At 67.8% G+C, this 112,683-nt stretch carries 102 protein-coding genes, 5 tRNA genes, 2 pseudogenes and 1 riboswitch (1 of these 110 only partly in view); of the genes and pseudogenes, 60 read left to right on the forward strand and 49 right to left on the reverse strand.

What is annotated here, in order from left to right:
* Positions 1 to 171: 171 nt before the first annotated feature.
* Positions 172 to 918, reverse strand: a complete 747-nt coding sequence (locus ACFVTE_RS00005) for a phosphoglyceromutase (RefSeq protein WP_387095127.1) — start codon at positions 916 to 918, stop codon at positions 172 to 174.
* A 105-nt stretch (positions 919 to 1,023) separates the two neighbouring features.
* On the opposite strand from ACFVTE_RS00005, the gene ACFVTE_RS00010 reads away from it, so the two are divergent.
* Positions 1,024 to 1,845, forward strand: a complete 822-nt coding sequence (locus tag ACFVTE_RS00010; RefSeq protein ID WP_387095130.1) for a class I SAM-dependent methyltransferase — start codon at positions 1,024 to 1,026, stop codon at positions 1,843 to 1,845.
* A gap of 1 nt (position 1,846) precedes the next feature.
* Here the strand turns inward: ACFVTE_RS00010 and ACFVTE_RS00015 are convergent, their stop codons facing one another.
* Positions 1,847 to 2,203 carry a DUF2516 family protein gene (locus ACFVTE_RS00015; RefSeq protein WP_387095133.1) on the reverse strand — a complete coding sequence of 119 codons (357 nt, stop codon included), beginning with the start codon at positions 2,201 to 2,203 and terminating at the stop codon, positions 1,847 to 1,849.
* 9 nt (positions 2,204 to 2,212) lie between these two features.
* Positions 2,213 to 3,397 carry a trans-sulfuration enzyme family protein gene (locus tag ACFVTE_RS00020; RefSeq protein ID WP_387095136.1) on the reverse strand — a complete coding sequence of 395 codons (1,185 nt, stop codon included), beginning with the start codon at positions 3,395 to 3,397 and terminating at the stop codon, positions 2,213 to 2,215.
* Positions 3,398 to 3,512: 115 nt separating this feature from the next.
* On the opposite strand from ACFVTE_RS00020, the gene tmk reads away from it, so the two are divergent.
* The 3 genes from tmk (at position 3,513) to ACFVTE_RS00035 (ending at position 6,937) form a co-directional block, all read left to right on the forward strand.
* Positions 3,513 to 4,160: a dTMP kinase gene (tmk, locus tag ACFVTE_RS00025; protein WP_387097076.1), complete on the forward strand. Its 648-nt coding sequence runs from the start codon at positions 3,513 to 3,515 to the stop codon at positions 4,158 to 4,160.
* Positions 4,157 to 5,302 carry a DNA polymerase III subunit delta' gene (locus ACFVTE_RS00030; protein ID WP_387095139.1) on the forward strand — a complete coding sequence of 382 codons (1,146 nt, stop codon included), beginning with the start codon at positions 4,157 to 4,159 and terminating at the stop codon, positions 5,300 to 5,302. The genes tmk and ACFVTE_RS00030 overlap by 4 nt, the downstream gene beginning before the upstream one ends.
* 63 nt (positions 5,303 to 5,365) lie before the next feature.
* Entirely contained in the window at positions 5,366 to 6,937 is a 1,572-nt protein-coding gene (locus tag ACFVTE_RS00035) for an alpha/beta hydrolase (RefSeq protein WP_387097078.1), read from the forward strand.
* Positions 6,938 to 7,027: 90 nt separating this feature from the next.
* Here ACFVTE_RS00035 and ACFVTE_RS00040 read toward each other — a convergent pair whose 3' ends face one another.
* Positions 7,028 to 7,795: an HAD family hydrolase gene (locus tag ACFVTE_RS00040; RefSeq protein WP_387095142.1), complete on the reverse strand. Its 768-nt coding sequence runs from the start codon at positions 7,793 to 7,795 to the stop codon at positions 7,028 to 7,030.
* Positions 7,796 to 8,019: 224 nt separating this feature from the next.
* Here ACFVTE_RS00040 and ACFVTE_RS00045 point away from each other — a divergent pair.
* Both ACFVTE_RS00045 and ACFVTE_RS00050 read left to right on the forward strand, forming a co-directional pair.
* Positions 8,020 to 8,092, forward strand: a tRNA-Thr gene (locus tag ACFVTE_RS00045).
* A 341-nt stretch (positions 8,093 to 8,433) separates the two neighbouring features.
* Entirely contained in the window at positions 8,434 to 8,853 is a 420-nt protein-coding gene (locus ACFVTE_RS00050) for a hypothetical protein (protein ID WP_387095145.1), read from the forward strand.
* 622 nt (positions 8,854 to 9,475) lie between these two features.
* Here ACFVTE_RS00050 and ACFVTE_RS00055 read toward each other — a convergent pair.
* Positions 9,476 to 10,663 carry a glycoside hydrolase family 26 protein gene (locus ACFVTE_RS00055; protein WP_387095148.1) on the reverse strand — a complete coding sequence of 396 codons (1,188 nt, stop codon included), beginning with the start codon at positions 10,661 to 10,663 and terminating at the stop codon, positions 9,476 to 9,478.
* Positions 10,664 to 11,474: 811 nt separating this feature from the next.
* Between ACFVTE_RS00055 and ACFVTE_RS00060 the strand changes: the two genes are divergently transcribed.
* Complete coding sequence (locus tag ACFVTE_RS00060) at positions 11,475 to 12,110, forward strand: signal peptidase I (RefSeq protein WP_387095151.1); 636 nt, start codon at positions 11,475 to 11,477, stop codon at positions 12,108 to 12,110.
* A complete protein-coding gene (locus ACFVTE_RS00065) occupies positions 12,082 to 12,465 on the forward strand; it encodes a hypothetical protein (protein ID WP_387095154.1) in 384 nt (127 codons plus the stop codon). Before ACFVTE_RS00060 ends, ACFVTE_RS00065 begins: the two co-directional genes overlap by 29 nt.
* 17 nt (positions 12,466 to 12,482) lie before the next feature.
* Here the strand turns inward: ACFVTE_RS00065 and ACFVTE_RS00070 are convergent, their stop codons facing one another.
* The 7 genes from ACFVTE_RS00070 to ACFVTE_RS00100 form a co-directional block, all read right to left on the reverse strand.
* A complete protein-coding gene (locus ACFVTE_RS00070) occupies positions 12,483 to 13,376 on the reverse strand; it encodes a hypothetical protein (RefSeq protein ID WP_387095157.1) in 894 nt (297 codons plus the stop codon).
* Positions 13,377 to 13,485: 109 nt separating this feature from the next.
* On the reverse strand, positions 13,486 to 13,959 hold the full coding sequence (locus tag ACFVTE_RS00075) for an SRPBCC family protein (RefSeq protein WP_387095159.1): 474 nt from the start codon (positions 13,957 to 13,959) through the stop codon (positions 13,486 to 13,488).
* Between the two features lie 130 nt (positions 13,960 to 14,089).
* Entirely contained in the window at positions 14,090 to 14,329 is a 240-nt protein-coding gene (locus tag ACFVTE_RS00080) for a helix-turn-helix domain-containing protein (protein ID WP_387095162.1), read from the reverse strand.
* Positions 14,329 to 14,670 (reverse strand): hypothetical protein, encoded by a 342-nt coding sequence (locus ACFVTE_RS00085; protein ID WP_387095165.1) that lies wholly within the window; start codon positions 14,668 to 14,670, stop codon positions 14,329 to 14,331. The genes ACFVTE_RS00080 and ACFVTE_RS00085 overlap by 1 nt, the downstream gene beginning before the upstream one ends.
* 212 nt (positions 14,671 to 14,882) lie before the next feature.
* Positions 14,883 to 15,365, reverse strand: a complete 483-nt coding sequence (locus ACFVTE_RS00090) for a DUF805 domain-containing protein (RefSeq protein ID WP_387095168.1) — start codon at positions 15,363 to 15,365, stop codon at positions 14,883 to 14,885.
* A 327-nt stretch (positions 15,366 to 15,692) separates the two neighbouring features.
* Positions 15,693 to 15,887 (reverse strand): hypothetical protein, encoded by a 195-nt coding sequence (locus tag ACFVTE_RS00095; protein ID WP_387095170.1) that lies wholly within the window; start codon positions 15,885 to 15,887, stop codon positions 15,693 to 15,695.
* Positions 15,888 to 16,062: 175 nt separating this feature from the next.
* Entirely contained in the window at positions 16,063 to 16,326 is a 264-nt protein-coding gene (locus tag ACFVTE_RS00100; RefSeq protein ID WP_003801204.1) for a GlsB/YeaQ/YmgE family stress response membrane protein, read from the reverse strand.
* Between the two features lie 435 nt (positions 16,327 to 16,761).
* Here ACFVTE_RS00100 and ACFVTE_RS00105 point away from each other — a divergent pair, with 435 nt between their 5' ends.
* The 3 genes from ACFVTE_RS00105 (at position 16,762) to ACFVTE_RS00115 (ending at position 18,391) form a co-directional block, all read left to right on the forward strand.
* Positions 16,762 to 17,007, forward strand: a complete 246-nt coding sequence (locus tag ACFVTE_RS00105; protein WP_387095171.1) for a hypothetical protein — start codon at positions 16,762 to 16,764, stop codon at positions 17,005 to 17,007.
* A 91-nt stretch (positions 17,008 to 17,098) separates the two neighbouring features.
* Positions 17,099 to 18,172 (forward strand): hypothetical protein, encoded by a 1,074-nt coding sequence (locus ACFVTE_RS00110; protein ID WP_387095173.1) that lies wholly within the window; start codon positions 17,099 to 17,101, stop codon positions 18,170 to 18,172.
* 39 nt (positions 18,173 to 18,211) lie between these two features.
* Entirely contained in the window at positions 18,212 to 18,391 is a 180-nt protein-coding gene (locus ACFVTE_RS00115) for a hypothetical protein (RefSeq protein ID WP_387095176.1), read from the forward strand.
* 96 nt (positions 18,392 to 18,487) lie between these two features.
* On the opposite strand, the gene ACFVTE_RS00120 is transcribed toward ACFVTE_RS00115, so the two are convergent.
* The 10 genes from ACFVTE_RS00120 to ACFVTE_RS00165 all read right to left on the reverse strand — a co-directional run bounded on the left by ACFVTE_RS00120 (position 18,488) and on the right by ACFVTE_RS00165 (position 29,022).
* Complete coding sequence (locus tag ACFVTE_RS00120; protein WP_387095178.1) at positions 18,488 to 19,333, reverse strand: aldo/keto reductase; 846 nt, start codon at positions 19,331 to 19,333, stop codon at positions 18,488 to 18,490.
* 112 nt (positions 19,334 to 19,445) lie between these two features.
* On the reverse strand, positions 19,446 to 19,889 hold the full coding sequence (locus ACFVTE_RS00125) for a hypothetical protein (protein ID WP_387095181.1): 444 nt from the start codon (positions 19,887 to 19,889) through the stop codon (positions 19,446 to 19,448).
* Positions 19,890 to 19,895: 6 nt separating this feature from the next.
* Positions 19,896 to 20,537, reverse strand: coding sequence for a bacterial proteasome activator family protein (locus ACFVTE_RS00130; RefSeq protein WP_387095183.1), 642 nt, complete (start codon positions 20,535 to 20,537; stop codon positions 19,896 to 19,898).
* Between the two features lie 38 nt (positions 20,538 to 20,575).
* Positions 20,576 to 21,040, reverse strand: coding sequence for a GNAT family N-acetyltransferase (locus tag ACFVTE_RS00135; RefSeq protein ID WP_387095185.1), 465 nt, complete (start codon positions 21,038 to 21,040; stop codon positions 20,576 to 20,578).
* 2 nt (positions 21,041 to 21,042) lie between these two features.
* Positions 21,043 to 21,264 (reverse strand): YbdD/YjiX family protein, encoded by a 222-nt coding sequence (locus tag ACFVTE_RS00140; RefSeq protein ID WP_387095187.1) that lies wholly within the window; start codon positions 21,262 to 21,264, stop codon positions 21,043 to 21,045.
* Positions 21,264 to 23,564, reverse strand: coding sequence for a carbon starvation CstA family protein (locus tag ACFVTE_RS00145; protein WP_387095190.1), 2,301 nt, complete (start codon positions 23,562 to 23,564; stop codon positions 21,264 to 21,266). Before ACFVTE_RS00145 ends, ACFVTE_RS00140 begins: the two co-directional genes overlap by 1 nt.
* Before the next feature lie 141 nt (positions 23,565 to 23,705).
* A complete protein-coding gene (locus ACFVTE_RS00150; RefSeq protein ID WP_387095193.1) occupies positions 23,706 to 26,573 on the reverse strand; it encodes an FtsX-like permease family protein in 2,868 nt (955 codons plus the stop codon).
* A 1-nt stretch (position 26,574) separates the two neighbouring features.
* Positions 26,575 to 27,309, reverse strand: coding sequence for an ABC transporter ATP-binding protein (locus tag ACFVTE_RS00155; protein ID WP_387095195.1), 735 nt, complete (start codon positions 27,307 to 27,309; stop codon positions 26,575 to 26,577).
* On the reverse strand, positions 27,306 to 27,914 hold the full coding sequence (locus ACFVTE_RS00160; RefSeq protein WP_387095197.1) for a PadR family transcriptional regulator: 609 nt from the start codon (positions 27,912 to 27,914) through the stop codon (positions 27,306 to 27,308). The genes ACFVTE_RS00155 and ACFVTE_RS00160 overlap by 4 nt, the downstream gene beginning before the upstream one ends.
* Before the next feature lie 124 nt (positions 27,915 to 28,038).
* On the reverse strand, positions 28,039 to 29,022 hold the full coding sequence (locus tag ACFVTE_RS00165; protein WP_387095199.1) for an NAD(P)H-quinone oxidoreductase: 984 nt from the start codon (positions 29,020 to 29,022) through the stop codon (positions 28,039 to 28,041).
* Positions 29,023 to 29,135: 113 nt separating this feature from the next.
* Between ACFVTE_RS00165 and ACFVTE_RS00170 the strand changes: the two genes are divergently transcribed.
* From ACFVTE_RS00170 to ACFVTE_RS00180, 3 genes are all read left to right on the forward strand, one after another.
* Positions 29,136 to 29,223 (forward strand) — tRNA-Ser (locus ACFVTE_RS00170).
* 297 nt (positions 29,224 to 29,520) lie between these two features.
* Complete coding sequence (locus ACFVTE_RS00175) at positions 29,521 to 29,652, forward strand: hypothetical protein (protein WP_387095202.1); 132 nt, start codon at positions 29,521 to 29,523, stop codon at positions 29,650 to 29,652.
* Positions 29,653 to 29,760: 108 nt separating this feature from the next.
* Positions 29,761 to 30,582: a VOC family protein gene (locus ACFVTE_RS00180; protein WP_387095205.1), complete on the forward strand. Its 822-nt coding sequence runs from the start codon at positions 29,761 to 29,763 to the stop codon at positions 30,580 to 30,582.
* Positions 30,583 to 30,690: 108 nt separating this feature from the next.
* Here the strand turns inward: ACFVTE_RS00180 and ACFVTE_RS00185 are convergent, their stop codons facing one another.
* Positions 30,691 to 32,652: an FAD/NAD(P)-binding protein gene (locus tag ACFVTE_RS00185; protein WP_387095208.1), complete on the reverse strand. Its 1,962-nt coding sequence runs from the start codon at positions 32,650 to 32,652 to the stop codon at positions 30,691 to 30,693.
* Between the two features lie 61 nt (positions 32,653 to 32,713).
* On the opposite strand from ACFVTE_RS00185, the gene ACFVTE_RS00190 reads away from it, so the two are divergent.
* The 3 genes from ACFVTE_RS00190 (at position 32,714) to ACFVTE_RS00200 (ending at position 36,832) form a co-directional block, all read left to right on the forward strand.
* Positions 32,714 to 34,942 carry a prolyl oligopeptidase family protein gene (locus tag ACFVTE_RS00190; protein ID WP_387095211.1) on the forward strand — a complete coding sequence of 743 codons (2,229 nt, stop codon included), beginning with the start codon at positions 32,714 to 32,716 and terminating at the stop codon, positions 34,940 to 34,942.
* Positions 34,943 to 35,119: 177 nt separating this feature from the next.
* Positions 35,120 to 35,208: transfer RNA gene (locus ACFVTE_RS00195), tRNA-Ser, on the forward strand.
* A gap of 148 nt (positions 35,209 to 35,356) precedes the next feature.
* The gene (locus ACFVTE_RS00200; protein WP_387095214.1) at positions 35,357 to 36,832 is read left to right on the forward strand and encodes an MFS transporter; all 1,476 of its coding nucleotides are present in this window, start codon (positions 35,357 to 35,359) and stop codon (positions 36,830 to 36,832) included.
* Here the strand turns inward: ACFVTE_RS00200 and ACFVTE_RS00205 are convergent.
* The gene (locus tag ACFVTE_RS00205; RefSeq protein ID WP_387095216.1) at positions 36,777 to 38,990 is read right to left on the reverse strand and encodes a RecQ family ATP-dependent DNA helicase; all 2,214 of its coding nucleotides are present in this window, start codon (positions 38,988 to 38,990) and stop codon (positions 36,777 to 36,779) included. The two genes, ACFVTE_RS00200 and ACFVTE_RS00205, sit on opposite strands and share 56 nt — an antisense overlap.
* A gap of 129 nt (positions 38,991 to 39,119) precedes the next feature.
* Here ACFVTE_RS00205 and ACFVTE_RS00210 point away from each other — a divergent pair, with 129 nt between their 5' ends.
* From ACFVTE_RS00210 to ACFVTE_RS00225, 4 genes are all read left to right on the forward strand, one after another.
* Positions 39,120 to 40,538 carry a phosphomannomutase/phosphoglucomutase gene (locus ACFVTE_RS00210; RefSeq protein WP_387095219.1) on the forward strand — a complete coding sequence of 473 codons (1,419 nt, stop codon included), beginning with the start codon at positions 39,120 to 39,122 and terminating at the stop codon, positions 40,536 to 40,538.
* A 9-nt stretch (positions 40,539 to 40,547) separates the two neighbouring features.
* Complete coding sequence (locus ACFVTE_RS00215; RefSeq protein WP_387095222.1) at positions 40,548 to 41,030, forward strand: hypothetical protein; 483 nt, start codon at positions 40,548 to 40,550, stop codon at positions 41,028 to 41,030.
* A gap of 102 nt (positions 41,031 to 41,132) precedes the next feature.
* Positions 41,133 to 41,582 carry an RrF2 family transcriptional regulator gene (locus tag ACFVTE_RS00220; RefSeq protein WP_387095224.1) on the forward strand — a complete coding sequence of 150 codons (450 nt, stop codon included), beginning with the start codon at positions 41,133 to 41,135 and terminating at the stop codon, positions 41,580 to 41,582.
* Between the two features lie 167 nt (positions 41,583 to 41,749).
* Positions 41,750 to 42,910 carry a globin domain-containing protein gene (locus ACFVTE_RS00225; protein ID WP_387095226.1) on the forward strand — a complete coding sequence of 387 codons (1,161 nt, stop codon included), beginning with the start codon at positions 41,750 to 41,752 and terminating at the stop codon, positions 42,908 to 42,910.
* 146 nt (positions 42,911 to 43,056) lie between these two features.
* On the opposite strand, the gene ACFVTE_RS00230 is transcribed toward ACFVTE_RS00225, so the two are convergent.
* Positions 43,057 to 44,883, reverse strand: a complete 1,827-nt coding sequence (locus ACFVTE_RS00230) for a phosphoenolpyruvate carboxykinase (GTP) (protein ID WP_387095229.1) — start codon at positions 44,881 to 44,883, stop codon at positions 43,057 to 43,059.
* Between the two features lie 279 nt (positions 44,884 to 45,162).
* Here ACFVTE_RS00230 and ACFVTE_RS00235 point away from each other — a divergent pair.
* Positions 45,163 to 45,236: transfer RNA gene (locus tag ACFVTE_RS00235), tRNA-Arg, on the forward strand.
* 92 nt (positions 45,237 to 45,328) lie between these two features.
* Here ACFVTE_RS00235 and ACFVTE_RS00240 read toward each other — a convergent pair.
* Positions 45,329 to 46,057: a FadR/GntR family transcriptional regulator gene (locus ACFVTE_RS00240; protein ID WP_387095232.1), complete on the reverse strand. Its 729-nt coding sequence runs from the start codon at positions 46,055 to 46,057 to the stop codon at positions 45,329 to 45,331.
* A gap of 127 nt (positions 46,058 to 46,184) precedes the next feature.
* On the opposite strand from ACFVTE_RS00240, the gene ACFVTE_RS00245 reads away from it, so the two are divergent.
* The 5 genes from ACFVTE_RS00245 (at position 46,185) to ACFVTE_RS00265 (ending at position 51,870) form a co-directional block, all read left to right on the forward strand.
* Entirely contained in the window at positions 46,185 to 47,642 is a 1,458-nt protein-coding gene (locus ACFVTE_RS00245) for a dihydrolipoyl dehydrogenase family protein (protein ID WP_387095234.1), read from the forward strand.
* Between the two features lie 67 nt (positions 47,643 to 47,709).
* Entirely contained in the window at positions 47,710 to 48,456 is a 747-nt protein-coding gene (locus ACFVTE_RS00250) for an ABC transporter ATP-binding protein (protein WP_387095237.1), read from the forward strand.
* Positions 48,453 to 50,489, forward strand: a complete 2,037-nt coding sequence (locus tag ACFVTE_RS00255; RefSeq protein ID WP_387095239.1) for a YhgE/Pip family protein — start codon at positions 48,453 to 48,455, stop codon at positions 50,487 to 50,489. The genes ACFVTE_RS00250 and ACFVTE_RS00255 overlap by 4 nt, the downstream gene beginning before the upstream one ends.
* The gene (locus tag ACFVTE_RS00260; RefSeq protein ID WP_387095242.1) at positions 50,486 to 51,136 is read left to right on the forward strand and encodes a TetR/AcrR family transcriptional regulator; all 651 of its coding nucleotides are present in this window, start codon (positions 50,486 to 50,488) and stop codon (positions 51,134 to 51,136) included. Before ACFVTE_RS00255 ends, ACFVTE_RS00260 begins: the two co-directional genes overlap by 4 nt.
* Positions 51,137 to 51,153: 17 nt before the next feature.
* Positions 51,154 to 51,870 (forward strand): hypothetical protein, encoded by a 717-nt coding sequence (locus ACFVTE_RS00265; RefSeq protein WP_387095245.1) that lies wholly within the window; start codon positions 51,154 to 51,156, stop codon positions 51,868 to 51,870.
* Between the two features lie 28 nt (positions 51,871 to 51,898).
* On the opposite strand, the gene ACFVTE_RS00270 is transcribed toward ACFVTE_RS00265, so the two are convergent.
* The 4 genes from ACFVTE_RS00270 to ACFVTE_RS00285 all read right to left on the reverse strand — a co-directional run bounded on the left by ACFVTE_RS00270 (position 51,899) and on the right by ACFVTE_RS00285 (position 56,121).
* A complete protein-coding gene (locus tag ACFVTE_RS00270; protein WP_387095247.1) occupies positions 51,899 to 53,326 on the reverse strand; it encodes a D-alanyl-D-alanine carboxypeptidase family protein in 1,428 nt (475 codons plus the stop codon).
* Between the two features lie 63 nt (positions 53,327 to 53,389).
* Entirely contained in the window at positions 53,390 to 53,917 is a 528-nt protein-coding gene (locus ACFVTE_RS00275; protein ID WP_387095250.1) for a SixA phosphatase family protein, read from the reverse strand.
* 42 nt (positions 53,918 to 53,959) lie between these two features.
* Positions 53,960 to 54,835, reverse strand: a complete 876-nt coding sequence (locus ACFVTE_RS00280) for a winged helix-turn-helix domain-containing protein (RefSeq protein WP_387095253.1) — start codon at positions 54,833 to 54,835, stop codon at positions 53,960 to 53,962.
* Positions 54,836 to 55,467: 632 nt separating this feature from the next.
* Positions 55,468 to 56,121 carry a hypothetical protein gene (locus ACFVTE_RS00285; RefSeq protein WP_387095255.1) on the reverse strand — a complete coding sequence of 218 codons (654 nt, stop codon included), beginning with the start codon at positions 56,119 to 56,121 and terminating at the stop codon, positions 55,468 to 55,470.
* A gap of 485 nt (positions 56,122 to 56,606) precedes the next feature.
* Here ACFVTE_RS00285 and ACFVTE_RS00290 point away from each other — a divergent pair, with 485 nt between their 5' ends.
* The 6 genes from ACFVTE_RS00290 to ACFVTE_RS00315 all read left to right on the forward strand — a co-directional run bounded on the left by ACFVTE_RS00290 (position 56,607) and on the right by ACFVTE_RS00315 (position 66,077).
* Entirely contained in the window at positions 56,607 to 57,347 is a 741-nt protein-coding gene (locus tag ACFVTE_RS00290; protein ID WP_387095258.1) for a response regulator transcription factor, read from the forward strand.
* A gap of 3 nt (positions 57,348 to 57,350) precedes the next feature.
* Positions 57,351 to 58,973 carry an ATP-binding protein gene (locus ACFVTE_RS00295; RefSeq protein WP_387095261.1) on the forward strand — a complete coding sequence of 541 codons (1,623 nt, stop codon included), beginning with the start codon at positions 57,351 to 57,353 and terminating at the stop codon, positions 58,971 to 58,973.
* A 94-nt stretch (positions 58,974 to 59,067) separates the two neighbouring features.
* Positions 59,068 to 59,231, forward strand: a riboswitch (cyclic di-AMP (ydaO/yuaA leader).
* 5 nt (positions 59,232 to 59,236) lie between these two features.
* Positions 59,237 to 60,070: a hypothetical protein gene (locus tag ACFVTE_RS00300; RefSeq protein WP_387095264.1), complete on the forward strand. Its 834-nt coding sequence runs from the start codon at positions 59,237 to 59,239 to the stop codon at positions 60,068 to 60,070.
* Positions 60,071 to 60,306: 236 nt separating this feature from the next.
* Positions 60,307 to 61,800: a glycosyltransferase gene (locus tag ACFVTE_RS00305; protein WP_387095267.1), complete on the forward strand. Its 1,494-nt coding sequence runs from the start codon at positions 60,307 to 60,309 to the stop codon at positions 61,798 to 61,800.
* Complete coding sequence (locus tag ACFVTE_RS00310; protein ID WP_387095270.1) at positions 61,797 to 63,944, forward strand: glycosyltransferase family 39 protein; 2,148 nt, start codon at positions 61,797 to 61,799, stop codon at positions 63,942 to 63,944. The genes ACFVTE_RS00305 and ACFVTE_RS00310 overlap by 4 nt, the downstream gene beginning before the upstream one ends.
* Positions 63,945 to 63,950: 6 nt before the next feature.
* Positions 63,951 to 66,077 (forward strand): ArnT family glycosyltransferase, encoded by a 2,127-nt coding sequence (locus ACFVTE_RS00315; protein ID WP_387095272.1) that lies wholly within the window; start codon positions 63,951 to 63,953, stop codon positions 66,075 to 66,077.
* 20 nt (positions 66,078 to 66,097) lie between these two features.
* Here the strand turns inward: ACFVTE_RS00315 and ACFVTE_RS00320 are convergent, their stop codons facing one another.
* From ACFVTE_RS00320 to ACFVTE_RS00335, 4 genes are all read right to left on the reverse strand, one after another.
* A complete protein-coding gene (locus tag ACFVTE_RS00320) occupies positions 66,098 to 66,778 on the reverse strand; it encodes an HAD-IA family hydrolase (protein WP_387095275.1) in 681 nt (226 codons plus the stop codon).
* A 45-nt stretch (positions 66,779 to 66,823) separates the two neighbouring features.
* On the reverse strand, positions 66,824 to 67,201 hold the full coding sequence (locus tag ACFVTE_RS00325) for a VOC family protein (protein ID WP_387095278.1): 378 nt from the start codon (positions 67,199 to 67,201) through the stop codon (positions 66,824 to 66,826).
* A 66-nt stretch (positions 67,202 to 67,267) separates the two neighbouring features.
* Entirely contained in the window at positions 67,268 to 67,903 is a 636-nt protein-coding gene (gene upp / locus ACFVTE_RS00330) for a uracil phosphoribosyltransferase (protein ID WP_387095281.1), read from the reverse strand.
* 12 nt (positions 67,904 to 67,915) lie between these two features.
* Entirely contained in the window at positions 67,916 to 68,749 is an 834-nt protein-coding gene (locus ACFVTE_RS00335; protein WP_387095284.1) for a phosphatase PAP2 family protein, read from the reverse strand.
* A gap of 60 nt (positions 68,750 to 68,809) precedes the next feature.
* Here ACFVTE_RS00335 and ACFVTE_RS00340 point away from each other — a divergent pair, with 60 nt between their 5' ends.
* A complete protein-coding gene (locus ACFVTE_RS00340) occupies positions 68,810 to 69,325 on the forward strand; it encodes a nucleoside deaminase (RefSeq protein ID WP_387095286.1) in 516 nt (171 codons plus the stop codon).
* A 9-nt stretch (positions 69,326 to 69,334) separates the two neighbouring features.
* On the opposite strand, the gene ACFVTE_RS00345 is transcribed toward ACFVTE_RS00340, so the two are convergent.
* The 4 genes from ACFVTE_RS00345 to ACFVTE_RS00360 are packed head-to-tail and all read right to left on the reverse strand — an operon-like array spanning position 69,335 to position 73,153.
* Entirely contained in the window at positions 69,335 to 70,558 is a 1,224-nt protein-coding gene (locus ACFVTE_RS00345) for a DNA glycosylase AlkZ-like family protein (protein WP_387095289.1), read from the reverse strand.
* Positions 70,555 to 71,691: a glycosyltransferase family 4 protein gene (locus tag ACFVTE_RS00350; RefSeq protein ID WP_387095292.1), complete on the reverse strand. Its 1,137-nt coding sequence runs from the start codon at positions 71,689 to 71,691 to the stop codon at positions 70,555 to 70,557. The genes ACFVTE_RS00345 and ACFVTE_RS00350 overlap by 4 nt, the downstream gene beginning before the upstream one ends.
* A gap of 7 nt (positions 71,692 to 71,698) precedes the next feature.
* The gene (locus ACFVTE_RS00355; RefSeq protein ID WP_387095295.1) at positions 71,699 to 72,097 is read right to left on the reverse strand and encodes a 6-pyruvoyl tetrahydropterin synthase family protein; all 399 of its coding nucleotides are present in this window, start codon (positions 72,095 to 72,097) and stop codon (positions 71,699 to 71,701) included.
* A 3-nt stretch (positions 72,098 to 72,100) separates the two neighbouring features.
* Positions 72,101 to 73,153, reverse strand: coding sequence for a zinc-binding alcohol dehydrogenase (locus ACFVTE_RS00360; protein ID WP_387095298.1), 1,053 nt, complete (start codon positions 73,151 to 73,153; stop codon positions 72,101 to 72,103).
* Between the two features lie 137 nt (positions 73,154 to 73,290).
* Here ACFVTE_RS00360 and ACFVTE_RS00365 point away from each other — a divergent pair.
* Positions 73,291 to 73,380: transfer RNA gene (locus tag ACFVTE_RS00365), tRNA-Ser, on the forward strand.
* Between the two features lie 282 nt (positions 73,381 to 73,662).
* Positions 73,663 to 75,048 (forward strand): cation:dicarboxylate symporter family transporter, encoded by a 1,386-nt coding sequence (locus ACFVTE_RS00370; RefSeq protein WP_387097080.1) that lies wholly within the window; start codon positions 73,663 to 73,665, stop codon positions 75,046 to 75,048.
* Positions 75,049 to 75,232: 184 nt separating this feature from the next.
* Here the strand turns inward: ACFVTE_RS00370 and ACFVTE_RS00375 are convergent, their stop codons facing one another.
* Positions 75,233 to 75,598 carry a hypothetical protein gene (locus ACFVTE_RS00375; RefSeq protein ID WP_387095300.1) on the reverse strand — a complete coding sequence of 122 codons (366 nt, stop codon included), beginning with the start codon at positions 75,596 to 75,598 and terminating at the stop codon, positions 75,233 to 75,235.
* A 123-nt stretch (positions 75,599 to 75,721) separates the two neighbouring features.
* Between ACFVTE_RS00375 and ACFVTE_RS00380 the strand changes: the two genes are divergently transcribed.
* Positions 75,722 to 76,309, forward strand: coding sequence for an SRPBCC family protein (locus ACFVTE_RS00380; protein WP_387097082.1), 588 nt, complete (start codon positions 75,722 to 75,724; stop codon positions 76,307 to 76,309).
* Here the strand turns inward: ACFVTE_RS00380 and ACFVTE_RS00385 are convergent.
* The 3 genes from ACFVTE_RS00385 to ACFVTE_RS00395 are packed head-to-tail and all read right to left on the reverse strand — an operon-like array spanning position 76,299 to position 83,060.
* Complete coding sequence (locus ACFVTE_RS00385; RefSeq protein WP_387095302.1) at positions 76,299 to 79,436, reverse strand: efflux RND transporter permease subunit; 3,138 nt, start codon at positions 79,434 to 79,436, stop codon at positions 76,299 to 76,301. The genes ACFVTE_RS00380 and ACFVTE_RS00385 overlap by 11 nt on opposite strands.
* A gap of 1 nt (position 79,437) precedes the next feature.
* Positions 79,438 to 79,890 (reverse strand): hypothetical protein, encoded by a 453-nt coding sequence (locus ACFVTE_RS00390; protein ID WP_387095305.1) that lies wholly within the window; start codon positions 79,888 to 79,890, stop codon positions 79,438 to 79,440.
* Positions 79,887 to 83,060: an efflux RND transporter permease subunit gene (locus tag ACFVTE_RS00395; protein WP_387095309.1), complete on the reverse strand. Its 3,174-nt coding sequence runs from the start codon at positions 83,058 to 83,060 to the stop codon at positions 79,887 to 79,889. The genes ACFVTE_RS00390 and ACFVTE_RS00395 overlap by 4 nt, the downstream gene beginning before the upstream one ends.
* A 456-nt stretch (positions 83,061 to 83,516) precedes the next feature.
* Here ACFVTE_RS00395 and ACFVTE_RS00400 point away from each other — a divergent pair, with 456 nt between their 5' ends.
* From ACFVTE_RS00400 to ACFVTE_RS00415, 4 genes are all read left to right on the forward strand, one after another.
* Complete coding sequence (locus ACFVTE_RS00400; protein WP_387095312.1) at positions 83,517 to 84,191, forward strand: DUF4232 domain-containing protein; 675 nt, start codon at positions 83,517 to 83,519, stop codon at positions 84,189 to 84,191.
* 159 nt (positions 84,192 to 84,350) lie between these two features.
* Positions 84,351 to 85,841 carry an FAD-dependent oxidoreductase gene (locus tag ACFVTE_RS00405; protein ID WP_387095315.1) on the forward strand — a complete coding sequence of 497 codons (1,491 nt, stop codon included), beginning with the start codon at positions 84,351 to 84,353 and terminating at the stop codon, positions 85,839 to 85,841.
* Positions 85,842 to 85,892: 51 nt separating this feature from the next.
* On the forward strand, positions 85,893 to 90,941 hold the full coding sequence (locus tag ACFVTE_RS00410; protein WP_387095318.1) for an ATP-dependent helicase: 5,049 nt from the start codon (positions 85,893 to 85,895) through the stop codon (positions 90,939 to 90,941).
* Positions 90,934 to 91,860 carry an Fpg/Nei family DNA glycosylase gene (locus ACFVTE_RS00415; RefSeq protein WP_387095321.1) on the forward strand — a complete coding sequence of 309 codons (927 nt, stop codon included), beginning with the start codon at positions 90,934 to 90,936 and terminating at the stop codon, positions 91,858 to 91,860. The genes ACFVTE_RS00410 and ACFVTE_RS00415 overlap by 8 nt, the downstream gene beginning before the upstream one ends.
* Positions 91,861 to 91,952: 92 nt before the next feature.
* On the opposite strand, the gene ACFVTE_RS00420 is transcribed toward ACFVTE_RS00415, so the two are convergent.
* Positions 91,953 to 92,624: a YitT family protein gene (locus ACFVTE_RS00420; protein ID WP_387095324.1), complete on the reverse strand. Its 672-nt coding sequence runs from the start codon at positions 92,622 to 92,624 to the stop codon at positions 91,953 to 91,955.
* A gap of 60 nt (positions 92,625 to 92,684) precedes the next feature.
* Between ACFVTE_RS00420 and ACFVTE_RS00425 the strand changes: the two genes are divergently transcribed.
* On the forward strand, positions 92,685 to 94,166 hold the full coding sequence (locus ACFVTE_RS00425) for a PLP-dependent aminotransferase family protein (RefSeq protein WP_387095327.1): 1,482 nt from the start codon (positions 92,685 to 92,687) through the stop codon (positions 94,164 to 94,166).
* Between the two features lie 191 nt (positions 94,167 to 94,357).
* On the opposite strand, the gene ACFVTE_RS00430 is transcribed toward ACFVTE_RS00425, so the two are convergent.
* A complete protein-coding gene (locus ACFVTE_RS00430) occupies positions 94,358 to 94,876 on the reverse strand; it encodes a DUF4188 domain-containing protein (protein ID WP_387095330.1) in 519 nt (172 codons plus the stop codon).
* A 108-nt stretch (positions 94,877 to 94,984) separates the two neighbouring features.
* Between ACFVTE_RS00430 and ACFVTE_RS00435 the strand changes: the two genes are divergently transcribed.
* A complete protein-coding gene (locus ACFVTE_RS00435; protein ID WP_387095333.1) occupies positions 94,985 to 95,560 on the forward strand; it encodes a TetR-like C-terminal domain-containing protein in 576 nt (191 codons plus the stop codon).
* Positions 95,561 to 95,564: 4 nt separating this feature from the next.
* Here the strand turns inward: ACFVTE_RS00435 and ACFVTE_RS00440 are convergent.
* Positions 95,565 to 95,995 (reverse strand): annotated as a pseudogene (locus ACFVTE_RS00440) (SRPBCC domain-containing protein); the annotation flags it as partial.
* Positions 95,994 to 96,536 (reverse strand): annotated as a pseudogene (locus ACFVTE_RS00445) (hypothetical protein); the annotation flags it as partial. The pseudogenes ACFVTE_RS00445 and ACFVTE_RS00440, both read right to left, overlap by 2 nt.
* 17 nt (positions 96,537 to 96,553) lie before the next feature.
* Between ACFVTE_RS00445 and ACFVTE_RS00450 the strand changes: the two are divergent.
* The gene (locus tag ACFVTE_RS00450; protein ID WP_387097085.1) at positions 96,554 to 97,510 is read left to right on the forward strand and encodes an RluA family pseudouridine synthase; all 957 of its coding nucleotides are present in this window, start codon (positions 96,554 to 96,556) and stop codon (positions 97,508 to 97,510) included.
* Here the strand turns inward: ACFVTE_RS00450 and ACFVTE_RS00455 are convergent.
* Positions 97,507 to 98,037 carry an O-acetyl-ADP-ribose deacetylase gene (locus ACFVTE_RS00455; RefSeq protein WP_387095336.1) on the reverse strand — a complete coding sequence of 177 codons (531 nt, stop codon included), beginning with the start codon at positions 98,035 to 98,037 and terminating at the stop codon, positions 97,507 to 97,509. The genes ACFVTE_RS00450 and ACFVTE_RS00455 overlap by 4 nt on opposite strands.
* 91 nt (positions 98,038 to 98,128) lie before the next feature.
* Between ACFVTE_RS00455 and ACFVTE_RS00460 the strand changes: the two genes are divergently transcribed.
* Entirely contained in the window at positions 98,129 to 98,773 is a 645-nt protein-coding gene (locus ACFVTE_RS00460; RefSeq protein WP_387095339.1) for a DedA family protein, read from the forward strand.
* Positions 98,774 to 98,791: 18 nt separating this feature from the next.
* On the opposite strand, the gene ACFVTE_RS00465 is transcribed toward ACFVTE_RS00460, so the two are convergent.
* Entirely contained in the window at positions 98,792 to 99,097 is a 306-nt protein-coding gene (locus ACFVTE_RS00465) for a hypothetical protein (RefSeq protein ID WP_387095342.1), read from the reverse strand.
* Positions 99,098 to 99,299: 202 nt separating this feature from the next.
* On the opposite strand from ACFVTE_RS00465, the gene ACFVTE_RS00470 reads away from it, so the two are divergent.
* From ACFVTE_RS00470 to ACFVTE_RS00525, 12 genes are all read left to right on the forward strand, one after another.
* A complete protein-coding gene (locus ACFVTE_RS00470) occupies positions 99,300 to 99,629 on the forward strand; it encodes a hydrogenase maturation nickel metallochaperone HypA (RefSeq protein WP_387095345.1) in 330 nt (109 codons plus the stop codon).
* A gap of 90 nt (positions 99,630 to 99,719) precedes the next feature.
* Positions 99,720 to 100,544 carry a hydrogenase nickel incorporation protein HypB gene (gene hypB, locus ACFVTE_RS00475; RefSeq protein ID WP_387095348.1) on the forward strand — a complete coding sequence of 275 codons (825 nt, stop codon included), beginning with the start codon at positions 99,720 to 99,722 and terminating at the stop codon, positions 100,542 to 100,544.
* 30 nt (positions 100,545 to 100,574) lie between these two features.
* Entirely contained in the window at positions 100,575 to 101,633 is a 1,059-nt protein-coding gene (locus ACFVTE_RS00480; protein WP_307025352.1) for a hydrogenase expression protein HypE, read from the forward strand.
* A gap of 28 nt (positions 101,634 to 101,661) precedes the next feature.
* On the forward strand, positions 101,662 to 103,455 hold the full coding sequence (locus ACFVTE_RS00485; protein WP_387095351.1) for a nickel-dependent hydrogenase large subunit: 1,794 nt from the start codon (positions 101,662 to 101,664) through the stop codon (positions 103,453 to 103,455).
* A 3-nt stretch (positions 103,456 to 103,458) separates the two neighbouring features.
* Positions 103,459 to 104,694, forward strand: coding sequence for a NifU family protein (locus ACFVTE_RS00490; RefSeq protein WP_387095353.1), 1,236 nt, complete (start codon positions 103,459 to 103,461; stop codon positions 104,692 to 104,694).
* A gap of 133 nt (positions 104,695 to 104,827) precedes the next feature.
* On the forward strand, positions 104,828 to 105,454 hold the full coding sequence (locus ACFVTE_RS00495; RefSeq protein WP_387095356.1) for a DUF5947 family protein: 627 nt from the start codon (positions 104,828 to 104,830) through the stop codon (positions 105,452 to 105,454).
* Positions 105,451 to 106,104: a DUF6084 family protein gene (locus tag ACFVTE_RS00500; RefSeq protein ID WP_387095359.1), complete on the forward strand. Its 654-nt coding sequence runs from the start codon at positions 105,451 to 105,453 to the stop codon at positions 106,102 to 106,104. Before ACFVTE_RS00495 ends, ACFVTE_RS00500 begins: the two co-directional genes overlap by 4 nt.
* Positions 106,101 to 107,486, forward strand: a complete 1,386-nt coding sequence (locus ACFVTE_RS00505; RefSeq protein WP_387095362.1) for a hypothetical protein — start codon at positions 106,101 to 106,103, stop codon at positions 107,484 to 107,486. Before ACFVTE_RS00500 ends, ACFVTE_RS00505 begins: the two co-directional genes overlap by 4 nt.
* The gene (locus ACFVTE_RS00510) at positions 107,483 to 107,602 is read left to right on the forward strand and encodes a DUF6893 family small protein (RefSeq protein WP_387095365.1); all 120 of its coding nucleotides are present in this window, start codon (positions 107,483 to 107,485) and stop codon (positions 107,600 to 107,602) included. The genes ACFVTE_RS00505 and ACFVTE_RS00510 overlap by 4 nt, the downstream gene beginning before the upstream one ends.
* Entirely contained in the window at positions 107,599 to 108,174 is a 576-nt protein-coding gene (locus ACFVTE_RS00515) for a hydrogenase maturation protease (protein ID WP_387095368.1), read from the forward strand. The genes ACFVTE_RS00510 and ACFVTE_RS00515 overlap by 4 nt, the downstream gene beginning before the upstream one ends.
* 14 nt (positions 108,175 to 108,188) lie before the next feature.
* Entirely contained in the window at positions 108,189 to 108,494 is a 306-nt protein-coding gene (locus tag ACFVTE_RS00520; RefSeq protein WP_387095371.1) for a HypC/HybG/HupF family hydrogenase formation chaperone, read from the forward strand.
* The gene (locus ACFVTE_RS00525) at positions 108,472 to 108,822 is read left to right on the forward strand and encodes a hypothetical protein (protein ID WP_387095374.1); all 351 of its coding nucleotides are present in this window, start codon (positions 108,472 to 108,474) and stop codon (positions 108,820 to 108,822) included. The genes ACFVTE_RS00520 and ACFVTE_RS00525 overlap by 23 nt, the downstream gene beginning before the upstream one ends.
* A 70-nt stretch (positions 108,823 to 108,892) precedes the next feature.
* Here ACFVTE_RS00525 and ACFVTE_RS00530 read toward each other — a convergent pair whose 3' ends face one another.
* Positions 108,893 to 109,666 carry a DUF6390 family protein gene (locus ACFVTE_RS00530; RefSeq protein WP_387095377.1) on the reverse strand — a complete coding sequence of 258 codons (774 nt, stop codon included), beginning with the start codon at positions 109,664 to 109,666 and terminating at the stop codon, positions 108,893 to 108,895.
* 181 nt (positions 109,667 to 109,847) lie between these two features.
* Here ACFVTE_RS00530 and ACFVTE_RS00535 point away from each other — a divergent pair, with 181 nt between their 5' ends.
* From ACFVTE_RS00535 to ACFVTE_RS00545, 3 genes are all read left to right on the forward strand, one after another.
* The gene (locus tag ACFVTE_RS00535) at positions 109,848 to 110,981 is read left to right on the forward strand and encodes an ABC transporter substrate-binding protein (protein WP_387095379.1); all 1,134 of its coding nucleotides are present in this window, start codon (positions 109,848 to 109,850) and stop codon (positions 110,979 to 110,981) included.
* A 118-nt stretch (positions 110,982 to 111,099) separates the two neighbouring features.
* Positions 111,100 to 112,134, forward strand: coding sequence for a FecCD family ABC transporter permease (locus tag ACFVTE_RS00540; protein WP_387095382.1), 1,035 nt, complete (start codon positions 111,100 to 111,102; stop codon positions 112,132 to 112,134).
* Positions 112,127 to 112,683 carry the 5' portion of an ABC transporter ATP-binding protein gene (locus ACFVTE_RS00545; protein WP_387095385.1) on the forward strand. 202 nt of this gene lie beyond the right edge of the window, so only the first 557 of its 759 coding nucleotides appear in the window; it begins with the start codon at positions 112,127 to 112,129; its stop codon lies off the right edge, out of view. Before ACFVTE_RS00540 ends, ACFVTE_RS00545 begins: the two co-directional genes overlap by 8 nt.

Genomic DNA, 112,683 nt, shown 5'->3' on the forward strand with positions numbered 1-112,683 from the left:
CCGACCCGGCCATCCTGGCCGTCGCCAACCTGGGCAAGATGTACCCAGCGGCCCGGCGCGGGCTGAGCCTGTCTGCCCCAAAACCGGACGACGCCGGCCGGACACCTTAGGTGACCGGCCGGCGTCGTCCGTTTTTGGTGCAGACAGGCTCAGCCAGCGCCGGGCAGCTGGTTACTTCTTGCCCTGGTTGGCGACGGCCAGGATGGCCTGTTCGGCGGCTTCGGGATCGAGGTAGGTTCCGCCGCGGGTGATCGGCTGGAAGTTCTCGTCCAGGTCGTAGACCAGCGGGATGCCGGTGGGGATGTTGAGGCTGGCGATGTCGTCGTCGCTGATCCCGTCCAGGTGCTTGACCAGGGCGCGCAGCGAGTTGCCGTGGGCGGTGACCAGGACGGTCTTGCCGGCCTTCAGGTCTTCCTTAATGTCCGATTCCCAGTACGGGAGCAGGCGGATGAGGACGTCCTTGAGGCACTCGGTGCGGGGCAGGGCGTCGCCGAGGTCCGCGTAGCGCGGATCGCGGGACTGGGAGAACTCGCTGCTGTCGTCCAGGGGCGGCGGCGGGGTGTCGTAGGAACGGCGCCACAGCATGAACTGGTCCTCGCCGAATTCGGCGAGGGTCTGGGCCTTGTCCTTGCCCTGCAGCGCACCGTAGTGGCGCTCGTTCAGGCGCCAGTCGCGCTTGACGGGGATCCAGCCGCGGTCAGCCTTGTCCAGCGAGATGTTGGCCGTGTTGATGGCCCGCTTCAGGAGCGACGTGTAGAGGATGTCCGGGAGAACGTTGTTCTCAACCAGCAGTTCCCCACCGCGTGCTGCTTCCTCGCGGCCCTGGTCGTTCAGGTCAACGTCCACCCAGCCGGTGAACAGGTTCTTGGCGTTCCATTCGCTGTGGCCGTGGCGCAGCAGAATCAACTTGTAAGTCATGATTTTCATCCTAGCCGAGCACGGCCCGCGGGCGCCGAGAGTTACATCACGCGGCGGCGCCGCCCGACGGGGCCGCATCCCAGCGCCGCCCGATAGGCTGGGGCCGTGGTGCAGAAAGCAGAACGGGTGGTGACCAGCCGGAGCAGCCGTGGCAAGCCGGTGGGGAATGTGACCCGCGGCACCACCAACCCGAACCGCATGCGCCGGCTGGACCGGTGGCTGGCCGGTCCGCAGGCCTGGCGGTTGCGGAGGGCGGCTGACCCGCTCGTGGTGGACCTGGGCTACGGCGCCTCGCCGGCCACCGCCGTCGAACTCTTTGAGCGGCTCCGGGCCGTACGGTCGGATGTGCGCGTCTGCGGGATCGAAATCGAACCGGAACGGGTCCTCGCGGCGAAGGCCCTGGAGCGCCCTGGCCTGAGTTTCCACAACGGCGGATTCGAACTTCCGGTGCCCGGGAACCCGGTGTTTGTGCGCGCGTTCAACGTGCTGCGGCAGTACGAGGAAGCGGATGTCCGCGGCATCTGGGAACTGGTGCAGGGCCGGTTGGCTCCGGAAGGCCTGTTCATCGACGGGACGTGCGACGAGATCGGCCGCCGCTCCGCATGGGTTGCCCTGGATGCCGGGCGTCCCCTAAGCCTCAGCATGTCGGTCCGGTTCGGGAGTTTCGTGCTGCCGTCCGAGGTCGCCGAACGGCTGCCCAAGGCCCTCATCCACCGCAATGTCCAGGGCGAACGCATCAACACGCTGCTGCAGGCGATGGACCAAGCGTGGCTGGAGGCGGCTCCGCTGGCGCCGTTCGGGAACCGGCAACGGTGGACTGCCATGTGCCGGGCACTGCTCGACGGCGGGTGGCCGGTACATGATGGCCCCTCGCGCTGGCGGCTCGGGGAACTTACGGTCGGCTGGGAAGCCGTGGCACCCGGCTAGGTCACCAGGGGCCGTACGGCCCCATGTTCCGGCTGCCGCCGCGGCCTGCGTCCTTCACGGCCGGCCGGACGTCGGCGAGGTAAACGGAGGCCGCCACCACGGCTGCGAGGCCGAACAGACCCAGCGGTCCGAGGAGGCCGCCCGACCCGCCGCCGAGCACGGACAGCGCCCCGACGGCCAGGCTGCCGCCGGTCAATGCCAGCCAGAACGTCTTGGTGCGCTTGCCTACAGCTTCGAAGGCGTTGGGCCGGTGGCGGACGCAGTCAAAGAAGGCCCACACCTCAAGGGCCAAAGCAATCAGCCCCAGGATGTAGTAGACCGTGCTCTCAACGTAAAAAATCAGTAGTCGTCCGTCCACCAGCCCAGCCTATCGGTCCAGCGCGTCCAGCGCCTGCTTCAAATCGGCCCAGAGGTCCTCGACGTTTTCGATCCCGACGCTCAGCCGGACCAGGTTCTCGGGAACGCTGACGGGTTCGGCGGCGTGCCGGCGCCGCCGTTCGATGAGCGACTCCACCCCGCCAAGGGACGTGGCGGGCAGCCACAGGTTCAGGGCACGGACCAGCTCGTCCGCGGTTTCGGAGGCGCTGAGCCCGCCGGCCGCGGCGACCTGGACGCAGAGGATGGAACCGAAGCCCGTCATCTGCGACTTGGCCAAATCGTGGCCCGGGTCGGTCACCAGGCCCGGGAAGCGCACGCTCTCCAGGGCCGGATGGGCGCTCAGCCGCTCGGCGAGCACCGCTGCCGAGGCCTGGGAACGCTCGATCCGCAGGGCCAGGGTCCGCAGCCCCCGCAGCGCCAGCCACGCTTCGAAGGGCCCGGCGATGCCGCCGTGGATGATGCGGTGGTGAAGAAGGGTTTCTCGCAGCTTCGCATCCGAGGTCACCAGGGCGCCCAGCACCACGTCGCTGTGGCCGGCCAGGTACTTGGTCACCGAGTGAAGAACGACGTCGGATCCCAGGCTGAGCGGCTGCTGCACCAGAGGCGTGGAGAAGGTGTTGTCCGTGACGACGACGGCGCCGGCGTCGTGCGCGGCCTGCGTGAGAGCGCGGATGTCCGCGATGCCGAGCATCGGGTTGGTGGGGCTTTCCAGCCACAGCATGTCCGCCGCTTTGCCGCCCTGCGGGGCTATCTGCGCGCGGACGGCGTCAGTGTCCGCGATGTCCACGGTGCGGAGCTCCAGGAGTCCCTTCTCAGCCAGCTCGGCGGCCATGACGAGCGAACCCGAGTAGCTGTGGGACGGCATCACCAGGACGCCCCCGTTGGGGATCAGGGAGAGTGCGGAACTGACGGCGGCCAGGCCGGAGGAGTAAAGGAGTCCGGGCAGCGACGCGCCCTCGAGTTGGCCGAGGGCCTCTTCGAACGGGTCCCACGTGGGGTTGGAGTAGCGGCCGTAGCCACGGTCGCCGTCGTCCAGCGCGCCGGTGCCGAAGTACGTGGACGAGAGCACGATGGGCGGGTTGACGGGCGCATCGTGTTCGCGGGGCGGACGGCCGGCGGCCACGACCACCGTTTCGGCAGACAGGGAGGCGGCGTGCTGATCGGAAAGACTCATGGTCACAGGGTACGTTGGCTGCCTGCCTGCGCGGAAAGTAGCCGCTTCCGGCGACATACAGAACGGGGCACCGGGCATTTTCGTCTGTGGAAATCGGTAGGCTGGATAGGTGAATATGCAGAGCCCCGGACTTTTCATCGCCTTCGAGGGCGGTGACGGTGCCGGCAAGTCAACGCAGGCGGCCCGGCTGGCTGGCGCGCTGGAATCGCGCGGCCTCACCGTGCTGCGCACCCGGGAACCCGGCGGGACGCCCATCGGCGAGAAGCTCCGTTCCCTGGTGCTGGACCACGGCCACGGCCACATTGATGCCCATACCGAGGCCCTGATCTTCGCCGCCTCCCGGGCCGCGCACGCCAGCCAGGTCATCCGGCCGGCATTGGCCCGCGGCGACGTGGTGCTCACGGACCGTTACATCGATTCCTCGGTGGCGTACCAGGGTGCAGGCCGCGGCCTCGGCACGGACGCCGTCCGCAGTGTTAACGAATGGGCCACGTCCGGGCTGCAGCCGGACCTGACGGTACTCCTTGATGTCCACCCGGCGGAGGGGCGGAGCCGCCGCACCGCCGGGGACGCTGCCGAGGACCGGCTGGAATCGGAAGCAGACGAGTTCCACGCCCGGATCCGGCAGGCCTTCCTGGCCCTCGCGGAGGACCGGCCGGAGAGCTACCTCGTCCTCGAGGCGGGACGGCCCGTCGAGGAAATTGCGGGACTGATCCTGGAACGTGTCGAAAAGCTCCTTGCAACTACGGAAACGCAGCCATGACCGTCTGGGATGACCTGCAGGGGCAGCCAGCCGTCGTCGCCCAGCTGCGGCAGGCATCCATGGGTGAGGGGCTCACCCACGCGTGGCTGTTCACCGGGCCTCCGGGTTCGGGCCGTTCCAATGCGGCCAAGGCCTTCGCGGCAGCTTTGAACTGCGACCAGGACGACGTCGCCATGCGCGGCTGCGGCGCCTGCCCGGCGTGCCTGACCATCCTGGGTGAAACCCACGCCGACGTCTCCTTTGTCCGCACCGAAAAGGTGACCATCACCATTGAAGAGGCCCGCGAACTCGTGGCCACCGCCGGCAACCGGCCCTCCTCGGCGCGCTGGCGGATCATCGTGGTGGAGGACGCCGACCGCATGGCGGAGCGCACCACCAATGTGCTGCTTAAAGCCATCGAGGAGCCCACCCCGCGCACCATCTGGATGCTGTGTGCCCCCTCCCCCGCGGACGTCCTGGTGACCATCCGCTCGAGATGCCGGGCAGTGGCGCTGCGCCTGCCGCCGGCCGCCGATGTCGCCGCCCTGCTGGTAAAGCGCGACGGCGTGGATCCGGCCCTTGCCGAGCGCGCCGCACGGGCGGCGCAGAGCCATGTGGGCATCGCACGGCGCCTGGCCCGCGACGCCGAGGCCCGGGAGCGGCGCCTGGAGACAGTACGGTTCCCGCTGGGCCTGCGGGGAATCACGGCCGCCGTGATGATGGCCGACAAACTCGTCAAGATCGCCACTGAAGAGGCCACGAGCTCCAACGAGGAGCGTGACGCCGCCGAAAAGGCCGCGCTGCTGGCCACCCTCGGCGCCCCCGAGACCGGCACCCTTCCGCCGGCCATGCGGAGCCAGGTGAAGCAGTTGGAGGACGATCAGAAGCGGCGCGCCAAGCGCTCCGTCACCGATTCCTTGGACCGGACGCTGACGGACCTCCTCTCGTTCTACCGGGATGTCCTTATCATCCAGCTGGGGAACGCCGTGGAACTGGTGAACGTTGAGCTGAGGAGTGAGCTGGAAGAGTTTGCCCAAAGGTCCGGGCCGGATGTCACCCTCGCCCGGATGGACGCCATCAACAACGCCCGCAAGCGGATCACCACCACCAACGTCGCACCGCTGCTGGCCGTAGAGTCAATGGCCGCAAGCCTGATCCAGTAGCCACGCCACCGCCCGCCACTTGCCTGACCCAGCTGACACCGCCCCACAAGGAGAACCCGCATGATGTCTGCACCGCCTCTGTCCTCGCGACCCCGGACCCTCGCGGCCGGGATGCGGGCGGCCGGCGCCATGGCGCTGGCCGTACTGCTGGCATCGTGCAGTGCCCTGGGCCCGTCGAAGGACGAGTCCTCGCAGAACGGCTCCACGGCACAGGCCGACCCCTCCATAGCGGCGGCCGCCCCGGCGGGGCTCAAGTCCTATTACTCGCAGAAGATCATCTGGGAGCCCTGCGAGGACAAGCTGCAGTGCGCAAAGGTCAAGGTGCCCGTCGACTACGCAAAGCCGGACGGCGACACCATCGAACTGGCCGCGGTGAAGATCGCCAGCACCGGGGACAAGAAGGGCAGCCTGCTGGTCAACCCCGGCGGTCCGGGCGCGTCCGGCTACGACTTCGTCAGGGACGCCGGCAACAGCCATTTCTCCGAGACCGTGCGCGCCAACTATGACCTCGTCGGCTTCGATCCGCGCGGCGTCAAGCGTTCGGCGCCTGTCACCTGCCTCACCGACAAAGAACGGGACGAGGCCCGGACGAAGGTCTACACTCCGGAAACCGACGCCGGACTGGCGGTGCTGCGCGCCGACAACAAGGCCATCGCCGCAAAGTGCGCGGAGCAAACCGGGCCGGTGCTTGGGCACATCGACACCGTCAGTGCGGCCAAGGACCTCGACGTCCTGCGCGCCGTGCTCAACGATTCCAAGCTGAACTACATGGGCTTTTCGTACGGGACCTTCCTCGGCTCCACGTACGCGTCGCTGTTCCCGGACAACGTGGGTCGCATGGTCCTCGACGGCGCCATCGACCCCTCGCTCAGCGCCGAGGACCTGACGCTGGGCCAGGCCCGGGCCTTCGAGAAGGCCCTGCGCGCCTACGTTGAACACTGCCTCGGCGAGGAAGGGTGCCCACTCAGCGGCACCGTCGACGACGGCGTGCAGCAGATCCGCGACCTCATCACCTCCGTGGTCCAGACCCCGCGCACCGCCAAGGACGGCAGGCTGGTGGGCGGCAACCTCTTCGTCAGCGGCATCGTCGTTCCGCTGTACGCCAACGAAAGCTGGCCGGCCCTGACCCAGGCACTGGACCTGGCCATGCAGGGTGATGTCAGCGCCATGCTCCGCCTGGCCGACCTGGGCGCGGACCGCTCCCCCAACGGCAAGTACACGTCCAACACGGCACTGGCCTTCGGCGCCATCAACTGCCTGGACTATCCAACGAACAGCGATCCGGCGGCCATGCGTGCCGAAGAGCAGCGGCTCCGCGAGGCGTCCCCCACCCTGGGCTACTTCTTCGCCTATGGCGGTGCGAACTGCGCCGACTGGCCTTACAAGAACGTCCGCACACCGGCCCCCGTGAAGTACAGCGGCTCCGCACCTATCCTCGTCGTCGGCACCACCGGTGACCCGGCAACGCCGGTGGAATGGGCCAGCGAACTCCGGAAGCAGCTGGGTAATGCGTCCCTGCTGACCTTCAAGGGCGAAGGCCACACCGCCTACGGCCGGTCCAACACCTGCATCAGCAACGCCGTGGACAAGTACCTGGTGGACGGCAAGGAGCCGGCCGACAACACCGTCTGCTGACCCCAGGCCCGACGGCGGCCGGTGCAGCACTTGCCGCACCGGCCGCCGTCGGGCGTTTAAGTATGCGGGCGCTTCGGTGCGCCGGCGCCCTCAGAGCCGGGAAGCGCGGCGCTCCAGGAGCGCCGGAAAGTCCTTGATGGAGGGCAGGACGTCGGTGGCACCGGCGTTGCGGAGCGACGCCTCGGCGTTGGACCCGGTCAGTACCCCGGCAGCCACCGATGCCCCGGCGCGGAGGCCGGAATGGATGTCCGCGGCGGAGTCCCCCACCACGGCCACCTTCCGGACGTCGTCGATGTCGAGGGCCAGGACCGCCGTCAGCACCATGTCCGGGAACGGCCTGCCCCGGCCGGCGTCCGCGGGGCAGAGGCTGAGGTCCGCCAGGCCCATCCAGCCCAGTGATTCCAGCACCATGTTCTGCGTGTGGCGCCCGAAGCCTGTGGCCAGGCAGACCTTGACGCCGGCGTCCCGGAGCCAGCCGATGGTGTCCTCCGCCCCGGGGACAGCCCGGACTCCGCCGTCGGCGATGAGTTCATCGCAGTTCAGTTCGAACCTCTTGTTGGCGCTGGCCGCCGCCTGGGGGTCGTCGAACAGTTCGCCGAAAACCGTCATCCGGGAGATGCCGGAACGCTCCCGCGCGTAACGCAGCATCCCTTCAAAGCGCGCCGAGCCGGCCGCCACTCCCTGTTCCGCCAGCGTGCGGGACATCGCGCGGTCCATGAGGCCGCCGTCGTACACGGTTGTACCCACCATGGCGAGCACAGCGAGCCGCACGGGCAGTAGGTGCTCTGCCGCATCCGCACCCGGGGAGACGGCAGTGCGGACTGCGCCGCCGGTTGAGATTGCGCTGTCTGGTGTCATGGTTGAGCTCCTTTGCCGCTGGTGCGCAGGCATGCTGCGCCACGCTTTTCATCCCAGCATCGCGGCTGTTGCTGTTGCGGGCCTGAACCGGACCCGACGGCGGAATGAACGTCCTGCCAACGTCAATCGCAGCCTGCGGGGCGCTCATTTTGACCCGGACGCGGGGACTCTATTACAGTTGTCTCTTGCATGAACCGGCCGGTTTCCCGGCCGATCGGTGCGGTGCTTCCTTAGCTCAGTCGGTAGAGCGTTTCACTCGTAATGAAAAGGTCATCAGTTCGATTCTGATAGGAAGCTCGGGATAAACCCCGGACAGCCCCTGGATCCAGGGGTTTCCGGGGTTTTTCGCTGGTTAAGCCCGAAAGCCTCAACCGGGCCGGGAGGAAGCGGGAAGATCATCCCGTGGCGCCGCAACAAGCCACCAGGGCGCGCGGATCTCGGCCGACACGGGCCACCCGCAAGCGCGGTTCGCACTTTCTTGATCCCATGCTGCGCCCTTGCTGCGCCATCCTTGATGGCCACGTTCCATGCTGGCCTGCAAGGAAGCAGGCCATCGCACCGTCAGCAGCCGACACAGCACGGCCGCCCGGTGGTTCGGGCCGCGGTGCACCCAGTAAGGGTGCGGAGGGAGTCGGGCAATGCGCAGAGGGAAACGGCTGAATGAGAGAGCAAAGACGCTGGATGCACAGCGCCTCCAGAAACTCGCAGACGAGACATCCTTGGAGGCGGCAGAGTCCATTACCGCCGAATACGTCACTCTCGTCCCCCGCTTCGTTGAACGGATCATGCGCACCGTTGGCGCCCAGGACCCGGATCTGATGCTGGATGCGTCTCGGAGCCTGAAGGCGAAATCGTGGCTGGTCGGGGCGCTAAGAATGAACCAGCTGTGCGGTGAACTCGAGTTGGCCGTGGCACTGGCTGACTGGGACGCCACAGCAGCCGTCGCACGGGACATCGAGCTCCACCTTCCGCACCTGCAAAAGGCCCTCGGGGACGTCCCGGAACTTACGCGCCGCTCCCGGCAGCCAAGGCCGCTTCAGACCGCCATGGCGTCGTGATCCCCGCATCACGTCACGGTTCTGACCACCCCGGAGGCAGCCAGGGGACTCGGCGCCCGCAGACTGTCCAACTTCGGACCCCGTCAGTCTTCCCGCAATTGCGACTGTCCCTTCCGTTCCTAGCGATCCTGCCAATCATTTAGGTGCGCCAGCAGTGCACCTTCGGGGTTCCCGGGATGCTCCGCGAGATGCCGGAGCAGTCCGAGCCGGGCTTCCTCGTCAACGCCCGTGTCGCCCAGAACCTCGCTTATGAGGCACTGAACCTGCCGTCGGATAATCCATCCGCCAGACTGCGACGTCACCGCATCAGCTTTCGCCAAAAGCCGATGCCCCGCCTGATGCCCTGGTAGACCGGAACCGTTCCCGGCTGTCCATGATCCAGCATGTCCATCATTGCTCCCTTACGCTGCTGCAATGCTCCCAGACGGTGTTTGGAGTCAGCAGGGACAGACCCGGACCGGCGCCCGTGCGGGCACCCAATTTGAGGGGACGGGTCGAGCGGTGTTGGAAACCACATAGGCGGAAGGCCAGCCGAGAACGGACAAAGCGAAGGCTGCCCAGAGAGGCTCATCCGGCGCACCGCGACCTCGCGGTGGCAAGTGCGCCGGACCGCGCCCTCACATTAGCGTGCCGGTGTGCAGTCCCTGGTCTCCGGGGCAAACTGGAACCAATCGGGCAGCTCAGCAGTGTAGGCCCTGGCGATGGCCGGGGTACCGGCCGAGCGCCAGTCCACAACTGCCTTGACCTCCACCTCGTTCTTGTTCCATTCGAACCAGTTGATCATCTTCAGTTGCGGGTAGTCCTTCGGGATCCGCGCGTCGAACAGCTGCCGCCACCACGCCTGTTTGATGGCCAGCTCCGTCGCGCCCTTGCGGGCGGGGACGCTCAGCGCGGCGGTTTCCGGGATCGCCACCGGCTTGCCATGCCGTTGGCCGTACTCGCCGTAGAAGTCCGGGACGGTGAGGTCGTTACCGCCCGCGCCGTTGTAGGTTCCAGTCAGCTGCTGCAGGAACTTGCCCGGCTCGGGCACCACGTTGGCGCCCCACGGGTAGGTGTTGCCCCAGTGGTACAGCGACATCCCCACCCAGTCCACCGCGTCATCGCCCGGGTAATACGGGGCGTAGGGGTCGTCCGCGCCGGTCACCTCACCGTTCCGGTCTGTGTCCAGTGCCGTGTACGCAACTGTGCCTGGCTTCGCCTGGTGTGCGCCCCCGGTGAAAGGGTAGCCGCCGCCGTAGTTCGGCGCCCACATGGTGGCACTGCCGGGCGCGAGCCGGTGAACGGAGCCGGCCACCCGCCGGAACGCTGCCCTGTACTCGGCCGGCCTCTGGCCCCACTCGTACCAGGAGCCGTTCATCTCGTGGGCGAACCTGACGATCACCGGAACCCCGGCCTTGTTGAACCGGGCCAGGGTGCCGGCCAGTTTATCTGTCTCCGCTTGCGTCACGGCGGCGAGCCCCTTCCGCGGCTCCAGCGTCAACAGCAGGATCCCACCCCCGGTACGCACCTGCTCGTACGCGGCCTCAACGTTCGTCTCGTCAGTGGCTGTGAAGGGGAACTGCGTGAAGCTGACCACCACGGCCGGCCTGCGGTCCAGCCCGTCGGTGTACTGCTGCAGCGTCTCGTGCTCCCAGTCCAGGTTCACGCCGGACAGAATGCCCGACGGCGGCGCCAGCTCGGTCCCGCGGGCCACCGTGCACTGGGCTGCGGTCGGGGTTGACGGCTCTTGCGACGGTGGCGCCGGTGAGCACCCCGCCAGTACCAGACCCGCCACTGCCGTTACCGTCACCCGTCCCCAGTTGATGTTCACCGCACCAATCTACGACAATCAGCAATGGCGGCCGCCGCAGCCTGGACAGTACAGCTGGCCGGCTCCGCCCCGAGCGGGGTGTGACTGCGCAAATGCGTACCCGAACGCGCAGAAAGACAGGTACCCGCCACCGATGCTGTGACTCAGGGCCAGGTGTTAACTGTGAGCAGGGCGGATAACAATGTTGAAGCCCTCCGGGCCGGTTCTGGAAGCACCCGTCCTGGACAGTGCAGCCGGGCCTGACGCAACTCCCCCCAAGCGTCCGGCCCGGCTGGACCCCGTTCTGGGCTGCGTTCCGTCTCGCCGTCCGGACAGCCGCGCAAAGGCAACGCCGTCCGCAACACGGGCGCCAGCGGAACAGCCGCTGAATATTCCCCCGGCCCGGTCCGTGCCGGTCATCGCTCACTGCTACGGTCCCGTCGGCGTCGAACGGCATGTCGCTCAGTCTGCCTGTCGTGAACCGGATTCGACGGCGTCTGTGTCCCGGGCCAGCCCTGCACAGCCAGCCCGCTGGCAGGTTTTCTTGAGCCAGTATTGATCGGCCCCCGATGGGTCCTTGAGTCAGTGCGGGCAGAGTGTTCGTTACCGGCACGGAAGACCGGTTATCCGAAGTCCGCTCGCCGGACTCCTGGAAGAACGGACGTTCACCGTCATGGGTCGCAACCTGAAGTCCCGCACCGGCAGGGCTGCCGCCTCAGCGGTCTTCACCGGCACCCAGCCCTCCCGTGCCAAGAAATAACCCACACACGTCCCCTCCGTCGTCTGGCCCCAGAACCGCGGCGGAGGGGACCCATCCGTAAGGCAGCACGCCATGACAGCAGCAGCAGCGCCGGCGGCCGAAGTACCCGGCCCGGAGGTCCCCGCCGGCGGCCGGCTGCTGCTGAAGGCCGGCCGCATAGTGGCGCGCACGGCTGCATCTGTAATGCTGGCCGCCGCCGTCGCCACCTTCCTTTTCCTGGCCGTTGGCCCCAGTTTCCTCGGCTACCAGACCAGCATTGTGCTGACCGGTTCCATGGCTCCAACGATCAGCCCCGGGGACGTCGTTGTCACCGTACCGTCGCCGGTGAGCTCCCTGAAGACCGGTGACGTCATCACGTACCGGATCCCGGTACAGGACCGGCGCGTCGAGACGCACCGGATCGTCGAGCTCACCCGTGACGGCGACGGCAGTACCACCGTGCGGACCAAGGGCGACGCAAACAATGACGCCGACCCCTGGCTGGCGACCTTCGAAGGCAGCACCGTGGACGTCCACGCCGCGACGGTTCCCTACCTTGGCACCGCGGTCCAGGCTCTGCGCGAACCTGCCGTGCTGATGGCCCTGACTTACGGCGTTCCCGGGATGCTGGTCTTCGTGATGCTTGCCAGGATCTGGCGGAAGGGCCCAGACGCTGCCGACGAGTCGAGGAACGGGGCCGATGGTGCAAAAACACCGGCCGCAGGCTGACGCACCCCAGCCGACCCTGGACGGGCAGCGGCTCCGGGATCTGGCGGCAGATTGTTCGACGGCGGCGGCCGAGGCCTTCGCGGCCAACTACTCAGCCCTCCTCGCACAGCGTGTTGACCGCATCATCCGGAGTGTCGGCGTCGGGCACCGGGAGATGGCGATGGATGCCGCTCTCAGCCTGCGAACGGCGTCGTCAATGGCTGGTGCCCTGCGGATGAGCCACCTGTGTATCCGGCTGGAGAAGGCGCTTGTGGCCGCCGACCTGGCCGCTGCTGCAGGCGTTGCGCGGGACATCGACCTGCACATGCCGGAACTGCAGGAGGCCCTCGCGAGCCGGCACCGGCCGGACCAGTAGGCTTGTCGCCGGTTGATTCAGCCCCGGGCGCACGCCGCCGCCACAAAGTCGTAGATCTGCCCGCGCAGGGCCGTGCCGGCCGCGGCCTTCACCTGCCCCTCGCGTCCTCCCACGTTCACATGCAGGGGCAGCAGGGTGCCCACTTTGTCCTCGGCGATGGCGTGCGCATCGCAGCGGGCAGGGCGGATCCGCAAATGCAGTTCAGAGCGTGGCGCACCCTGCGTGACGCGAACGTTCCGCGGCCACGGATCATCGGCCGGTTCGGCAATCAGGGTGGTCCCGGCGATGCTCGCGATGGTCATCGATCTTACGTCCGGGCCAGCGCCGTCCGTTCCCTTCGGGGTGATGACCAGGCTGACGACGGCGGTGCGGGAGTCGGGTGCAACCTCAAGTCTGGGGTCGAGGGCGATGTCCGCCACGGCGGCCGCGTCCGCCGCAAGGCACAGCTCCAGGTTGTTCCGTTCGAGGACCCCGAAGGGGTCTGCGGCGACGGGCGCCACCTCCCGCAGTCCGGCCTGCCCTGCCGCCGAATATTTCACGGTGGCGACGGGCTGCTGCGTGGTTGATCCCGGTGGGGGTGACTGCTGCGTACTCGACTGGCCCGGGCCACAGACCGGGGCCGGAAGCCGGGCGGGAAGACTCTTGGGCTGACCGGGCGGCAGTTCGAGGCCGCCGCCGCTTGGCTCCCATTGGATGTCCCCCTGAAAAAGCGGCGACGCGAGCTGCGCCGCAGCAACGGTCAGGGAACTGCCGGACACATTGGTGAGCAGGAGCTGGATGGCCTGTTTTCCGTACTGGTCGCGCGGCTGGCCCACCTCCACCGTTACCGGCGGCGGTTCAGCAGAATCCTGCGGCCCCGGCTCCCGTGATTCCGGCGCCGTGCAGGCCGCAAGCACAGGAACCGCCGCCAAGGCAGTCGCCGCTACGACGGCGGGCCACCGGTTCGCAGGTGACCAATGCGCATGCGCGCGCGGGCCGTGGACCTGTTGTTGAGGCAACAGGTCCACGGCCAGGGCCACTCTAGAACTGCCCGGTGGGGCCGCTGTCCTCGACTTCACCGCGCCAGCCGCCGGTTTCGGTGCCGCGTGATTCGATGAAGTCCTTGAATTTGCGCATGTCGGACTTGACCTGCATCTTGTCGATCTTGAGGGCCGCGCCCGCCTTCTCGGTGACGGTTTCCGGCGCCCATTCGAAATGGACCTTCACTTTGGTGTGGGTGGCGTCCAGAGGCGTGAACCTGATGATGCCGGCATGGGACTTGCCGTCGGTGCTGCGCCAGGCGATCCGGTCATCAGGCTCCTGGTCCACGATTTCGGTATCGAATTCCCGCTTCACGCCGCCGACTTTCGTAACCCAGTGATTGGTGGTGTTGCTCAGCTGGGTTACGGATTCCACGCCGGACATGAACTGCGGAAATGATTCGAACTGCGTCCACTGGTTGTAGGCCGTATGGACGGGAACTGCGACATCAACGGTCTCTTCAACAGTTTCCATCTGCTTCCTCCTGTCATTACGGGCGGCCCGATGACGGGCCCTCGGCGGTCGCCGTCGTTCCCAACTGCAACCGCCACCTGAACGGTAGGTCCGGCGGCTTGCTGTGTCCAGACCCTACAGCTGATTCGGCTCAGGAAATGCCAGCGGTGCCGCCCGAGGTGACCAGGAGGTCCCCGACCTGGCACTCCAAGGCCTCACAGATAGCAGTCAAGGTGGAAAATCTGATTGCATTGGCCCTGTCGTTTTTCAGCACCGACAGGTTCACCAGGTTGACGCCGACCCGCCTGCTCAGTTCGGTCAGTGTCATCCCCCGGCCTGCCAGCAGCTCGTCAAGCCGGCAATGAATTCCTGAGGTTTCCTCCGCCGGCATCAGATCAGACCCTCGGTGTCCTTCTGCAGCCTGCGGCCAAACCGGAAGACCCCGGCCACAAGAAGCAGGGCGATGCCCAGCACCAGCGGGGCCGCATTGAAGTTCAAGGAGAAGAGGTAGGACTCCCCCTGCACGCGCCCGTTGACTCCGATCAGGTCTGCCAGCCGGCTCCGGGCAATGGAGTCGAGGATCTGCCCCACCGTGCCGGCCAGGGCAAGGACAACTCCCCCGGCACCGACAAGCCAATCAGACCCGGGTGTGAAGAAAATTTCACTCCGGAGCCGGTGTGCCAGCAGAAAGACCAGCGCCAGAACGGCGAGAATGCCTAGCTGGTTCAGCATTTTCCGCGCTGAAGCCGGAACGGCATGTTTGGTAGCTTTCATCATTTCCCCCAGTTATCGAAACTCGTTAATAACGACAGTCGATAACATAGGGATTTCCGAAGTCGGCGTCAATGCAGCGCAGGCCAGCCTGCCCGTCATGGCAAAAGGAACCCGCCGGGACGGCCAAGTGGCGGTCGTCGGCGGGCTCCTTACAGCAAGGCCTTCTGCGTTCAGGCAGTTGGCACGTCGAACCGCTGCCCTTCGGGCTTGGACGGCAGGATCGTCAGGACCAGCAGGGCGATCGCCCCAAGGAACGGGACGAGACCCAGCAGCACAAGCCAGCCGCTCAGGTTCACATCGTGCAGGCGCCGCACAGTCAAGGCCAGGGAAGGCACGATGGTCGCCAGGCCCCAGACAATGGCAAGGATCAGGCCTACCGTGGCGCCCGGACCGGGCACGGGCGTGCCGTCCGCGGTCACGGTTGTTCCCCCTGCGCCCGTGATGATGTTGATGATGATGCCGACCACTACCGCGACGAGCACCCACCACCAGTACTCACTCCTGCTGGCACGGCCCGTGAATGTGGCGTACTTCTTGAAGAACCGGCGGACGGCTGCGGGAAGGGGCGCGCCGTAGTACGGTGCCCAAAGCGGCGGTTCGCCGGTTCCCGTCTGGTAGCCCTGCTGCTGCTGCGGATATTGCTGATAGCTCATGGATTCCCCCCATGGGTTCTGAGTTATGAGACGAGCCCATCGTAGGGGCCAAACTGCCGCAGCGACCGTTCAATGGAGAAAATTTACTGCGATTTTCACTGCGTGAATTCATAAGTGCGGAAGTTTCGGACTCAGCGGAGCCGCTGGTGCACGCGCAACGCAGGCGGCGATCCGGTGGGCGCCGGCTCCGGCGGCGGGTACGTGCCGTCGGGTTTGCACTGCGCGGCGCACTCTGGGCGCGCCGGTAGCGCCCCGCTTTTCGGCCGGAAGTCTCTCTTCGAGCGGAAGTCGCTTTTCGAGCGGAAGTCGCTTTTCGAGCGGAAGTCGCTACGCGACGTCGTCGGCGATGTTCCGGTCGGTCAGGTGGGCCAGCAGGGCCTTTTCCGGATTGCCAGGGTTTTCCTCGAGGTGGCGCAGCAGGCTGACGCGCACGTCAGGTCCTGTGGCAACCGCAGAAAGCACATCGATGATGACGTCCATTACCTGACGGCGTATCGTCCAATCCTCTGAAGCGTAGGTCACGTGCACCTCCTGTCCGGCCGCGAACCCTTTCCCCCGAGTGTTCTTTCGATTGGCGCTGTTCCCTCTGTCAGTACCGTCGCTTCCGGCCCCTGCATGGCTGCGGGGGCCGGAACCAGTGGGGCTGGCCCTTGGTTGGGCCAGCCCCACTGACAGATCCCTTTGTTATGAAATCAGGTCAGACCCGACTTCTGCGTGTGACGGCGCCGTAGATCAGCAACACAATGACAGCTCCGAGGATGGACAACAGCCAGGTCCTGAGGTCGAAGAAGTCACCCAGGCCACCACCGAAGATCAGCGAACCGATCCAGCCGCCGAGGATGGCCCCGACGACGCCCAAGACCAGGGTGACTATCCAACCGCCGCCCTGCCTCCCGGGAAGAATGGCTTTTGCAATGGCCCCCGCAATCAGACCGAGCAGGAGAAATCCAAGAATTCCCATGACGCACTTTCCTTTCCACCAGACAGGTACCGCGGGTGTGGCACCAGCTATAGAGATGAGTTAATCAGCATGCTTAGTAGCTGGCAAGCGTCCGAGTGCGCGTTCCCCGAAAATTCTCTTGTCAGTCCTGTGGGGCGGTGCTATAAAAATCGGTATCAGCCAATATCGGAAACTGAGGTCAAGGAGGGGTCCCCGGCAGCCAATTAACGCCTCATGGACCGGGACGGGATACCGGTAAACGCCAAAGCTGCTTGTTGGGCGGAGAGCTTTCAGAGAACGCCACAGCGCATAGTGTGCAGGTGCAGCATCATCAGCGTGCGGATCCCATTCCCGCTAAGTGGTCCCCGGCTGCAGGAGCAGCCGGGGACCACATCACCCTAGCTGCGGAGGGGATCGCAGCATCCGGAGTTCTTGAGCTGGTTGTGGTGGGTTTCAGTGGACCAGGCGACAATCGTCAGCTACGCCCTCGGCTATATCGCCGTTGGTATCGCCGTTTTTGTCATGTTTCTGCCGGCGCTCGCTATTCTTGGCCTGCTTCTGCTCGGCGCCGGCGCCATGCAGGTGATTGTTCTGCTCATCAATGTCACGGCCGTTGGCCTCTACAAAGCTGTCCTCAGGATGTATCACTCCCTGCTGGACAGGTGGCAGAACCGCCCGCGCGGCAGGCTGGCCGCCCACTAGGGCGAAACACCCCCCGGCCGACGCGCTGCACGCGTGTTGCCCGGCGTGAATGCATGCTCAAACCCGCGTGACGGTACATATGATGGCTGTCATGGACGAGGAACTGGAGCGCGCCGCCCAGGCCTTGTACGCGCTTCCGTTCGACGAGTTCATCGCTGCCCGCACTGCTGCCGCCAAGGACGCCGCGGCATCGGACAAGCCCCTTGCCCAGGCGATCCGGTCCCTGCCGAAGCCTTCAGTGGCCGCCTGGACCGTCAACATGCTGGCCCACCACAGCCCCGATGCCGTGGAGCAGCTCAGGACACTCGGTCAGACCATGCAGGAAGCCCAGGCATCACTTGATGCCGCGGCTTTGAGGGAGCTTGCCAAGGAACGGCGGAAGCTCCTTGGCACCGCCGTGGGTGAGGCCCGGCTCGCCGCCGAAAAGCAGGGGCGGAAGGTGAGCGGCGCAGTTGCCACCGAGGTCGAAGAGACACTGCGGGCCGCCACCGCGGACCTCGCGGCTGCCGCCGCCGTCGAAAGCGGTCTGTTGCTCCGCGGGCTGTCCGCCGACGGCGTTGACCAGGTGGATCTCAGTGCCGCCGTGGCGGTTCCGTCGGCCCTGGGCAAGCTGCCGCCGCGGCCGGTCCCACCGAAGCGTACGGGCGAAGCACAGCGTCCGGCAGGCGCCGCGTTGCGCCCGGCTGGTGCTTCACCGAAAGGCCGCCAGCAGGAACCTCCCGCCACCACGGCCCCGTCCAGCCGGTGCGCACGGACCCAGCCACCCAAAGCCGCGGCCCGGGCGGACACCGACGCCGTAGAGCAGGAAAAGCCGCGCCTCCAGGCCGTCCGCACCGCGCCCCGTCCAGTCACGCCGTCCCTCCTGGAGAAGGCCGAGGCAGCGCTGGCGGAGGCGGAGGAGGCGGCAGCCGATGCCGCAGACGAGGCTGCACGCCGCGCCCGGGCCCAGGAGGAAGCCGCCGCAGACTTCGTCCGGCTCACAGCCGAAGTCAATGAGGCCCGGCTGCGGCTCCGCACCTTGGAACATTCACTCGATGCCGCGCGCAAGGAGCGCGAGACCGCCGCCGCTGAGGCGAAGCAGTACGCCCGGGCGGCGGAGAAAAGCGAGCGGTCTGCGGTGCTGGCGAAGGAACGTGTGCTCCGGCTCCGCAACACGCCGGACTGAACTGCCAAAAATGTCAGACCCCGGTTGCACGATGGAGCCATGGAAAATAATCAGGAATTCCACGTGACGTACTTCGACGCCGACTGCGGCCGGATCCGCACCGAGGTCTTCGATACCGTGGCGGCAGCAGAGCGCTTCGCCAGCCGCAGCATTACCGGCGAGGACAGCTGGGCCATCATCGACGCCGTTGCGATCCAGCAGGAACAGCTCGCGGCCTGACCCTGCAAAGGCTGCCCATGCAGTCCGATTAACGCGGAAAGGCCCCGCCCATCCGCGTGGGCGGACGAGCGGGGCCTCTCAGCCGGTATCTGCCTATCAGGCGAAGTCGGAGACGGCCGGGTCCGGGCCGATCCTGCCGCTTCCTTCCGCGGTGCGGTCCAGTCCGTTGATGGCTTCGATGTCCCCGGCGTCCAGTGTGACGGTCAGGGCGTCAAAGTTCTCACGGATCCTGGACTCGGTGACGGACTTGGGGATGACGACATTTCCGATGGCGAGGTGCCATGCAATGACCACCTGCGCCGGAGTGGCGCCGTGCTTCTGTGCGATACCCGCAATAACCGGGTCCTCCAGGAGCTCCCCGCCCTGGCCCAGCGGAGACCAGGCCTGCGTCAGAATCCCCTGGGAAGCATTGAAGTCGCGCAGTTCCGACTGGTTGAAGTAGGGGTGCAGTTCCACCTGGTTGATGGCAGGAACCACGCCGGTCTCGTCGATGATCCGCTGCAGACCCTCGACGGTGAAGTTGGAGACGCCGATGGACTTGACCTTGCCGCGCTTCTGAAGCTCGATCAGCGCCTTCCAGGTGTCAACGTACTTGTCCTGCTTCGGCTGCAGCCAGTGGATCAGGTAGAGGTCCAGGGTTTCAAGGCCCAGGCGCTCCAGGGACTCCTCGAACGCGGCAAGCGTTGATTCGTAGCCCTGGTCGGCGTTCCACAGCTTGGTGGTGATGAAGATTTCCTCCGGCGACAGCCCGGAGCTGGCAATCGCCCGGCCGACGCCGGATTCGTTGCCGTAGATCTTGGCGGTGTCGATGTGGCGGAACCCGGCCTGAAACGCTTGGAAGACAACCTTTTCGGCTACGTCGTCTTCTACCTGCCACACCCCGTAGCCCAGCTGGGGAATGGTGTTGCCGTCATTGAATGTCAGTGTTGGTGAAGAAGTCATTTGTCCATCCTGCCAACAATCAAACGTGAACCGCACCGAATATGACGAAGCTAAGCTAGCCGCGTAACGGACCGTTCCGGGGAATATTTCGGCGGCGGGAGGACGCCGCCGTTCAGGACTCCGACAGGTGCCGCTCGGCGTCGGCCACCTGCTCAAATACAGTCTCTGCCCGCCGCCAGACCGAAGCCGCGCCAACGGGCACTGGCCCCACGGCCAGCCGCAGCATCGCGGCCGCCTCGGCGGTGGCGGCCAGCGAGTTGCCGGCCTTGGAGAGCGAGCGGTGGACGCCGGACAGGCTGTGCGGAATATCCAGCCCGTCGCTGGGCGAGCGGCGCTGCGCCTCAACGCAGATCTCCCGGACGCGTCCGGAAAGGGCGGCCAGCTGGTTGGCTATCTCCACCAGCTCCGCATAGAGCTGGTCATCCTCCACGCCTTCGAGCACCTGGTGGTACCGGTCCAGGCCGCGGTGGAACCGGTCGTGAGCGCGGCGCCATAAGCCCTTGCCAAGTTCGGCGTCGTCTTTCCGCCCTTGCCGGGCGGCCGTGAAAAATCCCAAAGGGGCCTACAGATACTGGCCGGGGCCGTGGTCAGTGTCTTCCTTGCGGCCCGGGTGCAGCGGGTCAGCGCCGGGCTGGGGTGCCTTGGCACGCTGCGGCTCGCCGTTTTCACCGATGACGACGCCGGGCGCGATGACTGTGCCCGGCGGGAGCTGCCGGACCTGCATCTGGGCCAGGGTGTGTTCGCGGGCTGCGTGCTGAGCGGCAATTGCGGTCTGGATGCCGTGGAAGAGGCCCTCCAGCCAGCCCACCAGCTGGGCCTGGGCGATCCGCAGTTCGGCGTCCGAGGGCGTGGCGTCGTCCGGGAAGGGCAGGCTGAGCCGTTCCAGCTCCTGCACCAGTTCCGGCGCCAGGCCGTCCTCAAGCTCCTTGATGGAGCGCTCGTGGATGCCCGCCAGGCGGCCCCGCGCGGCGTCGTCCAGGGGCGCGGACTTCACCTCTTCCAGCAGTTGCCGGATCATGGTGCCGATCCGCATCACCTTGGCCGGCTCATCCACGAGATCGTGCAGGTTCGTCTTGGGCTTTTCCGCCTCGGCGGGGCGGTCTGCGGACGCATCCTGGGCAGGCCCGGCATCCAGGGTGGTGCCCTCCACAGGTACCTCGTCCTCGGCCGACCGGGTGGGTTGAGTGTCTTCGGGATCGCTCATGCGTTCATACTCTCACGGGCCCGGAATGCGGAGTCCAGTCAATGAAGCTCCTTGACCAGGATTTCGCCTTCGTCCGTAGCGAAACCGCATTTGCGGTAGAAGCCGACGGCGTACGTGTTGGCCGGAACCCACACTTCCGCGACTCCGTTGCCCCGCATCCAGGCCTCCATCTCGGCAATAAGCGCCCGGCCGATGCCCCGGCGGCGCCATTCGGCGTGCGTGCCCATCTCCATCAGCAGGAGTTCCGCCCAGGGGCCGGGCGTCCGGCGCCGCTGGACGCAGCAGTGCAGGAATCCCAAGGCCTCTCCCCCGGCCTCCGCCAGCCAGAAGAGAACCGAGGGGTCCGCGAGGAAGTCCCGCGCGCCGTCGGGGTTTAATTCCCCCGACGGCGCGGTGCCCGGGTCCTCGTCAAAGAGATTGTCCGCGGCCGCCAGCGCGACGAGTGCGCCGGCATCCGCCGGTCCGATCCTGCGGACGGCGAATCCGGCCGGCAAGACAGCCATGGTCAGCAGCACCTTCCCTGCGGGTTGGTGTCCTGGCGGTCCGTCCGGTCCCGCCAGAACGCTCGCTCGTCCATGGGCGGCGTGCCGTGGCCTGCCGCCGCATGGTGTTCCAGGTACTTCGAGTAGGCGTCAGCCCCCATGACGCCCTGAAGATACCGCGCGAAGCCGCGGAAGGCCTGCGCCACCGGATGCAGGAGGCCGGCCGGTCCGGGTGCGGCAGACATCAGTGGTGTCCCGCCCGCTCCATGCGCGTGTCAGCGGGCAGGTTGTTCCACTCGGCCAGGAGCTCGCGCTCGGCGGCGGTGGGGATCAGTCCGGCGGGGGCGTAGACACGGGAGGGACGGGGCCTGTCCTCGTTGTTGACATTGGGGATCCCCGCTGTCGTGTTCCGGAAGGCCTTCACGGTGGCCACCACGGCCGTGACGATGACGATGATGCTCAGGACCACGAAGATGACGGACAGCCAGCCCTGGATCATGGTGTTGCGGACCACCGCTTCCATGGCCGTGGTGGTCTTGGCCGTGCCGAAGGAGGTCTTTCCGTCGGCCAGGGCCTTGCTGAACGCCGCGTTGTTGGCGAAGTACCCCACCGCCGGAACGGAGGAGAAAATCTTATGGATGCTCGCCGTGATGGTGACGACGGCGGTGAAGGCCAGCGGCACGGCAACGATCCACAGGTACTTGAAGGAACCGCGCTTCGCCGCGATTGCCATGCAGACAGCCAGTGCGATCGCCGCCAGCAGCTGGTTCGCGATGCCAAACAGCGGGAACAGGGTGTTGATGCCGCCCAGCGGGTCGGTGACGCCCATCAGCAGCACCGCGCCCCAGGCGCCCACCATGACGGCCGTGCAAAGCCACGCGCCCGGCCGCCAGGACGCCTCCTTGAACTTCGGGGCAAAGTTCCCGATCGAGTCCTGCAGCATGAACCGCGCAACCCGCGTCCCGGCGTCGACCGCAGTGAGGATGAACAGCGCTTCGAACATGATGGCAAAGTGGTACCAGAAAGCCATCATTCCGGTCCCGCCGATGAACTGCTGCATGATGTGGGCCAGGCCCACGGCCAGGGTGGGCGCGCCGCCGGAGCGCGAGACAATGCTTTCCTCGCCCACGTTCGAGGCGGTCTGGGCCAGGACGTCGGGGGTGATGTTTACACCGGCCAGGCCGAGGCTGTTGACCCACTGGGCCGCCGTCTCCACGGTTCCGCCGGTCAGCGCCGCTGGGGCGTTCATGGCGAAATAAATCCCGCGGTCGATCGAAATGGCCGCGACGAGGGCCATGATGGCGACGAAGGATTCCATCAGCATGCCGCCGTAGCCGATGAAGCGGGTCTGCCGCTCCTTCTCGATGAGCTTCGGCGTGGTGCCGGAGGAAATCAGGGCGTGGAAGCCGGACAGCGCGCCGCAGGCGATGGTGACGAACAGGAACGGGAACAGGGCGCCGGAGAAGACCGGACCGTTCTCGCGGCCGGCGAACTCGCTGAACGCGGGAACGGTGATTTCGGGCCGCACCACGATGATGGCCACGGCCAGCATCGCGATCACGCCGATCTTCATGAACGTTGAGAGGTAGTCGCGCGGAGCGAGCAGGAGCCACACGGGCAGGATGGCGGCGATGAACCCGTACACGATGAGGCCCCACGCGATGGTGACCTTGTCCAGGTGGAAGAACGCTGCGCCCCATTCGGTGCCGGCCACGGCGCCGCCGCCGACGATCGCCGCCATGAGCAGCACGAACCCGATGATGGACACCTCCATGACCTTGCCCGGACGCAGGTACCGCAGGTACACACCCATGAACAACGCGATCGGGATGGTCATACCCACCGAGAAGACGCCCCACGGGCTCTCCCCCAGGGCGTTCACGACGACGAGCGCCAGGATCGCGACGATGATCACCATGATCAGCAGGGTTGCCACCAGGGCGGCGGTGCCGCCGATGACCCCGAGTTCCTCGCGCGCCATTTGGCCGAGGGAACGGCCGCCGCGGCGCATGGAGAAGAACATGACCAGGTAGTCCTGGACGGCACCGGCAAGGACGACGCCGATAATGATCCAGATGGTGCCGGGGAGGTACCCCATCTGGGCGGCGATGACGGGGCCGACGAGCGGGCCGGCGCCGGCGATGGCGGCGAAGTGGTGGCCGAAGAGGACGTTGCGGTCCGTGCGGACGTAGTCCTTGCCGTCAGCCTTGTACTCAGCCGGTGTGGCGCGGCGGTCATCCGGCTTGAGCAGATAGCGCTCGATGACCTTCGAGTAGAAGCGGTAGCCGATCAGGTAGGTGCACACCGAGGCAAACACGAACCAGATCGCGTTGACCGTTTCGCCCCTGACGATGGCCAGCATGAACCAGGCCACGCCGCCCAGGAGCGCGATGGCTACCCAGAGGGCGATCTTCGCAGGGGTCCATCTGCGCTCCTCGGCGTCGCGGACTGCGTCATCGACGGACGCCGGCGGCAGCGCTTCGTCGGCGGCGGGAATCAGTTCCCCGCCCGCCGTTCGGGTCCCGTCCTCAGGCATGGTGCCCATGTCTCCTCCTTGAGATTCCCAGTTGGCACGGACTGTGCCACGGGCACCCTACCAACCGGTAGCGCTGCATCCGCGGCCATTTGCGCGGGGCTGCCCGAGGAATCGGCGAGCGGTCCCGATGCCGCGGTAAGCGGCGCGTTCTTAGGTGCCGGGACTCCGCCGGGACACCGGCAGCCGGGCACGTGCGAAGGCCCAGGCCAGGCCGCTGCCGGTCAGCGGGACTGCAACGAGCAGTGCCAAAAGCGGCATCCACGGGATGACCGGCTCTGCAAACATCCGGGTGGCCCCGATGAGCAGGACTGCAGGGACCACGCCGGCGGCAACTCCCAGCGAGGTGCCAAGGGACGCGGTCATCAGCGACTGCGCTCCGGCCAGGGCCTTCCGCAGGCGCGGCGGCGCACCTACCCCCGCCAGCGTCATGTGGTCTGCCCGGGCATCGGCGAGCGCCAGGCCCGTAGTGATGCCGGCCGCGCTGAGCGTGATGAGTGCGCTGGTGCCAACGATCAGCCACAGCAGTTCGGACCCGGTGCGGTCCGCTCCCGGCTCCACGTAGAAGCCCATCGCCTGGATTCGGTAAACCTGCGCCAGTGCCGCGGACGCCCTGTCCTGTTCAGCGGCTTCCGGGTAGGCGGACAGCTGGGCGAGCAGCACGGAGTTGCCGACGTGGATGCCCAGGATGGATGCGGTCTCCGGAGGAAGCACACCATAGAACGCGACCGGCACGTCCGGCGCCTCCACGACTGCCGGCAGCTCTTTGTTGTCCAGGGGCTTGTAGGCAACTGCGGAACCAGGGCCGGGAACGGGCTGGCGCACGTCGTAGGACTGCAGCGTGGTCTTCCCGTCCTTTTCGAAGACCGCGTTGCTGACCACCATTGCCCCGCTGTTCAGTGCGTCCACCGCGGCAGGGCTGGGTTCCCGGCCCAGCAGAGCCCGAAGCTCGTCCACTCCGCCAACCACCAACGGCGGAAGCTGGCCGGTGGAACCGGCGGCAGACATCGATCCGTTGCACCGCCAGTCCTGCCCGTCCAGGACACGGCCCTGCGGTGTGGCCGGGCACTCTTGGCCGGCCGGCACGGCGAGCTTGTATTGCCGGCAGTCCGCTCCGCCGTCGCTGGCGGGACGGGATCCACCGGCGGACGCCTGCATGTCGCACTTGCTCAGCACCGGGCCCTTCAGGAGCTGCGTCCACTGCACGGTGCTGAGCTCCCGCCGCAGCGCCGCGTCTACGGCAGCCGGGTCAATGTCCGGTGCGGGCGCCATCCCCAGTGATTGGACCGGTGCGGTTTCCAGCGGCAGTGAGACCTGGTTTTCCTGAGCAGCCCACATGTGCGTACGCTTGGCCTCCGCCATCTGGCTGGCGGAGAGGACCATCGCTGCACTGGCCAGCGTAGCTGCGGCGAGGACCGCCGCCACGGCGGGCACGGTACGGCTCCGGTTCCTGGCAGAGTCCCGGGCGGCCATCCGCAGCGGCAGCGGCAGCCAGGCGGTGCGAGCCGTCAGGATTTTCACGAACGTCCCGGTTAACAGCACCAGGGCCGCCACCGCCAGGACCGCGCCGCCGGTGAGCAACGCCGCCACCAGCGGGGTCCGGGCCGCGACGGCGTCCAAGTCAGCGGTCATCCCCAGCGTTCGCGCGGCTGCGAGGCAGGTGATGGCCACAACCAGCAGCAGTGCCCCCACTCGCGCCAGCCAGGGCCCCGAAACAGCCGGTGCGCGGCCCGACTTCAACGCCCCAAGCACGGCCTGCCGCGCAACCTGCCGTGCCGGAACCGCCGCGGCCAGGAAGCACGCCAGCAGGCCCATTGCCATGGCTGCAATGGTGGGCAGCATGTCCAGGTGGAAGCCGGGAAAGCGGACCGAGCCGAGGTGCCTGGCTACCGCCACCACCGCGGCGGCCCCGCCGGCACCCAGCACGGCGCCTGCTACGACCGCGATGGTGCCAAGCCACAGTCCCGCGGCCGTCACCACCGCCCGGACGGTGGGCGCTTCGGCGCCGCTGGCGGCCAGCAGGGCGAGCTCGCGGACCTGCCGCTTGGCGCCCACGGCAAAGGCCGCGCCGGCCAGGAGGCCCACTTCGAGCAGGGCAAGTGTCCCGATCAGCACGCCGGCGACGTAGCCGGCGGCGGGCATGGCTTCGGAGCCGGTGGCTGCGCCCGACGGGACCGGCGGGTCAAGTGCCACGGCGCGGGACAATACCGCGATGCCGTACCTGTTCAGGGCACGGATCTGGTCCCACTGGACGGGTTTTGAGCCCACGAGGTAGTACATCGTTTCACCGAGCGGATACCCCGGAGCGGCCGGGCTGCCCATCTCAGCCTGGCCGGGCCTGAGGAACAGGATGGGGTTGCCGTCCGAGTAGGTGGCATCCCGAAGTGTGCCGACGACGGCGAAGGTGCCGTCCGCCGTCGTGAGCCTGTCCCCGAGGCGGATCCCGAAGCGTTCCAGCGCACCGGGCGAGACGAGGATCTCGTCATCAGCGGCGGCGGGCCTGCCGTCCAGAAGCGTGTACTTACCGGTGAAGGCGGGGTCCAAGGCGTCGACGGCCTTGGCCATCACCGGGACGTCGGACGCCCCGCCCCGGGGCGTGCCGGCCCGGGACAATCCGGCCCGGACGGTGAGCGTCAGCTGCGTTTCGGTGAGGACGTCATAGCCGGCGGGAATGGCATCCTGCGGATTCCGCGGCGTGAAGTCCGGGTCGACGGTGAAGTTCCGCGTCATGGTTGCCGTCTCAAGGACAGGGTCCTGCACTGTTTCGGCGTTGGAGGCAGGCATGCTCCGGAACCGCGCCTGCGTGCTGCCCAGCTGGTACTGCACCCGTTCCGCCGGCGACTCCTGCATGCTTTGCGCCAGGGCCGCGGCACCGGTCATGCCGGCAACGGGCAGCAGGATCAGGAGGATGATCAGCAGGGAGCGGCCGCGGTGCCGGCTGATGTCCCGGCGCGCCATCCGGAGGGCAAGGCGGAAACTGTGCCAGCGGCCGTGCGGCACGGGGGCGACGTCAAGGGCCATTTCAGCCGGCCGGTGCCAGGAGAACTGCGGGATCGTGCATGGCCGCTGCCTCGTCCACGATCCGGCCGTCACGGATGAACACCACGCGGTCCGCCCAGGCGGCATGGCGGGCCTCATGCGTGACCAGCATGACGGCCGCGCCGGCGTCGGCCCGGGAGCGGAGCACATCCATCACGCCGTGGCCCGTCGTGGAATCCAGCGCGCCGGTGGGTTCGTCGGCAAGGATCAGCCGGCGGCTTCCCACGATGGCGCGTGCGATGGCCACGCGCTGCTGCTGCCCGCCGGACATCTCATCCATAAACCGGTGCCCCAGCCCGGGAATCCCCACCTGCCGCAGGGCGTCGAGTGCCTGGCGGTGCGCTTTCCGCGCCGGCACGCCGTCGAGCTCGAGCGGCAGGGCCACATTTTCCGCCGCGGACAGCGTCGGAACCAGGTTGAAGTCCTGGAAGACGTAGCCCACGGCACGGCGGCGGAGCCGGGCCAGTGCGTTCAGTCCCAGCCCCGCAAGCGGGGTTGACTCCACAAAGACACCGCCCGACGTCGGCCGGTCCAGTCCGCCGGCCAGCGCCAGCAGGGATGATTTTCCGGATCCGGACGGCCCCATCACCGCGACGAACTCCCCCGCGTTGACGGTCAGGTCCACATCCCGCAGGGCGGCGACCGCCGTCGCCCCGTGCCCGAAGGTCCTGCTGACCTTGGCAAGTTCGAGGACCTGCTGCGGCCCCTGCACGCTCACCGGCGGTTCTCCGGGGTGACCCGGGCGGCCTCTTCCGCGGTGACCCCGTTTTTGCGTGCCTGGCTGCGGGTCCCGGAGGCCTGCGCAAGCTGCACCATCCTGGCCTCGCACAGGTCCAGCCAGCGAATCTCGGCTTCCGTCTGGAAGATCAGCGAATCCAGTACCAGCAGCCAGGCCGTGTCCGCCGCCCGCTGGTTGGCCGCGGTGTCCCGCCGGGACTTCGTGTAGTCCTGCAGGGCGCGCATGGACGCGGCGCGCTGGGCCTGGATGATGGCTGCCACGTCCACCCCGGGCAGGGTGACGGCGAGCGCCAGTTTGATGGCGAGCTCATTGCGCGGCGGATTGCTGCGTTCCACCGGCGTCGCAAACCAGCCCTCGACCTCGGCCCGGCCGGCGTCGGTGATGCTGTACACGACGTGGCCTTCGCCGTCGCCGCCGTCGTTGCTGACCAGGCCGTCACGTTCCAGCCGGTCGAGGGTGGTGTAGACCTGCCCGATGTTCAGCGGCCAGGTGGAACCGGTGCGGTCTTCAAATTCGACCCGGAGCTGGTAGCCGTAACGCGGCTGGTCCTGCAGGAGGGCGAGGAGGCTGTGGCGGATGGACATCTGGCTCCTTGGCTGGAAGTCGGCGGCATGCACACGCCCCCAAGACGTGTGCATACCGCGTATGTCCAAAGCCTAGCCCGAGTATCCGCCGATGGCAATACTGAGTATCTACCGGCCGCCCGCGTCACATCACCAGCAGGATCTTGCCCACGTGCTCACCGGAGTCGAAGTACTTGTGGGCCGCCCTGACCTGGTCCAGCGGGAAGGTCTTGGCCACCAGCGGGTGGATCCGCCCGTCAGCGACGAGGGGCCAGACGGAGTCCCGGACCGCCGTCATGATGACGCCCTTCTCCGCAGGCGGGCGCGGCCGGAGGGCCGTGGCCACGACGGCAGCACGCTTGCGCAGCAGCTGACCGAGGTCCAGTTCCCCCTTGGCGCCGCCCTGCAGCCCGATGACGACGAGCCGGCCGTAATCCGCCAGGGCGTCGACGTTCTTCTGCAGGTACTTGGCGCCCACGACGTCCAGGATCACGTCGGCACCCTTGCCCCCGTTCTGGGCGCGAAGGCTCTCGGCGAAGTCTTCCTCGGCATAGTTGATGGCGATGTCGGCGCCAAGGAACGCCTTGGCGGTGCTGACTTTTTCGTCGGTGCCAGCAGTGGTGGCCACGGTGGCGCCCAGGGCCTTGGCCAGCTGGATGGCCATGGTACCGATGCCGCCCGTCGCGCCGTGGATCAGGACCGTCTCCCCCGGCTGCAGCTGCGCCGTCATGACCAGGTTTGAGTAGACGGTGGCCGCAACCTCAGGCAGGGCCGCAGCGGTAACGAGGTCGACGCCGTCGGGAATCCTCAGCACCTGCTCCGAGGGCACCGCGACCTGCTGCGCATAGCCGCCGCCGGCCAGCAGCGCCACCACCTTGTCCCCGATGGAGAACGGTTTGGTGACGCCTGGGCCGAAGCCCGCGATCCGGCCGGAAACCTCCAGCCCGGGAATTTCCGAAGCACCCGGCGGCGGCGGGTAGTAGCCCCTCCGCTGCTGGACGTCGGCGCGGTTCAGGCCCGCTGCCACCACATCGATGAGGACCTCGCCCTGGCCCGGCTCGGGAGCCGGCACCTCGCGGATTTCCAGCACTTCCGGCCCGCCGGGCTCCGAGATAAAGACGGCTTTCATGGCGAACTCCCGATTTCTAGCTGATTCCTGCCCCAAAAATACTGTGCACCGGCGACAACTGCCACGCGGCGGTTTTTGTTGCAGCCAGCTGCCTATGAAACACTACTAGTTAGGGAAGGTTGTCCGAGCGGCCGAAGGAGCTGGTCTTGAAAACCAGTGTGCGGTAACCCCGTACCAAGAGTTCGAATCTCTTACCTTCCGCGCAAGGCCGGCCCCGTGCGAAAGCACCGAAATGGCGGCCATTTTGAAGGCCGGCCGGGCCAATCGAAAGATTGGTCCGGCCGGCCTTTTGCGTGGGCAGGTAGTGTCCGAATTTACGGGCAAGTAGGGGTGCGGACCGTGGCCCGAAAATCAGGTAATCCGAGTACCTGCCCTGCAGAATTCGAGTACGCGCCACTCATGCGCGCGGCTGCCGGATGGCGTTCACTTGAATCAGCGCTTTCCTGCCACCGCGGGATGGAGCTTCCGCATCCACCGTCGCATGTGGGAGTCGAGGTCATGAGCAAAGCTGACAAGCAGAGCCTGAGGTACTCGGACTACTACTGGTGCATGTCGCTGAAGGACTTCACCGAGTGGATCGAGGCCGACGACGACCAGGAGCCGGCCACGTCATTCTCGGACCAGCCCTGAGCACCCACTCCCCATTGAAACTGTCACACCCCCGGAATAGTGTCGGTTCTGTCCGTAGCACCTCCATGATCTGCGGGGACATCCCGCAAACCACACCAGGAGCAGACTATGCCTACGCCTGAACCCACACCCGGCGCCCCCTGCTGGGTCGACCTTATGACCACCGATGCCAACCAGGCGAAACAGTTCTATGGCGAGCTGTTCGGCTGGGACTTCCAGACCGGGGACCAGGAAAAGTACGGCGGCTACATCACCGCACAGAAGAACGGCAAGACCGTCGCCGGCATCATGCAAAAGCAGGAGGACCAGGCAGGCATGCCGGACATGTGGTCCACTTACCTCTGGTCCGACGACGCCGCCGCCACGGCTGCCGCGGTCACCGCAAACGGCGGCCAGGTGTACATGGAACCTATGGACGTCCCGGAGCAGGGCCACATGGCGTTCTTCGGTGATTCCTCCGGCGCCACGGTTGGTGTGTGGCAGCCGCGGGAGATGCGCGGCTACGAGCTTGTTGGCGAGCCGGGCGCCCCGGCCTGGCACGAGCTCCACACCAAGGACTACGGCGCCGCGGTGAAGTTCTACCAGGAAGTGTTCGGCTGGAACACCGACGTCATGAGCGACACCCCGGAGTTCCGCTACACCACCCTCGGCGCCGGCCGGGATGCCAAGGCCGGAATCTACGACGCCTCAAACGACCTTCCCGCTGAAGTCCCCTCCCACTGGGTTGTCTATTTCGCCGTCGAGAACGCAAACGCCGCCATCGACAAGGCCGTCAGCCTGGGCGCGACCCTCGTCGACGGCCCGGACGACACACCCTACGGCCGCATGGCCACGCTGACCGACCCCACCGGGGCCAGGTTCAAGCTCATCACCGACACCGGCCAGGGCAACGCGGCCGACGCCGGGACCGGCGGGCAGGGCGCCCTATAGGGACTCTGCTGAACGGATGCCGGCCGGCAGCTCCTCCGAAGCTGCCGGCCGGCACTCTTTGGGCGCCCAACGGTGGAGTTGCGGCGTGAATTGCGAGAGCGTTTGCGGTCAGGCGGCAGGACGTGAGGACGCGTTTGGGGTCAGGCCGAGGATGGCCCTGGCGATCTCGTCGGCGTCGCGGAGCGTGCGCTGCCCGCTGGGGTAGACAGGACCGGTCTGCTGCGCGGCTTCGGCGGCGATGGCCGTTCCCCACTGCGTAGCCGAGAGCTGAAGCCCCAGCACGTACATCCGCTCGGTGACCTCGCCGTTCGCCGCCACCGGCCGGTACGGATGCGGGCGGACGTCGAGCCCGGAGGACTGCACCGGCGTGCCTTCCACGGTCATCATGGTCCGCGGCCGGACAAGTCCGTCGGCGAGGAGCTGTTCCAGCAGCGGGGACTCGTTGAGGGCCACCCTGTTGGCCGGTGCCAGTGCCTCCACCAGCGTGTGTGCTTCTGCAGCCCCGCCGCGCACCCACGGCGAGGCGGCGGTGAAGGCGCGCTTTCCGCGGGCCACGCCGAACTTGGGGTCCGGGCCCACGAAGCTGACAATTCCGGCGCGCGCCAGTGCAGCCAGCTGCTCGGCCCGCAGCGCGGGAGGACCGCTGGCGAGGCCCTCCACCAGCGACTCAAACCAGCCCCGAAGGCCGGCGACCCACGACTCATCGGTGATGCCGCCGTCGGCCACCACCGATTTCAGCACGGCACGGCCATGGTGCAGGGCACCGATGGCCATCTTGACGGGATCGTCCTCACCGAGCGCGGAGCGGCGCGCATCGTCGTCGAGGTAATCGACGACGGCGGCATCCAGCTCAGAGCGCGACGCAAAGGTCCGCCCCGACAGCGGTGCGGCAAGCCCACGCAAGTCGAGCCTGCTGGCTGGATGGACATGCCGGCCGACAACGGCGTTGAAATCCTCTTCCCAGCGGCCGGTGCTGTGGGCATGCGGGTGCAGCGCCTCCTCGAGCTCCTTGAGGAACGCAGCATGGTCCTGCACCGCGTCCGGCTGCGAGCGCAGCAGGGTCGTGTAATAGGCCCAGAGCGCGTCCCGGTGCAGGAGCGGCCAGAGGTCGTGGTCGAAGGCCGGCACAATCCCGGCCGCGGCGAACCTCTTCAGTGCCTTCCCGGTGAAGTAGCGAAGCGAGACCGACGCCGGATAGTAGCCGGCGAGGGTGGCCTTGGACCGGTACGGGGTTCCGCGCCGGGACGCGGCGAAAATGATGGGCTCCTGGCCCGAGGGCAGGTACTCCAGGCGGTCCCCTGCCTCCACGAACTTCCCGCCACGGCCCTCCGTGAGCTGGCCCATCACGTCGAAGAAGTTCAGGCCCATCCCGCGCACCAGCACCGGCTCCTGGGCCGGAACCACGCCCCAGTCGACGTCGGCCGGAACGGCCGGCGGGAGGTAGCGCAGGCCCAGTTGCGCGGCGGCAGCCTGCAGTTCGCGCTGTTCCGGGCTGAGCCGGGACGCGAGGTGGCCGAGCGCGAGGACAACAGAATCGACGGTGAGGGTCCCGTGGCCGGCCAGTTCGACGTCGAACTTTCCGTCCGGCCGCCGGCGCGCAGCGGTGGCCGTCGCCTGGTGCATCTCGAGGGTGACGCCGTCGGGCAGCGCAGCGAGCAGTTCCTCCAAGGTGGACTGCAGGTAGCGGCCGTAGATGGCACGGCTGGGGAAGTCGCCGGATCCCAGCACGGCGAGCTCTGCCCGCTCGTCGTCGGACAGCTCCGGGAGGGGGCTGTGCTGCTGCGCTCTCCGCCAGCGGTCGAAGGTGGTGCCCGCTACCGGCGCTGCCAGACCTGTGTCTTCGGGAACCAGCGTGGGGTAGAACGACTGTGTGTTCATCAGGTAGAGACGGGACTGGCCGGGCTGCCAGACGTGGCCGGGACCGGCGGGAAACGGATCGATGACGTCGATGTGCAGGCGGGCTCCGGCAGGGCGGGCGGCAGACCAGTTGGCGAGCAGCCGCTCCAGCACACTGGTGCCCCTCGGACCGGCGCCAATCAGCGCCGTCCGGATGCTCTGCGAAATAACCACGCCTTCCAGAGTATCCGCATGTGACTTGCTAGCTGAGCGGCGATGTTGTTTGGATGGGCCCATGACCACCACTGCAGCTGACTCTGCCCCCGCGTCCGGCGCCGTTCCTCCGGGGACTGCGCCCGCGCCCACCGACGAGAACATCTGGCTGGAGGACATCTACGGCGAGGAACAGCTGGCCTGGGTACGCGAGCAGAATGCCCGCACTGAAGACCTGCTGGAGGACGCCGACTACGCGCGGCTCGAGGGCGAAATCCTCGAGGTGCTGGACTCGACGGACAAGATCGCGATGGTGAGCAAGCACGGGGAGTGGTACTACAACTTCTGGAAGGACCGGGAGAACCCCAAGGGTCTGTGGCGCCGGACCAGCTGGGAAAGCTACTGCAGCGACGCCCCGGAGTGGGACGTGCTGCTTGACGTGGATGCCCTGGCGGCCGCCGACGGCGTGGAATGGGTCTTCCACGGCGCAAACCTGCTCCGGCCCGAACCCGGGCAGCCGTACCGGCGCGCGCTGGTGGCGCTCTCCCCCGACGGCGGCGACGCCAACCGCTACCGCGAATTCGACGTCGAGACCCGCGCCTTCGTTGATCCCGCCGCCGGCGGCTTTGACCTTCCGACGGCGAAGGGGAACGTCTCGTGGCTCGATGCGGACACGCTGCTGGTCGCCAGCACCGCGGAGGATCTCCCCCGCACGGCGTCCTCGTACGCCCGCACCGCCGTGCGGCTTCGCCGCAGCCAGGCCTTGGCCGATGCGCCGCGCATCTTCGAGATCCCCGCGGACCACATGATGGCGATCGTGGCCCACGACTCCACGCCCGGCTTCGAGCGGACGTTCGCGGTGGACTGGATCGACTTCTTCAACCGCCGCACGTCGGTACTGCAGGACGGTGACTGGGTGCCGGTGGACGTGCCCACCGACGTGAACACCGGCGTCCACCGGGAATGGCTGCTGTTCAGGCCGCAGCGCGACTGGACGGTGGACGGCACCACCTACGCGGCCGGTTCCCTGATCGCCGCCGACTTCCAGGCGTACCTTGCCGGCGGGCGCGAGCTGACGGTCCTGTTTGCCCCGGACGCGCACACGTCGCTGCAGTCCTGGAGCTGGACCCGTAACTTCCTGCTGCTGAACCTGCTGAAGGACGTGTCCTCGGAAATCCGGGTGCTGGATCCGGCCGACTCGTGGCGGTCCTCACTGCTCGACGCCTGCCCACCGCTGCACGATGTCAATGCGTTCGCGGTGGACGACGAGGATGAGGCGGAAGGTGGGGCCGGTGACGACTTCTGGCTCGTGGCCACCGGCTTCACGACGCCCAGCACTCTGACCCGCGGGACGCTGACGCGCGGCACCAGCGACGGCGGGGCTGACGGCGGGACTGCCGAGGCAGGCGTGGTGAGCAGCCATGCGGAAGTCAAGGCCTCGCCGTCGTTCTTCAACGAAGCGGAGTATGAGGTGCAGCAGCACTTCGCGGTTTCTGCGGACGGCACGAAGGTGCCGTACTTCCAGGTGGGGGCGCGCGGCCTGGTCCTGGACGGGCAGAACCCCACGCAGCTTTCCGGCTACGGGGGCTTCGAGGTCTCGCGCACCCCCGCCTACAGCGGCACCATCGGACGGGCGTGGCTGGAGCGGCGCACTGCCGCTGTTCCAGGCGACGGCCTTCCGGAGGGGCACAGCCGGGGCGGCGTGTACGTGGTGGCCAATATCCGTGGCGGCGGGGAGTACGGCCCCTCCTGGCACCGGGCTGCGCTGCAGGAGAACCGACACCGCGCCTACGAGGATTTTGCGGCGGTGGCCCGGCACCTGATCTCGCGGGGCGTCACCAGCAGGGAGCGGCTCGGCTGCGTCGGCGGCTCCAACGGCGGCCTGCTGGTGGGCAACATGCTGACGCGGTACCCCGAGCTGTTCGGCGCCGTGTCCTGCGGGGTTCCGCTGCTGGATATGCGCCGCTACACGAAGCTGTCGGCCGGCCACTCGTGGATTGCCGAGTACGGCGACCCTGACCTGCCCGAGCACTGGGAATTCATCAAGACGTTCTCGCCGTACCACCAGCTGAAGGACGGCGTGGAGTACCCGGAAACCTTCATCTGGACCGCGACGTCCGATGACCGGGTGGGTCCCGTGCAAGCCCGGAAGATGGCCGCGCGCATGCTGGCCATGGGCATCCCCAACGTCTGGTTCCACGAAGCCCTCGAAGGCGGGCACGCGGGCGCCTCGGACAACCGGCAGGCAGCCGCACTCCAGGGCCGCAGCCAGCACTTCCTGTGGAAGGCGCTGGCAGAAGGCACGGCCTGACGGACCCCACCTGGAGTTTTTGTCCAGATATCGCGAGTTACGGGCGCCTCAAGTCCCATTATCTGGACAAAAACTCCTCAGGTTTGCGGGTGCTGGCGCGTTTTGGACGAGCTGCGCCGGCCGTTTTGCACTGGATGGCCGGTTCTGCGTATCCTTGGTGGGCTAGTAATAGCAATTGGAGACGTGCCAGAGCGGCCGAATGGACTTCACTGCTAATGAAGGGTCGGGGTTAAACTCGACCGGGGGTTCAAATCCCCCCGTCTCCGCGTTTGGCCCCGGTCCTCGGACCGGGGCCTTTTGCGTTCCCGGACACCGAAATCGACCAAGCCCCGCTAAACCCCTTCGCGTGGCCTGAGCCGTCCGCGTACCGGACGCTCAACGCGATAAAGCGCTTTCCGGTGGCAGGATGACTCCATGAACAAGCTTTCCGCCAACGAGGCTTGGAGCCCCCGGCTGGCCCTGCTTGTAGCGGCCACGTTCTTCATGGAGTTCCTCGACGGGACGGTCCTGACCACCGCCATCCCGAGCATCGCGGGGGACTTTGGCGTGCCGTCGGCCAGCGTAAACATCACCATGACCGCCTATCTGATGACGGTGGCCATGGGCATCCCGCTGAGCGGCTGGCTGGCGGAGCGGCTCGGGGCCCGGCGGATTTTCTGCCTGGCCATCGCCGTCTTCACCGTGGCGTCCCTGTTGTGCGCCGCCAGCCAGGACCTCACGGTCCTGACGGTCAGCCGGGTCCTGCAGGGCCTGGGCGGGGCGATGATGGTGCCGGTCGGTACGCTGCTGGTGCTTCGCGGGACGCCAAAGTCGGATCTGCTGCGCGCCACGGCCTATCTCGTCTGGCCCGGCCTGCTGGCTCCGGTCCTGGCACCGCTTGTGGGCGGCGCGCTGACCACCTACCTGTCCTGGCACTGGATCTTCCTGATCAACCTGCCGCTCGGTGCCGCAGCCTTCCTGGCCGCCCTGCGCCTCGTTCCCGCCGTTCCCGGCGACCGGAGCCGCCGGCTGGACTGGCTGGGGCTTGCCCTCACGACGGCGGGCGTGGGGGCGCTGGTGGCAGGCCTGGAACTGGCCAGCGGCCACCCGGGCGGCTTTTGGACCTGGCCGAGCATTCTGGCCGGGGTTCTCGCACTGGCAGCGGCGGTCCTGTGGATGCGCCGCGCCGCCCACCCGTTGTTCGATCTGACAGTCTTTGGAACCCGCACTTTCCGGGCCACCAACTCCGGCGGCTTCATCTACCGGCTGACCATCAGCGCCGTGCCGTTCCTGCTGCCGCTCATGTTCCAGAACGGCTTCGGGTGGACACCCCTGCATGCGGGCATCATGGTGGCCGCCGTCTTTATCGGGAACATCGGCATCAAACCAGCGACCACTCCGCTCATCAGGCGCTTCGGTTTCAAGCCGGTGCTGGTCTTCGCGTCCCTGGCCTCGGCCGCCACCTTCGCCCTCTGCGCGCTGCTGACCCCGGACACACCGGAACCGCTGGTGTTCGCACTCCTCGTGTGCAGCGGAGCGTTCCGGTCCATCGGCTTTTCCGCCTACGCATCTGTGCAGTACGCAGACATCGTGCCGGCCCAGCTGACGTCAGCCAACGCCGTCTCTGCGACACTGGTGCAGCTGGCCACCGGGGCCGGAATCGCGGTGGGCGCCCTGCTGCTGCGCCTCTTCGAGTCGGATTCGCTGCTCTCGTCCTCGCTTGGCGGCATCCTGTCAGCCGGACCGGACGGCAGCGGCCTGGCGGCCTACCGCGGCGCGTTCGTGTCGATTGCGGTGCTGATGCTCCTCAGCACCGCCGACAGCCTGATGCTGCACCGGCACGCGGGAGCCGAGGTCAGCCAGCCTGGGCCAGCGCCAGCGGAAGCACCGCGCCCGCACCGGCCCGCCTAAGGGCGCGTCCAGCGACGGTGACGGTCCACCGGCTGTCCACGAGGTCGTCGATGAGCATCACGCTGCCGCCGCCCATGCCTGCGAGCTCCGTCGCCAGCGACTCCCCCACTACGAGACGGTCCCACACCCCGGCCAGCCGGTAGGCGCTGTTGCCGCCGCGTCCTCCGGTCGGCCCGCCGTGTTCGAGCTGCAGCTGGCCGATGTACGGAATGCGGCCGATCTGGGAGATGCCCCGGGCGAGGGAATCCACGAGCTCGGGCCTGCTGCGCGAGGGCATGCTGACAATCGCCGCCGGCCTGCCCGCGCCGCTCCAGCCCGGAAGCCGGGAGTCTCCGGCGCCCCATTCACGCAGCACCTGGACACAGGCCTGCAGCATGCCGGGATCGACAGCGCGGTCCGCAGCTCCGGCCGCGAAGAGTTCACGCAGCGCCCCGCCCCAGCCCAGGTCCGTCAGCCTGGCAAGGACCCGGCCGTCCGCCGTGTTTTCGTCGGGTTTGATCTTGCCCTTCACCGGCACCCCCAGGCGGTCCATTCCGCTGGGCCACTGGAGCCTGGGCTCCAGCACGATGCCGGCGCGGCTGAGGGTCTGCCCGGCAGCCTCCGTGGCTGTGGCTGCGACCTCTGACGGAAACCACCTGCCTGCGCAGTTGTCGCACCGGCCGCAGGCGGCGGCGGTCTCGTCATCCAGGACTGAGGTGATGTACTCCATCCGGCATCCGGCGGTGTCCTGGTAGATGACCATGGAGTCCTGCTCGTCCACCCGGGCCTCCGCGATGCGGCGGTACCGTTCGGCGTCATACGTCCACGGCATACCGGTGGACCGCCAGCCACCGCCTACGCGTTCCACCGCCCCGTCCACGGCGAGCACCTTCAGGAGTAGTTCCAGGGGCGTCCGGCGCAGGTCCACCCGGGCTTCCAGAGCTACCGTGGACACGGCCGAGCCCGCGTCTGCCAGGGCGGTCAGCACAGCAGTGGCCTTCTCCTCGGAAGGCATGGAAGCGGTGGCAAAGTACTGCCAGATTTCGCGGTCCTCGGACCCGGGCAGCAGCAGGACGTCTGCGTTGGCGGCGCCACGGCCGGCCCTGCCCACCTGCTGGTAGTAGGCCACCGGGGACGACGGGGCGCCCAGGTGCACCACGAAGCCGAGGTCCGGCTTGTCGAAGCCCATCCCCAGCGCGGAGGTGGCCACGAGCGCCTTGACCTGGTTGTCCTTGAGGAGCTGCTCCGCCCGCTCACGGTCGGCGGGGTCGGTGCGGCCCGTATAAGCCAGCACCTCGTGACCCGCCTCCGCGAGCAGCCTGGCGGTGTCCTCGGCGGCGGAGACGGTCAGGGTGTAGATGATCCCGCTGCCCTGCAGATCGGACAGGTGCGTGAGCAGCCAGCCGAGACGCTGCCGCGAATCGGGCAGCGCCAGGACCCCAAGCCGCAGCGATTCCCGGCCGAGCGCGCCCCGGATGGTGAGCACGCCGTCGCCGAGCTGTTCCTCGATGTCATGGACCACCCGCGAATTCGCAGTGGCCGTGGTGGCCAGCACTGGCACGGTGTCCGGCAGTTCCGCGATGAGGTCCGCAATGCGCCGGTAGTCGGGCCGGAAGTCGTGGCCCCAGTCGGAGATGCAGTGCGCCTCGTCGATCACCAGCAGGCCAGTCCGCCGGATGAGTTCGGGCAGCTGGTTCTCCCGGAACGAGGGGTTGGTGAGCCGCTCCGGGGATACCAGCAGGACATCCACCTGATCTGCGGCCAACTGCTCCCGCACCGCGTCCCACTCCAGCTGGTTGGCGGAGTTGATGGCCACGGCCCGGACACCGGCCCGGGCGGCAGCGGCCACCTGGTCCCGCATCAGGGCCAGCAGCGGCGATACGATCAGCGTGGGTCCGGCCCCGCGCCGCCGGAGCAGCAAAGAGGCCACGAAGTAAACGGCGGATTTTCCCCAGCCTGTCCGCTGGACCACGAGCGTCCGGCGGCCGCCGTCGACCAGTGCCTCGATGGCCTCGAACTGGCCGTCGTGGAAGTCGGCCTCCGGCCGGCCCACCAGCTCGCGCAGCACCGACAGGGCCTGGCCGCGCGTCCCGGTGGCCGTTGCCTCTTCCGTTCCGGCGCCGGCACCCGCGGGACCGGGGGCGGAAGCAAGGACAGGAGCGTGCTGGTTATTTGCCATTGATTCAGTATCCCAGCCACCTCTGACACTCCAAACCCCGGGCACCGCCTATGTGGACAACAGCCCGCGCGCGCTTCTGTGACTTCCGCCTTCACAGGCGGCCGCGCGCGTGCCCGTAAGATAAGTGCCGTGACTAGCGACCAGACCCGTATTTTTGACCTGTCGGCCTCGTTCAAGGCGTATGACGTCCGCGGCATCGTGGGCGAATCCATCACCGCCGAAATCGTTGAGGCCGTAGGCGCAGCGTTCGTTGACGTGCTTGGCCTGGAGGGACAGACGGTCCTGGTCGGCGGTGACATGCGCCCCTCCTCCCCCGAGTTCAGCAAGGCATTCGCCAGCGGCGCCGCCACCCGCGGCGCCAACGTCCAGCTGCTGGACCTGATCTCCACGGACGAGCTGTACTACGCTTGCGGTGCCCTGAACGCCGCGGGCGCCACGTTCACGGCAAGTCACAACCCCGCCGAATACAACGGCATCAAGATGGCCAAGGCCGGCGCCGTCCCCATCTCCTCCGAGACGGGCCTCAAGGAGATCCAGGCACTCGCCGAGCAGTACCTGAACACGGGCTCCATCCCCTCCGCCGAGACCCAGGGCCAGATCGGCGTCCGGGACGTGCTGAGGGACTACGCCGAATACCTGCGCACGCTCGTTGACCTTTCCGGCTCGCGCCCCCTCAAGGTCGTGGTGGACGCCGGTAACGGCATGGCCGGCCTGACCACACCTGCCGTTCTGGGCGACACGCTGCTGCCCAAGCTGCCCTTCGACATTGTCCCGCTCTACTTCGAACTGGACGGCTCCTTCCCGAACCACCCCGCCAACCCCCTGGAGCCGGAAAACCTGCGCGACCTGCAGGCCGCCGTCGTCGAGCACGGTGCGGACATCGGACTGGCGTTCGACGGCGACGCCGACCGCTGCTTCGTCATCGACGAAAAGGGCGAGGCGGTCTCGCCGTCGGCCATCACGGGCATGGTGGCCCGCCGCGAAATCGCCCGCGCGAAGGCGCAGGGCGAGGCGACGCCCACCATCATCCACAACCTCCTGACCTCCCGCGCGGTGCCCGAACTCGTCGCCGAAGACGGCGGACGTGCCGTGCGCACCCGGGTTGGTCACTCCTTTATCAAGGCCGTCATGGCAGAGGAAGGCGCCATCTTCGGCGGTGAGCACTCCGCCCACTTCTACTTCCGCGATTTCTGGAACGCGGACACCGGCATGCTTGCCGCCATGCACGTGCTGGCCGCCCTCGGCGAACAGGACGGTCCGCTTTCCGAGCTCGGCCGGGAGTACGAACCCTACGTTTCCTCCGGCGAAATCAACTCGGAAATCGAGGACAAGGCAGGCGCCGTGGAGCGTGTCCGGGCCGACTTCGAGACCGAGGACGTGGCGGTGGACTACCTGGACGGCAGCACCTTCACGGCCGCCGACGGCAGTTTCTGGTTCAATCTGCGCCCCTCCAACACCGAACCGTACCTGCGCCTGAACGCCGAAGCCACGGACCGGGCCACCATGGAGCGCGTGCGCGACCGCGTGCTGGCCCTGGTCCGCAGCTAGGACCGCCCGGTGGCATCACCCGACCCGACATCGGAACAGCCGTCGTGGCGTGCATCCGTCCCCGAGGCCACGGCCACGGACCTGGAAAACCTCCTGGGCACCGGAATGGCGGCAGCCCAGGAGCAGCTTGAGCGCAGCGGCGGGTTCCTGCCGTTCGCCCTGGTGCTGGAGAACGATGGCGATGTCCGGCTCGTGGCTGTTTCGCCGGCCGATCCGGAGGCCGGCGGGAACAGCGACTTCGACGCCGACGGGATGATCCGCGACATTACGGAACTTCTGCGCCAGCACCGGGACGAGTTCCGCGCCGCCGCGATCGTCTGCGACATCACCCTGGTCGAGGAGGACTCGGACGCTATCCACGTGGCCACCGAACACCGGGACCGCGCAGTTTTCGCGGCCGTCCTGCCGTACTCGCCCAACAACGGGGGCGGCGATTGGGCGTTCGGCGATCTTGCGGCCGACACCAACGAGCCCGTCATCTGGGCTGACTAGACCGGTCCGGAACAGTGCTTTGACCTGGTCGCCGGCAGCGCACGGATCACGCGATGTGCGAAAGGCCGACCGGGGATTTGCACAGACTATTAGGCTAGTACCATGAAAATCAACGCCTTTGCGGACGTCAGCCTGCGCGCCCTCATAGTGCTCGCTGCCGCACCGGAGGGCGGCCTGCTCACCACCCAGAACGTCGCTGACGCCGTCGGAACCCCCTACAACCACGTCAGCAAAGCCGTGGCGAAGCTGCGCATGCTGGGTCTGATTGACGTTGAGCGCGGCCGCAACGGTGGTTCCCGGCTCAGTGCCGCCGGCCGCCGCGTCACCGTTGGCCAGGTCCTTCGGGAGCTGGACACCCGCGAAAATCCCGCCGAGTGCATCGGCCCGGCAGGCAGCTGCCCCCTCATCAATGAATGCCGGCTCCGCGGCGCCCTCGCCCGGGCGCGCGATGCCTTCTACCGCGAACTCGACGACGTCGTGGTGGCCGAGCTCCCCACCTCACGCCAGATGACGCCCGTTTTCGAGGCGATCGGGCTGCGACCCGGCGCCTGAGCCCAGCCCGTCACGGCCTCCGCGAGGCCCCGCTCCGCCACACTCCCCATTTGGAAAATCCCTTCTACAGGTTGTAGAAATGGACCAACAGAAAGTGGCATTTCGAATGCCAGTATCTGCAGCCCCGGTCCGGCCAAAGACCCCGGACCACTAGCTCAGGAGTGTCAATGCTCTCGGACAAAGCCCGTCCTGTCATCGAAGCCACCCTTCCCCTGGTCGGCTCACGAATCGGCGAGATCACCCCCAAGTTCTATGCCCGGCTCTTCGCCGCGCACCCGGAACTCCTGGACGGGCTGTTCAGCCGCTCCAACCAGCGCAACGGCAACCAGCAGCAGGCCCTGGCCGGCAGCATCGCCGCATTTGCCACCCACCTCGTGAACCACCCGGACACCCTGCCGGAGACCGTGCTGTCCCGCATCGCCCACCGCCACGCCTCGCTCGGCATCACCGAGCCGCAGTACCAGGTGGTCTACGAGCACCTGTTCGCAGCGATCGCCGACGACCTTGCCGAGGTCATCACGCGGGAAATCGCCGAAGCCTGGACCGAGGTCTACTGGCTCATGGCGGACGCCCTGATCAAGCTGGAAAAGGACCTGTACGCGGCACAGGCGAACACCGCGATGTGGATGCCGTGGACGGTCGTCGAAAAGGCCCCCGCCGGCACCGGATCAATGACGTTCACCCTGGCGCCTGCCGATGACAGCCCCGTCACCCCCGCGCTGCCGGGCCAGTACATCAGCGTCAAGGTCACCCTGCCCGACGGCATCCGCCAGGTCCGCCAGTACTCCCTGTCCGGCGACGCCGGCACCAGCCGCAGCTTCACCACCAAGCTCGACGACGGCGGCGAGGTCTCCCCCGTGCTGCACAACAGCGTTGAGGTCGGAGACATCATCGCCATCTCCAACCCGTTCGGCGAAATTACGCTGAAGGACGACGACGGCCCGGTGGTCCTTGCCTCCGCGGGCATCGGCTGCACGCCCACCGCCTCGATCCTGCGTTCACTTGCCGAAACCGGCTCCGACCGCCAGGTGCTGGTCCTGCACGCCGAAAGCACCCTGGACAGCTGGGCCCTGCGCTCCCAGATGACGGACGACGTCGAACGCCTCGACGGCGCCGAACTCCAGCTCTGGCTTGAGCGGCCGGAGGCCGGCTCCAAGTCCGGTTTCATGTCCCTGCGTGAGGTGGATCTACCGGCCAACGCGTCGCTGTACCTGTGCGGCCCGCTGCCGTTCATGAAGAACATCCGCAGCGAGGCCATCAACGCCGGCATCCCGGCCACGAAGATCCACTACGAGGTCTTCGGCCCGGACATCTGGCTGGCCTCCTAAGCCCTCCCGCCGGGGGAGTTTTCGTCCACTTGTCGCGACTTTAGAGGCCTTTAGCGGCCATTATCTGGACAATAACTCCAGGACGTACGACGGCGGCCCCGCACCTTTGAAGAAAGGTGCGGGGCCGCCGTCGGACTTTTACCGGTCTAGGCCAGGCGGGCCTTCAGGCCGTCGAGCTCGTTCTGGAGTGCGGCGGGCAGCGAGTCGCCGAAGTTGGCGAACCACTCCTCGATCGAGGCGAGTTCGGTCTTCCACTCCTCGGAGTCGACGCGGACTGCGTCCTCAACCTGGGCAGGGGTCATGTCGAGTCCCTCGAGGTCGATCGCGTCGCCGGTCGGAACGAAGCCGATGGGGGTCTCCGCGGCGTCGGCCTTTCCTTCGAGCCGTTCGATGGCCCACTTCAGGACACGTGCGTTGTCCCCGAAGCCTGGCCAGGCGAAGCCGCCCTCTGCCGCGCGGCGGAACCAGTTGACCAGGAAGATCTTGGGCAGGCGCTCCGGGTTGGCCTTCGCGGAGAGGTTAACCCAGTGGTTCAGGTAGTCGCCGGCGTCGTAGCCGATGAACGGCAGCATGGCCATGGGGTCGCGGCGGACCACGCCGACGGCACCGGCCGCAGCAGCGGTGGTCTCCGACGACAGAGTGGAGCCCATGAAAATGCCGTTGGTCCAGTCGCGGGCCTCGGTGACCAGCGGAATGGTGGTCTTGCGGCGGCCGCCGAACAGGATCGCGGACAGTTCCACACCGTCCGGGTTGTGGTACTCCTCTGCCAGCATGTCGATCTGGTCGATCGGGGTGCAGAAGCGCGAGTTCGGGTGGGCCGCCGGCTTGCCGGACTCAGGCGTCCAGGAGTTGCCCTGCCAGTCGGTCAGGTGGGCAGGGGTTTCCTCCGTCATGCCCTCCCACCAGACGCCGCCGTCGTCAGTCAGCGCAACGTTGGTGAAGATGCTGTTGCCCTTGGCGATGGCGCGCATCGCGTTGGGGTTGGTGCCCCAGCCCGTGCCCGGGGCCACGCCGAACAGGCCGGCCTCGGGGTTGACGGCGCGGAGCTCGCCTTCCTTGCCGAACCGCATCCAGGTGATGTCGTCGCCGAGGGTCTCGACCTTCCAGCCCTTGATGGTGGGGTCCAGGAGAGCAAGATTGGTCTTGCCGCAGGCCGACGGGAAGGCTGCCGAGACGTAGTACGTCTTGTTTTCCGGCGAGGTGAGCTTGAGGATGAGCATGTGCTCGGCAAGCCAGCCCTCGTCGTGGGCCATGACCGACGCGATGCGCAGGGCGTAGCACTTCTTGCCCAGCAGCGCGTTTCCGCCGTAGCCGGAGCCGAAGGACCAGATGGAGCGCTCTTCGGGGAAGTGCACGATCCACTTGTCCGGGTTGCAGGGCCACGGGACGTCTGCCTGGCCGGGCTCCAGCGGAGCGCCCAGGGAGTGCAGGGCCGGAACGAAGAAGGCGTTGGTTTCGGTGATCCGGTTCAGGACGTCCGTGCCGATGCGGGCCATGATGCGCATGGAGGCAACCACGTAGGCGGAGTCGGTGATCTCGACGCCAAATTTGGGGTCCTCAGCATCGAGGTGGCCCATGACGAACGGGATGACGTACATGGTGCGGCCGCGCATGGAACCGGAGAACAGCCCGCGGAGCTTCTCCTTCATCTCCGCCGGGGCCATCCAGTTGTTGGTGAAGCCTGCGTCGTGCTCCTTCTCGGAGCAGATGAAGGTCTGCTCTTCGACACGGGCCACGTCGGCAGGATCCGAAAAGGCTGCGAAGGAGTTGGGGAACAGGTCCTGGTTCAGCCGCTTCAGGGTGCCGGCCGCAACGAGTTCGTCGGTGAGGCGGGTGTTTTCTTCCTCGGAGCCGTCGACCCAATGAATCCGGTCCGGCTGGGTCAGGCCAGCGACCTCTTCAACCCACGCCAGCAGACCAGCATGGGTGGTGGGTGCTTTCTCAAGCAGCGGCAGTCGCGCCAGGTGGGCCATTGCAGTTCCCTTCTTCGGGTTCAGTGGTGTGTGCTAAATGCTATTTCTGTTGATCTGGACCAATTCGCGGTCAGACATCGGATGTCCTGCCCGTCCGAAGGCGAATTCCGCGGAAACTCGCGGAATTTGGATTTAGAAAACTCGAAATTAGTGACGAAGGTCACATAGACCGGTCTAGTTGTGTAGATTACACGGTTCTCGATTTGGAACTGCGGCCGTCCTCGCGTAAAGTTATTCGAGGTTCGGGGCGAGCGAAAAGTTCGAACCGAAACGGAAGATGCGCCCATAGCTCAGCTGGATAGAGCGTCTGTCTACGGAACAGAAGGTCAGGGGTTCGAATCCCTTTGGGCGCACAGAGAGAAGATCCGCACCGGGAAACCGGTGCGGATCTTCTGCGTTAAGCCTGCTTTGCAGGGACCGCTGCGCCCCTGCCCTCCGAAACTGTTTATTCGCCGACGGCTTCCACGATCCTTTGCCGGAAGCCGTCGAAGTGATGGGTCAGCTCGCGGGCAGCCCGCCCCTTGTCCCCGGCAGCCACGGCCGAATAGATGTTCCGGTGCACTGCAGCGAGCGCCGGCAGATCCTCCACCCCGGGTCCAACCTCGGTGTAGATCTTGCGGTACACCTTCCAGAAGACGCCCAGCAGGTTGAGCAGCAGTTCATTCTTAAGGGGTTCAAAGAGCCTGCGGTGGAATTCGGCGTCGGCTTCCACGAAAGCCTCCCCTGTCGCTGCACCCTGTTCCATGCGGATCACGGATTCCTCGATGGAGGCCAGCTGGTCGGCGGTCATCTCGTCCATCGCGCTCCCGATGAGGCCTGCCTCCAGCGCCTGCCGGACGTCCACGAGCTGCCGCGCCTCCAGGCCGTGGTGCCGCAGGGACAGCCGCCCACGGAAAATCAGGCCATCCGCCAGGGACTCGAAATTGCTGGGCGCCACGAACATGCCGAAGCCGTGCCGGATCTCGATGACCCCCAGGGCCTGCAGGACCTTCAGCGACTCCCTGAGGGTATTCCGGCCCACACCGAGTGCGAGGCACAGCTCGTTTTCGGTGGGGAGGGCGTCGCCGGGCTCCAGTTCACGGTCCAGGATCAGTTCCATGATGTCCGACTGCAGGGCACGCAGGCGGGCGTGGGCGCTGAAGCGGGCCGGCGGAACCACGTTGGAGGGCTGCATGAGGGCTCCTTTGCACTGTCCGAACTTTTCTCACCGTAGCGGATGTCCCACGTCCCCGGAACGGAGGGTCCATTGTTACAGCAGCGACTGCCGAAACCCGCAGCAACGGCGGGCGTAGGCTGTTGCCATGCCACGTCTTGTTGAACGGGAATTCGATGTCATTGTGATCGGCGCCGGCGCGGCGGGGGAAAATGCCGCGGACCGCGTGGTGCAGGGAGGCCTGACGGCAGTCCTCGTTGAAGCCGAACTGGTGGGCGGCGAATGCTCCTATTGGGCCTGCATGCCGTCCAAGGCGCTGCTGCGTCCGGGCACCGCGCTGCACGGTGCGCAGGCAGTTCCCGGTGCCAGCGAGGCCGTAACCGGAACGCTCGATGCGGCTGCGGTCCTCAAACAGCGCGACTCCTTCACCTCGCACTGGCAGGACGCCAGCCAGGTGGAATGGGTGGAGGGCGCCGGCATCGAACTGGTTCGCGGCCGGGCCCGGATCAGCGGCGAGCGGAGCGTTAAAGTAGCCGGCCTGGACGGTGACGAATACGCACTCACGGCGCGCCACGCCGTCGTACTTGCCAACGGTTCCACACCGAACCAGCCGCCCGTCGACGGGCTGTCCGAGGTGGAGTACTGGGGCACGCGCGAGGCGACCTCGGCCAAGGAGGTCCCGGAGCGGCTAGGTGTGCTGGGCGGCGGCGTCGCCGGCACGGAGCTTGCCCAGGCCTTCGCCCGCCTCGGATCCACGGTCACGCTGGTGGCCCGCAGCGGACTGCTGCGCAATTTCCCGGCCGAGGCCGCGGAACTGGTGGCTGGCGGCCTGCGGGCCGACGGCGTGGAGCTCCGCCTTGACACCAAGACCCGCAGCGTCCACCGGAATTCCGACGGCTCCCTGACGCTCACGCTAGGCGGTGGTGACACCGTCACCGTGGACAAGCTGCTGGTGTCGACTGGCCGGCGGCCCGCACTGGACGGGCTCGGGCTGGAGAACGTGGGCCTGTCCGCCAGCGACGGCAAGCCCCTGGTCATCCGTACCGACTCCACCGGCCTGGTGGCTGAAGCGTCCGGCAATGGCGACGGTCCCTGGCTGTATGCGGTGGGCGACGCGGCCGGCAAAGTACTGCTGACCCACCAGGGCAAGTACGAGGCGCGGGCCACCGCCGCGGCGATTGCCGCCCGGGCCAAGGGCGAGCTGCGCGGGGAGCCCGAGCCGTGGAGCCGGCATGCGCAGACGGCCGACGAGCACGCCGTTCCCAACGTGGTGTTCACCGACCCCGAACTGGCCAACGTCGGCAGGTCGCTGGAGCAGGCGCGCAAGGACGGCTACAACGCCTCGTCGGTGGAGCTGCCGATCGAAGTGGCCGGTTCCTCGCTCCATGCCCGGAACTACAAGGGCTGGGCGCAGCTCGTGGTGGACGAGGACCGCAAGGTGCTCCTCGGCGCGACCTTCGCCGGACCTGACGTCGCCGAACTCCTGCACGCTGCGACGATCGCCGTCGTCGGGGAGGTGCCGCTCGACCGGCTCTGGCACGCTGTCCCCTCCTACCCCACCATCAGCGAGGTCTGGCTGCGGCTGCTGGAGAAGTACGGCCTCTGATTCTTATTTGAACTGACCAGTCAGTTCAGTTAGCCTTGAGGCAGACAACTTCTGCGAAAGGCTCCCTTTGCTCTGCGCACGACAGCTCAGCGTGAAAGGCCGGCGGCTCGACCTCCTGCCGCCGACTTCCCTTCAGGCGACCCGCGGCGAACTGCTGCTGGTGACCGGCGACCGCCAGGACCAGCGGACGGCGCTGGCGCTTGCCCTCAGCGGCCGGATGAAGCCCGACGCCGGCACCGCCACCTGGGACGGCACGGCAGGGATCAGGCCGCTGCGGCGCGCCAGCGCTCTGGTGGACTCACCCGGCGTCAACGAACCCGAAGAGCACCTGAGCGTCGGGGACCTGGTGACCGAGGATCTGGCCCTGGTGCCCCGCCGGTACCGCGGCGCCCTCCTGAGCAAGCCATGGCTGAAGGTCAACCGCTTCGAGGACGTTGCCGGCATGTGGACGGAGCAGCTCCCGCCGGCGCGCCGCACCGAGCTCCTCACGGCACTGGCCCTCGCCAACCCTGCGACGGACCTCCTTGTCGTGGACTCCCCCGACCGGCACGGCGCCGACCCTGCCGGCTGGTTGCCGCGGCTCAGCGAACTGGCGTACGACGGCGGCCGGCCACTCGCCGTCGTCGCAACCGTTACCGCCCTCCCGGACGGCTGGACCGGACCGGCCGCGGAAATCGGCAACGCCGCCGCCCCTCCCTCCGCGGCGAGTTTTTGTCCAGATAATGGCTCCAAAACGCCCCCGAAGTCCGATTATGTGGACAAAAACTCCAGCGGGACGGGTGGCCCGAGTGTGACGGGTGGGGTGGCCAAGTGACTGTCCTGCGGCTGGCGCGCTCCGAACTCAAGCGCATGACCGGCGGGCTGCTGCCCAAGCTGACCATCCTGGCCCTGGCCCTGGTCCCGCTGCTCTACGGCGCGGTGTACCTCTACGCGAACTGGAATCCGTACGGCAACCTCGACCGGATCGACGCCGCACTCGTGGTGGAGGACGCCGGGGCCGCCACCAGCGCCGGGACGCGGCTGGAGGCCGGGCAGAAGGTGGCGGACAGCCTCCTCGAGGGCCATGTCTTCAACTGGCAGCCCGTCCAGTCCGCGGCAGAGGCGGACCAGGGCGTCAGCGACGGAAAGTACGCCTTCGCGCTGAAGATCCCCAGGGACTTCTCCGCAAACCTCGCCTCGCCCGGCAGCTTCGATTCGGCCACCCAGGCCATGCTCAACGTCACCACCAACGACGCCAACAACTATCTGCTGAGCACCATCGTGGACAAGCTGACGACTGCCGTCCACGCATCCGTGGCCAAGGAGGTCGGCGCCGAGACGGCCAACCAGCTCCTCACCGGATTCGGCACCATCCACACCCAGATGGTCAAGGCCGCCGACGGTGCCGTGCAGCTGGCCGACGGCGTCACCCGCCTGCACGACGGTACAGTCACCCTTCATGAGGGAACCGGAAAGCTGAACAGCGGCGCCGCCGACCTTTACAACGGCCAGGTCAGGCTCCGTGACGGTGCCAACGGGCTTTCGGCCGGCGCAGGGCAGCTGAGCGGAGGGCTTGCAGAGCTGCGGGACAAGACGGCCGGGCTGCCGGCGGATTCGCAGCGCCTCGCTGACGGGGCCGCGCAGGTTGCGGCCGGAAACGCGGCGCTGAACAGCAAGGTGCAGGACGCCGTCGGGCAGCTCGAGGCTGCTGAAACCAGCCTCCGCGGCCGGCTGCAGGAGTCCAACAGCAAGCTGGTGGCCGCCGGTGTCCTGACGCAGGAGCAGGCGGACAGGGTGCTCGCGGAAGTCGATTCCGCAGCCGCCTCCGGCCCGGTCGGCGATGCCAAGGCGAAGATCCAGGCAGACGCCGCACAGATCCAGCAGCTTTCCGACGGATCAGCGGCGGTCAGTGCCGGCGCGGCGCGCTTGGCTGCCGCCGCACCTGCCTTGACCGAGGGCATCTCGACGGCGTCTGCCGGGGCAGACCGGCTGGCAGCCGGGGCCTCGACCCTGGCGTCCGGAGAGCAGACGGCGGTGGACGGTTCCGCCGCCCTCTCGGCAGGGGCCCAAAAGCTCGACGACGGTGCGGGGCAACTGGAGAGCGGTGCGGGCACGGCCGCCGCCGGGGCCGGGAAACTGGCTGACGGGCTGACCCGGGGCGCCGGCAAGGTCCCCCACCCCGACGACTCGCAGAAAAGTGATCTCTCGGCCGTGATGTCCGACCCCGTTGCGGTCAGCAACGTCTCGCAGGCAAAGGCCGGCTCCTATGGTGCAGGGCTCGCCCCGTTCTTCATGACGCTGGCCCTGTGGATCGGCATCTTCATGCTGGTCCAGGCCATGCGGCCCGTCACCCAGCGCGCCATGGCGTCCAACGCGCCGGCATGGAAGATCGCCGTCGGCGGCTGGCTTCCCTTCCTGGCGGTGTCCGCCGTGCAGGCGAGTCTGCTCACCGTCGTCGTCAACGTGGGGCTGGGACTGCACCCTGCCCACCCGTGGCTGATGTGGCTGTTCCTGCTGGCGGCGGCCATGGCGTTCAGCGCCATCATCCAGGGCGTGGTGGCGCTGCTCGGTTCACCGGGGAAGCTCGTGGTCCTGATCCTGCTCGTGCTCCAGCTGGTCTCGTCCGGCGGCACCTTCCCGTGGCAGACCACGCCGGAGCCGCTGCACGCGGTCCACCGGGTCCTGCCCATGGGCTATGTGGTGGACGGCATGCGGCACCTGGTCTACGGCGCGGACCTGTCGCTGATCCCGGCGACCCTGGCGGGGCTGTTTGGCTACACTTTGCTGGGGATAGCCCTTTCGACCCTGGCCGTCCGCAAGAACAAGTTCTGGACCCTGAAGACCCTGAAACCGGAGATCGCCGTATGAGCACGCTGGAGGCGGATCAGGAACCCGCTGCACCAAGGAAGCTCCGCCCCGGCCGGACCAATGCCACGAAGCAGAAGCTGTTCGAGGCATCCATGGACCTGATCGGGGAACGCGGCGCGTCTGGTGTGACTGTGGACGAGATCGCCGCCGCAGCAGGCGTGTCCAAGGGGACCGTCTATTACAACTTCGGCAGCAAGTCGGACCTGATTGCCCAACTGCTGCGGCATGGCGTGGACATCCTGGAGGCCCGGCTGCTCAGCGTGCGTGGCGGAGCGGCGGATCCGCTGGCCGGCATGGAGGCGATGATCGGCCAGGCCATGGACTTCATGGCCGAGTATCCGTCCTTCGCCAGGCTATGGGTGGGCGAACAGTGGCGCACCCCGAGCGAATGGCAGGACACCTTCGTCGAGCTCCGGACCCGGCTGCTGCAGGTGATCGGCACGGCCATCGAAAGCGTGGCTGCCCGGTACCCCGTGGATGCCGGCATTTCCCGGGGAAGCCTGGAGGCGGCCGTGTTTGGCGCCTGCTTCGTGGTGGGGCTGGACCGCCAGACATACAACCCGGAACGGAGCCGTGACCAAAGCGTTGCAGCGATCATGACAATCATGCGCGGCTACGTGCTGAAGAGGCCCGATCCTCAGGGATGATTAGTCCCATGGGCCACATGGGTAACAGCGGGAAGACAGCGATCGGTGCCTTTGCCGCGGCCGCGGGCCTCCTGATTCTGACGGCGTACACCCTGGAAGAAGCCGCCCTGTTCGCCTTCCTCGGCGCCGTTGCCGTGGGGTACGTGGCGTCCGTGGCCGAAGCCTTTGCGCGGCGCCGCTACCTTGCCCTGCTGGCGGGCGGGGCCGGGACCAGCCTGTTTATCGGCTGCAGCATCGCCTTCCTGCGCATGTGGGGGCTGGCGTTCAACCAAAGTCCGGCAGCCCTGGGCCAGGCCGTGACAACCAGGGATTCGGACATTTACTTCTATCTGGCGGCGGTCTCGGGATGCCTGACGCTGCTGGTGCTGTTTTGCGCCGCGGTCTGGCCCTCCCGCCGCCGTCTGCGGCAGGCAGAACGCGGCCGGTCCGCCCGGACCGCCAGGTCCACCGGCACCGCCAGACCCCGGGCCGCCGCAGGCCCGGCACGCACCGCGGCGCCGGTCCGGAGCACAGGGCCGGCGCGCGCGGCCGGAGCACCGGCGCGTCCTGCAACCAGACTTCCGGCGGCGGCCCGGCAACCAGCGCAGGCCCCTGTTCGGCAACAGCAGGCCCAGCGGCCGGCCCCAGCCAAGCCGGCGCAGCAAAAACCGGCGCAGCGAAAGCGCCCCGCCCAACAGAAGCCGGCCCAGCAGAAGCCGGTCCAGCGATCCGACGGACGGACGGCGCGCCGCTAACAGCCCGCCAGCTTCCGGAAGCCGCCGGCTACCGGAAGATGTTGTATGACTGCCAGCCCGGCCCGACAGCCCGGAGACCCGTGAACTGGCTGTTGCCAAGGCTGTAGTACACGAGGCGCCCGTCGGTGGTCTTTGAGGTGAGACCGCGGGTCCCCGGCCCCTGGAACCCGAACGACGCGTGGGACTGGACCAGCGCATTCCAGCCTGTCCCCACCCGGCGGCGGGGTTCGGCAACAAACTTGCCGGCGCCGTCGGACCTGTACAGCAGGAGCTCGCCGGACGCTTTGGTGACCAGCAGATCCTGGCGGCGGTCGTTGTCGAAGTCGGCCATGGTCAGTTTCATGCCCTGGAATCCCTGCCCGAGCCGGAGCCGCGCGCCGAGGGCACCGCCCGTGGCGTTCGGGTAGAAGTACATGGCGCCGTCCGCCGCGGCGCCCACCACGCCCGGGTACCGCTGGCCGTTGTGCCACTTCCCCACCGTGATGTTCATTGATTGCCATCCGGCGCTGCCCACGCGGACAGCGCTGAGGAACCCGCCGGAGAGCTTGCCGCGGTAAACGGAGAGGGTTCCTGTCCTCCACTGGGCCACGATGTCGTTCACGCCGTCGGCATTCCAGTCAGCGACGAAGCCGGCCTTCAGGCCGGACCAGCCCGGTCCGATCCGTACGCGCGTGCCGAAGCCGCCCTTGCCATTGGCTGGATAGGACCACAGCACGCCGCTGGAGTCGGCGGCGAGCACGTCGGCACCGCTCCTGATGGTGGGCTTGGCGGAAAAGTACTGTTCCATGGTGGGAATGCCGCGGCTCTTCATGTCGGTGGCCAGCGGAACGCCCACGAACCTCAGGTGCCAGGGCTCATACGCGTAGCCGGTGATGCCTGAGTAGCCCTGCGGATAGCGCACGACGAAGCCGTAGCGGTGGGCGTTCGCCGCCACCCAGCGGCCGCCGGGAGTGGTCCCGAAGCAATCCGTCAGCCCGCAGGCGCCGCCAGCATTGCCGACGTCCACCGCCAGCCCGGTCTGGTGTTCGCTGTATCCCGGCCTGGCCGAAATCTGGTCGGCGTAAGCCTGCCCATACATCTGCACGTACGAGTTGTACAGGGCACTCTGGGATGCGTACGACCGGTAACCGCTGATGACCTCCAGGGAATAACCCGCAGCACGCGCCCCCGCGAACAGCTGGCCCAGGGCGCCTGCGACCTGGCGCCGGAGCAAATGGCCAGTGCCGCTCCAGCCGACGAGGTCCGACGGCGCGAACTGGCGTGGATTCAGCGGTCGGGATTTGTTCACCAGGACCCACGCATTGGCGGGGTTCGACACCACCTGCGTGGACAGCAGCTCACCGGAGGGCGCCGCAGTTGCCTGCTGCGCCCCGGCGGAAAGCATCAGGAGAACGACGACGGCGGCAGCGCACCGCCGGGCAACGGCCCGCCACCGGGCAGATACAGAGTTGAGCATGGCGGCACTTCCCCACTAGACGACGCTGGGGACAAGCCTACTCGTCCGCGCAAGGGCGCGCGGCTAGTGTGCCCGCGGGACCTTGAAGTGCGTGAGCTTGGCGTCCTGGCCATCCAGTTCAGCCCAGGGCTTTTCCGTCTCCAGCACCGTCAGACCGCTGGTGGGAAAGCGGGTGGCAGCATCCATGTACGCGTCGTGGTTGGAGTCGCGCGATGCCAGATGCATGGCCAGGTCCTGCACGCCGGGCATGTGGGAGATCACCATCAGTGTGGTCACGGTGTCCGGCACGTGGTTGATGACCGCAAGCATGCGCAGCGCGGAGGCGGCGTAGAGGCCGTCCTCAAGTTTCGGCGTCGGGGCTTTCTCGCCGAGTTCGCTACACACCCACGTGCACGTCTGCCGGGTCCGCAGCGAACTGGAGCACAGGATGAAATCCGGGACGATGTTGTGCTTGAGCAGCCATTTACCGGCAAGCGGGGCCTCGCGGTGGCCGCGCTCCTCCAGGGGACGCTCATGGTCCGCCACCCCGCCCGGCCAGTCGGCCTTGGCGTGGCGCATCAGGACCAGCCGCTTCTTATGGTGCGCACTCATGAACTCACCCTACTAGCAGCCGAGGGCACTGCTGGTGAGGTACTAGATCGAGTACTCCGGGGCAGCCCAGACAACGACCTCGGGGTGCTCGTAGAAGCGGTAGCCCTGGCCGCGGACGGTGCGCACGGTGTTGGCGAGGCGGCCCAGCTTGGAGCGGAGGCGGCGGATGTGGACGTCGATGGTGCGCTCATTCGGCACTTCTTCGGCGTTCCGCCACAGGCCCTCGAGCAGTTCGTCGCGGCCCACGGTGCGGGTGCCGTTCTCCACGAGGTAGTTGAGGAGTTCGAATTCCTTGAAGGTCAGGTTCAGGGACTCGCCGTCGAGGTGCACTTCACGGCGGGCAAGATCGATCAGGACACCGGAGGGACGCGGGTCCTGGGCCGGCTGCACGCGGGCGGTCTCGGTGCGCTGCCGGGCATTGACCGTGGGGTCACCGAAGGTGGAACGGACGACGTCGAGCGCCGAGCCGGGCGCACTGGCCGGGGCCACAGCGACGGCGGCGTAGCTCTCGGCACCGGTAACCAGCGACTGGGCGTAGGCCCGGATCTCCTGGGCAAGCTTGGCGATCGAGGTGCCTGCGGCGGCCGCGGTCTCCTCGTCAATGCCCATGTACAGGACGAACCCGCGGGCCACGTTATCGTTCGGAACGGGGCGGACCGGCGCGGTGGCCGCCGGAGCCACAAGAGGAGTGGGCGCGGTAAGCGGCGCGGCTTCCTCAGCCTGCACCGCGCGCAGCTGGCCGTAGGAGTTCGGGTTGTATCCCTGCGGCGCGTAGCCGGGAGCGGCGGGAATGCTGTTGGTCTGGCCTCCGGGAGCGAAAGCGGGGCGGGCGCCGAATCCTTGGCGCAGTCCCTGCGCCTGGCCCGCCTTGTTGGCGTTACGGACGGAGATGTGGACGTATCCGGATGCAACGGTCATGTTTGCTTACCTCAATGTGAATGGCCGTCATCGCGGCTCGAATGCTGGGGTCCCCGCAATGATTCTGGGGAGGGGCGCCCTACGCTGGGCTGGGGGCGAATGCCTAAAAACTTCGTGGGGTGGTGAAAGTTAGGCGTGCATTCGACAACAGCGCATGTCGGCAGCAGCGGGTGTGCTGGGCCAGTATTCTGCGGCTGCAGGTGCTGTTGAGTTCTTGTTCACATTTGAAAGTGTGCAACGTAACAATGAAAACTTGCAAGTAACAATGGACGGAACTGTCCGCATACTGAGACAAACGGCCTGTTTGTGTGATAAATCACAGTTTCGCGAGCGGCCCATATTTTGATTCTTTTTCCCGAACGGACGGTCGGAAAGCTGCTCATGCAGAATCTTCTTCGATTTCCCGGTAAATTCGCGCTGAATATTCAATGACATTTGAAATGCCAGAACCCCGCAGCCGCGATAAGCCAGTTGTCCAGCTATGACGCAGTCCGGAGCAGGAATTTTTGTCCAAGCGCGGGTTTGGGCTGTGGTCAAATCCGAATGAACGACGGCGGCGGCGCCCGGATATCGCGGGCGCTGCGCCTTCCAGTACCAATCAGCCCGGCCAGACAATCAGCCCGGCCAGACAATCAGCTGGTCTGGCCCGTGCCGCTGCTACCGCCCGACTGCGTGCTGCCACTGGATCCCGTGGTGGCGCTCACTTGGACGCTCTCCGCCGGAAACGCCGCGCCGTCCTTGCCGGCCACAATCCGCACGGTGGCTCCGGCCACGATGTCGGCCACTGTCAGGTCGCCGGTTGCCGACTGCTGGCGCCTCTGCAGCATGCTGCCCACCACCGTGTCTCCGCTGAGCGTGTAGGTGCGTGTGAAACCGTCGGCACTCTTCACCGTGACCGAACCGGAGGAAACGGCGGAGACAGTGCCGAGCTGAGCCACCTTGGTGACGTACTCCCCGTTCTCCTCGACGATGTACTCCGAATGGACAGCAGCAGAGACTCCGCTGCCCATGCCGCCGAGGCCGTTGGGCGCGAAGTCGCCTCCCTGCCCCGGCAGGGTTCCGCTGCCCGGCGCCTGCATGCCGCCCGGGCCACCCATCGACCCGCCATCCTGTGGCAGGCCACCCTGGGCACCGCTTTGGCCCAACCCGCCCTGGGCCAGTCCGCCCTGGGCTCCTGCGGCCGTTCCGCCGGCGGCGGCAGCGTTGCTGCCCAGGCCGTACACGGTGGCTCCTGCGCCAGCGGCCAGCACCGTGGCCGCTCCGGCTACGACCAGCCCGCGCTTCATCGTCCACGGCTTGCCGTTTGCCGCCGGTCCCCCGGTTTTGCCGGCCGACGGCGGTCCTCCCCAACCGGCGCCGCCCGCCGACGCTGGTCCTCCCCAGCCGGCCCCGGCGCCGCTGTCGGCGGGAGGCTGGGCCCCGCCGGCAAAAGCGGAAGATGCCGGGACAGCGTTCGTGGGAGCCGGCGTCGGCCTTCCCCCGCCAAAGCCCCACCCTGGGGAATGCCCTTCCGGCTGCGGCGCCGGAGGCCGTGGTGTGGTTTCTGGAACAGGTGTGTGCTGCTGTCCGCTCATTGCTATCTCCTTAGGGGTGCGGAAGTGTCCGTTCCAGACTGGAAAGCCATCCTGTGATTGGCCTGTGCGGCGCAAGAGCCATGGCTGTGACCTGAAAAACCCGTACTCAGCGCCTTTCAGCTCGCTAGGCTGGGATTCACAGCCGGCGCACAGGGTTGCCAAAGCGGCGGCTAAACACCAGAACGGAGAGTTGTCACATGGCCACTTCGCACTCCATGACCAACAACCTTCCCCAGCTGACCCACCCGGACGGATCCCCCATCCGCGCCCTGGTGGTCGACGACGAGCCGAGCCTCGCCGAGCTCATGAGCATGGGCCTGCGCATGGCTGGCTGGTCGGTCGCCGTCGCCGCCGACGGTCCCGAGGCCGTGAAACTCGCCAAGGAGTTCCGCCCGGACGTGCTGGTGCTTGACGTGATGCTTCCCGGGTTCGACGGCGTCGAGCTCCTGGGCAGGATCCGCGCCTTCGCACCGGAAGTCCCGGCGCTGTTCCTCACTGCCAAGGACGCGGTGCAGGACCGCATTGTGGGCCTCGCCGCGGGCGGCGACGACTACGTCACCAAGCCGTTCAGCATGGAGGAAGTCCTGCTGCGCCTGCACCGGCTGGTCCAGCGCTCCGGCGTGGCCGCCATGGATTCCGCCGAACTCGTAGTGGGCGACCTGGTCCTGAACCTCGACACGCGCGAGGTCACCCGCGCCGGCGACGAGCTGCAGCTGACCGCCACCCAGTTCGAGCTGCTGCGGTACCTCATGGAGAACCCCAAGCGCGTGGTCAGCAAGGCCCAGATCCTGGACCGGGTGTGGAACTACGACTTCGGCGGCCAGGCCAACATCGTGGAGCTGTACATCTCCTACCTGCGCAAGAAGGTGGATGCCGTGCATCCGCCGATGATCCACACGGTCCGCGGCGCGGGTTACGTCATCAAACCGGCAGAGTAGGCCGTGGCAAACCTTTCCGGTGCAGTCCGTACCCAGCGCCGAAGCTGGCTGAAGCCCGGCACCTGGCACCTGCGCACCCGCCTGGTCCTCGTGGCCATGGCTCTCCTGGTGGCCATTTGCGCTGCCATCGGCCTCTTCAGCTACGCCTCGATGGATTCCTTCCTGACCCGCCAGCTCGACGACCAACTCACCGGAGCCGCTGACAGGGCCCGGGACTTTGGCCGGCCACCGCTCGGATCCGCGGGCAACAAGCCTGATCCCCTCGAAGGCCGGGGCCAGCGGGTGGGCACCCTCGTGGCCAGGATCCAGTCGGGGGAAGTCAGCGCCGGGTTCCTCGCTTCCGACGCCACCCGCAAAACACTCTCGGCCGCAGACAACCAGACCCTTCTGGAGCTCCGCCGCGACGGCATCCCCGTCGACCGCACCCTGTCCACCGGGGCCTACCGTCTTGTTGCCGCCCAGACACCCTACGGCGACGTCATGGTCACCGGGCTTCCCCTGGCAGACAAGCAGAGCACCCTGACGTCACTGGTCTGGACCATCACCATCGTCTCGCTGGGCGGACTCGTGCTGATCGGCCTGGCCGGGACGGTGCTCATCCGCCGCACCATGAAGCCGCTGGAGCAGCTCTCCGAGGTGGCCACGCAGGTGTCGCGCCTGCCGCTGGACGCCGGTGAGGTGGCACTCGCCGTCCGCGTCCCGCCGTCGAACGCCCACCCCGGAACCGAAGTGGGCAGCGTCGGGCACGCCCTGAACCAGATGCTGGACAACGTCTCCAACGCGCTGGAGGCCCGTCAGGAAAGCGAAATGAAGGTGCGGCAGTTCGTGGCGGACGCCTCACACGAGCTCCGGACACCGCTCACGGCCATCCGCGGCTACACCGAGCTGATGCGCATGACCGAAAAGTTCACCCCGGACGGCCAGCGCTCGCTGGCCCGCGTGCAGAGCCAGTCGGAGCGCATGACCGCCCTGGTGGAGGACCTCCTGCTGCTTGCCCGGCTCGATGAGGGCCAGCCGCTCAAGCTAAGCGACGTTGACCTCACGCAGCTGGTGATCGAGACCGTCAGCGACGAAAAAGTCATGGCACCGGACCGGGCGTGGCACCTCGACCTTCCCGAGGAACCGGTGTCCCTCCGGGGCGATGCCTCCCAGCTGCACCAGGTCCTCGTGAACCTGCTCTCCAATGCCCGCAAGCACACCCCGCCGGGCACCACGGTGACCACCGGCGTGATGCGCTCGGCCGACGGCAGCGCTGTGATTACTGTCACGGACGACGGCGCCGGCATCCCTCCCGAATTCGTGGACAAGGTCTTCGCGCGCTTCGCCCGCGCAGACGCCTCACGTGCGACGCCGGCGCAGTCGCCCCTGGCGCCGGCGGCCGCGGCAGCGAAAGCCTCTGCGGCCGGTGGCGCAATGGCCCTCCGTACCGCGGATTCGCGGGGAGAATCAGGGGCTTCGCACGGAGAACCGGGCACCGCCTCGGCGGAGGGAACCAGCGGCCTGGGCCTGTCCATCGTGCAGTCCATCGTGCAAGCGCACGGCGGCACGGTGGAGGTCACCTCCCGGCCCGGCCGGACGGAATTTGCCGTCCGCCTGCCCGCGCAAGGCACCGCGCCGTCGTCGTGATTCCCGTTACCTAAATGTGACTTAATCAAAAGCCTCCTGTACCGTCGATATGGTGCGGCCGCCACTAGAGCCGCATGTCCGGATTGACGCCCAGCTCTGCCGCTTCCCGGATTCCGCTAGATCAGGCAGAGGCGGGGGAACCAGAGTCCCGGGCTTTCCGCATCAGCCCTTGGGGTGAAGCCGACACGTGAATTTTCCGTGCGGCCGGATGACCTCATCCGAACCCGACAGCTAACTCCGCAGGTGTTGAGAGGCAATCCACCATGTCTGAATTTATGACTCAGGCGCGCCCTGAACGCGCCTCGCACAAGCCTGGCAGCACGATTTCACGCCACCGCGCAGAGCCGGCCCAGCCCAAGACTGCACTTGGCCGCTTCGCTGCAGGCCTTCCGTCCTTCGGCCGCCGGGCAGCCGTCCTGACCACCGCCGCCGCCGTGCTCGTTGGCGTCGGCGCCGCAGGCCACGCGGCCGACCAGGCTGCGCCTACGGCGGCCCAGACGACCGCAGCCACCGCCGACGCCGGGCAGACGCTGAGCTTTGACAAGACGCTGATCTCCGCCCTGCCGGCCCCGTCCGCAGCGTCCGTCGCTCCGCAGTCCGCCACCAAGCCCACCGCCAAGGCTGCGGCCCCCAAGGCTGCGGCCCCCAAGGCCACCAAGGCTGCTGCCCCGAAGGCGGTCACCAAAGCTGCACCGAAGGCCGCTCCGGTTGCCAAGGCCGCCCCCGCGCCCGCCGTCAAGGTGGCCGCCAAGGTTGCCCCCGCGAAGGCTGCTGCGCCTGTTGCCCTGAACGATCCCGCCGGTGCCCAGGCCTACGCGGCCAGCAAGCTGGGTTCCTTCGGCTGGTCCGCAGACCAGATGCAGTGCCTGAAGCGGCTCTGGACCAAGGAATCGGAATGGCGCACGACGGCCACCAACGCGAGCAGCGGCGCCTACGGCATCGTCCAGTCACTGCCCGCCGAGAAGATGGCGACCGCCGGAGCGGACTACCGCACCAACTACCGCACCCAGATCAACTGGGGCCTGGACTACATCAAGGAGCGCTACGGCTCCCCGTGCGGCGCCCTGGACTGGCACCTCGCCCACAACTGGTACTGACCGGTTGCCGCGGCCGGACCGGCTGACGGCGAGCATTTCTGCACCGCTTTAGGGTGCCCGGCCTAAGCGCCAAGGGCCCCGGATCCGCCAGGATCCGGGGCCCTTTTGCTGTCCACACGCTTCCCGCGGCGGGCAAAGTGGTGCAGAAATGCGGCAATCACCTGCAGAAACACTTCCACAGCCCCCACACAGCTAGGCCCTAAAACCCTCATAACAGCGGCCGCCACTGTTGATGCATGACCATCACTGACCAGGCCTCCGGACCCCAGCCGCACCCACCGCTGCACACCCAGCCACACCCGCTCCATGGCGCCGTCGCGGCCGGACACGCCCCGGTGCAGACCCTCATCAGGCAGACGCGGCGGTCGCCCATCGACACCTCCACCGCGGCACCGGTGCTGGACGTGACCATCCCGGTCTACAACGAGGAGCGCGACCTGGAGGAGTGCCTGCGCCGGCTCCACGCCTACCTGCGCGGCACGTTCCCGCACCCGTTCCGCATCACCGTTGCGGACAACGCGAGCACCGACGGCACGCTCAACGCCGCCGAACGCGTGGCCCGGGAACTCCGCGAGGTCACCGTGGTGCACCTCGAGGAGAAGGGCCGCGGCAACGCCCTGCGGAAAGTCTGGCTGGCTTCACCGTCGCCGGTCCTGGCCTACATGGACGTGGACCTCTCCACCGACCTGGCCGCACTGGGTCCGCTCCTGGCCCCGCTGATCTCCGGCCACTCCGACCTGGCCATCGGCACGCGGCTGACCCGCAGCTCCCGGGTGGTCCGCGGGCCGAAGCGCGAATTCATCTCCCGCAGCTACAACTTCATGCTGCAGTCCCTGATGGGCGCCCACTTCAGCGATGCGCAGTGCGGTTTCAAGGCCATCCGCGCCGACATCGCCCGGCGGATCCTGCCGCACACCGTGGACACCGCCTGGTTCTTCGACACCGAACTCCTGGTCCTCGCCGAACGGTGCGGCCTCCGCGTCCACGAAGTGCCGGTGGACTGGACCGACGACCCGAACTCCAGCGTGGACATCGTCCAGACGGCCCTCGCCGATATGCGGGGCATGGCCCGGCTCAGCAAGGACATGGTCACCGGCCGCATCCCGGTCGCCCAACTCCGCGCTGCGTTGGCCCGCGGCCCCCTTCCCGCCGCCTCACGCAGCCAGGAGCAGAGTCCGGGCGGCAGCCTGTTCGGCCAGCTGGTGCGGTTCGGCACCATCGGCGTGGCCTCCACCCTGGCGTATCTGGTCCTCTTCTATCTCTGCCGCAACCTGGTGGACCCGCAGCTGGCCAATCTGCTGGCCCTGCTCAGCACGGCCGTGGCCAACACCGCCGCGAACCGGCGCTTCACGTTCGGCATCGCCGGCACCACCGGTGTTGCCCGCCACCACTTTGAAGGGCTGCTGGTTTTCGGGATCGGGCTCGCCCTTACCTCCGGCGCGCTCGCCCTGGTCCACAGCGGCGCACTGCCGGGAGGCACGACGCCGGACCGCTGGCTTGAGCTCGCGACCGTCACCGGCTCGAACCTCGCGGCCACGGCCGTGAAGTTCCTGCTGTTCCGGCTGTGGGTCTTCCGGCGGCGGCCAGTCCCCGCAGACCCTGCCCCGTCCACCATCAACGCTCCCGCAGACCCTGCCGCGTCCACCACCAACGCTCCCGCAGATCCTGCCGCGTCCGAGGCATCCCTCCCGCAGGCATTCGACCCGACCACAGAAACGGCACAGTCATGAGCACCACCGCCACTCCCCCAAACCAGACTACGGACCATACCCAGCGGCACGGGTCGGTAGGCGCCGCGCACCCCGTGCCGGCTGGGTCCGACGATCGGGCCAGCCACGAAGCCGTGCCGCAGCGGAGCCGCCGGGCCGGCAGGGCATCCCGGCTGCTGCTGGGAAACCAGCCCCGCTGGATCCGGCCCTCGGCCTCGGCCCTGCTGGCGTTCACCGCGGTGCTCTACCTGTGGAACCTCGAAGCCACCGGATACGCCAACTCCTTTTACGCGGCAGCCATCCAGGCAGGCACCAAGGACTGGACGGCGCTGCTGTTCGGCTCCCTCGACGCCGGCAACGCGATCACCGTGGACAAGCCCCCGGCGGCGCTGTGGATTCCGGCCCTCGTGGGCCGGGTGTTCGGCTTCTCGCCGCTGAGCATGCTGGTGCCGCAGGCACTCATGGGCGTGGCCGCCGTCGGACTCCTCTACCTCACGGTCAAACGAATCTCCGGCCCCGCGGCGGGTCTGCTCTCCGGCGGAGTGCTGGCGCTGACCCCGGTGGCCGCACTCATGTTCCGGTTCAACAACCCGGACGCGCTGCTCACCCTGTGCCTGGTGCTGGCCGCCTACCTGACCACCCGGGCCATTGAAAAGGCCGGCTGGAAGTGGCTGGCGGCGGCGGGCGCGGTGATCGGCCTGGCCTTCCTGACCAAGATGCTCCAGGGCTTCCTGATCGTTCCCGGCCTCGCACTGGCCTACCTCTGGGCAGCCCCCACCACGCTCGGCAGGCGTTTCCTGCACCTGCTCACCGCCGCAGGGGGCATCGTGCTGGTGGCCGGCAGCTACATCGCGCTGTTCCAGCTCACGCCTGCGTCGGCCCGGCCTTACATGGCAGGGTCCGAGACCAACAGCTTTCTGGAACTGACCTTCGGCTACAACGGCCTGGGCCGCATCACCGGATCCGAAGGCGGCATGGGCGGTGGCGGCATGCCCGGTGGTGGTGGCGGCATGGGCGGAAATATCGGCTTTGGCGGCGCCGCAGGGATCACCCGGATGTTCGGGACCAGCTTCGGCGGCGAGGTGTCCTGGCTGCTTCCGTCGGCCCTGATCCTGCTGGTCGCGGGCCTGTGGTTTACCCGCCGCGAGGCACGCACCTCCCGTACCCGCGCGGCCCTGGTCCTCTGGGGCGGCTGGCTGCTGGTCACCGCCGGGATCCTGAGCTTTATGGGCGGCACCGTCCATCCCTACTACGCCGTTGCGCTGGCCCCCGCTATTGCCGCGCTCGTGGGCATGGGCGCCGTGGAACTGTGGCGCGGCCGCGCCCACCTGCCCGCCCGGATTACCCTGGCAGCCGCGGTTCTGGCGGCATCGGCCTGGTCCCCGGTGCTCCTGGGGCGCGATGCCACGTGGCTGCCCTCGATCAGGGTAGCCGTGGTGATCCTCGGTGTGCTGGCCGCAGCCGCGCTGCTGCTCGGGCTCGATTCACTCAAAGCGGTTCCTGCCCGGTTCCGCAAGACGGCAACGGCAACCGTCGTGGCGGTTTCTCTGCTGGCCGGCGGGCTGGGCAGCACTGCCTGGACCTTTGCCACGGCAGCCCAGCCCCACTCCGGATCGATCCCGACGTCGGGCCCCACCGCCTCCGCGATGGGCGGACCGGGCGGACGCGCCGGCTTTGCCGGGCCGGGAACCTCCGACTCAGGGCTGGCTGACGGATCCGGGCCGGCACCCAACGGTTCTACCGACGGCGGCACTGCTTTCGGAGGCAACGCTCCCGATGGTACGGCTCCGGGCGGTACTTTCCCCGGCGGTGCCATGGGTCCCGACGGCGCCGGCACGGCGAACTCCGAACTCACGGCGCTGCTCAAGGAGAGCACCGCAAAGTGGTCCGGGATTGTTTCCGGCGCCAGCCAGGCAGCCAGCCTGGAACTCGCCACGGGCACCAGCGTGATTGCCCTCGGCGGCTGGAACGGCGGCGACCCCTACCCCACCCTCGCGCAGTTCCGGGAGATGGTGGCCAACGGCGAGATCGGCTACTTCATCTCCGGCGGCGGGATGGGCGGAGGCGGCGGACGCGGCGGCAACTCCGAGGTGGCTACCTGGGTTGCGGCCAACTTCCAGGCGCAGACCGTTGGCAACTCCACCGTCTACAAGCTGACCAAATAGGCAACCATGACCGACACCATTCCCCGTTCCCCATCAACAGCCGAAGGCCGGATCCGACGCCTCGGGCTTCTGCGGCGAGGGTTCCTGCGTGCAGGGCCGGAGCGGACCAGGCAGCAACAGACCGGGCAACCCCTGACCGGCCAGCCACAGGCCCCGCTGCGGTCACGGCCGAAGTGGCCGTCCCGGGCGGAGCTGCCGTCCCGGGCGGAGCTGCGCTCCCGGCTGGAACTTGCCGCGCTCCTGCTCGGCACATCAGTCCTCTACCTGTGGAACCTGGGCGCCTCCGGCTGGGCCAACGCCTTCTACTCGGCGGCCGCCCAGGCCGGATCGCAGGACTGGACGGCGTGGTTCTTCGGCTCGTCCGACTCCGCCAACGCGATCACCGTGGACAAACCGCCGGCCGCCTTATGGATCACCGGTCTCTCGGTCCGCCTCTTCGGACTGAACCCGTGGAGCATCCTGGTGCCGCAGGCGCTGATGGGCGTGGCCACGGCGTGGCTGCTCTACCTGGCCGTGCGCCGCGCCGCCAGGCCCGCCACCGGAGACGACCGGCTGGCCCACCTCAGCGGCCTGCTGGCCGGGGCGGTGATGGCCCTGACGCCGGTGGCCACCCTGATGTTCCGCTTCAACAACCCAGACGCGCTGCTGGTGCTGCTCATGACGGCGGCCGCCTATGCCGTGCTGCGCTCCATCCAGGATGTGCGCTTCCGCTGGCTCCTGCTGGCGGGCGTGTTCCTGGGCCTTGGTTTCCTGACCAAGCAACTGCAGGTACTGCTGGTGGTGCCGGGACTGGCGGCAGGCTACCTGCTCGCCGCCCCGGCCAGTCCCGGGAAGCGGCTGCTTCAGCTGGCAGGCGCCGGAGCGGCACTGGCGGTCTCGGCCGGGTGGTGGCTGGCCGCCGTCGAGCTTATCCCCGCGGCAAACCGACCCTACATCGGCGGCTCGCAGACCAACTCCATCCTTGAACTGACTCTTGGGTACAACGGCCTGGGCAGGCTCAACGGCGACGAGACCGGCAGCGTCGGCGGCGGGAGCGGCTGGGGCACGCCCGGGCTGCCGCGGCTCTTCAACAGCGAGTTCGGCGGGCAGATCGCCTGGCTGCTGCCATCCGTCCTTATCCTGACGGGAGCCCTGCTGTGGATCGGCAGGCGGGCGCCGCGGACCGATGCTGTCCGGGCCTCGGTGGCGATCTGGGGCCTGTGGGTGGTGGTCACCGGACTGACGTTCAGCTTCATGGCCGGCATCATCCATCCGTACTACATGGTGGCCCTGGCACCCGGAATCGCAGGCCTCGCGGGTCTGGGCGGCGTCCTGCTCTGGCAGCGCCGTTCCCTGCCGGCCGCCGCGGTACCGCTCGCCGCCGCCGTGGCAGTCGCCGGCGCCCTGGCCTTCCAGCTGCTGGGCCGCTCCCCCGCCTACGTCCCGTGGCTCCGGTGGGTAGTGCTGATCCTGGCGCTGATGGCTGTGGTCCTGCTGCTGCTTCCGCTCGCACCCGCCGGCTCGCCCGGCAAGGCGCTGCGGCGTACGACGGCGGCTGCCGCGGTCGGCGCGGCCCTCGCCGCACCGCTGGCCTACTCAATCACCACGGCGGCTACCGCACATTCCGGCGCGATCGTCAGCGCCGGGCCCGCAGCAACAACGGGAACCCGCGGCAACTTCGCCGGGCTGGGGAACCTTGGCAGGCAGGGAGCGCTCGCCGGCCCGGGCGCGCTCGCGAATCCCGGCACGGCAAATGCCACCCGGGCACCCGGCGGATGCGGCGGCCGAGGCGGCGGCATGGGCGGCCTGCTGGGTACCAGCACGCCGCCGGACATCCTGGTGACCGCGCTGAAGACGGACGCGGCAAACTACACCTGGGCCGCCGCCGTCGTGGGTTCCAACAATGCGGCCGGCTACCAGCTTGCCGCCGAACTGCCGGTCATGGCCGTCGGCGGCTTCAACGGGACCGATCCTGCCCCCACGCTGGAGGAGTTCCAGCAGCTCGTGGCGGACGGCAAGATCCACTACTTCATCGGCGGAAGCATGATGCAGGGTGAAACCGGGTCCGACGCCGCGGCGCGCATCTCGGAGTGGGTGGCGGCCACCTTCCAGGCCGAAACCATCGGTGGCGCCACGGTGTATGACCTGTCCTGACGGGTTCAGCCGGGCGCAGGCTACAGTCGCAGCGAGATCGCCGGGCGCCCGTCCTCGCCGGCTTCAACCGTAGCGGTGACGGCGGTGTAGTCCGGAATGTGCAGCACGCCGTCGGGAAGGACGCCGGTGTTCGGGCCCACCGCGACGGTCCGGATGCCGGCGGCGACTCCTGCGGCGATGCCGGCGGGGGCGTCCTCGAACACCACCGCCTCCGCTGGGTCGGCCCCGAGCAGTGACGCGCCAAGCAGGTAGCCCTCGGGATGCGGCTTGCCGCGGGACACGTCCTCGGAGGTGACCATCGCCGCCGGAAGCTCCACCCCTGCCGCCGCCATCCGGACGGTGGCGAGGTCGCGTGACGCCGACGTCACCAGGGCCACGGCGTCGGCCGGCAGCGACTCCAGCAGCCACAGCGCACCCGGCACCGCGACGATGCCGTCGGTCTCTGTCAGTTCCATGTGTCCCAGCTCGGCAGCCAGGGCGTGGATATCGGCGCCCTCCGGCGCGAAGCGGCGGACAGTGTCCAGCGCCTGAACCCCATGGGAGGTGCGGAGGATTTCCTCGATATCAAGTCCGTAGCGCCCGGCGAACTCTGTCCACACGCGCTCCACGATGGCCGTGGAATCAACGAGCGTGCCGTCCATGTCGAACAGAACGGCACGGGCTGTCAGCGTGATGGTGGCGGACTCGGCAGGTAGGCTCATGGCTTCCATCCTGCCTTATCCGGTCCGCAGGCGCGCCGTTCGGCATTAGCCGTTCGGCCGGTTGGGCAGGTACTGCACTGCCCACTTGTTGCCGTCGGGGTCCGCGAAGTAGACGAAGTGGCCCCAGTCCTGGACGTCCACGTCACTGACGTCCACGCCGTTCGTTTTGAGCTGGTCGTGGGCCTTGTTGATGTCGCTGACCACCAGCTGAAGGCTGGGCGCCGTGCCCGGAGGAGCATCGTTGAGGCCCTCCCCGATGGCTATCGAGCAGCCCGAACCAGGCGGGGTCAGCTGGACGAAGCGGATGCCGTCCATGGGCCGCTCGTCGTAGTCGGCGTTGAAACCGACCTTGTTGACGTAGAAGTCCTTGGCGCGGTCCACATCGGACACGGGGACGAAGACGAGTTCAAGTTTCCAGTCCATGGTGCACAGGCTAGCCGGGGCGCGCTGCCCTGCGGAAGACCTCCGCGGGTGGACTTTGGTGGGGGTCTACCCGGCGATGCCGTAGAGCCGGTCGCCGGCGTCGCCCAGGCCCGGCACAATGTAGGCCTTCTCGTTCAGCTTCTCGTCGATGGAGGCGAGGACGATGGTGACGTTGGCGTCCCTGAGTTCCTCCTCCAGCTTTGCCAAGCCCTCCGGGGCGGCCAGCAGGCAGATGCACGTGACGTCGGCGGCTCCGCGCTTGAACAGGAACTTGATGGCCTCCCGGAGCGTGCCGCCAGTGGCGAGCATCGGGTCGAGGACGAAGATCTGCCGCCCGGAGAGGTCGTCCGGCAGCCGTTCCGCGTAGGTGATGATGTCCAGGGTTTCCTCGTCGCGGGCCATGCCCAGGAAACCAACTTCGGCTGTGGGGACCAGCTTGGTCATGCCCTCGAGCATGCCCAGCCCGGCGCGCAGGATGGGAACCACCAGCGGCGTGGGCTTGGTGAACGCGGTGCCCACCGTCGTGGATACCGGGGTTTCGATGGTGACCGGCTGGGTGCGGACGTCGCGGGTGGCCTCGTAGGCGAGGAGCGTGACCAGTTCCTCGGTGAGCTGGCGGAAGACCGGCGACGGGGTGTTCTTATCCCGCAGGACGGTGAGCTTGTGGGCGACCAGCGGATGGTCCACGACGAGTGTGCGCATGGGTCAAAACTATCACCCGGCGCTTGGCTCCCTGCCCCTGGTTCCGGCTTCTCCCCCGGCATCGGAAGTCCCCTGAAGGCGCTCCGCCCGGTCCGCCTTGCTGCCTTTGATATGGGCGGGATGTTCGAACGTGGGTGCGGGGCCCGCATGCTCCCGACGGCGGAAGTGATGGAACAGCCGGTGGGCCAGGATCACGACGCCCATCCAGGCCGCCCCGATCAGCCAGGCTGCCATCACATCCGTCAGCCAGTGGTGGCCCAGGAATACGCGGCTCAGTCCCATGGCGATGATGAACACCGCGCCGGCGGCGATCACCCATGCCCGTGCCGATGTCTTCCGGAACTCCAGGCACACCAGGTACACCACGATGCCGATCACCACCGTGGTGTTCAGTGTGTGCCCACTGGGGAACGACGGCGAGAATTCGAAGGGGGGAACGGCGTCGATGTGGTCAGGACGGGTACGGCCCAGCAGCGTCTTGCCCACGCTGGTGGCCGTGACGGAGACGGCCGCCGCGCCGCCCACCAGGATGAGCGGCCGCCAGCTCCGGCTGGCGTAGATCAGCCAGGCAACGAGGATGCTCGCCAGGATGGGCATGCCAATGCCGCCGCCGATGTTCGTGAAGGCCGTGACCGCTGAGTCGAGGGCGGGGTTCCGGAACTCCTTGGCCAACTGGAGGGCGGGTTTGTCCAGGCCCGAGACGCCGTCCTGGTCCACGACACTGTTGTACACCTCGGCACTGAGCAGCGTCAGGGTAACCACCATGAAGCCGCCGACGATGAGGGTGATCCACAGGGCCGCGTAGGGCCCCAGCCACCTGCCGTACCGCTCAGTCAGGGACTTCATCGTTACTCCCGGCGCTTGCGTTGTCCGATGCTAAGTATCCTTCGAAACTATCATTGACCCATGGCCCCGGCAGATCCGCAACACCTGGAATGGATGGGCCTTGCCCTCGAAGAAGCCCGGCGGGCCCTGGCCACCGAGGACGTCCCGATCGGCGCCGTCGTGATCGGTCCGGACGGGACGGTCCTGGGCAGCGGACGCAACGAGCGCGAGGCCCTCGGCGACCCCACCGCGCACGCCGAGGTGGTGGCCATCCGCGAGGCCGCCGCGCGGCTGCGGGAACGCGCTGCCCTCGACGGCGGCAGCGGCGACGGGTGGCGGCTGGAGGACTGCACGCTGGTGGTGACCCTGGAACCGTGTGCCATGTGCGCCGGAGCGATCGTCCTGGCCCGGATCCACCGTGTGGTGTTCGGGGCCTGGGATGAGAAGGCCGGGGCGGCGGGCTCCGTGTTCGACATTCTGCGGGAGCGCCGCCTGAACCACTGGGTGGAGGTCTACGCCGGCGTGCAGGAGGACGAATGCGGCGCAATGCTGCGGGAGTTCTTCGCGGCGCACCGCACCGGCAGTCGGCCCAGCTGACTTCGCCGTTTAGCCGGCGCCGTCCAGAGCGTCGATCCGCTCCTTCCGGGACGCGGGCGAATCGAGGCTGAAGGAGCGGAAGTCGCCCAGGTCCTCCCGGATCCAGGTCTCCACCTCGGCGATGCGCTGTTCGACGGCGGGCGTCCGGCCGGCAAAGAGCCAGGCCGCGATCCGTTCGCGGCCGGGATCGTACTGCCAGAGTCCGATGATCCTGCCGCGGTCGAAGATGGGGTGGTCCGGCAGGTCCGCCTGCAGCGCGAGGGTGGTGTTCAGCAGCTTCCGGTCCCTGTCCTCGTCGGCAAAGAGATCACCCGCGTTCCGGCGGTGCAGCACGATCGAATCGGTGCCGGCCAACAGCTGGATCTGTTCCCCTTCCGGGGGGCTGAAGTCGGCGAGGCGCTCGACGTCGGCCGGCAGCATCCAGAGCACGTCGCCGGCGGCGGTGGGAACCTCCACGGCCCCGACGGCGGCGAGCGCCGCCTTGCTGTCGGTGAGGGTGAAGCCGGTGAACCACTGGGATTGCTTGATGGTGGCGCCACCCGTCCAGCCAAGGTAGCGGCGGATCAGCTCCTCGCGGGCACCTTCGGGGCCGAGCCGGCTGGGCGGCAGGCCCCACGGCGTGTAGGCGTAGCGCTGCTGGTCCAGCCGCCCGTTGACCGGCACGCGGCGGATCCGGCCGTCCGCCTGCAGCAGCCCCAACGCGGTGGGCAGCGTGGTGGCGGCTCCCTTCTTCTTGCCTTCCTCGCCCAGGTTCCGGACCGACTCCCCCAGCTCGTCCTTGAGCTGCCGGGGATCCAGCGGACCGTCCGCTTCGCCGAGAACGTGCAGGATCTGTTCCTCCAGCAAGGTTATTTCGCCGCGGTCGACGCCGAGCCTGGCCAGCACCCGGAAGGCCTCCTCAGCGCTTTTGCCCAGGCTCAGCGCCCAGTCGAAGTCCTCCCGGCCCAGCACGTAGGTGCAGCCGCGGGCGGTGGGCAGTTCGTGGATCCTGAGCTCGCGGACGTCCGTGTCCACCTGTCCGCGGCGGATTCCTGCGCGGGCGAAGAGGGTCAGGTACGGGTTGGCGCCGCCTACGGACCTCGCCCAGCCCGCGGCGGCGAGCACCTCCTGGGACGTGCGGCCGTCGAGCGTGCCGTCCAGCCCCTGCCGGTGCCAGGCCCAGGCACGGAGGAACTCCGGGGTAAGGGCGGTGGCAGATTCCACGGTGGCGGCAGACGGGACGTGGCTGGTCATGCCTCATTCTCCATCAGCAGGCGGTTGCGAGGAATGGCGGCATGCGATGCTTCCGGCGCCACGTAGCCGAGCACCTGCCGGGCAGTGGCGTCCCAGCCGGGCAGGAGTTCCCGGCCGGCGAGGGCACGCCGGCGCCATTCGGCACGTAATGCGGGGTCCGTGAGCCAGCTGCGCAGCAGGACGGCCAGCGGCTCCGGGTCCCCGTCGGCAGAGTCTTCGAGTTCGACGGTGGCGCCGGGCAGGGCGGGCGACTCACCGTCCGCTGGCCCGGACGGGGCTTCCGCGCCGAGCCCCAGCGCCTCCACCGCTCCGGTGCCGGCCCGGACGATGACCGGTATCCCGCGGGACACGGATTCGGTGACTGCCATGCCGAAAGCCTCCACCCTGGAGATCAGCAGGCTCAGGTCGGCGGCGTGCCACTGCTGCTCCAGGGCTTCGCCGGTCAGCTCGCCCGGAAGCTGCACCCGCTCACCCAGGCCGTGTTGCTCCACCGCCGCTGCGACCTGGCGGGCATAGTCGGTGTCGGCCGTGTCCGATCCGACGAGGGCCGCCGTCCACTCGAGGTCCAGCAGCCCCGCCAGCGCACGGAGGAGGATCAGCTGGTCCTTGTTGGGGAGCAGTGCCGCCACGGCAAGCAGGCGCGGCGGCCTGGATCCGGCGGCCACCTGGCCGCGTTCGGTTCCGGGCAGCGCCGCGCGGACGCCGGCCAGGCCGTGCCGCCGCGTGATCTCGGCGGCGGCCGAACCGCTGGTGCAGATCACGCCGGCAGCCGCCCGGAGCGCCCGGACTTCCAGGTCCGGGTTTTCGTCCAGCGGCATGTGCAGCAGGACCCATGGCGCGTGGCCGCCGGCGGCGGCCGCCTCCATCGCGTCAGGGGCGCCGGAAGCCACCAGTCCGTCCACGATGGTGACGGTGTTGGTTCCTCCGGTGGTGCCTGCCGTGAGAAAGCCGGCCAGCCGCCGTCGTTCTTCCTTGCTGCCCACCGGCCAGTAGCCGGCGACCGGCTGGATGGTCACCTCGGCGCCCAGATGCTCGAGGCCCTGCGCCAGCGCGGCGTTGTAGACGTTGCCGCCTGAGTTGTGGCGGATGTTTCCGGGAACCAGGAGCCGGATGGCCGGCGGCTGAGGCAGCATGGCGGTCTTAGCGGTGGTCGAACTCGATGGAATAGCTCGCCCAGGCATCGGGGTTTTCCCGCAGGGTGACGTCCAGGCCGGCGAGTTCCCGGCCGTCTTTGTCGTCTCTCAGGCGTTCTGCGACGGCGCCGGCGACGTACTGCGCCAGCGCCTCCGTGGTGCTCAGTTTCCCGGCGAAGTCCGGGTGTTCGTCCAGGTTGCGGTAGTTGAGCCCTGCCAGGACCTCCTCGATCATGCCGCCTGCGGCGCCGATGTCCAGCACGATGGCGTCGTCGTTGAGTGCACGACGGCGGAACGTCACCTCCGCCACGAAGGTTGCGCCGTGCAGGCCCTGGGCGGGCCCGAACGCCTCCCGGGGAAGGCTGTGGGCGATCATGAAGTGGCGTCGTACGGTCAGGCTGAACAATGGTTACCTCGCGTTTTCTGTGGTGTCGTGGTTTTCGGTGACGGGAGCGGCTGCGGCAGAGCCGGCGGCGGGGTATTCGATCACCTGGCAGAGGGCCTCGAGCCGGCCGCCAGCCAGGTCCTGGACCACACCGGGCAGCTCGGCAAACTTGGAGGCGCCCGTGAGGAAGGCGTCGAACACCGGGTCCTGCAGCAGGGACACGGCCAGTTCCAGCCGGTCGGCGGTGGTGCGGCGGTGCCGGCGGGCCCGTGCCACGGCGCCCACCTGGCTGGCCCGGATGGAGAGCCTGCGGGCGTGGAAGTCCTCGCCGAGCGGGATGGTGATTTTCCGGTCGGCGTACCAGGACATTTCGATGATCTCGCCTTCGTCCCCCACCAGCTTCAGGCTGCGTTCCAGGCCGCCTTCGGACGCGGAGCAGTGGAACACGATGTCGCAGTCGCCCAGGGCGTCGTCCGGATGTGCGAAGTCCACGCCCAGCGAGTCGGCGAGGTCCTTGCGGGCGGGGTCAAGGTCAACAAGCTGGAGCCGGCCGAGGGGGAATGTTCGCAGCAGCGTGGCCACCATTCCGCCCACCAGGCCGGCGCCAATCACGGCGACGCGGTCGCCCAGCCGTGGCCCCGCCTCCCAAAGCGCGTTCACGGCCGTTTCCACGGTGCCGGTGAGGACCGCGCGGCGGGGAGGGACGCCGTCGGGAACGCGGGTGAGCGAGGACACCGGGACCACGTAGCGGTCCTGGTGCGGATGGAGGCAGAACACGGTCTGGCCCACCCAGTCCGCCGGGCCCTGCTCCACCACGCCCACGGACAGGTAGCCGAACTTCACCGGCGACGGGAAGGAACCCTCCTGGTGCGGGGCGCGCATCTCCTCGGCGACGCAGGGCGGGACGGCGGCCTGGTGGACCACGAGTTCGGTGCCCTTGCTGATGCCTGAGTACAGCGAGCGCACCAGTGCCTCCTCCGGGCCGGGGGCAGGCAGCTTCTCGCTGCGCAGTTCACCCTGCCCGGGGCCCACGGTCCAATATGCGGTTGCTTCGGCGTGCTGCTGGAAAGTACTCATCTTGCTTATGAATCTAGTGCCCGGCCCCGATGTCCGGGAAGATGCGTCCCGGCGTGACCGCGTGGGACTGCATCCCTGGGGGTGCGAAGCATGCCGTTTTGGGGATGCGGGCCTTGCTCCGGTACCCTATTCAGGTTGGTGACGTGTCCGAGCGGCCGAAGGTGCAACACTCGAAATGTTGTTTGGTGTAAAAGCCAACGTGGGTTCAAATCCCACCGTCACCGCCACGCAGTGAAGACCCCGGTTCCCTTTGAAGAGAGGGAACCGGGGTCTTTTGCTGTGCCCGCAAAATGTAGCCGGCAACCGCCGCCGGGCTTTGTAAGGCGCAATTCGGGCCGGCACCTGCCTGGGAACGGGTCTTGAAGATTCGCTTTTCCGCTGTGTGGAATCCCGCTTCCATTTGTTTACGCCGGCGCCGCTGTTGCGTAGCACGGCTGAAACAAGCCGCACATAACGTCATCTGTGACCTCGGCCATCATTCCTCCTGGCCTCGCACAGTAAGGCGCCACATGAAGATCCCGTCACCTGTATCCCCAGCTGCACTCCCCGCTCCAAGCATGCACCTGCACAAGTCTTTGTTCGTGCAAATCCTGGTTGCTGTCGTGCTCGGAATTGCCATCGGCTACTTCTGGCCCAGTGCAGGCTCCGCCCTGCGGCCGCTCGGTGACGGTTTTATCCAACTCATCAAGATGATCATTGCTCCGCTCATCTTCCTGGTGATCGTCACCGGAATATCGGCTGTAGGCGATGTGAAGGCAGTGGGCCGGGTGGGCGTCAAAGCGCTGGTTTACTTCACCGCGGCCACACTCTTCGCATTGGCGTTCGGGCTGGTTGTGGCCAATGTTGTTCAGCCAGGAGCCGGCCTCAACATCGACCCCGCCAGCCTTTCCCAGGAGGCCCTCAGCGCGAAGACCGCCACGGCACCGCCCAAGGACGCGGGACAATTCCTTCTCGGAATCATCCCCACGAGCGTGGTTGGAGCTTTTGCGTCCAACACGCTGCTTCAGGTGTTGTGCTTCTCCGTATTCTTCGGGGCAGCCATCGTGGTGGTCGGCCGGGAAAAGTGCAAACCCGTCATTGATCTGATGGACACCACCCTCGAACTGTTCTTCAAGATCATGACTTGGGTGATGCGGGTTGCCCCGGTTGGGGCGTTCGGTGCGATGGCCTTCATCATCGGACAGTATGGGCTCAGCTCCTTGAGCACTTACGCCCTCCTGATTGCCGCCTGCTACGGGTCCGCGCTTGTTTTCATCGGCCTCCTGTTCATCGTGGCGTGGGTCTACCCACGGGTCCCTTTGTGGCAGTTCATCAAGTACTCCCGCGAGGAGTTTCTTCTTGCACTCGGGACCGCCTCCACAGAATCAGTGCTTCCGCGCATCATGGCCAAACTGACAAATGCGGGCTGCTCCCGCGCAACCACGGGACTGGTGGTGCCAACGGGCTACTCCTTCAACCTCGACGGTGCAGCGCTGTACTTGTCCATTTCACTGCTGTTCCTCGCCCAGGCATTCGGCCACAGCCTTGACCTGGGGCAGCAACTGGCAGCCTTAGGCATTCTTATGCTGACCTCCAAGGGCATGGCAGGCGTTCCCGGATCTGCTTTTCTTGCCCTCTCGGCAACGGCCGGGGCGCTAGGCATCTTCCCCGTTGCGGGCGTCGCGCTGCTGCTGGGCGCCGACCGGCTGATGGACTCGATGCGTGTAGTGGTCAACCTGCTGGGCAACTGCGTTGCCACGTTCGTGGTGTCGAAATGGGAAGGCCAGTTCGATCGCGATGCCATGCTCGCCGCATTCAACGGGGCCAGCGTGACTGAACGGCCCGATGGATACCCCGCCGAAGCGGAGCTGCAGGAATCACAAACCGAAAAAGCGGGCATCCCCGCTGTTCGATGAGCAAAAAAGGGCGAAAAAGTTGCGCCGATTTGAGACCTAAGCAAGCTTTCCATTAGTTTGGACAGGAGCGCTCCGTGTTCCCCCATATGCGGAGCGGTTGCCTAGAAGAACCCCGCTGCACTCCGGTGCAGCGGGGTTCTTCGCTGTATGGGCCGGCAAAACCGGCGCTCTTACGCCGCGGCTGTTATTCCGTACCGGACCCGGAGCCGGACTTCTGCTCGCGGTCGAGGAGGTTCTTCTTGATCTCGTCCAGCTTCTCCTTGATGACCCGCTCAGCGTCCGAGATGGTCTTCCCCGCGGTGCTGAGCGGGTCCAGCTGCACAAACACCTCGTGCGCAACGGGCAGGTCGTATTCATCCTTCAGGTGCGTGCCGCCGCCGACGCCGTCCAGGGTCAGATACACCTGGGCGTCGGTCCGGGCGATTCCGGCGATCCTGCCGAACACCACGGTGAAGTCGTTCGGCTGAAAGCTGACCGTCTGGCCGACGTGGCTGCGGTCAAGGTCCCCCGCCGTCACGGCCTTCTCATACTGGCTTCCGCTGTAGTTCATCGCTACTCCTCAATTTGGGGGTGGTGACTTACGCCTGCAGTCTATGGCGGACGGGCGTCACGCGCTTGAATGGTTGCAGATCTTTTCGCCGGCGGGAGCGGGCAGGAGCGGCAGGAGGCACAGATGAACGCCAAGGGCACCAGGAGCACGGACTACACCTTCTTCACGGTCTGGCGCGTGGCCGGAACCGCGGACGACGTCGCGCAGATCCTGGGCGACCCCGTCGGGCTGGCCCGGTGGTGGCCGTCCGTGTACCTCCGGGTGGACCCCATTCATCCCGGCAAAGAGAACGGCGTCGGGCGCATGGCCAGGCTGCACACCAAGGGCTGGCTCCCCTACACGCTCCGCTGGACCCTGACCGTCACGGAACCCATCACCAGCACGGGCTTCGCGATCCGCGCCACGGGGGACCTGGACGGGACCGGCCGCTGGACGTTCGAGCAGGACGGCCCGGAGGTCGTGATCACCTACGACTGGCGCGTCAGCGCCACGAAGCCGCTGCTCAGGCGGCTCAGCTGGCTGCTGAAACCCGGCTTCTCCGCCAACCACCGCTGGGCGATGGCCCGCGGCCAGGAGAGCCTGGCGCTGGAGCTGCGGCGCCGGCGGGCGGGAACCGGGACGCATTCCGTCCCCGCACCACCGCCGCCCACGTTCCGCGGGTGGCGGGGCGTGGGCGGCGGATGGACCAGCAGGCTCGCGGCTAGGCGTTAGCCAGGACGGGCTCCGGCGGTGCCTGGTGCCGCTGGGCCTTCGGCTTGGCGAACCGAAGGTACAGCGACGGGACCACGAACAGGTTGAGCAGGGTGGACGTGACCAGCCCGCCGAGGATCACCAGGGCCATGGGATGTTCAATCTCATGCCCGGGGATGTTGCCCAGGACCACCAGCGGCACCAGGGCAAGCCCCGTGGCCAAAGTGGTCATAAGGATCGGCGAGAGGCGTTCCCCGGCGCCCCGCAGCACCAGTTCCGGACCGAACTTTTCACCCTCGTACTTCTCCAGGTGCTGGCAGTGGTTGATGAGCAGGATGCCGTTCCGGGCCGCGATGCCCATGACCGTCAGGAAGCCCACAATGGACCCCAGCGACAGGACACCTCCGCCCATGAAGGCGGCGAACACCCCGCCCACCAGCGCAATCGGGAGGGTGAGGATCACCAGCGTGGCCAGCCGCCAGCTTCCGAAGGCCACCTGCAGGAGCAGGTAGATCACGGCCAGCGCCCCGATGGCGAGTGTCAGCAGGGTGTTGGTCGCCGCCTGGCGCTCCTGGAACTCACCCAGGATCTGGATACGGAATCCCGGAGGCAGCTCCACTTTCTTGAGCCCTTCCTCCATGGCCGCAACCACCGAGGCCAGGGTGCCTTCCTTCACGTTGGCCTGGATGTCGATGCGCCGGGAGTGCGCATCGCGCTGGATGACGTTCGGGGTCGGCTTGACCTGGACACTCGCCACATCGGACAGCAGGATTTTCTGCCCGCTGGGTGTATCGATCGGCAGGTTCCTGATGCTGCTGATATCGGAACGGACCTCCGGCGGGCTCCAGACCTGGACGTCGTAGGCCTTGCCGCCCCGGTAGACGTCGCCGACTTCCTCGCCGGCCACCATGGTTGCCGCGGCCCGGCGCACGTCGCCCGGCTTCAGCCCGTAGCTCTGGGCCTTGGCCAGATCGACTTCGATGTTGACCTGCGGAATGTCCTTCTGCAGCGCCGTCTGGACGTCAATGGCCCCTTCGGTGGCGTCGAAGATGGAGTGGATTTCCGCCGCCTTGGAGCGCAGGAGCGCCAGATCGTCCCCGTAAAGCCGGACGACGACGGCGTTGCTGGCTCCGGTGAGAACCTCACGGATCCTCTCCTTCAGGTAGGTCTGGACGTCCCGGACAATGCCGGGATAGCCGTCCACCACTTCGTGGATTGACTTCAGCGTCTTGTCGTAGTCGACTGCGGGGTCGATGCTGATCCAGTTCTCACCGAAGTACACACCCACGACCTCGTCCGCGTTGAAGGCCTGCCCGATGTGCGAGCCGCAGTTCCGGACACCGGGGATCGTCAGAAGTTCCTCGCAGGCCTTCTGGCTGACGCGGTACTCCTCCGTAACCGACGTGCCCGGCTGGGTCAGCCAGTGCATCAGGAAGTCGCGCTCCTTGAAGTCAGGCAGCAGCGACTGCCCGAGCAGCGGTGCCGTGATGGCACCGATGGCCGCCATGGCGCCGAAGGTCGCGTACCCCGCCACGGGCCGCCTCACCATCCGGCCCAGGACTGCGCGGTAACCCCGCTTGAGCACCCTCACCAGCGGCGGCTCCTGTTCCTTCAGCGGGACTTTCCGCATAAAGATCAGGGCCAGCGCGGGGGTAACGGTCAGCGCCACGAGCATCGACGCCAGCACCGCCAGGGTGTAGGAGATGGCCAGCGGTCTGAAGAAGGCCCCGGTCAGTCCCTGGAGGAAGAAGATCGGCACCGCCGCGGCGATGATGATCAGGGTGGCATAAACGATCGGCCCACGGACCTCCAGTGAGGCCTCCAGGACCACCGATGCCGTGGATCTTGTGCCGCCTTCAGCCCGGTGCTGCCGGAGTCTTCGGATGATGTTCTCGATGTCGATGATCGCATCATCCACCACCACCCCGACGGCAATCACCAGCCCCGCCAGGACCATGGTGTTAACCGATGCTCCTGTGAGGTAGAGGACCGACGCCGCCGTCACCAGCGACAGCGGGATGGCGATCAGGCTGATCAGCGCCGTGCGCCACTGGAAGAGGAACGCGCCCAGCACCAGCACCACGAGGATGCAGCCCAGCATCAGTGCGCGGCTGAGGTTGTCCAGGGACTCCTCGATGAATGTTGCCGGCCGGAAGATCTCCGTATCAACGGTGATGCCGGTGAGTCCCGGCTCCATCTGCTGCAGTGCAGCTTCCACGCCCCTGGTGACTTCCAGGGTGTTGCCCCAGGGAAGTTTCTCGACGATGAGCATCAGGCCTTGGCCCTGGTTGATCACGGCGTCGCCAATGAGCGGCTGGTGGTCTTCCACGACGTTGGCCACATCACCGAGGCGGAGCGGCTTCCCGTTCTTCTCCTCGATGGTGATCTGTGCGAGGTCCTTCGGCGTGGTGATCGGCAGCACGTGCTGGATGCTGAGCCGCTGGTTGGGCGTCTCAATGTGGCCGCCGGTGCCGATGACGGAACCCGGCGAATACTGCAGCAGGCCGGCGTCGAGGGCGTTGGCGGTGACCTCCATGACCTGGTTCAGGCTGACATCGTTGGCCTTCAGCTTGTCCGGAATCGCCTGCACCTGCAGCATCTGCAGGCGCTCGCCCCAGATGGCCACGTTGGCCACGCCGGGGACCCGCAGCAAGTGGGCACGGATCTTCCAGTACGTGATCATGGACATTTCCATCAGCGAGCGCTGGTCCGACGTCAGCCCGATCTTCATGACCCGGCTGGTGGACGACAGCGGCTGCAGGATCACCGGCGGCGCCGCCCAGGTGGGCAGCGACGGAATGACGGTGGCGATCCGCTCCGAGACCAGCTGGCGGGCCTTGAGCAGGTCCGCGCCCGGGGCGAAAATCAGCACGATCGAGGAGAGCTGTTCCACGGACTTGGAGCGGATCTCATCCAGACTCTCGACGCCGTTGAGTGCGTCTTCGAGCGGAACGGAAACCAACTGCTCCACCTCGGCAGCGGTCAGGCCGATGCAGATGGTCTGAATCTCCACCTTCGGCGGCGCAAATTCGGGAAAGACGTCCACAGAGGCCGTGCTGAGCTGGACGCCGCCGAACGCCATCATTGCCACCGCGATGGCCACCACCAAGGCGCGGAATTTCAGGCTGAACCCGACAATCCGGCGCATGTCAGTGACCCTTTGTGCCGAATTCGGCGCCGAACAGCTCCGCGGCACCTACGGTGACAACATCGGTTCCTGCCGGCGGACCGGACCGGAGCTGCACCTTGTTGTCGGCGATCTTGTCCACCGTCACCGCGGCCCGTATGTAGGTCCGCGGCTCGGGATTGGTGTAAACCCAGGTCTTGCCGTTGGCGTCGTAGACCAGGGCACCGTAGGGCACCTGCAGCGGGCTGCCTTCTCCCTTGGTCACCTTGACCGTGGTGATGCCCAGCCTTTCCACTGCCTTGTCCGTCAGGGTCAGCCGGTTCAGGTCCGGACCGGCCTTCTCCATGGTGGATGCTGCCTGCCCGGCGGGCGCCGCCGTCGTTTTCACCGTCGCGCATCCGGAGAGTCCCACCGCCGCTGCGCAGGCCAGCACGAGAACAGGACGCCAGACCCCAAAACCACTATTGCTTTTCATGACAATTCCGACCTCTCTGCCAGAACCGGTCCGTTGTTAATCACCAATGAGCTCCCCCAGTCCGTGTTGGAGCGCGGACCAATGCGGAGGAAGAGGATCGGCAGAATAAAGAGGGTCAGCAGGGCAGAGGTGATAAGCCCGCCCCACACAACCAGTGCCAGCGGAAGGATCATGCCCCCGCCGACCGGGCCGCCGAGCAGCACCAGCGGCACCAGTGCCAGCCCAGTGATCACGGTGGTTAGCACAGTTGGAAGAAGCCGCTCCCCGGCCGCCTGCCGCATGAGATGAGCCGGCGAATCCGACGGGGCGCGGGACTGCAGGGTCTGGTACGTTCCCATCAGCATGACCACGTCCCGGATAGCCAGGGCGAGCACCGCCGCCAGGGCCACCAGCACGTAGACGGAGCCGAAACCGCCGCCCAGGTCGGCGGCGAGGATGCCGCCGGACAGTGCAACCGGCAGCAGCAGGAAGACCAGCCCGGCGAGTCGCCAGTTGCCCAGGACCGTCAGCAGCAGGACCAGGATGCCGGCGGCCGCCGCGAGGGCGAGCCACCAGATAAAAGCACCGGCGGCCTCCTTTTCGGCGTACTGCGGCGGGATATCAGCGTGGTACTCCACCGGGAACTGCATTCCCTTGATGGCGGCCTGGACATCCCGGGTGACATCACCCAGGTTGCGGCCCTGAATGTTGGCCACGACATCTATGCGCCTGGAGGTGTCGTCATGGTGGATCACCGTCTGGTTCGGCCGGAGCGTAACCTTGGCCACGTCACCCAGCCGGACCTGCCCGCCTTCGGGCTTGTCGACCATCATGTCGGTAACGCTGCTCAGGCTGTTCCGGGTGGATTCCGTACCCTTGACGATCACCTGGAAGACCTTCTGCTGCTCGAAGAGGTATCCCACCTCGATGCCCTGCAGGACGGTGGCGGCCGCCCGCCTGACATCACCGGGCTTGATGCCCTGCTTCTGCGCCTTGGCAAGGTCAACCTCAATTTCCGCAACAGGCTGGTCTACCGTGACATCCACCTGCGGATCAACCACGCCGTTTGTACGCGACAGGATTCCGCGGATTTCGTCTGCCTTCTGGCGGAGGATGTCCAGGTCCACACCGAAAACGCGGACCCTGAACTGCCGGTTGTCGATCGCGCTGGCAGCAGCAACCTGCTGCTCCGGGTAGGTGGTGACCTTGGCCGAAAGGCCCGGGTAGCCCTCAACAATCTCCCGCACTTCAGAGCGCACCCTGCTGACGTTGACGCCGTCCTCCATGGTCACCCAGAGTTCGCCGGCGTTGACGTCGGAGGAAGTATCGGAGGTAATGGCACGCCCCACGTGGCCGCCCACGGAGGAGACTCCGCGGATGCCGCCGAGCTCTTCGCTGGCGTTGGTCATGACCCTGTTCATCACGTCGGTCCCGGTGCTTGCCGCCGCTTCCCATTCCACGAGGAGAGTCCGGTCCGGAACAGCGGCCACAACCGGAAGATCCTTCGTGGCTGCAGGGACGATGGCAAGTGCTGCGATGGCCATTGCCGCCGCCGTAAGGGCGAACACCGTGGCCACCGTTCCGGTGAAGGCCCGCGCCGAACGCTCGTACCCGAGCCGCACTTTGCGGACCACCGAAAGGCTGCGCCGGGGACGCCGGTGACCCCGCAGCAGCAGGCTCGCGAGTGCGGGCGTGACTGTCAGCGCGACCAGCATTGCCACGGCGGTGGCCAACAGGTAGGACAGCACCAGGGGCTTCAGGAACGCACCCTCCACGCCCGGCACGAACAGCGCCGGGGCCAGGGCAAGCAGCGCGGTCAGTCCGGCGAACAGGACAGGAACGCGGGACCGCTGCAGCCCGTGGGCAAGCAGGGCCTCGCGCGAAACGCGGTCATCGGCCGATTCCCGCCGGAAGCTGTGCAAGTCGGTGATGACATCGCCGATCACAACAAGCAGGGCAAGGACCAGGCCGGCGAATGCCATGACGTTCAGGACTGCACCCTGGAACTGCAGCACCAGCGCCGCAGCCATGGCCGCCACTGAAATGGAGACGAGGGCCAGCACGGCGTACCGCCAGGAGCGGTATGCGATGCCGATCGCCGCGGTGACCACCATGAGGCTTACCAGCAGGGCAAGGCCCAGGCTGCCGACGGCGGATTCAACGAATGAGGCAGGGCGGAACACCGTGGAGTCCACCGTGATGCCGGAAAGGCCCGGACGCAGGCCGTCCAGTACCGCCTCGACACCCTGCGTCACGTCAGCGACGCTGGTGTCCGGGAACTTCTCGATGACCAGCAGCAGGCCGGGCGTCTTGCCGGTGACGGCATCGCCGATCAGCGGCTGGTGGTCCTCACTCAGGGTGGTGACGTCAGCCAGCGTCAGCGACTTGTCGGTGGCGCCTTCGACGCTGACCTTGCCAAGGTCTGCCGGTGTTCGGATCGGAAGCACGTGCTGGATGCCGATGCGCTGGTTGGCGGACTCGAGGAAGCCGCCCGTGCCCGGGGTTGATGCTTCCAGGAAGCTCAGCGGGGACACCCACACAGCGTTGCCGGCAGTCTCGACCACCTGGTTAAGGGTGACGTTCTTCGCGCGGAGCTGCTTGGGGTCCACCTGCACCTGCAGCTGCTGTTCACGCTGGCCGTAGATGGAGACGTTTGCCACGCCCGGGACACCCATCAGCGCCGGCTTGACGTCCCAGCGGGCCAGGACGGACATATCGATCGGCGACACGTCCTGGGAGGTCATCTGCACCATCATGACGCGGCTCGTCGAAGAGAGCGGCTGCATCAGTACCGGCGGAGATGACACGTTGGGCAGCGCGAAAGCCTGCGTCAGCCGCTCTGCAACGAGCTGCCGGGCGCGGAGAATATCGGTGCCGGGCTCAAAAACCATCTCAATCGAGGAGAGGCCCGGAACTGACTTCGAACGGATTTCGTCGAGCCACGCGACCCCGTTCAGCAGGTCGGCCTCCATGGGCGAGGTAATAAGCTGTTCGACCTCCACGGCGGACAGGCCCAGCGCCTCGGTTTGGATCTCCACATGCGGCGGAGAAAATTCTGGCAAATTATCCACTGGCATGGACGGCAGGGTGGTTAATCCGAACCCCAGAATGCCGGCAGCAGCGGCTAGAACAATCAATCGAAACTTAAGACTCCAGCGGACAAGCCAACCGGTCATAACCTCAGCCCCCATCGTTATTGGCTTCGGCGGCGTTGCCGCAAACCAATGACTGATGCGCCTCTTCAGGTACGTCCGTGGCGGCGTTGCCGCGGACGAGTGCCGAGCTGTCTCCCCTCAACCCTGCGCATCCCCCTTGCTGGAGGACACTTCCGGCGGCGGGAGTGATGATGGACCGCTGCCAGGCTACGAGCAGTAATTCCTTGCCTGCTTTTCGATTTCCTACAAGGTGTGGACAAGTGAGACCAAGATCATTTTGGCACACCGAAAACTGCAGATCAACGCAACTTTTCCCCGCCAATTGGCCAATTCTGCGTCACGAAATTGGTTTATCGTTGCATCAATGTCGGTGGGACTGTTTTTGACCGAACGGAGAATCTCCCCGACCCCGATGTCACAATCCGGGCATCAAATCGGGGTCTCCGCCGCGCCTTCGTTGACTACGGCAGGAACGCCCGCAATGTTAGAGCCATGAGGCCTCAGCGAATCAACAACGGACTAATGGGCACGACGGCGGCTGCCGCACTGGCGCTGCTGCTCACCGCCTGCGGACCAAGCCAGCCCGCCACCCAGGGGACAACCGAACCGGTACCCGGTTCAACCACCCCCACTACGCAGGCGGCCCCCGAAACGCCGGCCCCGCCGTCGTCCTCCGCTTCGCCTTCCCAGTCACAGCCGGCTTCGCCGACGTCGACCTCAGCGGCGCCGCAGTCCACCGCCGCCGGCGCCCAGCTATGCAAGGCCTCAGGACTGAAGGCCACCACGGACGCCACAGGCGGCGGTGCCGCCGGCAGCGTCTACATGGAGCTGATCCTCACCAACAGCGGCAAGGCGGCCTGCCACCTGAAGGGGTTCGCGGGTGTGTCCCTGACCACCGGACCCAACGGCCAGCCGATCGGCGCCCCGGCCCAGCGCGACACCTCGGTCGCCGTCCAGGACGTCCTGCTGGCTCCCGGGAAGTCAGGCACCGCGGTGCTCCGCTACACGCAGGCGGGCAACTACCCGGACTGCACCAAGACGGCTGCCGCCGGATTCCGGATCTACCCGCCGGAGGACACGGCGTCGCTGTTCGTGGCCCGTCCGTCGGATGCCTGCAGCAACGCGTCCATCCAGCTCCTGACCATCGGCGCATTCCAGGCCCGCTAGCGCAAAGCTTGCCCCGAGCAACCTGCCTCGCTCCAAGCCTGTTCGGGCCCCGGCTTCGTAAGTACACTTACGGTTACGTCGGGGTCCTGGCCGGCAGTGCCGGGCCTGCCGCGGGAGCGCCCCGCGGCAAAGACGCAGGCCAAAGGCAGGTTGAGACACGTGACGTCGCTCTGGTTGGACCGTACCGACACCTTCACCGGCGACCCGTTCACCCCCGGTGAGTCCTTCGCCACCGTGGTGGTTGGTGCGGGCCTGACCGGCCTGACCACGGCCCTGCTGTTGGCCCGCTCGGGACAGGACGTCCTTGTCATGGAGGCACGCGGGCTGGGGGCCGTGGCCACCGGCAACACCACCGCCAAAGTCACCCTGCTGCAGGGTACCGTGCTTTCCGCCCTCCGGCAGCAGTACCCCCAGAAGGTGGTGGACGCCTATGTGTCCGGCAACCGGGAGGGGCAGGCGTGGCTGCTGCGGTACATGGAGGAGCGCAGGGTGCCGTTCCAGCTGCGCGACGCCTACACCTATGCCGCCACGCAGCAGGGCACTGAGGCAGTGCGCGGGGAGCTTACGGCTGCCCTCGCCGCCGACCTGGAAGTGGACTACGTGCGCGATGCGGGGCTGCCGTTTCCCATCCGGGGAGCGGTACGGCTTCGGGGGCAGGCCCAGATCAACCCCATGGATGTGCTGACGGCGCTGGCGGAGGATGTCCGGAGCCATGGCGGCCGCATCGTCACCGGGGTCCGGGTACGGAACGTCACCGGGGCGGGGCCGTCGACAGTCCACACTGACCGCGGATCGGTCCAGGCTGACTCCGTGGTGCTGGCCACCGGCAGCCCCATCCTGAACCGCGGCCTCTACTTTGCCAAGCTCAAGCCGAACCGCTCCTACGCCGCGGCCCTGGAGCTCGCAGGAAACGCGACGCCCCCGGAAGGCATGTACATTTCCGTGGAAAAGCCCGTGCGGTCCATCCGGGACTACCCGGCGGACGGCCGGAATTTGCTGCTGGTGGGCGGCAACGGGCACCCGGTGGGCAAGGCGCGTTCGGAGCAGGCGCACCTGGAGAACGTCCTGTCATGGGCGCAGCAGCATTTCCCCGGAGCCACTGTCACGCACACGTGGTCGGCACAGGATTACCAGGCCACCAACCTCATGCCGTTCTTCGGCAAGCTCCCCCGCGGCCGCGGACGCATCCTCTTCGCAACCGGCTACAACAAGTGGGGCATGACCAACGCGGTGGCGGCCTCCCTGGGCATCGCGGCCGACATCCTCGGCGGCCAGCTGCCGTGGGCCAACACCATCCACCGCCGCGTGACGTCGCCTCCGGGCGCCGCCTCGGCCGTCACCCTCAACGCGGGCGTGGCCGCCACACTGGCGAAGGACTGGGGCAGACTGCGGCAACTGCCGCCGTCGGACGGCGCGGCTCCGGCCGAGGGCACGGGCACAGTGACGGTGCGCGGACGGAAGCCCGTGGCCACCTCCACTGTCGATGGCACGACGTGCAGCCTGTCCGCGGTCTGCACGCACCTGGGCGGAATCCTGCACTGGAACGACAACGAGAAGTCGTGGGACTGCCCGCTGCACGGCTCCCGGTTCGGCAGTGACGGCCAGGTGCTGGAGGGCCCGGCCACCCGCGACCTTCCCCCGGCAGGGTAAGGCGTTCCTGGTGCTTCTGCCGGTGTCAGTGCCGTGAGGCATGATGGAGGCATGCAGTCGCAGGAGCCCGCCGGTACCTCCACCGGCACGTCCGCCGGGGACCCGATGGGCCAGTTCAGCCGGCCCACCAGGGAGTGGTTCCTCGGTGCGTTTTCCGAGCCCACCCCCGCCCAGCAGGGCGCCTGGAACGCGATTTCGTCCGGCTCGCATGCCCTTGTTGTTGCGCCCACCGGCTCCGGCAAGACCCTCGCCGCGTTCCTCTGGGCGCTGGACCGGCTCCTGGTGTCCGGGTCTGCTGCACCGGCTGCCGCTTTGCCCGGCCTCGAAGAGGCCCCTGCCGGCGCCAAGGCCAAGCAGTCCCGGGCCCGGAAGCCCAAGCGGAAAACCCGCGTACTGTACATCTCCCCGCTCAAGGCGCTTGGCGTCGACGTCGAACGCAACCTCCGCTCGCCCCTCATCGGCATCACGCAGACGGCCAAACGGCTGGACCTGCCGGCGCCACTGATCACCGTTGGTGTCCGGTCCGGCGATACCCCCGCCGCGGACCGCCGCGCCCTGCTCAGCAACCCGCCGGACATCCTGATCACCACCCCCGAGTCCCTCTTCCTGATGCTCACCTCCAGGGCGCGCGAAACCCTCAGCGAGGTGGACACCGTCATCGTGGACGAGGTCCACGCGGTGGCCGGAACCAAGCGGGGCGCGCATCTCGCCGTCTCGCTGGAGCGGCTCGACGCTTTGCTGCCCGCACCGGCGCAGAGAATCGGGCTCTCGGCGACCGTGGAGCCGCGGGAACTCGTGGCGCAGTTCCTGGCCGGTTCGTCGCCGGTGGAGATCGTGGCACCGCCTTCGCGGAAAAACTGGGACCTCACGGTGTCCGTCCCGGTGGAGGACATGTCCGATCTGCAGGGCGCCGCCGGAGCCTTCGACTCCGGGCCGGCCTCCGGGCTGCAGCCGCAGGCCTCCATCTGGCCCCATGTGGAGGAAAAGATCGTGGACCTGGTCCTGGCCAACCAGTCCACCATCGTCTTTGCCAACTCGCGCCGGCTGGCGGAACGCCTGACCGCGCGGCTCAACGAGATCCATGCCGAACGCCAGCTCCTGACAGTGGGCGGCGGCTGGGATGACCCCGCTCCGCCCCCGCCCGCCGGTGTTCCGGCGTCCACCGCCACACCGGCGCACATGATGGCGCATGCGGGCAGCACCGCCGGGGCCGATCCGCTGCTGGCCCGGGCCCACCACGGCTCCGTGTCCAAGGACCAGCGCGCCCTGATCGAGGACGATCTCAAGTCCGGCCGGCTGCGCTGCGTGGTGGCCACGTCCTCGCTGGAACTCGGCATCGACATGGGTGCCGTGGACCTCGTGGTCCAAGTCGAGTCGCCGCCGTCGGTGGCCAGCGGACTGCAGCGCGTGGGCCGCGCCGGACACCAGGTGGGCGAGATCTCCCAGGGCTATCTGTTCCCCAAGCACCGGGCCGACCTCGTGCACACCGCCATCACCGTTGAGCGCATGCTGGACGGCAAGATCGAGCGGCTGAGCGTGCCGGCCAACCCGCTGGACATCCTGGCCCAGCAGACCGTCGCGGCCACCGCCCTGGGCAGCATCGATGTGGAGGAATGGTTCTCCACAGTCCGCCGCTCGGCCCCGTTCGCTTCGCTCCCCCGCTCCGCCTTTGAGGCCACACTCGACCTCCTGGCCGGGCGCTACCCCTCGGATGAATTCGCCGAGCTCCGGCCCCGGATCGTCTGGGACCGCAACGCCGGGACCATCGAGGGCAGGCCCGGCGCCCAGCGGCTGGCGGTCACGTCCGGCGGCACCATCCCGGACCGCGGACTGTTCGGCGTCTACATCATCGGTACGGAGACGGAGGGATCGGCCTCACCTGCGGGCCCCTCTGGCGGCAAGGGTCCGGGCACCGCCCCGGCCAAGGGCGGCCGGCGGGTCGGCGAGCTCGACGAGGAGATGGTCTACGAATCCCGCGTCGGCGACATCTTTGCGCTGGGCGCCACCAGCTGGAAGATCGAGGACATCACGCACGACCGCGTGCTCGTCTCCCCCGCCTTCGGCCAGCCCGGCAAGCTGCCCTTCTGGAAAGGCGACTCGCTGGGGCGCCCCGTGGACCTGGGACGCGCCCTTGGCGCGTTTGTCCGCGAACTGTCCGCGTCCGACGTCGGCCCTGCCACCGAACGCTGCAAGGCCAGCGGCCTTGACGACTTCGCCGCCAACAACCTCCTGCAGTACCTGTCCGAACAGAAGCTGGCCACAGAGGTCGTCCCCAGCGATACCACCCTGGTGGTGGAACGCTTCCACGACGAACTCGGCGACTGGCGGGTCATCCTGCACAGCCCGTTCGGCATGCCGGTCCACGCACCCTGGGCCCTCGCCGTGGGCCAGCGGCTGCACCAGCGCTACGGCTTGGACGGGTCCGCCATGGCCGCCGACGACGGCATCGTGCTGCGCGTGCCCATGATGGAGGACGAACCTCCCGGCGCCGAACTGTTCCTCTTCGATCCCGAGGAACTGGAGCAGATTGTCACCGCCGAGGTGGGCGGCAGTGCCCTGTTCGCGTCGCGCTTCCGCGAATGTGCGGCGCGGGCACTGCTGCTGCCCCGGCAGACCCCCGGTAAGCGGCAGCCGCTGTGGCAGCAGCGCCAGCGGTCCGCACAGTTGCTGGATGTGGCCCGGAAGTACCCGTCGTTCCCGATCGTGCTGGAAACCGTCCGCGAATGCCTGCAGGATGTGTACGACCTTCCGGCGCTGAAGGATATCGCCGCGTCGGTGGAGCGGCGTGAACTCCGGATTGTGCAGACCACCACGCAGCAGCCGTCCCCGTTCGCGAAGTCGCTGCTGTTCGGCTACGTGGCGCAATTCCTGTACGAGGGTGATTCCCCGCTCGCCGAACGCCGGGCGGCCGCACTGGCGCTGGACTCCACGCTGCTCAATGAACTCCTGGGCCGCGTGGAACTGCGCGAGCTTCTGGACGCCCGGGTCATCGACGCCACCGAACGCGAACTGCAGCGCCTTGCCCCCGACCGTAAGGTCCGCGGCCTGGAGGGCGTGGCCGATCTCCTCCGGCTGCTCGGTCCCCTGGACCCCCTGGAGGTCGCGGCCCGGCTCGCCCCGCCGGTCGAGGCAGCCGGAACCACGGACACGCCGCTGGTTGAGCCCGCCGAAACCGGGCCCGCCGAGGCCACAGTTGCGGAGGCCGCCGCCCATCTCGCCGCCCTGCAGCGGGCGAACCGGGCAATCAAGGTGACCATCGCCGGCGTCGAACGCTTTGCCGCCGTGGAGGATGCGGCCAGGCTCCGCGACGCCATCGGTGTCCCGCTGCCCATGGGCGTTCCGCTTGCCTTCATCGAGCCGGTGGCCGACCCGCTGGGCGACCTCGTCTCGCGGTACGCCCGTACGCATGGCCCGTTCACCGCCACTGAAGCCGCGGCCAGGCTGGGACTCGGTGCCGCCGTCGTCGGAACTGCACTGAAGCGGCTGGCGGCCGACGGCCGCGTGGTGGAAGGCGAGTTCCGGCCCCACGCCGAGCCCCCCGCCGGCGAAAGCGCCGTTGCCACTCTGTCCGAGTCTGATTCCGAATCCGCGCTTGATCCCGTCGCGGAAGCGGCGGCCGCATCGGCAGTCGCCTCAGCCGCAGTGTCCCTCTCCGGCAGCGAATGGTGCGACGCCGAAGTCCTCCGCAAACTCCGCCGCCGTTCGCTCGCCGCGCTGCGGGCCGAGGTGGAGCCCGTGGACATCACGGCCTACGGCAGGTTCCTGCCGTCGTGGCAGAATGTCCGCACTCCCGGCGCGGGACGGGGACAGCCGGCGCTGCGCGGACTCGACGGCATCATCACCGCCGTGGACCAGCTCTCCGGCGTGCCCATCCCTGCCTCGGCCTGGGAACCGCTGGTACTCGCCAGCCGGGTGTCCAATTACCAGCCCGCCATGCTGGACGAGCTCATGGCCGCGGGCGAGGTCCTCTGGTCGGGTGCCGGTGCGCTGCCGGGCAACGACGGCTGGATCAGCCTGCACCTGGCCGATTCGGTGGAACTGACGCTGAACCCGGCGCCCGACTTTGAACCGGGCGACGCCCAGCGGCGGCTGCTGGACCACCTTCAGGCCAACGGCGGCGGCTACTTTTTCCGGCAGCTGACGGACATTGCCGGCGGCATGGACGCGGTGCTGGGCGACCAGGACGTCGTGTCCGCCCTCTGGGATCTGGCGTGGGCCGGCCGGGTCACTGGGGACACGTTCGCCCCGGTCCGGGCCCTGATCGCCGGCGGGCACACCGCCCACAAACAGGTTGCGCGGGCGCCGCGGGCGAGGGCACCGCGCCTCAGCCGGCTGGGACGGTCGCACGGCACGGGCCTGCTCGGCTCGCCGGGACTGTCGGGCGGACGGTACGGGTCCCCCGGTGGCGCCGTGCCCACCCCGCCGCTCGCTGCGGGGCGGTGGTCCGCGCTGCCGATGCCCGAGCTCGATCCCACCATCCACGCCCGTGCTACCGCCGAGCTGCTGCTGGACAGATACGGTGTGGTCACGCGCGGATCAGTCATGGCCGAGAACATCCTGGGCGGATTCGGCCTCATGTACAAGGTCCTGGCCCGGCTGGAGGAAGCCGGGCGGTGCCGGCGGGGGTACTTCATCGAGCATCTCGGTGCCGCCCAGTTCGCCGTGCCCGCAACCGTCGACCGGCTGCGCTCGTACACCGAGGACGCCCAGCTGGCGAAGTCGGACCCCGTGGCGCTGGCCCTCGCGGCAACAGACCCGGCCAACCCGTACGGCGCTGCCCTGCCGTGGCCTGCCGGCAATGTCGAAGCCGGCAGCGGGCACCGACCGGGGCGGAAGGCCGGCGCCCTCGTGGTGCTGGTCGACGGCGCACTGGTGCTGTATGTCGAACGGGGAGGCAAGACGCTGCTGGTGTTCACCGAGGACGAATCCGTCCTCGCCGCCGCTGCCGGTGCCCTCGTGGACGCAGTGAAACGGGGGGCTGTGGACAAGCTCGTCATGGAAAAGGTCAACGGCCATGACATCCTCGACACCCCCACGGCGTCGGCCCTGACTGCCGCCGGCGCCTACTCCACACCGAAGGGGCTGAGGATCCGTGCCTGAAGGCGACTCCGTCTGGCAGGCCGCCAACCAGCTGCACACAGCCCTCGCCGGCCAGAAGCTTCTCGCCTCCGACTTCCGCGTGCCCCGCTTCGCCACGCTGAACCTGGCCGGCTGGACCATGGAGGAGGTTGTCCCCCGCGGCAAGCACCTGCTGATGCGGCTGGCAGGCCCCGCCCAGGAGCGGCTGACCATCCACTCGCACCTGAAGATGGAGGGCAGCTGGCAGATCTACCCGCCGGGCGGCAGGTGGCGGAAGCCGGGATTCACGGCCCGGTGCGTGCTTCGCACCGCCGCGGCAGACGCCGTCGGATTTTCCCTTGGCCTGCTCGAGGTGATCAAAACCAGCGAGGAGGACAAGGCTGTGGGGTTCCTTGGCCCGGACCTGTTGGGTCCGGACTGGGACCCGGCCGAGGCGGAGCGGCGCGTGTCGGCGAAGCCGGACGTGCCGGTGGGCGTGGCCCTGCTGGACCAGAGCAACCTCGCGGGCATCGGGAACATCTACCGCTGCGAGGTGTGCTTCCTGGCCGGCATCCACCCGGCGTCGCCCGCCTCCGCGGTGAAGGACTGGCCGGCCATGTTCGCGGACGCCAAGCAGTTGCTCGAGGCGAACCTCGGACCGGGCCGCAGAACCACACTGCTCAACGCCCGCGGAACCCCCGTGGGCCGGGCGGCAGGCCGCCCCGGCTACTGGGTGTACCGGCGTGAGCACCAGCCGTGCCTTCGCTGCCGGACCCCCATCCGGCACGGCGTGCTGGGGAAAAGCGTGCCGGGCCGTCGTCCGGGCAACAGTGGTGCGGGAATGGCCGTGCCCGGAGGCGGCGGCCCGTCCGGCGCGGGCAGTGCGCCCGGGGTGACCGAGGAACGCGACATCTACTTCTGCCCCAAGTGCCAGCCCTTGTTGGACGGCTCCGAAGTGTGAGATCTATGAGGCCCCGGGACACACAAACGGCATGAGGACGCGCATATGAGAGCGTCCTCATGCCGGTTGCGCATCCTCCGAGAAAATGCGCGTCAGGAAGCGGCGACCGGTTCCTCCGGCCGGGCCTCGCGGTCCGCGGGCTTTGGACCGGCGGCTTTCACGGTTCCGGCGGCTGCTGCCGGTTCCTGGGCCGGGACCATGAAGTACGGCAGGAGCAGCTGCACCAGCGGACCGATCGCCAGCGCATAAACCACAGTTCCCACGCCGACCGAGCCGCCCAAGAGCCAGCCTGCACCGAGCACCAGTACCTCAATCAGTGTCCGGGACAGGCGCACGGACCAGCCCGTGCGCCGGGCCAGGCCGGTCATGAGCCCGTCGCGGGCGCCGGGGCCGAAACGGGCGCCGATGTAGCAGGCGGAGGCAATCCCGTTCAGCACCACCGCACCGCCCAGCATCGCGATCTGGCCGCCAAGGTGGGAGAACGCGGGGATCAGGGCGAGCCCCACGTCGGCAAACACGCCCACGAGGACGGCATTGCACAGCGTGCCGAAGCCCGGCCTCTGGCGCAGCGGAATCCACAGCAGGAGCACGAGGAAGCTGAGGATGATGACCACGACGCCGATGCTCAGGCCGGTCTTGCCGGCAACACCCTGGTGGAACACGTCCCAGGGGTCCAGCCCGAGTCCGGCCCGGATAAACAGGGCCAGCGAAATGCCGTACATGGCGAGGCCGGTGAAGAGCTGTACAAGTCTGCGGATCATCATTGAACCATATTGCGGCAGAACTGGCCTTGTTTTCCATGGCCAGTTTGAAATACTGGCCTCATGTCCGGCTCACTCACACCCACCGCCCTCGCCCGTCTTCTGGGCCAGTGGCACCGCGGCAACGCTCCCGCCTACCGCGAGCTGGCCGACGTCGTGCGTCTTCTGGTTCTGGACGGGCGCATCCCTCTGGGGACCGCACTGCCCAGCGAACGGACACTGTCCGCCACCCTCGCCGTCAGCCGCACCACTGTGACGGCGGCGTATTCCAGCCTGCGCGAACAGGGGTTCCTGAGCAGCGGCCAGGGCACTCGCGGCCGTACCTGCCTGCCGCAGACGGCCTACACTGCAGGACAGGGTCGGGACTCGCGGGCCGGATTGTCAGGGGCGCCGGGCCTGGCGGTTCCCGACGGCGTCATCGACCTGGCGTACGCGTCGCTCCCTGCCAGCGGCGAGGCGGTCCACCAGGCCTTCGCAGCGGCCCTCACCGAGCTGCCCGCCCTGCTGCCCGGCTTCGGCTACGACGCCCTCGGCGTGCCGGCCCTTCGGGAGGCGATTGCCGGCCACTATGCCGACGCCGGCGTGCCCACCACGGCCGGGCAGATCCTCGTGACGTCCGGCGCACAGCATGCGCTCAACATCGTGCTGCGGGCGCTGGTCGGCAAGCAGGACAAGGTCCTCGTCGAGCAGCCGACCTACCCGAACGCGCTCGACGCCATCCGCGCCACGGGCTGCCGCATGGTGCCGGCGTCCCTTCCGCCCGCGTCCGAGCGGGGCTGGGACCTGGACGCGATCGAGTCGGCCCTGATGCAGCAGCGGCCCCGCATGTTCTACACGGTCCCGGATTTCCACAACCCCACCGGCCGGCTCATGCCGGACGCGCAGCGCCGCCGGCTGGTCGGCGCCGCCGCGGCGTCGGGCACGGTCCTCGTGGTGGATGAGACTCTCCGTGCGCTGAACCTCGACGGCGGCACAACGGCTCCGCTGGCTTCCTTCAGTTCATCAGTGGTGTCCATCGGCTCGCTGAGCAAGTCCCACTGGGCGGGCATGCGCACGGGCTGGATCCGCGCGTCGGAGAGCCTGGTCCAGCGGTTCGCGGCGGTCCGCACCACGATGGATCTGGGCGGTCCGGTGGTGGAACAGCTGGCGGCGGCGCATCTGGTGCGGAACCTGGCCGACCCTTTGCCCGCCCGCCTGTCCGCGCTCCGCCAGAACCGCTCCGCGCTGCTGGAGCTGCTCAAGGCCCACCTTCCGCGGTGGGAGGCGGAAAGGCCCGACGGCGGCCTGGCCGTCTGGTGCCGGCTGCCGTCACCCAGCAGCACGGCCCTCGCCGTCATCGCCCCGGAATTCGGCATCCGCCTCGCCGCCGGGCCGCGCTTCGGCGTGGGCGGGGTGTTTGAGAACTTCCTCCGCATTCCGTTCACGCTGCCGCCGGACCAGCTGGAGACCGCGGTTCTCGCGCTGCGCGCTGGTCAGGACAGGCTGGATGCCGCCCCGCAGCTGCGGCGGACCCTCAGGGACTCCCCCACCGCCGCCATCGCCTGAGCTCCGTCGTGGGGCTGGGGACAGCGCCCGGCCCCACGACGCGGATAGCACCCGGCGACGCGGATACTGTCTGGCGACGCCGATAGTGCCTGGCGACGCGGGAATTCGGGTGTCCCACGGCAATATGCGCGTCGTCCGGCGAATAGCGCGTCGCAGGGCAGGTATGCAGCAGGGCGGGAAGCTGCCTCAGTTCACACCCTGCCGGCCGGCCGCGTGCCTGCACAGGGTGCCGCCGGCCGCCCGATGCGCTGCCGGGCCGTGTTGGTGCCCGGCCCGACGGCGACCTGTGCCGTGGCCTTCGCCAGGCCGAAGAGCGGCATGCCGTTGTAGATGGTCTCGATCCCCTCGGCAGGCACGTGGTAAGTCTCATGCCACACACCCACATCCCCTGAACCGGCCACCTCCTTCATGAACCGGCGCCACGGCTCCAGGTGCGGCGACTCCCGGTCAGCCGCAAACTTCTGCAGGTGCTCCGGGCTTTCCCAGTAACTGACCATGACGGTTGTGCGCCCGAACCACTGTTCGCAGCCCAGCATGCCCGACGCCGGGTTCCCGGCGAGGTGACGGAGCATCCGGGGCATGGCCGCGGCGGTCTTAGCCACCGTTCCCACCTTCCACCACCGGTTCGCCCGCATGCCGATGAGGAAGACGGTCACGGACCCGCGCTGCACGTCGGCGGTATATCGACCCGGAGATACGTTCTGGCTCATGGGGACGCTCATTTCCGGAACCAAGGTTCCCTGGAATGTTGTACAAGACGTTGGATAACAATGTTTCATAACTAAGTTACGAAACGATGTTATGAAACAATGGAACCCATGGCAAGACCTGTACTGCACAACGATGCCCTCCGGCAGGACCTTCTCACCGCCACGGCCGACCTTGTCGCCAGGGAGGGGCCCGGCCGGGTGGCACTGCGCGACGTGGCAGCAGCCGCGCAGACCTCCACCACCGCCATCTACTCGCTCTTCGGCGGGAAATCGCAGCTCCTGACGGCCGTGATGGACCACGGATTCCGGTCCTTTCACGATTCCCAGCAGGCCGCCGCACCCGGCGGGCTCCGCAGCCTCGGAGTGGCATACAGGACCTGGGCCTTGGAGCACCAGGCCCTGTACCGCCTGATGTTCGGCGGCGCCATGGCCGCCTACACCGAGTGCCAGCCGAGCCCCGAGGTCGCCGCCGGTGCCATGGCGCCCCTGGTTGAGGCGGTGGCGTCGGCGCAGTCCGCGGGCACCTTGCTGCAGGCACCGGTGGAAGCAGTGGCCACGGCCATCTGGGGACAGGTCCATGGCCTCGTGAGCCTGGAATTGGCGCGCGTCGGCCCGCCGGAAACCGACTGGCCGGCGGCGTACTCTTCGGCGCTGGACGCGATGATCCGCGGCTGGACGGCCTGAGAGACTACGCGTAGACCTTCCCGAGCAACGCACCCCAGGCCTGGGCAGTGGCTCCGGAATCGCCGCTGCCGCTGAAGTCGTGGACGGTCATGCCCACGGGTGCGCCGAACGCGTTGCGGCCGAAGAAACGGTAGAGGGTATCCCCGGTCCGGAGGCCCAGGAAGTTCGCGCTGGAAGAGTCCACCTGCCCCGTGAGCCGCCCAACGCCGTCGACCTCCACCTCAGCACTGTCACCTTGCGACGCACCGTCCACGCCGAGCGCCTTCTTGAGCCGGGCAAAGCCGTCAGGCGTCTGTGAAGCGGCCGGCCCCTGGATATCCGTGAAAACAACGGGCTGGCCGTCGAAGTGCTGGCGCGGTCGTACTGCTGGTCCCAGTCGTCCGCGAAGATGCCACTGTGGACGTAGTGGAGCCTGGCCCGGCCGCCGTCGACCGGCGACGACGAGCCGGTGCTTCCATCCGCCGGCGCCACCGTGGTGGTATTTGTTCACGAACCGGGCGACCGCCACGCCCAGGTCTTCGGCGAAGGCGGCCCGGTCCGCGGCGGTGCGGAAGGTGATTTCGCCGTCGATAGCGAATGTGGCCAGTTTCTGCCGCGCGGCCGCGGCACCGGCGATGAGCTTCCCCATTTCCTGGACCATGCGGCCGGCGAGCGCCAGCAGCCAGAAGGCCGAGAACCGGTCCGCGAAACGGCGCGGATCCGGCGCCACCGACTGAAGCGCCACCGGGGAGATGAGGTAGGAGGCAGCGGTGGCGCGCAGCACACGCTCGGTGACGTTGCCCTTGCGGCGTTCCTCCACCAGCTCGACCAGGCCGTGCCGCTCGAGTGCCTTAAGGTGGTAGTTCACCTTCTGCCGCGGCAGCCCGTTTCGACGGTTCCCTGCCCGATCGACGGCGCGGATCGTCGTATGCGCGGGGAACCGTCGAAACGGGCGGACCGGGCCGAGGTCCGGGCAGCAAGCAGGAACCGGGCACAAAGTAGAATGGACCAGTGATGCAATCCCCCCTCCCCGTGCGCGACGGCGTGAACGCAACCCGCCTGCGCCTCCCGGACGAGGGCCCGTGGGACACCGCAATGGACTACATGATGCACCGCTGGGGCCACATCGACCCCCAGGGCATCGAGGACAGGTTCGACGCCGGCGAGATCGTGGGCGAGGGCGGCATCCCCCTGCACCGCGGCACCAGGCTCGAGGACCACACCTTCATCTGGTACTACCGCACGCTCCCGCCGGAAACGCGGCTGCCTGTCGAGCTGAGCATCCTGCACCAGGACGAGCACATCCTCGTGGTGGACAAGCCCCACTTCCTGCCTACCACCCCGGGCGGCACCTACATCCAGGAATCAGCCCTCGTCCGGCTCCGGAACCAGCTGGACCTGCCGGACCTGATCCCCATGCACCGCCTGGACCGCATGACCGCCGGCATCCTGCTGCTCTCAACCAACCCGGAGACCCGAGGTAAGTACCAGGTGCTCTTCGAGAAGCGCCAGGTCCGGAAAGAGTACGAGTGCGTGGCCGCCGCGGAACCGGCAGAAGGATATGCCGCCGTCGACTTCCCCGTGGTGGTGCGGAACCGGATGACCAAATCCCGCAGCTACCTCCTCGCGGAGGTCATCGACGGTGAACCCAATGCGGAGACCCGCATTGAACTGCTGAAAACGTACGACGCCGGCAGTTCCGCAGGTGCCCCCGGTTCGGCAAGTTCGCAGCGGCGTGGGCTGTACCGGCTTGAGCCGCACTCGGGCAAGACCCATCAGCTCAGGGTGCACATGGCCTCCCTGGGGCTGGGCATCCTGCACGATTCGTTCTATCCCGAGCTGCTGGACAAGGCGCCGGACGACTACACCAAGCCGCTCCAGCTGCTGGCCCGCGGCATCCGGTTCGTGGACCCCATCACCAAAGAGCCGGTCGAATACCGCAGCCGCCTCCAGCTGAGCGAAGTCCCCTAGCCAGCACTCTCAAGGACATCCCGGAAGACCGCCGCGGTATCCGGGCTGAACAGCACGAACTCCACCAGCTCCACGCCGCCTTCGGCAGAACGGGCGGCATAGGACCGGACAGCGTCGAAAGCAACCTGCGCCACCTGGCGGGCGTCCCAGCCATAGACCCCGGCGCTCACCGCGGGAAAGGCCAGCGACCGGACACCCAGGCCCCCGGCAACCCGCAGGCTCTCGGTGAAGCAGGACGCCAGCAGCGCCGGGTTGGTCTGCCCGGCGTGGCGGTTGGGACCAACGGTGTGGATGACCCATCGCGCCGGCAGGCCGAACCCTGGCGTGGCCACGGCCGCGCCCACCGGCAGCCCGTCCTGGAGCGTCGTCGCCCTCAGCTCGCGGCAGGCGGCCAGCAGTTCCGGCCCAGCCGCACGGTGGATCGCCCCGTCCACGCCGCCGCCGCCCAGCAGCGAGGAGTTGGCAGCATTCACCACCGCGTCCACCGGCCGTCCGGTGATGTCACCTTCAACGATCTCTATCCGCATGCAGCCAGTGTGGCGCTGTCCAACGGCCAGGCGTAGGGGCTGCCCAGGCGTAGAGGGTCCGCCAGCGTTCCGTGTGCGGTACGTTGTGCAGATGGACTTCGGCAATCCGGACACGTGGAGCACGGCGATCTACTTCTGGATCATTCCCGCTGTCCTCGGCGATGCCATCTTTCCGCCGATCCCGTCCGAGATGGTGCTGATCACGGGCGGTGCCCTTTCCGCCGCGGGCCGGGCCAACCTCTTCCTGGTCGGCATCCTGTCCGCTACCGCATCGTGGCTGGGCGACATGGTGGTGTTCCAACTGTTCAAGCGCCGGCTGAGCCATATCCTGGACCGCTGGACCTGGGGCCGGAAAATCCACCGGGGCATCCACGAAGCCATCGCCAAGGCGGGCCGGTCCTCCGCGTACGGCACCATCATCGGGGCCCGGTTCATCCCGGGGGGCCGGCTGGCGACATCGGCCGCCGCGGGCATCGCCGACGTCTCCACCCGGGGCTTCAGCCTGTGCGCCGGGCTGGGAGCGGTGCTGTGGGCGACGTGGCTCGTGGGCCTCGGCTACTTCACAGGCTCCGCCACACGGCTGCCCTTCTGGGCGAGTTCGCTGATCGGGGTGGCCGTCGGCCTGGTGATCGGCGCCCTCGTGGGCCTGATCGTCACCCGCCGGCGCGGCGACAGGTCCCCGGTGGACGAACCAGGCAGCGCCCCCGGCCCGGGCACCCAGACACCGGGCGCCTAAGCCTTCAACGCCTAAACCCTAGACGGGCGCCCAGCGGCCGCGGCTGCGGCGGAGCACCGAAAGCGAGCCGGTCAGGGCAACGCGTTCGACGGCGTCGCGCATCACGGCTGCCGATTCCAGCGCCGCGCTGTTCTCACCGTTGTATTCGGAGGGCTCCACGAGGAACCGCAGGTTCAGCTGCGGCACGCCGCCGGCCAGTTCCAGCTGGTGCGATTCCACATGGTGCCGCGACCGCAGCGCCTCCACAGCGGTGTCCATCACGGCTTCGGGAGGGTTGCCCGGCTTCAGCCCGGTGATCTTGAGTCTGGTCTGGAAGGACGGCATCCTTCAACCCTAGCGCGGCGTGTGAAGGGCACAGCGCGAAAGACACAACACGCACGGACACAGCGCGAACGTACACTTGTGGCCCCAAAATGCCACTCCGCAGGGACCTTAACTGTACGTTCGCGCGGGGAGGAACGGGGCGGAATACGGACGGTTGCGTTTTGTCTGGGGCGGGCCTATCTTGGCAGGAAGGGGCGCGATCATGCACGAACTCTCCATCACGCAGGGCCTTGTCGACGCCGTTCTCAACCGCACAGGCGAACGGACGGTCACGGCGGTCAACCTGAAGATCGGTCCCCTTTCCGGCGTACTGGCTGATGCCGTGCGCTTTTGTTTTGACGTGGCAGCGGCGGGCACTCCGCTGGCCGGCGCGCGGCTGCAGATCGAGGAGCCGCAGGGCCGGGGGCGGTGCCGCACCTGTCAGGATGAATTCACCCTGAGCGATCTCATTCTGCTTTGCCCTTGCGGAAGCGCGGACGTCGAAGTCCTCAGCGGCCGTGAGCTGATGCTGATGTCCGTGGAGGTGGCATAGGACATGTGTACAACGTGCGGTTGCGGCGACGAGGCCGGCACCCGCATTTCAAACCTCGCAGGCGAACTGCAAACATCCGGGCTCCGGCACGTGCACAGCCATACCGATGAGCACGGGCGCACCTACACCCACGAGCATGCAGACTCCCCTGAGCACCACCACGGGCATGCGAACGGGCACCCCCACGCGGATCCCGGCGCGGAGACCATCGTGCTCGAGCAGAACCTGCTGGCCAAGAACGACCTGCTGGCCGCCACGAACCGCGGCTGGCTTGCCGGCCGGGGAGTCCGCGCGTTCAACGTCATGAGTTCGCCGGGCGCGGGCAAGACCACCCTCCTGGTCCGCACCCTGATGGAGCTTGGCGGGCGCCTCAACGCAGGCGTCATCGAGGGTGACCAGGAGACGTCCCTCGACGCTGATCGCATCCGCGCTACCGGACGCCCGGTCATCCAGATCAACACCGGCGCGGGCTGCCATCTCGACGCCGACATGCTCCGGCATGGCCTTGATGCGCTGTCCCCGGCGCCGGGCTCCACGGTCTTCATCGAAAATGTGGGCAACCTCGTCTGCCCCGCGCTTTTTGACCTCGGCGAAACAGCCAAGGTGGTGATCGTCTCGGTAACGGAAGGTGATGATAAACCCCAGAAATATCCGCACATGTTCATGGCAGCCGACCTCGTGATCGTCAACAAGTCGGACCTGCTCCCCTACGTCGACTTCGACGTCGACCAGTGCCTGCGGCGCATCCGGCAGATCAATCCGCGGGCCGAATTCCTCACCCTGTCCACCACCACCGGCGAAGGCCTCGCAGCCTGGTACGGCTGGCTCGACGGCGCCACCTCCCATGCGGCGGCGCCAGCCCCCGGGGCTGCCCGACCAGAACCCCTGGCCGGTTCCCTGACAGAAGCACACTGAGCCCCCAAAGGGGCACTGAAAGAGGCAACGATGCCTACGGAAACCTCCCTTAAGGCCGAAGAAGCCCTCATCCACGTGCTGTGGATCAATGCAGGGCTCAGCTGTGACGGCGACTCGGTGGCGCTGACGGCGGCCACCCAGCCGAGCGTCGAGGAGATCGCCCTCGGGGCGCTGCCCGGCCTGCCGAAGATCGCCATGCACTGGCCCCTGATCGACTTTGAATGCGGCCCGCAGGAAGGGGCCGACGATTTCCTGGAGTGGTTCCGCAAGGCGGACCGCGGTGAACTGGAACCGTTCGTGCTGGTGGTGGAGGGCTCCATCCCCAACGAGAAACTCCACGACCCCGGCGGCTACTGGTGCGGGTTCGGCAATGACCTCGAGACCGGGCAGCCGATCACCACCAGCGAGTGGCTGGACCGCCTGGCTCCCAAGGCCACCGCCATCATCGCCGCCGGAACCTGCGCCACCTACGGCGGCATCCATGCCATGGCAGGAAATCCGACCGGCGCCATGGGCGTCCCGGACTACCTCGGCTACGACTGGAAGTCCAAGGCCGGCATTCCCATCGTGTGCGTGCCCGGATGCCCGATCCAGCCTGACAACCTTTCCGAAACCATGACCTACCTGCTCTACCAGGCCACCGGCCAGGCACCGATGATTCCGCTGGATGAGGCCCTGCGTCCCACGTGGCTCTTCGGCAAGACGGTCCACGAGGGCTGCGACCGGGCCGGCTACTACGAGCAGGGCGACTTCGCCACGGAGTACGGTTCCCCCAAGTGCATCGTCAAGCTCGGCTGCTGGGGTCCCGTGGTGAAGTGCAACGTGCCCAAGCGCGGCTGGATGAACGGCATCGGCGGCTGCCCCAACGTCGGCGGCATCTGCATCGGCTGCACCATGCCCGGCTTCCCGGACAAGTTCATGCCCTTCATGGATGAGCCTCCCGGCGGCAAGTTTTCCACCAGCACCATCAGGCCCTACGGCTCCGCCATCCGGACCCTGCGGGGCATTACGACGCACACCCTGGACCAGGAGCCCAAGTGGCGCCGGCCCGGACCTGAGCTCCTCACCGGGGCCCGGCGCACCTGGTAACCCACCCACGTCCAGACAGGCGAAGACAATGACGTCCACAATTCCCATGGGTTCCGGAAGCGGAACGGGTAACAGCAACCTGGTGGAAATGAACTGGGATCCCATCACCAGGATCGTCGGCAGCCTCGGCATCTACACCAAGATCGACTTCGAGAACAACCAGGTCGTGGAATGCAAGAGCACCTCCTCGATTTTCCGCGGTTACTCCCTCTTCATGAAAGGCAAGGACCCAAGGGACGCCCACTTCATCACCAGCCGCATCTGCGGGATCTGCGGCGACAACCACGCCACCTGCTCCTGCTACACGCAAAACATGGCTTACGGCGTCAAACCCCCGAACCTCGGCGAATGGATCGTCAACCTGGGCGAAGCCGCCGAGTACATGTTCGACCACAACATCTTCCAGGAAAACCTCGTTGGCGTGGACTACTGCGAAAAGATGGTCTCCGAAACCAACCCCGGCGTCCTCGCCAGGGCGGAGAACACCAGAGCACCCCACGAGGCCGACCACGGCTACCGGACCATTGCCGACATCATGCGCTCGCTGAACCCGTTTACCGGCGAGTTCTACCGCGAAGCGCTGCAGGTCAGCCGCGCCACCCGCGAAATGTTCTGCCTCATGGAAGGCCGGCACGTGCACCCGTCCACGCTCTACCCGGGCGGCGTGGGGACAGTGGCCACCATCCAGCTGATGACGGACTACCTCACCCGGCTCATGCGCTACGTCGAATTCATGAAGAAGGTCGTCCCCATGCACGACGACCTGTTCGATTTCTTCTACGAAGCACTGCCGGGCTACGAGCAGGTGGGGCTCCGGCGGACGCTGCTGGGCTGCTGGGGCTCGCTGCAGGACCCGGACTACTGCAACTTCGAGTACAAGGACATGACCGAGTGGGGCCGGAAGATGTTCGTCACGCCTGGCGTGGTGGTGGACGGCAAGCTGGTCACCACCGACCTGGTGCGGATCAACCTGGGCCTGCGGATCATGCTCGGCTCCTCGTACTACGAGGACTGGGAGGGCCAGGAAATGTTCGTCACGCACGATCCGCTGGGCAACCCGGTGGATCGCCGGCACCCCTGGAACCAGCACACCAACCCGCGGCCGCAGAAGCGCGACCTCTCAGACAAGTACAGCTGGGTCATGTCCCCGCGATGGTTCGACGGCCAGGACAACCTCGCCCTGGACACCGGCGGCGGCCCGCTGGCACGGCTCTGGGCCACGGCGCTCGCCGGGCTCGTGGACATCGGCTACATCAAGGCCACCGGCACGAGCGTGCAGATCAACCTGCCCAAGACCGCGCTGAAGGGACCCGTCACCTTCGAGTGGAACATCCCGCAGTGGAGCAACACGCTCGAACGCAACCGTGCCCGCACGTACTTCCAGGCCTACGCCGCGGCTGCTGCACTCCACTTCGCGGAAAAGGCCCTCGAGGAAATCCGCGCCGGCCGCACCAAGACCTGGGAAACGTTCGAAGTCCCCGATGAAGGCATCGGCTGCGGTTTCACAGAAGCGGTCCGCGGCGTCCTGTCCCACCACATGGTGATCCGCGACGGCAAGATCGCCAACTACCACCCGTACCCGCCCACCCCCTGGAATGCCAGCCCCACCGATTCCAACGGCGTGGCCGGTCCCTATGAGGACGCGGTCCAGGGACAGCCGATCTTCGAGGAGAACGACCGGGAGCACTTCAAGGGCATCGACATCATGCGCACCGTCCGCAGCTTCGATCCCTGCCTGCCCTGCGGTGTCCACATGTACCTGGGCAACGGGCAGACGCTGGACATGCTGCACTCCCCCACCCAGACCCTGACCGGCGAGTAGGCCATGCTCGGCGGGGACCGGCCGCCGCTGCAGAACGGCGACCAGATCGGCACACTCCTCGACGCCCTCGGCGCCGGCGGGGCGGTGGCCCGCGGCCGGGCCGAGGACCTGGTCCGGCAGGTGACAGACCTCTACGGCGCCGGACTGCAGCGGATCATGGAAATCCTGCAGGCGCAGGGAAAGCTCGACGGCGGCACACTGGAAGCGCTGACCGCTGACAGCCTGGTGGCCGGTCTTCTGGTGATCCACGGGCTGCACCCCCAGTCGATGGAGGCGCGGGTGGCTGCGGCGCTGGACAGCGTCCGGCCCTACCTGGGCTCCCACGGCGGCGACGTGGAGCTGGAAGGCATCAGCCCTGACGGTGTGGTGCGGCTCAAGCTGTTGGGCACCTGCCAGGGCTGCCCGTCGTCGTCCGTCACCCTCAAATACGCCGTCGAGGAGGCCATCCAGAACGCCGCCCCGGAAGTGACGGCGATCGACGTCGTCGAGGCGGAAAAGCAGCCGGGCTCCCCGGCGCTGATTCCGGTGGACTCGCTGCTGGTCCGGGTGAACAACCCGGCGGGCGGCACCCCAGCGGAATCCTGGCACGACATGTCCGGCGGCACGTGGGAACCCGTTCCGGAGATCGCCGGGCTCGAACCCGGCGAGGTGGCAGGTTTCCTGGTCGGCGGCTATGCGGTGCTGGCCTGCCGCACCGGGCAGGACATCTACGCGTACCGGGACTACTGCCCGCGCTGCACCGGTTCGATGGCCGGTGCTGTCCTGCAGCGCGCCCTTGCGGCACCTGTTGGCGGAGGCCTGCTCACCTGCCCCACCTGCCGCGGCCACTTCGACGTGCGGCGGGCGGGCATGTGCCTGGAGGACAAGGGCCTGCACTTGGAGCCGCTTCCGCTGCTGGTCAGGAACGGCGTGATGTCCGTGGCGGTCCCGACGGCGTCCGTACAATCCATGCCGCTGCCGGTTGCCCCGGCGCCCGATACCCCGGTGGCCGTAACGCCGGTACAGGCACTCCCGCTGGTGACGCCGGCCGGGCTGGAACCTGTCCCGGCGGCGCCAATACCGGCGGAGCTTGGACCGGCGGAGCTTGGACCGGCGCCGGCGGACCCGGCCCCGGTTTCTTCGCCTGCGGCGCCGGCCCCGGTACCGGCGGAGCCCGTGCCGGCGCTGTCGGAGCCCGGCTCGATGCCGGCATCCGCCACGGCGCCCGAACTGCAGACCGCCGCTGGACAGGACCGCTGACATGAGCGTGGGGAATGGTGGAGGTGCAGGACGCGGCCCGGGGACCGGCCAGGCCCCCGGCGCCTTGCCGGTGGCCTTACTGCGGCGGATTTCCTCGAACCGGCCCGCTCCCGCCGCCGGGGAATGCTGTGAAATGTGCGGCGAACCGATCCCCGGCGCACACCAGCACGTGGTGGACCTGGAGAGCCACGCGATGCTGTGCACCTGCCGGCCCTGCTACCTCCTCTTCACCGACGCCAGCGCCCATATGCGCTACCGCTCGGTGCCTGATCGGTACCTCTCCTTCCCCGACTTCGATCTCGGCCCGGGGCAGTGGGACGAACTGGAGATTCCGGTGGGCCTGGCGTTCTTTTTCCGCAGCTCCAAACTCGGCCGCACGGTGGCGTTCTACCCGGGCCCGGCCGGGGCCACGGAATCGGAACTGCCCCTCGCCGCGTGGGACGCAGTGCTGGCCTGCAACCCGGCCCTCGGCTTGGCCGCGCCGGACACCGAGGCGCTGCTGATCCGCGGCCCTGGTCCGGGCAGGGCCGCCGCGGACTGCCACCTCGTTCCGGTGGACGCGTGCTACGAGTTAGTGGGCCGGCTGCGCCGCCTCTGGCGCGGGTTCGACGGCGGCCAGGAGGCACGCGACGAGCTCACCGCTTTCTTCGACCGGATCGCCCGCCGCAGCGTTCCGGCCCCGGCAGAGTCCGGCAGCACGGTTTCCGGCGGCACGGCTTCCGGCGGCCGGGCATCACGCGGCACGGGAGGCTTCCGGTGACCGAGCTTTCCTTCTCCGTGCTGGAGATCCGGCCCGAACCCTACGCCGCCGCGCCACAGCTGACGGCCAGGCTGCAGGTGGCGGAGGGTACCGCTGCCGTGGTGCACGCTGTGGCGCTGCGCTGCCAGGTCCGGATTCAGCCGCAGCGGCGCGGCTACGCGCCCGAGGAGGAGTCCGGCCTGTTGGACCTCTTCGGAGACCGCGGCCGCTGGCCCACCACGCTCAAGTCGTTCGTCTGGATGCAGTGCAGCACCATGGTGCAGGGCTTCAGCGGCAGCACCGAGGTGGACCTTCCGCTGCCCTGCACCTTCGATTTCGACGTGGCAGCGGCCAAATACCTGCACGCCCTGCGCGACGGCGAGATACCCCTGGAGCTGCTGTTCTCGGGCACGGTCTTCACCAAGGGGCAGACCGGCTTCACGGTGGAACAGGTGCCGTGGGACCTCGAGGCGTCCTACCGGCTGCCCGTGGCCGCCTGGCGCAGCGTGATGGACCAGTATTTCCCCAATGCCGGCTGGATCCGTCTCGACCGCGATGTCCTGGCCGCGCTCGCCCGGTACAAGTCCGCACGCGGCCTCACGTCCTGGGAAGCCACGATGGAGAAACTGCTCGCCCAGGCCACCGCCGATGTGTCCGGGGAACGGCCATGAACACCGGCCTGGCCCTGGCACGCGCAGTCGCCGACGCCGTCCTCTACGAGGGCTACCTGCTCTATCCCTACCGCGCCTCCTCGCAGAAGAACCAGGCCCGCTGGCAGTTCGGGATTCTGGGTCCCCCGCACGCCGCGGCGGACGGCCGCGGGGAGGAACCCTCCATGTCCGCCGACTGCCTGCTGGCCCCCGGATCGCAGGCCGGACTGGAAATCCATTTCCGCTTCCTGCAGCTGCAGACGCGGACGGCAGAAAAAGCCGACGACGGCGGCGGGTTCACTCCCGTGGACAACCTCGCCGTGGGCGGTGCGAACTGGCTGAGCTGGGACGAGGCAGTCGAGCAGGAAACCACGTTCGGCCCCTTCTCCGTGGCCCAGCTCCGGGCCGGGCTGGTCCTCCCCGTGGACGTTCCGGAGGGGCTCGACGTCGAGGAACTCAAGGACGACGCCGGGAGGCCGGCCGGCCGACTGGTGCGCCGCCGTCGCGCCCTCCGCGGTGAACTGCGGCTCACCGCCGCCGATGATCCCGGCGGGCTGCTGCGGCTCAGCGTCACCGTGGCCAACACGGCCGGTGCCCTGCCAGCCAATACCGTGCCTGCCGGGAACCGGCAGGACGCCATTGGGGCCTCGTTCATCGGGGCGCACCTACTGCTCGGCGTGCGGGACGGGGATTTCGTCTCGCTGCTGGACCCGCCGGCGTGGGCACAGCCGGCAGCCGGGCTGTGTTCCCAGCACCGCTGCTGGCCCGTGCTGGCCGGGCCCGAGGGCCAGACCGACGTGCTGCTGATCTCGCCGATTATTCTGTACGACCACCCCGCCGTGGCCCCGGAAAGTTCGGTGGCACTGTACGACTCCACCGAGATCGACGAGATCCTCACGCTGCGGGTGCTGACGCTGACCGACGAGGAAAAGGCCGAGGCGCGGGCGACGGACCCGCGGGCTGCCGCCGTCATCGACCGCTGCGAGGCGATGTCGCCGGAGGACCTCCAGCAGCTGCACGGCGCCCTGCGGAACCCGCACGCGTTCGCCGCGGACCCCGCCGACGCGTGGACCATGGCCAGTGAGGACGCTCCCTGGTGGAACCCCGAAGCGGAAGCCAGCGTCCGGCCGGACGTGGACGCCGTCGTGATCAACGGCGTCGCGGTGGCGCGCGGCAGCCGGGTCAGGGTGCACCCAAAGCGGCGCGCCGACGCGCAGGACCTGTTCTTCGGCGGCCAGACCGGGCGGGTCACCAGCGTGCATTTCGACGTCGACGGCAGCACCCACATCGGGCTCGTGCTGGAGCAGGATCCGGCGGCTGAACTCCATGAGGGCTACGGCCGGTCCTTCTACTATGCGCCCGACGAACTGGAACCGCTGGACGGAAAGGAACCCCCGCAATGAAGGCAATAGGAATGGCCACTGTTTCCGTGGTGGCGGCGATGGCCCTCTGGGGCATCTACATCGGCATCCGTGCAGTTCCGGATATCCGGCGGTACATGAAAGTGCGGCGGATGTGACCGCCGCCGGGAGGGCCGGGACAGCGCCGCACGACTCCGGCGGCCAGGACTCCGGCGAGCGCACCGGCGGTGTCCTTGTGGCCGGCGTCGGAAACATGTTCCTGCACGACGACGGCTTCGGCCCCGAGGTGGCTCGTCACCTGGCCGCCCAGCCCCAGCCGCTGGCCCCCGGCGTCCGGGTGGTGGACTACGGCATCCGCGGCATGCACCTGGCCTACGATCTCCTGGCCGGCGTTGACACCCTGGTCCTCGTGGACACGGTACCGGCCGACGGGACCTCGGCCCCGGGCAGCATCCGCGTGCTGCAGGTCAACTCGGCGGACCTGGACCGCAGGGCGTCATTTGACCCGCACGGCATGGATCCGGCAGCCGTATTGGTTCGGCTCCGGTCGATGGGCGACAGCCTGCCTGCCACGTATGTGGTGGGCTGTGTCCCTGAAGACCTGTCCGAGGGCATCGGCCTCTCGCCAGCTGTGGCCGGGGCGGTGCCAGAGGCCGTTGCGGCCGTCGGCTCCCTGCTCGGCCGGCAGTTTTCCGCTCCCGCTCCCAACCGGTCGTCCACATCAACATAAGGCGGTGTCCGTACATGTGCCTCGGAATTCCCGGCAGGGTCGTTGAACTCCTCGAGGGCTATGGCGGCCAGCTCGCCTTGGTCGATGTGGCGGGAGTGCAGCGGAAGATCAACATCGGGCTGCTGGACGAGGGCCCCTTGCAACCCGGCACCTGGGTCCTCATCCACATGGGCTTCGCGCTGGAACGCGTGGACGCCGCGGGCGCGGAACAGGCCATGGACGGGCTGGAACTGATGGGCCGCCCGGCGGACACCCCGACCGGACCCCAGCCGCCACAACCACCACAAGGAGAGCAGCATGTCACCCACGAACCAGCCTGATCCCGCTGACAAGGAACAGGGCACCTCTTCGGGTACAGCGCCCGGTACGGCGCGGGCGTTCGGCAGCGAACCGCCGCTGAAGGAACCCGCCCAGCCCGGAGCGGACGAGACCCCGGAGGACGCGGCACCGGCTCCGGCCGACGTCGGCGTCAGCACCACGCGCCGCGGTGAGGACGTTATCAAGGAGGAGGGCACCGAGCCTGGGCGCGAGCACACGGGAACCGACGAGTCCCCTGCGGGCCGGCCAACCGGCGAGTCCTCCGCCCGCGATGCCACCGCCGTCAAGAGCCCCGAGCATCCCGACGGCGCGGCGCCACAGTCGCCCTAGGCTGCAGTCACCGTAGCCTGCAGTCGCCCTGGACCCTGGCCCCGCCCTGGGCCGGGGTTGGAGTTCGGCGCTAGCGCTCGAGTGCAATGGCCGCGCCGCGGTGCTCCACGCCGGTATTGGCAATCCGCAGGTGCCGGGCCGTATAGTGCTTCAGCTGCTGCAGCTGGTGGGCCGAGAGCCGGTCGCACACCCAGTCCCAGTGCAGCGAGACGACGTCGCCCACGGCCAGCCCGGCCACGAACCCGGTCCCGTTCACGGCGAACTTGGCGGATTCCACTACGGGCTCCCCGATGTCCAGGGCCGTGCCGTCCCACACCAGCGGCCGCGAGCGCACGACGGCGTCGTCCCCCGTGATTGCGAGCACCTGTCCCCAGCGGATCCGGCATCTGTCCAGCACGTTCAGCGCGGTGGCGTGCCGTCGTTCGTCGCGCAGCAGGCCCAGCCATGGGTAGATCTCGAACACGTGGAAACTGTGGTGCGGGACCCCGCCCGCCAGCACGCCTTCCACCAGATGCGGGAACTGCCGTCCGGTGCGCGCCCGGAAGCGGTCCTCCATGGAATTTCCGATATTCGTGATACCGACGGAATCCAGCAGGCTGTTGCCCACCCAGTAAGCCTCCACCACGCGGGCATCGAGCGGATCGGCAATGCCGTGCGACCCGGCGATCAGTTCGAGGTATGGCCACGCCCCGGCAAAGCCCTTGGCCAGTTCGCGGAGCCCCTGGTCCGTGACGCCGGACTGCCCGTAGTGCAGCAGGGCGTCACTGTCCGGCGGCCCGCAGCTCCCGCGTGAATTGGGCGGATAGGCATAGCGGACGAACAACTGGGCACCATCGATAACCATCCCGTGGCCACCTTCTGCGAGCGTCTTCTGAAAGTAGCACCGGCCCATGACGCCGACAAGGGACGGCCCGCCGTCGGCAATTCCCGGAACTCAGCCGGCAATCCCTGGAGCGCCAGCGAAGGCGTTGACAGCCCTGCCGCCGAAGCGGATGCTGTGAGGACCCACTCGCAGGGAGTCAACGATGACAGCTGCAGACCTGAACCGCCGCGCCGCCCTCCAGGTGCTTATTGCAGGCGGCTCCGCCGCCCTGGTGGCCGGATGCGGTGCATCCGGCACCGCACCGCCGTCGTCCCCGACGGGCAGCACCAACAGCATCAGCCTCACGGACCAGCGCGGCAAAACCCTGTCCTTCGCCCGCCCGGTGGCCAGAGTGGTGACCATCCCGATGCCGTCGGCGTCCCTGCTGGTGGCCGTCGACCGCGGCGCCGACCATCTCGCAGCCATGCACAACGCCTCCTGGGTGGCCATGCGCGACGGCATCATGGGCTCGATGTTTCCCGCCGCCCTGGACCTCCCGCACGACATCGCCACCCAGGACTTCACCGCCAACGTTGAGAGCATCCGGGCCCTCAACCCGGACGTGGTGGTCCAATGGTCGGACGCGCAGCTCATCGAACCCTTGGAAAAGGCGGGACTTCAGGTGCTGGGGCTGAAGAACTCGGGAGCCCAGGAGGATGTGGACGCCTGGGTCAGCATGTTCGCCACCATGCTCGGCAAGCCCGACCGTGCCACCCAGCTCAAGACCCGCAGCGACCGCGAGCTCGCCGAGGTCAGGTCCCTGGCCGCCGGGCGCGGGTCCAAGGGCCCGAGCATCCTGTACTTCAACCGTTTCACGGGTGGGCTCAAGGTTGCCGGCGCAAACAGCTACAACGACTTCTACATCAAGCTGGTGGGTGGCTCCAACCCGCCAACCGGCAAGGACCCGCTCACCGGTTCCGGCATGGTGGGCGTGGACATCGAGCAGGTGCTGCGCTGGGACCCGGAGGTCATCCTGCTGGGCAACTTCGACGCAGCCATGCCGCAGGACATCTACTCGGACCAGTTGTGGCAGAACGTGTCCGCGGTCCAGTCGAAGCGCGTGTACAAGGTCCCGCTGGGCGGCTACCGCTGGGATCCGCCCGGGCAGGAGTCTCCGCTGATGTGGCACTGGCTCGGCGACATCGCCTTCCCGCAGCAGAAATCGACGGTTCGGGACAAAGCCTCCGAATACTTCAGGTTCCTCTACAACCACGAGCTCACGAAGGCTGAATTGGACAAGATCCTCCGGACCGCGGAGAACGGGCAGTCCGCCGACTACCGGCAGTTCAATGCTTGATGAGGCCGGTTCCCCGCGCATGCGAAGACGGCCGCGGCCGGCGCAGCCGGCACTGCCGCGGGCGGGTCCTTTTTCTGTTCCGGACGGCACTGTAAAACAAGATGCCGGGCAACGGGCGGTGGGAGAACGACGGCGGGAAGCCGCCGTCGTCGTCCCCGTCGCCTTAGCTGCCTGCTTCCTTGCCGCCGTCGCTGTGCTGGCACTGGCGGTGGGGCGGTACAGCGTGCCGCCGGACCACGTGGTCCAGATCCTGGCCGGGCAACTCGCGCCGGTTCCGGTTCAGGCCAGCGGCACCGAGCAGAATGTGGTGCTGCTGGTCCGGCTGCCCCGGGTGCTGCTCGCCTTGCTGGTGGGCGGTGGCCTGGCGATCGGCGGCGCCGCGCTGCAGGCCATTTTCCGCAACCCCCTGGTCAGCCCGGAGATCATGGGGGTGTCCGCCGGTGCGTCCTTTGGCGGCGCTCTGGCGCTGCTGCTCGGCCTGGGTCCGTTCCTGCTGGTGGGCGGGTCGTTTGCCTGCGGGTTGCTGGCCCTTGGGACCCTGTTCCTGATCACCTCGGGCCGCGCGGGGACGCCGATGCTCATGATCGTGCTCGGCGGTGTGGTCACCGGGTCCTTCTTTTCGGCCCTGGTGGCACTGGTGACCTACCTTGCGGACCCCAACACCACACTGCCCGCGATCGTCTTCTGGCTGCTGGGCAGCGTGTCCACTGCCACCTTCGCCAAAGTCACCGTGGCCATGATCCCTGTCCTCGGCGGGGCCGCCGTCCTCGTGGCCCTGCGCTGGCGGATCAACGTGCTGTCCCTCGGCGACGAGGACGCTGCGTCGCTTGGTGTGCGCCCCCGACCGCTCCGCTGGGTAGTGCTGGCGGCAGTGGCCCTGATCGTGGCCGGGGCGGTGGCCGTCAGCGGCGCCGTCAGCTGGGTGGGCCTGGTGATCCCGCACCTCGCCCGGATGTGGGTGGGCCCGGACCACCGGGTCCTCCTGCCCGTGTCCTTCCTGCTTGGCGGCGCCTACATCGTCCTGGTGGACACCATCGCCAGGACGGCCACGGCCGGGGAGATCCCGCTCGGCGTCCTCACGGCCCTGATCGGCGCGCCCGTGTTCTTCCTGCTCCTGCGCCGGAACCGCGAGAAGGTCTGGGACAGTGCTTGAACTCGACAGCGTGGGCTTCGGCTATGCGTCCCGGGACTGGGTGTTCCGCGGCGTCAGTTTCCGCGTGCTGCCAGGGACAGCCACCGCCGTCCTGGGCCCCAACGGCAGCGGCAAGACGACGCTGGTGCGCTGCGCCGCCGGGTTGCTGGACCCGCGGGAGGGAACCGTCCGGCGGAGCGAAAGCGCCGGCTATGTGCCACAGGCGCACGGCAGCGCCTTTGCCTACCGCGCGCTGGACATGGTCCTAATGGGGCGGGCACGGCACGTTGGCGTGTTCCGGACACCCGGGCCGTCCGACCACGAGGCAGCGCTGGAGGCAATGGAGCGGGTGGGTGCGGCCGGGCTGCGGGACCGGCGTTTCCCCACGCTGAGCGGCGGCGAGCAGCAGCTGGTCCTGATAGCCCGGGCCATTGCCGCCGGCTCGCCCATCCTGGTGCTGGACGAGCCCGCCACCGGCCTCGACCTCAAGAACCAAGCCCGCGTCCTAACGCTGCTGCGCGAACTGATGGCCGACGGCATGGCTCTGCTCCTGAGCACCCACCATCCCGA

It is taken from the genome of Arthrobacter sp. NPDC058097, from assembly GCF_042884885.1.
Lineage (GTDB): Bacteria > Actinomycetota > Actinomycetes > Actinomycetales > Micrococcaceae > Arthrobacter.

Coding starts and splice junctions, on each gene's coding strand:
- ACFVTE_RS00220 (WP_387095224.1), top strand. CDS start 41,133: ATGAAAATCAACGCCTTTGCGGACGTCAGCCTGCGCGCCCTCATAGTG.
- tmk (WP_387097076.1), top strand. CDS start 3,513: ATGCAGAGCCCCGGACTTTTCATCGCCTTCGAGGGCGGTGACGGTGCC.
- ACFVTE_RS00460 (WP_387095339.1), top strand. CDS start 98,129: ATGGACTTCGGCAATCCGGACACGTGGAGCACGGCGATCTACTTCTGG.
- ACFVTE_RS00385 (WP_387095302.1), bottom strand. CDS start 79,436: ATGCGCCGGATTGTCGGGTTCAGCCTGAAATTCCGCGCCTTGGTGGTG.
- ACFVTE_RS00080 (WP_387095162.1), bottom strand. CDS start 14,329: ATGCCGGCGGAGGAAACCTCAGGAATTCATTGCCGGCTTGACGAGCTG.
- ACFVTE_RS00020 (WP_387095136.1), bottom strand. CDS start 3,397: ATGAGTCTTTCCGATCAGCACGCCGCCTCCCTGTCTGCCGAAACGGTG.
- ACFVTE_RS00100 (WP_003801204.1), bottom strand. CDS start 16,326: ATGGGAATTCTTGGATTTCTCCTGCTCGGTCTGATTGCGGGGGCCATT.
- ACFVTE_RS00115 (WP_387095176.1), top strand. CDS start 18,212: ATGGAAAATAATCAGGAATTCCACGTGACGTACTTCGACGCCGACTGC.
- ACFVTE_RS00160 (WP_387095197.1), bottom strand. CDS start 27,914: ATGTCCATCCGCCACAGCCTCCTCGCCCTCCTGCAGGACCAGCCGCGT.
- ACFVTE_RS00380 (WP_387097082.1), top strand. CDS start 75,722: ATGAACGCCAAGGGCACCAGGAGCACGGACTACACCTTCTTCACGGTC.
- ACFVTE_RS00030 (WP_387095139.1), top strand. CDS start 4,157: ATGACCGTCTGGGATGACCTGCAGGGGCAGCCAGCCGTCGTCGCCCAG.
- ACFVTE_RS00060 (WP_387095151.1), top strand. CDS start 11,475: ATGACAGCAGCAGCAGCGCCGGCGGCCGAAGTACCCGGCCCGGAGGTC.
- ACFVTE_RS00530 (WP_387095377.1), bottom strand. CDS start 109,666: ATGGTTATCGATGGTGCCCAGTTGTTCGTCCGCTATGCCTATCCGCCC.
- ACFVTE_RS00190 (WP_387095211.1), top strand. CDS start 32,714: ATGACCACCACTGCAGCTGACTCTGCCCCCGCGTCCGGCGCCGTTCCT.
- ACFVTE_RS00340 (WP_387095286.1), top strand. CDS start 68,810: ATGGCCCCGGCAGATCCGCAACACCTGGAATGGATGGGCCTTGCCCTC.
- ACFVTE_RS00495 (WP_387095356.1), top strand. CDS start 104,828: ATGTGCGGCGAACCGATCCCCGGCGCACACCAGCACGTGGTGGACCTG.
- ACFVTE_RS00130 (WP_387095183.1), bottom strand. CDS start 20,537: ATGAGCGATCCCGAAGACACTCAACCCACCCGGTCGGCCGAGGACGAG.
- ACFVTE_RS00150 (WP_387095193.1), bottom strand. CDS start 26,573: ATGGCCCTTGACGTCGCCCCCGTGCCGCACGGCCGCTGGCACAGTTTC.
- ACFVTE_RS00040 (WP_387095142.1), bottom strand. CDS start 7,795: ATGACACCAGACAGCGCAATCTCAACCGGCGGCGCAGTCCGCACTGCC.
- ACFVTE_RS00175 (WP_387095202.1), top strand. CDS start 29,521: ATGAGCAAAGCTGACAAGCAGAGCCTGAGGTACTCGGACTACTACTGG.
- ACFVTE_RS00120 (WP_387095178.1), bottom strand. CDS start 19,333: ATGACTTCTTCACCAACACTGACATTCAATGACGGCAACACCATTCCC.
- ACFVTE_RS00225 (WP_387095226.1), top strand. CDS start 41,750: ATGCTCTCGGACAAAGCCCGTCCTGTCATCGAAGCCACCCTTCCCCTG.
- ACFVTE_RS00485 (WP_387095351.1), top strand. CDS start 101,662: ATGACGTCCACAATTCCCATGGGTTCCGGAAGCGGAACGGGTAACAGC.
- ACFVTE_RS00165 (WP_387095199.1), bottom strand. CDS start 29,022: ATGAAAGCCGTCTTTATCTCGGAGCCCGGCGGGCCGGAAGTGCTGGAA.
- ACFVTE_RS00535 (WP_387095379.1), top strand. CDS start 109,848: ATGACAGCTGCAGACCTGAACCGCCGCGCCGCCCTCCAGGTGCTTATT.
- ACFVTE_RS00145 (WP_387095190.1), bottom strand. CDS start 23,564: ATGGGCACCATGCCTGAGGACGGGACCCGAACGGCGGGCGGGGAACTG.
- ACFVTE_RS00450 (WP_387097085.1), top strand. CDS start 96,554: ATGCAATCCCCCCTCCCCGTGCGCGACGGCGTGAACGCAACCCGCCTG.
- ACFVTE_RS00435 (WP_387095333.1), top strand. CDS start 94,985: ATGGCAAGACCTGTACTGCACAACGATGCCCTCCGGCAGGACCTTCTC.
- ACFVTE_RS00265 (WP_387095245.1), top strand. CDS start 51,154: ATGGGTAACAGCGGGAAGACAGCGATCGGTGCCTTTGCCGCGGCCGCG.
- ACFVTE_RS00240 (WP_387095232.1), bottom strand. CDS start 46,057: ATGCAGCCCTCCAACGTGGTTCCGCCGGCCCGCTTCAGCGCCCACGCC.
- ACFVTE_RS00270 (WP_387095247.1), bottom strand. CDS start 53,326: ATGCTCAACTCTGTATCTGCCCGGTGGCGGGCCGTTGCCCGGCGGTGC.
- ACFVTE_RS00430 (WP_387095330.1), bottom strand. CDS start 94,876: ATGAGCCAGAACGTATCTCCGGGTCGATATACCGCCGACGTGCAGCGC.
- ACFVTE_RS00180 (WP_387095205.1), top strand. CDS start 29,761: ATGCCTACGCCTGAACCCACACCCGGCGCCCCCTGCTGGGTCGACCTT.
- ACFVTE_RS00350 (WP_387095292.1), bottom strand. CDS start 71,691: ATGCTGCCTCAGCCGCCGGCCATCCGGCTCCTGGTTCCCGGAAACATC.
- ACFVTE_RS00360 (WP_387095298.1), bottom strand. CDS start 73,153: ATGAGTACTTTCCAGCAGCACGCCGAAGCAACCGCATATTGGACCGTG.
- ACFVTE_RS00420 (WP_387095324.1), bottom strand. CDS start 92,624: ATGATGATCCGCAGACTTGTACAGCTCTTCACCGGCCTCGCCATGTAC.
- ACFVTE_RS00310 (WP_387095270.1), top strand. CDS start 61,797: ATGAGCACCACCGCCACTCCCCCAAACCAGACTACGGACCATACCCAG.
- ACFVTE_RS00205 (WP_387095216.1), bottom strand. CDS start 38,990: ATGGCAAATAACCAGCACGCTCCTGTCCTTGCTTCCGCCCCCGGTCCC.
- ACFVTE_RS00520 (WP_387095371.1), top strand. CDS start 108,189: ATGTGCCTCGGAATTCCCGGCAGGGTCGTTGAACTCCTCGAGGGCTAT.
- ACFVTE_RS00470 (WP_387095345.1), top strand. CDS start 99,300: ATGCACGAACTCTCCATCACGCAGGGCCTTGTCGACGCCGTTCTCAAC.
- ACFVTE_RS00275 (WP_387095250.1), bottom strand. CDS start 53,917: ATGAGTGCGCACCATAAGAAGCGGCTGGTCCTGATGCGCCACGCCAAG.
- ACFVTE_RS00425 (WP_387095327.1), top strand. CDS start 92,685: ATGTCCGGCTCACTCACACCCACCGCCCTCGCCCGTCTTCTGGGCCAG.
- ACFVTE_RS00490 (WP_387095353.1), top strand. CDS start 103,459: ATGCTCGGCGGGGACCGGCCGCCGCTGCAGAACGGCGACCAGATCGGC.
- ACFVTE_RS00090 (WP_387095168.1), bottom strand. CDS start 15,365: ATGAGCTATCAGCAATATCCGCAGCAGCAGCAGGGCTACCAGACGGGA.
- ACFVTE_RS00315 (WP_387095272.1), top strand. CDS start 63,951: ATGACCGACACCATTCCCCGTTCCCCATCAACAGCCGAAGGCCGGATC.
- ACFVTE_RS00395 (WP_387095309.1), bottom strand. CDS start 83,060: ATGGGGGCTGAGGTTATGACCGGTTGGCTTGTCCGCTGGAGTCTTAAG.
- ACFVTE_RS00370 (WP_387097080.1), top strand. CDS start 73,663: ATGAAGATCCCGTCACCTGTATCCCCAGCTGCACTCCCCGCTCCAAGC.
- ACFVTE_RS00085 (WP_387095165.1), bottom strand. CDS start 14,670: ATGCTGAACCAGCTAGGCATTCTCGCCGTTCTGGCGCTGGTCTTTCTG.
- ACFVTE_RS00245 (WP_387095234.1), top strand. CDS start 46,185: ATGCCACGTCTTGTTGAACGGGAATTCGATGTCATTGTGATCGGCGCC.
- ACFVTE_RS00285 (WP_387095255.1), bottom strand. CDS start 56,121: ATGAAGCGCGGGCTGGTCGTAGCCGGAGCGGCCACGGTGCTGGCCGCT.
- ACFVTE_RS00480 (WP_307025352.1), top strand. CDS start 100,575: ATGCCTACGGAAACCTCCCTTAAGGCCGAAGAAGCCCTCATCCACGTG.
- ACFVTE_RS00110 (WP_387095173.1), top strand. CDS start 17,099: ATGGACGAGGAACTGGAGCGCGCCGCCCAGGCCTTGTACGCGCTTCCG.
- ACFVTE_RS00005 (WP_387095127.1), bottom strand. CDS start 918: ATGACTTACAAGTTGATTCTGCTGCGCCACGGCCACAGCGAATGGAAC.
- ACFVTE_RS00335 (WP_387095284.1), bottom strand. CDS start 68,749: ATGAAGTCCCTGACTGAGCGGTACGGCAGGTGGCTGGGGCCCTACGCG.
- ACFVTE_RS00140 (WP_387095187.1), bottom strand. CDS start 21,264: ATGTCTGCCGCACCCGGACCGGCCGGCCTCCTGCATCCGGTGGCGCAG.
- ACFVTE_RS00135 (WP_387095185.1), bottom strand. CDS start 21,040: ATGGCTGTCTTGCCGGCCGGATTCGCCGTCCGCAGGATCGGACCGGCG.
- ACFVTE_RS00305 (WP_387095267.1), top strand. CDS start 60,307: ATGACCATCACTGACCAGGCCTCCGGACCCCAGCCGCACCCACCGCTG.
- ACFVTE_RS00455 (WP_387095336.1), bottom strand. CDS start 98,037: ATGCGGATAGAGATCGTTGAAGGTGACATCACCGGACGGCCGGTGGAC.
- ACFVTE_RS00230 (WP_387095229.1), bottom strand. CDS start 44,883: ATGGCCCACCTGGCGCGACTGCCGCTGCTTGAGAAAGCACCCACCACC.
- ACFVTE_RS00325 (WP_387095278.1), bottom strand. CDS start 67,201: ATGGACTGGAAACTTGAACTCGTCTTCGTCCCCGTGTCCGATGTGGAC.
- ACFVTE_RS00345 (WP_387095289.1), bottom strand. CDS start 70,558: ATGACCAGCCACGTCCCGTCTGCCGCCACCGTGGAATCTGCCACCGCC.
- ACFVTE_RS00525 (WP_387095374.1), top strand. CDS start 108,472: ATGTCACCCACGAACCAGCCTGATCCCGCTGACAAGGAACAGGGCACC.
- ACFVTE_RS00375 (WP_387095300.1), bottom strand. CDS start 75,598: ATGAACTACAGCGGAAGCCAGTATGAGAAGGCCGTGACGGCGGGGGAC.
- ACFVTE_RS00075 (WP_387095159.1), bottom strand. CDS start 13,959: ATGGAAACTGTTGAAGAGACCGTTGATGTCGCAGTTCCCGTCCATACG.
- ACFVTE_RS00390 (WP_387095305.1), bottom strand. CDS start 79,890: ATGAAAAGCAATAGTGGTTTTGGGGTCTGGCGTCCTGTTCTCGTGCTG.
- ACFVTE_RS00410 (WP_387095318.1), top strand. CDS start 85,893: ATGCAGTCGCAGGAGCCCGCCGGTACCTCCACCGGCACGTCCGCCGGG.
- ACFVTE_RS00280 (WP_387095253.1), bottom strand. CDS start 54,835: ATGACCGTTGCATCCGGATACGTCCACATCTCCGTCCGTAACGCCAAC.
- ACFVTE_RS00260 (WP_387095242.1), top strand. CDS start 50,486: ATGAGCACGCTGGAGGCGGATCAGGAACCCGCTGCACCAAGGAAGCTC.
- ACFVTE_RS00300 (WP_387095264.1), top strand. CDS start 59,237: ATGTCTGAATTTATGACTCAGGCGCGCCCTGAACGCGCCTCGCACAAG.
- ACFVTE_RS00035 (WP_387097078.1), top strand. CDS start 5,366: ATGTCTGCACCGCCTCTGTCCTCGCGACCCCGGACCCTCGCGGCCGGG.
- ACFVTE_RS00505 (WP_387095362.1), top strand. CDS start 106,101: ATGAACACCGGCCTGGCCCTGGCACGCGCAGTCGCCGACGCCGTCCTC.
- ACFVTE_RS00200 (WP_387095214.1), top strand. CDS start 35,357: ATGAACAAGCTTTCCGCCAACGAGGCTTGGAGCCCCCGGCTGGCCCTG.
- ACFVTE_RS00510 (WP_387095365.1), top strand. CDS start 107,483: ATGAAGGCAATAGGAATGGCCACTGTTTCCGTGGTGGCGGCGATGGCC.
- ACFVTE_RS00465 (WP_387095342.1), bottom strand. CDS start 99,097: ATGCCGTCCTTCCAGACCAGACTCAAGATCACCGGGCTGAAGCCGGGC.
- ACFVTE_RS00400 (WP_387095312.1), top strand. CDS start 83,517: ATGAGGCCTCAGCGAATCAACAACGGACTAATGGGCACGACGGCGGCT.
- ACFVTE_RS00050 (WP_387095145.1), top strand. CDS start 8,434: ATGCGCAGAGGGAAACGGCTGAATGAGAGAGCAAAGACGCTGGATGCA.
- ACFVTE_RS00320 (WP_387095275.1), bottom strand. CDS start 66,778: ATGAGCCTACCTGCCGAGTCCGCCACCATCACGCTGACAGCCCGTGCC.
- ACFVTE_RS00290 (WP_387095258.1), top strand. CDS start 56,607: ATGGCCACTTCGCACTCCATGACCAACAACCTTCCCCAGCTGACCCAC.
- ACFVTE_RS00065 (WP_387095154.1), top strand. CDS start 12,082: ATGGTGCAAAAACACCGGCCGCAGGCTGACGCACCCCAGCCGACCCTG.
- upp (WP_387095281.1), bottom strand. CDS start 67,903: ATGCGCACACTCGTCGTGGACCATCCGCTGGTCGCCCACAAGCTCACC.